The sequence below is a fragment of the Pseudomonas fluorescens HK44 genome (assembly GCF_000217955.3).
GTDB classification, from domain to species: Bacteria; Pseudomonadota; Gammaproteobacteria; order Pseudomonadales; family Pseudomonadaceae; genus Aquipseudomonas; species Aquipseudomonas fluorescens_AQ.
The window spans coordinates 1-115,343 of record NZ_AFOY02000008.1; the positions used below are offsets into that span (position 1 = coordinate 1).

At 59.3% G+C, this 115,343-nt stretch carries 99 protein-coding genes and 5 pseudogenes (1 of these 104 running past the window's edge); 55 read left to right on the plus strand and 49 right to left on the minus strand.

What is annotated here, in order from left to right; translation table 11 throughout:
• Window positions 1-1,127: pseudogene (locus HK44_RS30410) on the plus strand (ISL3 family transposase); the annotation flags it as partial.
• A gap of 71 nt (window positions 1,128-1,198) precedes the next feature.
• Here HK44_RS30410 and glnA read toward each other — a convergent pair.
• Window positions 1,199-2,605, minus strand: a complete 1,407-nt coding sequence (gene glnA / locus HK44_RS06625; protein ID WP_019691316.1) for a glutamate--ammonia ligase — start codon at window positions 2,603-2,605, stop codon at window positions 1,199-1,201.
• A gap of 330 nt (window positions 2,606-2,935) precedes the next feature.
• On the opposite strand from glnA, the gene thiI reads away from it, so the two are divergent.
• Complete coding sequence (gene thiI / locus HK44_RS06630) at window positions 2,936-4,390, plus strand: tRNA uracil 4-sulfurtransferase ThiI (RefSeq protein WP_019691317.1); 1,455 nt, start codon at window positions 2,936-2,938, stop codon at window positions 4,388-4,390.
• Between the two features lie 139 nt (window positions 4,391-4,529).
• Window positions 4,530-6,350 carry a translational GTPase TypA gene (typA, locus tag HK44_RS06635; protein WP_019691318.1) on the plus strand — a complete coding sequence of 607 codons (1,821 nt, stop codon included), beginning with the start codon at window positions 4,530-4,532 and terminating at the stop codon, window positions 6,348-6,350.
• A 139-nt stretch (window positions 6,351-6,489) separates the two neighbouring features.
• Here typA and HK44_RS06640 read toward each other — a convergent pair whose 3' ends face one another.
• Window positions 6,490-6,927, minus strand: a complete 438-nt coding sequence (locus tag HK44_RS06640) for a YkgJ family cysteine cluster protein (RefSeq protein ID WP_019691319.1) — start codon at window positions 6,925-6,927, stop codon at window positions 6,490-6,492.
• A gap of 252 nt (window positions 6,928-7,179) precedes the next feature.
• Here HK44_RS06640 and HK44_RS06645 point away from each other — a divergent pair, with 252 nt between their 5' ends.
• The 6 genes and pseudogenes from HK44_RS06645 to HK44_RS06670 all read left to right on the plus strand — a co-directional run bounded on the left by HK44_RS06645 (window position 7,180) and on the right by HK44_RS06670 (window position 17,967).
• Window positions 7,180-9,630 (plus strand): glycogen/starch/alpha-glucan phosphorylase, encoded by a 2,451-nt coding sequence (locus HK44_RS06645; RefSeq protein WP_019691320.1) that lies wholly within the window; start codon window positions 7,180-7,182, stop codon window positions 9,628-9,630.
• Between the two features lie 270 nt (window positions 9,631-9,900).
• The gene (locus tag HK44_RS06650) at window positions 9,901-13,494 is read left to right on the plus strand and encodes a DUF2339 domain-containing protein (RefSeq protein WP_019691321.1); all 3,594 of its coding nucleotides are present in this window, start codon (window positions 9,901-9,903) and stop codon (window positions 13,492-13,494) included.
• Window positions 13,491-14,855: a DUF3999 domain-containing protein gene (locus HK44_RS06655; protein ID WP_019691322.1), complete on the plus strand. Its 1,365-nt coding sequence runs from the start codon at window positions 13,491-13,493 to the stop codon at window positions 14,853-14,855. The genes HK44_RS06650 and HK44_RS06655 overlap by 4 nt, the downstream gene beginning before the upstream one ends.
• A 299-nt stretch (window positions 14,856-15,154) precedes the next feature.
• Window positions 15,155-16,165 (plus strand): class 1 fructose-bisphosphatase, encoded by a 1,011-nt coding sequence (locus tag HK44_RS06660; RefSeq protein ID WP_019691323.1) that lies wholly within the window; start codon window positions 15,155-15,157, stop codon window positions 16,163-16,165.
• Window positions 16,166-16,168: 3 nt separating this feature from the next.
• Window positions 16,169-16,771: a DUF924 family protein gene (locus tag HK44_RS06665; RefSeq protein ID WP_019691324.1), complete on the plus strand. Its 603-nt coding sequence runs from the start codon at window positions 16,169-16,171 to the stop codon at window positions 16,769-16,771.
• 170 nt (window positions 16,772-16,941) lie between these two features.
• Window positions 16,942-17,967 (plus strand): annotated as a pseudogene (locus HK44_RS06670) (IS110 family transposase).
• Between the two features lie 289 nt (window positions 17,968-18,256).
• Here the strand turns inward: HK44_RS06670 and HK44_RS30415 are convergent.
• Window positions 18,257-19,021 (minus strand): methyl-accepting chemotaxis protein, encoded by a 765-nt coding sequence (locus HK44_RS30415; protein ID WP_371917725.1) that lies wholly within the window; start codon window positions 19,019-19,021, stop codon window positions 18,257-18,259.
• Window positions 19,022-19,114: 93 nt separating this feature from the next.
• Window positions 19,115-20,149 (minus strand): annotated as a pseudogene (locus tag HK44_RS30420) (HAMP domain-containing protein); the annotation flags it as partial.
• 281 nt (window positions 20,150-20,430) lie between these two features.
• On the opposite strand from HK44_RS30420, the gene HK44_RS06680 reads away from it, so the two are divergent.
• Together HK44_RS06680 and HK44_RS06685 are read left to right on the plus strand one after the other, a co-directional pair.
• Window positions 20,431-20,685: a hypothetical protein gene (locus HK44_RS06680; protein ID WP_019691327.1), complete on the plus strand. Its 255-nt coding sequence runs from the start codon at window positions 20,431-20,433 to the stop codon at window positions 20,683-20,685.
• Window positions 20,686-20,716: 31 nt separating this feature from the next.
• On the plus strand, window positions 20,717-21,286 hold the full coding sequence (locus HK44_RS06685) for a lipocalin family protein (RefSeq protein ID WP_019691328.1): 570 nt from the start codon (window positions 20,717-20,719) through the stop codon (window positions 21,284-21,286).
• Between the two features lie 160 nt (window positions 21,287-21,446).
• On the opposite strand, the gene HK44_RS06690 is transcribed toward HK44_RS06685, so the two are convergent.
• Window positions 21,447-22,811 (minus strand): formimidoylglutamate deiminase, encoded by a 1,365-nt coding sequence (locus HK44_RS06690; protein ID WP_019691329.1) that lies wholly within the window; start codon window positions 22,809-22,811, stop codon window positions 21,447-21,449.
• A gap of 187 nt (window positions 22,812-22,998) precedes the next feature.
• Between HK44_RS06690 and hutC the strand changes: the two genes are divergently transcribed.
• The 19 genes from hutC (at window position 22,999) to HK44_RS06785 (ending at window position 46,617) form a co-directional block, all read left to right on the plus strand.
• Window positions 22,999-23,667 carry a histidine utilization repressor gene (hutC, locus tag HK44_RS06695; RefSeq protein ID WP_232252242.1) on the plus strand — a complete coding sequence of 223 codons (669 nt, stop codon included), beginning with the start codon at window positions 22,999-23,001 and terminating at the stop codon, window positions 23,665-23,667.
• 40 nt (window positions 23,668-23,707) lie between these two features.
• Window positions 23,708-24,283 carry a HutD/Ves family protein gene (locus HK44_RS06700; RefSeq protein WP_019691331.1) on the plus strand — a complete coding sequence of 192 codons (576 nt, stop codon included), beginning with the start codon at window positions 23,708-23,710 and terminating at the stop codon, window positions 24,281-24,283.
• Window positions 24,284-24,778: 495 nt separating this feature from the next.
• The gene (gene hutU, locus HK44_RS06705) at window positions 24,779-26,467 is read left to right on the plus strand and encodes a urocanate hydratase (protein ID WP_019691332.1); all 1,689 of its coding nucleotides are present in this window, start codon (window positions 24,779-24,781) and stop codon (window positions 26,465-26,467) included.
• 151 nt (window positions 26,468-26,618) lie between these two features.
• Complete coding sequence (locus HK44_RS06710; RefSeq protein WP_019691333.1) at window positions 26,619-28,085, plus strand: purine-cytosine permease family protein; 1,467 nt, start codon at window positions 26,619-26,621, stop codon at window positions 28,083-28,085.
• A gap of 170 nt (window positions 28,086-28,255) precedes the next feature.
• Window positions 28,256-29,107: an ABC transporter permease gene (locus HK44_RS06715; RefSeq protein ID WP_019691334.1), complete on the plus strand. Its 852-nt coding sequence runs from the start codon at window positions 28,256-28,258 to the stop codon at window positions 29,105-29,107.
• Complete coding sequence (locus HK44_RS06720) at window positions 29,104-29,928, plus strand: quaternary amine ABC transporter ATP-binding protein (RefSeq protein ID WP_019691335.1); 825 nt, start codon at window positions 29,104-29,106, stop codon at window positions 29,926-29,928. The genes HK44_RS06715 and HK44_RS06720 overlap by 4 nt, the downstream gene beginning before the upstream one ends.
• 218 nt (window positions 29,929-30,146) lie before the next feature.
• On the plus strand, window positions 30,147-31,679 hold the full coding sequence (gene hutH, locus HK44_RS06725; RefSeq protein ID WP_019691336.1) for a histidine ammonia-lyase: 1,533 nt from the start codon (window positions 30,147-30,149) through the stop codon (window positions 31,677-31,679).
• Between the two features lie 108 nt (window positions 31,680-31,787).
• Complete coding sequence (locus tag HK44_RS06730) at window positions 31,788-33,194, plus strand: amino acid permease (RefSeq protein ID WP_019691337.1); 1,407 nt, start codon at window positions 31,788-31,790, stop codon at window positions 33,192-33,194.
• Window positions 33,195-33,210: 16 nt separating this feature from the next.
• On the plus strand, window positions 33,211-34,416 hold the full coding sequence (gene hutI / locus HK44_RS06735) for an imidazolonepropionase (RefSeq protein WP_019691338.1): 1,206 nt from the start codon (window positions 33,211-33,213) through the stop codon (window positions 34,414-34,416).
• A 10-nt stretch (window positions 34,417-34,426) separates the two neighbouring features.
• Window positions 34,427-35,227, plus strand: coding sequence for an N-formylglutamate deformylase (gene hutG, locus HK44_RS06740; RefSeq protein ID WP_019691339.1), 801 nt, complete (start codon window positions 34,427-34,429; stop codon window positions 35,225-35,227).
• A gap of 279 nt (window positions 35,228-35,506) precedes the next feature.
• Window positions 35,507-36,451, plus strand: coding sequence for a choline ABC transporter substrate-binding protein (locus HK44_RS06745; protein WP_019691340.1), 945 nt, complete (start codon window positions 35,507-35,509; stop codon window positions 36,449-36,451).
• A 210-nt stretch (window positions 36,452-36,661) separates the two neighbouring features.
• Window positions 36,662-37,597 (plus strand): alpha/beta hydrolase, encoded by a 936-nt coding sequence (locus HK44_RS06750; protein WP_019691341.1) that lies wholly within the window; start codon window positions 36,662-36,664, stop codon window positions 37,595-37,597.
• Window positions 37,598-37,701: 104 nt separating this feature from the next.
• Window positions 37,702-38,673, plus strand: coding sequence for a prolyl aminopeptidase (gene pip / locus HK44_RS06755; RefSeq protein ID WP_019691342.1), 972 nt, complete (start codon window positions 37,702-37,704; stop codon window positions 38,671-38,673).
• Entirely contained in the window at window positions 38,670-39,107 is a 438-nt protein-coding gene (gene dtd / locus HK44_RS06760; RefSeq protein WP_019691343.1) for a D-aminoacyl-tRNA deacylase, read from the plus strand. Before pip ends, dtd begins: the two co-directional genes overlap by 4 nt.
• 277 nt (window positions 39,108-39,384) lie before the next feature.
• On the plus strand, window positions 39,385-41,160 hold the full coding sequence (locus HK44_RS06765; RefSeq protein WP_019691344.1) for a glucan biosynthesis protein G: 1,776 nt from the start codon (window positions 39,385-39,387) through the stop codon (window positions 41,158-41,160).
• A complete protein-coding gene (mdoH, locus tag HK44_RS06770) occupies window positions 41,153-43,723 on the plus strand; it encodes a glucans biosynthesis glucosyltransferase MdoH (RefSeq protein WP_019691345.1) in 2,571 nt (856 codons plus the stop codon). Before HK44_RS06765 ends, mdoH begins: the two co-directional genes overlap by 8 nt.
• 215 nt (window positions 43,724-43,938) lie before the next feature.
• A complete protein-coding gene (locus tag HK44_RS06775; RefSeq protein WP_019691347.1) occupies window positions 43,939-44,736 on the plus strand; it encodes a transporter substrate-binding domain-containing protein in 798 nt (265 codons plus the stop codon).
• A 194-nt stretch (window positions 44,737-44,930) separates the two neighbouring features.
• On the plus strand, window positions 44,931-45,890 hold the full coding sequence (locus tag HK44_RS06780; RefSeq protein WP_019691348.1) for an amino acid ABC transporter permease: 960 nt from the start codon (window positions 44,931-44,933) through the stop codon (window positions 45,888-45,890).
• Window positions 45,883-46,617: an amino acid ABC transporter ATP-binding protein gene (locus tag HK44_RS06785; protein ID WP_019691349.1), complete on the plus strand. Its 735-nt coding sequence runs from the start codon at window positions 45,883-45,885 to the stop codon at window positions 46,615-46,617. Before HK44_RS06780 ends, HK44_RS06785 begins: the two co-directional genes overlap by 8 nt.
• Window positions 46,618-46,771: 154 nt before the next feature.
• On the opposite strand, the gene HK44_RS30425 is transcribed toward HK44_RS06785, so the two are convergent.
• From HK44_RS30425 to ubiE, 11 genes and pseudogenes are all read right to left on the minus strand, one after another.
• Window positions 46,772-47,644 (minus strand): methyl-accepting chemotaxis protein, encoded by an 873-nt coding sequence (locus HK44_RS30425; protein WP_431357314.1) that lies wholly within the window; start codon window positions 47,642-47,644, stop codon window positions 46,772-46,774.
• Window positions 47,630-48,688: pseudogene (locus tag HK44_RS30430) on the minus strand (methyl-accepting chemotaxis protein); the annotation flags it as partial. The pseudogene HK44_RS30430 and the gene HK44_RS30425, both read right to left, overlap by 15 nt.
• 231 nt (window positions 48,689-48,919) lie before the next feature.
• Entirely contained in the window at window positions 48,920-49,627 is a 708-nt protein-coding gene (locus HK44_RS06795; protein ID WP_019691351.1) for a 16S rRNA (uracil(1498)-N(3))-methyltransferase, read from the minus strand.
• The gene (gene tatC, locus HK44_RS06800; RefSeq protein WP_019691352.1) at window positions 49,624-50,418 is read right to left on the minus strand and encodes a twin-arginine translocase subunit TatC; all 795 of its coding nucleotides are present in this window, start codon (window positions 50,416-50,418) and stop codon (window positions 49,624-49,626) included. The genes HK44_RS06795 and tatC overlap by 4 nt, the downstream gene beginning before the upstream one ends.
• Window positions 50,415-50,861 (minus strand): Sec-independent protein translocase protein TatB, encoded by a 447-nt coding sequence (gene tatB, locus HK44_RS06805; RefSeq protein ID WP_019691353.1) that lies wholly within the window; start codon window positions 50,859-50,861, stop codon window positions 50,415-50,417. Before tatB ends, tatC begins: the two co-directional genes overlap by 4 nt.
• 10 nt (window positions 50,862-50,871) lie before the next feature.
• A complete protein-coding gene (locus HK44_RS06810) occupies window positions 50,872-51,153 on the minus strand; it encodes a twin-arginine translocase TatA/TatE family subunit (protein WP_019691354.1) in 282 nt (93 codons plus the stop codon).
• Window positions 51,154-51,178: 25 nt separating this feature from the next.
• On the minus strand, window positions 51,179-51,511 hold the full coding sequence (locus HK44_RS06815; RefSeq protein ID WP_018929162.1) for a phosphoribosyl-ATP diphosphatase: 333 nt from the start codon (window positions 51,509-51,511) through the stop codon (window positions 51,179-51,181).
• Entirely contained in the window at window positions 51,504-51,902 is a 399-nt protein-coding gene (hisI, locus tag HK44_RS06820; protein ID WP_019691355.1) for a phosphoribosyl-AMP cyclohydrolase, read from the minus strand. The genes HK44_RS06815 and hisI overlap by 8 nt, the downstream gene beginning before the upstream one ends.
• Window positions 51,903-51,983: 81 nt before the next feature.
• A complete protein-coding gene (gene ubiB / locus HK44_RS06825) occupies window positions 51,984-53,588 on the minus strand; it encodes a ubiquinone biosynthesis regulatory protein kinase UbiB (protein WP_019691356.1) in 1,605 nt (534 codons plus the stop codon).
• Window positions 53,585-54,208, minus strand: a complete 624-nt coding sequence (locus HK44_RS06830; RefSeq protein WP_019691357.1) for a ubiquinone biosynthesis accessory factor UbiJ — start codon at window positions 54,206-54,208, stop codon at window positions 53,585-53,587. The genes ubiB and HK44_RS06830 overlap by 4 nt, the downstream gene beginning before the upstream one ends.
• The gene (ubiE, locus tag HK44_RS06835; RefSeq protein ID WP_019691358.1) at window positions 54,208-54,978 is read right to left on the minus strand and encodes a bifunctional demethylmenaquinone methyltransferase/2-methoxy-6-polyprenyl-1,4-benzoquinol methylase UbiE; all 771 of its coding nucleotides are present in this window, start codon (window positions 54,976-54,978) and stop codon (window positions 54,208-54,210) included. The genes HK44_RS06830 and ubiE overlap by 1 nt, the downstream gene beginning before the upstream one ends.
• A 155-nt stretch (window positions 54,979-55,133) precedes the next feature.
• Here ubiE and HK44_RS06840 point away from each other — a divergent pair, with 155 nt between their 5' ends.
• The 4 genes and pseudogenes from HK44_RS06840 to HK44_RS06855 all read left to right on the plus strand — a co-directional run bounded on the left by HK44_RS06840 (window position 55,134) and on the right by HK44_RS06855 (window position 58,026).
• Window positions 55,134-55,409, plus strand: coding sequence for a polyhydroxyalkanoic acid system family protein (locus tag HK44_RS06840; protein WP_019691359.1), 276 nt, complete (start codon window positions 55,134-55,136; stop codon window positions 55,407-55,409).
• Between the two features lie 218 nt (window positions 55,410-55,627).
• Entirely contained in the window at window positions 55,628-56,050 is a 423-nt protein-coding gene (locus tag HK44_RS06845; RefSeq protein ID WP_019691360.1) for a phasin family protein, read from the plus strand.
• Window positions 56,051-56,060: 10 nt separating this feature from the next.
• A complete protein-coding gene (locus HK44_RS06850) occupies window positions 56,061-56,834 on the plus strand; it encodes a phasin family protein (protein WP_019691361.1) in 774 nt (257 codons plus the stop codon).
• A gap of 166 nt (window positions 56,835-57,000) precedes the next feature.
• Window positions 57,001-58,026 (plus strand): annotated as a pseudogene (locus tag HK44_RS06855) (IS110 family transposase).
• Between the two features lie 364 nt (window positions 58,027-58,390).
• Here the strand turns inward: HK44_RS06855 and HK44_RS06860 are convergent.
• The 10 genes from HK44_RS06860 to HK44_RS06905 form a co-directional block, all read right to left on the minus strand.
• Window positions 58,391-59,011 (minus strand): TetR/AcrR family transcriptional regulator, encoded by a 621-nt coding sequence (locus tag HK44_RS06860; RefSeq protein WP_019691362.1) that lies wholly within the window; start codon window positions 59,009-59,011, stop codon window positions 58,391-58,393.
• A 62-nt stretch (window positions 59,012-59,073) separates the two neighbouring features.
• Window positions 59,074-60,756: a class II poly(R)-hydroxyalkanoic acid synthase gene (gene phaC, locus HK44_RS06865; protein WP_019691363.1), complete on the minus strand. Its 1,683-nt coding sequence runs from the start codon at window positions 60,754-60,756 to the stop codon at window positions 59,074-59,076.
• Between the two features lie 114 nt (window positions 60,757-60,870).
• Window positions 60,871-61,728: a poly(3-hydroxyalkanoate) depolymerase gene (gene phaZ, locus HK44_RS06870; RefSeq protein ID WP_019691364.1), complete on the minus strand. Its 858-nt coding sequence runs from the start codon at window positions 61,726-61,728 to the stop codon at window positions 60,871-60,873.
• 133 nt (window positions 61,729-61,861) lie between these two features.
• Entirely contained in the window at window positions 61,862-63,541 is a 1,680-nt protein-coding gene (phaC, locus tag HK44_RS06875; RefSeq protein ID WP_019691365.1) for a class II poly(R)-hydroxyalkanoic acid synthase, read from the minus strand.
• A 260-nt stretch (window positions 63,542-63,801) separates the two neighbouring features.
• Window positions 63,802-64,182 (minus strand): gamma-butyrobetaine hydroxylase-like domain-containing protein, encoded by a 381-nt coding sequence (locus HK44_RS06880; protein ID WP_019691366.1) that lies wholly within the window; start codon window positions 64,180-64,182, stop codon window positions 63,802-63,804.
• A gap of 206 nt (window positions 64,183-64,388) precedes the next feature.
• Window positions 64,389-65,729 (minus strand): ATP-dependent protease ATPase subunit HslU, encoded by a 1,341-nt coding sequence (gene hslU, locus HK44_RS06885; RefSeq protein ID WP_019691367.1) that lies wholly within the window; start codon window positions 65,727-65,729, stop codon window positions 64,389-64,391.
• A gap of 54 nt (window positions 65,730-65,783) precedes the next feature.
• Window positions 65,784-66,314 (minus strand): ATP-dependent protease subunit HslV, encoded by a 531-nt coding sequence (gene hslV, locus HK44_RS06890; RefSeq protein WP_007899242.1) that lies wholly within the window; start codon window positions 66,312-66,314, stop codon window positions 65,784-65,786.
• 277 nt (window positions 66,315-66,591) lie between these two features.
• Window positions 66,592-67,293 carry an SPOR domain-containing protein gene (locus tag HK44_RS06895; protein ID WP_019691368.1) on the minus strand — a complete coding sequence of 234 codons (702 nt, stop codon included), beginning with the start codon at window positions 67,291-67,293 and terminating at the stop codon, window positions 66,592-66,594.
• A gap of 1 nt (window position 67,294) precedes the next feature.
• The gene (gene argS, locus HK44_RS06900; RefSeq protein WP_019691369.1) at window positions 67,295-69,031 is read right to left on the minus strand and encodes an arginine--tRNA ligase; all 1,737 of its coding nucleotides are present in this window, start codon (window positions 69,029-69,031) and stop codon (window positions 67,295-67,297) included.
• A gap of 270 nt (window positions 69,032-69,301) precedes the next feature.
• The gene (locus tag HK44_RS06905; RefSeq protein ID WP_019691370.1) at window positions 69,302-71,521 is read right to left on the minus strand and encodes a primosomal protein N'; all 2,220 of its coding nucleotides are present in this window, start codon (window positions 71,519-71,521) and stop codon (window positions 69,302-69,304) included.
• A 233-nt stretch (window positions 71,522-71,754) separates the two neighbouring features.
• Here HK44_RS06905 and rpmE point away from each other — a divergent pair, with 233 nt between their 5' ends.
• The 4 genes from rpmE to HK44_RS06925 all read left to right on the plus strand — a co-directional run bounded on the left by rpmE (window position 71,755) and on the right by HK44_RS06925 (window position 75,503).
• Window positions 71,755-71,970 (plus strand): 50S ribosomal protein L31, encoded by a 216-nt coding sequence (gene rpmE / locus HK44_RS06910; RefSeq protein WP_019691371.1) that lies wholly within the window; start codon window positions 71,755-71,757, stop codon window positions 71,968-71,970.
• 8 nt (window positions 71,971-71,978) lie between these two features.
• Complete coding sequence (locus tag HK44_RS06915) at window positions 71,979-72,797, plus strand: thermonuclease family protein (RefSeq protein WP_019691372.1); 819 nt, start codon at window positions 71,979-71,981, stop codon at window positions 72,795-72,797.
• Window positions 72,798-72,978: 181 nt separating this feature from the next.
• Window positions 72,979-74,247, plus strand: a complete 1,269-nt coding sequence (locus tag HK44_RS06920) for a malic enzyme-like NAD(P)-binding protein (protein ID WP_019691373.1) — start codon at window positions 72,979-72,981, stop codon at window positions 74,245-74,247.
• A gap of 866 nt (window positions 74,248-75,113) precedes the next feature.
• Window positions 75,114-75,503 carry a DUF6124 family protein gene (locus HK44_RS06925; RefSeq protein ID WP_019691374.1) on the plus strand — a complete coding sequence of 130 codons (390 nt, stop codon included), beginning with the start codon at window positions 75,114-75,116 and terminating at the stop codon, window positions 75,501-75,503.
• Between the two features lie 71 nt (window positions 75,504-75,574).
• Here HK44_RS06925 and HK44_RS06930 read toward each other — a convergent pair whose 3' ends face one another.
• Window positions 75,575-78,013 (minus strand): penicillin-binding protein 1A, encoded by a 2,439-nt coding sequence (locus HK44_RS06930; RefSeq protein ID WP_431357315.1) that lies wholly within the window; start codon window positions 78,011-78,013, stop codon window positions 75,575-75,577.
• Between the two features lie 216 nt (window positions 78,014-78,229).
• Here HK44_RS06930 and HK44_RS06935 point away from each other — a divergent pair, with 216 nt between their 5' ends.
• From HK44_RS06935 to hemE, 11 genes are all read left to right on the plus strand, one after another.
• On the plus strand, window positions 78,230-79,294 hold the full coding sequence (locus HK44_RS06935; protein ID WP_019691376.1) for a pilus assembly protein PilM: 1,065 nt from the start codon (window positions 78,230-78,232) through the stop codon (window positions 79,292-79,294).
• Window positions 79,294-79,860, plus strand: coding sequence for a PilN domain-containing protein (locus HK44_RS06940; protein WP_019691377.1), 567 nt, complete (start codon window positions 79,294-79,296; stop codon window positions 79,858-79,860). The genes HK44_RS06935 and HK44_RS06940 overlap by 1 nt, the downstream gene beginning before the upstream one ends.
• The gene (gene pilO / locus HK44_RS06945; RefSeq protein ID WP_019691378.1) at window positions 79,857-80,480 is read left to right on the plus strand and encodes a type 4a pilus biogenesis protein PilO; all 624 of its coding nucleotides are present in this window, start codon (window positions 79,857-79,859) and stop codon (window positions 80,478-80,480) included. The genes HK44_RS06940 and pilO overlap by 4 nt, the downstream gene beginning before the upstream one ends.
• Complete coding sequence (locus HK44_RS06950; RefSeq protein WP_019691379.1) at window positions 80,477-81,004, plus strand: pilus assembly protein PilP; 528 nt, start codon at window positions 80,477-80,479, stop codon at window positions 81,002-81,004. Before pilO ends, HK44_RS06950 begins: the two co-directional genes overlap by 4 nt.
• A gap of 13 nt (window positions 81,005-81,017) precedes the next feature.
• A complete protein-coding gene (pilQ, locus tag HK44_RS06955) occupies window positions 81,018-83,096 on the plus strand; it encodes a type IV pilus secretin PilQ (protein WP_019691380.1) in 2,079 nt (692 codons plus the stop codon).
• Window positions 83,097-83,100: 4 nt separating this feature from the next.
• Window positions 83,101-83,619, plus strand: coding sequence for a shikimate kinase AroK (aroK, locus tag HK44_RS06960; protein ID WP_019691381.1), 519 nt, complete (start codon window positions 83,101-83,103; stop codon window positions 83,617-83,619).
• A gap of 147 nt (window positions 83,620-83,766) precedes the next feature.
• On the plus strand, window positions 83,767-84,867 hold the full coding sequence (aroB, locus tag HK44_RS06965) for a 3-dehydroquinate synthase (protein ID WP_019691382.1): 1,101 nt from the start codon (window positions 83,767-83,769) through the stop codon (window positions 84,865-84,867).
• A gap of 10 nt (window positions 84,868-84,877) precedes the next feature.
• Window positions 84,878-86,497 carry an AAA family ATPase gene (locus tag HK44_RS06970; RefSeq protein ID WP_019691383.1) on the plus strand — a complete coding sequence of 540 codons (1,620 nt, stop codon included), beginning with the start codon at window positions 84,878-84,880 and terminating at the stop codon, window positions 86,495-86,497.
• Window positions 86,498-86,846: 349 nt separating this feature from the next.
• Window positions 86,847-91,292: a glutamate synthase large subunit gene (gene gltB, locus HK44_RS06975; RefSeq protein ID WP_019691384.1), complete on the plus strand. Its 4,446-nt coding sequence runs from the start codon at window positions 86,847-86,849 to the stop codon at window positions 91,290-91,292.
• A gap of 33 nt (window positions 91,293-91,325) precedes the next feature.
• Window positions 91,326-92,744 carry an FAD-dependent oxidoreductase gene (locus tag HK44_RS06980; protein WP_019691385.1) on the plus strand — a complete coding sequence of 473 codons (1,419 nt, stop codon included), beginning with the start codon at window positions 91,326-91,328 and terminating at the stop codon, window positions 92,742-92,744.
• Between the two features lie 273 nt (window positions 92,745-93,017).
• Window positions 93,018-94,085: a uroporphyrinogen decarboxylase gene (gene hemE, locus HK44_RS06985; protein WP_019691386.1), complete on the plus strand. Its 1,068-nt coding sequence runs from the start codon at window positions 93,018-93,020 to the stop codon at window positions 94,083-94,085.
• A 69-nt stretch (window positions 94,086-94,154) separates the two neighbouring features.
• On the opposite strand, the gene HK44_RS06990 is transcribed toward hemE, so the two are convergent.
• Window positions 94,155-95,396, minus strand: a complete 1,242-nt coding sequence (locus HK44_RS06990; protein WP_431357317.1) for an MFS transporter — start codon at window positions 95,394-95,396, stop codon at window positions 94,155-94,157.
• Between the two features lie 152 nt (window positions 95,397-95,548).
• Between HK44_RS06990 and HK44_RS06995 the strand changes: the two genes are divergently transcribed.
• The 3 genes from HK44_RS06995 (at window position 95,549) to HK44_RS07005 (ending at window position 97,137) form a co-directional block, all read left to right on the plus strand.
• A complete protein-coding gene (locus HK44_RS06995) occupies window positions 95,549-96,445 on the plus strand; it encodes a LysR family transcriptional regulator (protein WP_019691388.1) in 897 nt (298 codons plus the stop codon).
• A gap of 102 nt (window positions 96,446-96,547) precedes the next feature.
• Window positions 96,548-96,853, plus strand: a complete 306-nt coding sequence (locus HK44_RS07000) for a type II toxin-antitoxin system RelE/ParE family toxin (RefSeq protein ID WP_019691389.1) — start codon at window positions 96,548-96,550, stop codon at window positions 96,851-96,853.
• Window positions 96,850-97,137, plus strand: coding sequence for an addiction module antidote protein (locus tag HK44_RS07005; protein ID WP_019691390.1), 288 nt, complete (start codon window positions 96,850-96,852; stop codon window positions 97,135-97,137). The genes HK44_RS07000 and HK44_RS07005 overlap by 4 nt, the downstream gene beginning before the upstream one ends.
• A gap of 218 nt (window positions 97,138-97,355) precedes the next feature.
• On the opposite strand, the gene HK44_RS07010 is transcribed toward HK44_RS07005, so the two are convergent.
• A complete protein-coding gene (locus tag HK44_RS07010) occupies window positions 97,356-97,610 on the minus strand; it encodes a hypothetical protein (protein ID WP_019691391.1) in 255 nt (84 codons plus the stop codon).
• Window positions 97,611-97,643: 33 nt separating this feature from the next.
• On the minus strand, window positions 97,644-98,027 hold the full coding sequence (locus tag HK44_RS07015) for a DUF6124 family protein (protein WP_019691392.1): 384 nt from the start codon (window positions 98,025-98,027) through the stop codon (window positions 97,644-97,646).
• Window positions 98,028-98,484: 457 nt separating this feature from the next.
• Between HK44_RS07015 and HK44_RS07020 the strand changes: the two genes are divergently transcribed.
• Window positions 98,485-99,084: a helix-turn-helix transcriptional regulator gene (locus tag HK44_RS07020; RefSeq protein ID WP_019691393.1), complete on the plus strand. Its 600-nt coding sequence runs from the start codon at window positions 98,485-98,487 to the stop codon at window positions 99,082-99,084.
• A complete protein-coding gene (locus HK44_RS07025; RefSeq protein ID WP_019691394.1) occupies window positions 99,074-99,952 on the plus strand; it encodes a queuosine precursor transporter in 879 nt (292 codons plus the stop codon). The genes HK44_RS07020 and HK44_RS07025 overlap by 11 nt, the downstream gene beginning before the upstream one ends.
• A gap of 48 nt (window positions 99,953-100,000) precedes the next feature.
• Here HK44_RS07025 and queC read toward each other — a convergent pair whose 3' ends face one another.
• The 10 genes from queC to HK44_RS07075 form a co-directional block, all read right to left on the minus strand.
• Window positions 100,001-100,699, minus strand: a complete 699-nt coding sequence (gene queC, locus HK44_RS07030) for a 7-cyano-7-deazaguanine synthase QueC (protein WP_019691395.1) — start codon at window positions 100,697-100,699, stop codon at window positions 100,001-100,003.
• 98 nt (window positions 100,700-100,797) lie between these two features.
• Window positions 100,798-101,052 carry a bacteriocin immunity protein gene (locus HK44_RS07035; RefSeq protein WP_019691396.1) on the minus strand — a complete coding sequence of 85 codons (255 nt, stop codon included), beginning with the start codon at window positions 101,050-101,052 and terminating at the stop codon, window positions 100,798-100,800.
• A gap of 30 nt (window positions 101,053-101,082) precedes the next feature.
• Window positions 101,083-101,439 carry a bacteriocin immunity protein gene (locus HK44_RS07040; RefSeq protein ID WP_019691397.1) on the minus strand — a complete coding sequence of 119 codons (357 nt, stop codon included), beginning with the start codon at window positions 101,437-101,439 and terminating at the stop codon, window positions 101,083-101,085.
• Window positions 101,440-101,458: 19 nt separating this feature from the next.
• Window positions 101,459-101,713 (minus strand): bacteriocin immunity protein, encoded by a 255-nt coding sequence (locus HK44_RS07045; RefSeq protein ID WP_019691398.1) that lies wholly within the window; start codon window positions 101,711-101,713, stop codon window positions 101,459-101,461.
• A 93-nt stretch (window positions 101,714-101,806) separates the two neighbouring features.
• Window positions 101,807-102,082 carry a bacteriocin immunity protein gene (locus HK44_RS07050; protein WP_019691399.1) on the minus strand — a complete coding sequence of 92 codons (276 nt, stop codon included), beginning with the start codon at window positions 102,080-102,082 and terminating at the stop codon, window positions 101,807-101,809.
• Window positions 102,083-102,089: 7 nt separating this feature from the next.
• Complete coding sequence (locus tag HK44_RS07055; RefSeq protein WP_019691400.1) at window positions 102,090-103,421, minus strand: S-type pyocin domain-containing protein; 1,332 nt, start codon at window positions 103,419-103,421, stop codon at window positions 102,090-102,092.
• 245 nt (window positions 103,422-103,666) lie between these two features.
• Entirely contained in the window at window positions 103,667-103,837 is a 171-nt protein-coding gene (locus HK44_RS07060) for a hypothetical protein (RefSeq protein ID WP_019691401.1), read from the minus strand.
• 28 nt (window positions 103,838-103,865) lie between these two features.
• Entirely contained in the window at window positions 103,866-104,177 is a 312-nt protein-coding gene (locus tag HK44_RS07065) for a (2Fe-2S) ferredoxin domain-containing protein (RefSeq protein ID WP_019691402.1), read from the minus strand.
• Between the two features lie 19 nt (window positions 104,178-104,196).
• Entirely contained in the window at window positions 104,197-105,093 is an 897-nt protein-coding gene (locus HK44_RS07070; RefSeq protein WP_019691403.1) for a DMT family transporter, read from the minus strand.
• Window positions 105,093-105,863 (minus strand): iron-containing redox enzyme family protein, encoded by a 771-nt coding sequence (locus HK44_RS07075; RefSeq protein WP_019691404.1) that lies wholly within the window; start codon window positions 105,861-105,863, stop codon window positions 105,093-105,095. Before HK44_RS07075 ends, HK44_RS07070 begins: the two co-directional genes overlap by 1 nt.
• Window positions 105,864-105,994: 131 nt before the next feature.
• Between HK44_RS07075 and HK44_RS07080 the strand changes: the two genes are divergently transcribed.
• Entirely contained in the window at window positions 105,995-106,918 is a 924-nt protein-coding gene (locus HK44_RS07080; protein ID WP_019691405.1) for a LysR family transcriptional regulator, read from the plus strand.
• Between the two features lie 109 nt (window positions 106,919-107,027).
• On the opposite strand, the gene HK44_RS07085 is transcribed toward HK44_RS07080, so the two are convergent.
• The 9 genes in view from HK44_RS07085 to HK44_RS07125 are tightly spaced (each overlapping or abutting the next) and all read right to left on the minus strand, a layout consistent with a single transcriptional unit that may run on beyond the window.
• Entirely contained in the window at window positions 107,028-108,254 is a 1,227-nt protein-coding gene (locus HK44_RS07085; RefSeq protein ID WP_019691406.1) for a beta-ketoacyl-ACP synthase, read from the minus strand.
• Window positions 108,254-108,982: a 3-oxoacyl-ACP reductase FabG gene (gene fabG, locus HK44_RS07090; RefSeq protein ID WP_019691407.1), complete on the minus strand. Its 729-nt coding sequence runs from the start codon at window positions 108,980-108,982 to the stop codon at window positions 108,254-108,256. Before fabG ends, HK44_RS07085 begins: the two co-directional genes overlap by 1 nt.
• A complete protein-coding gene (locus HK44_RS07095; RefSeq protein ID WP_019691408.1) occupies window positions 108,979-109,455 on the minus strand; it encodes a hotdog family protein in 477 nt (158 codons plus the stop codon). Before HK44_RS07095 ends, fabG begins: the two co-directional genes overlap by 4 nt.
• The gene (locus HK44_RS07100; protein ID WP_019691409.1) at window positions 109,452-110,648 is read right to left on the minus strand and encodes a beta-ketoacyl-[acyl-carrier-protein] synthase family protein; all 1,197 of its coding nucleotides are present in this window, start codon (window positions 110,646-110,648) and stop codon (window positions 109,452-109,454) included. Before HK44_RS07100 ends, HK44_RS07095 begins: the two co-directional genes overlap by 4 nt.
• Window positions 110,645-111,130, minus strand: a complete 486-nt coding sequence (locus HK44_RS07105; protein WP_019691410.1) for a DUF3261 domain-containing protein — start codon at window positions 111,128-111,130, stop codon at window positions 110,645-110,647. The genes HK44_RS07100 and HK44_RS07105 overlap by 4 nt, the downstream gene beginning before the upstream one ends.
• Window positions 111,130-111,870: a class I SAM-dependent methyltransferase gene (locus tag HK44_RS07110; protein WP_019691411.1), complete on the minus strand. Its 741-nt coding sequence runs from the start codon at window positions 111,868-111,870 to the stop codon at window positions 111,130-111,132. The genes HK44_RS07105 and HK44_RS07110 overlap by 1 nt, the downstream gene beginning before the upstream one ends.
• Window positions 111,867-113,114 (minus strand): NAD(P)/FAD-dependent oxidoreductase, encoded by a 1,248-nt coding sequence (locus HK44_RS07115; RefSeq protein WP_019691412.1) that lies wholly within the window; start codon window positions 113,112-113,114, stop codon window positions 111,867-111,869. The genes HK44_RS07110 and HK44_RS07115 overlap by 4 nt, the downstream gene beginning before the upstream one ends.
• On the minus strand, window positions 113,101-114,261 hold the full coding sequence (locus tag HK44_RS07120) for a hypothetical protein (RefSeq protein WP_019691413.1): 1,161 nt from the start codon (window positions 114,259-114,261) through the stop codon (window positions 113,101-113,103). Before HK44_RS07120 ends, HK44_RS07115 begins: the two co-directional genes overlap by 14 nt.
• A protein-coding gene (locus HK44_RS07125) for an MMPL family transporter (RefSeq protein ID WP_019691414.1) crosses the window boundary here: on the minus strand, window positions 114,258-115,343 show its end. 1,254 nt of this gene lie beyond the right edge of the window; 1,086 of the gene's 2,340 nt are visible here — the last part of the coding sequence; its start codon lies beyond the right edge, outside the window; the stop codon is at window positions 114,258-114,260. Before HK44_RS07125 ends, HK44_RS07120 begins: the two co-directional genes overlap by 4 nt.

The window sequence follows — 115,343 nt, forward strand, 5'->3', positions numbered from 1 at the left end:
GATTCGAACTGATTCCCCACGCCACCCGATTCCCTTCCTGTGGCGGCTGCCAAAAGCCTTGTTCAACCACTCATGAGTATTGCGAGCGAAGTGTTCGCGATCTTCCCATTCTAGGTCGTGCGGTACGCCTTAGCGTTTTGCTCAGGCGGGTTGGCTGCCGCGATTGTGGCAAACGCATGGAAGGCGGTCAGTTGGCTGGATCGCTATGCCCGCATGACGCGCCGCTTGGCCGATACGGTCATTCAGGCCTGCGAGCGCCTTCCCACTCTGCACGTAGCCCAGATGTTTGGGTTGCATTGGGACACCGTTCGGTTGCCTGGAGCGTCGTGCCTTGCAGGCGGTGTTGAGCGAGCTGCCAAAGGCGCAACCGCGACACCTGATTATGGACGAGTTCGCGTTGTTCAAAGGTCATCGTTACGCCAGCGTTGTGCTGGATGCCGATACACGACGAGTGCTGTGGATCGGTGAAGGCCGTAGCCGAGCGGCAGTCAGGCCGTTCTTCGAGGAGCTGGGGCCGGAGGGCTGCGCTCGAATCGAAGCGGTGGCGATGGACATGAATACTGCTTTTGATCTGGAGGTTCGCCAGCATTGCCCGAAAGCGCGAGTGGTCTACGACCTTTTCCATGTGGTGGCCAAATATGGCCGAGAGGTGATTGATCGGGTCCGCGTCGACGAGGCTAACCGGCTGCGTCATGACAAGCCGGCTCGCAAGGTCATCAAGCAGGCGCGATGGCTGTTACTGCGTAACCCGCAGAACCTGAAAACGCCGGAACAACAGGTCCATTTGCAGGATTTGCTGGCGGCCAACCAAGCGTTGATGACGGTCTATTTGATGAAGGCTGAACTCAAAACGCTCTGGACGCCGAGTGCTGCCTGGGCTTGGAGATCGGCCTGGAAGCAATGGCTGCGCCATGCACATGAAAGCGAAATACCGGCTCTGATCCAGTTTGCCAAACGGCTAAAAGCTTAACTGGCGGGGCATCGTCAGTCGGGTTCGCTGGCCGATGCACACCGGTCAGTTGGAAGGAATAAACAATCGAATAAAGGTCATCAAGCGGATGGCGTACGGTTACCGGGATAGCGAGTTCTTTTTCATGAAGATCAAGAGCGTCTTTCCCGGTAATCCGTATGAACCACAAAAAAGGCCTCCCGAAGGAGGCCTCTTTTTTGTCACGCCGCGTGCGCGAGCGTTACTGGATCAGCAGCTGTAGTACAGCTCGTATTCCAGTGGGTGTACGAAGGTGCGTACTTTGATTTCTTCTTCGCTTTTCAGGGCGATGTAAGCGTCGATGAAGTCGTCGCTGAATACGCCGCCTTTGGTCAGGAACGCACGACCTTTGTCCAGCTCTTCCAGGGCTTCTTTCAGGCTGCCGCAAACTTGTGGGATCTCTTTCGCCTCTTCAGGCGGCAGGTCGTACAGGTTTTTGTCGGCAGCATCGCCTGGGTGGATCTTGTTCTGGATGCCGTCCAGGCCAGCCATCAACAGTGCAGCGAAGCCCAGGTACGGGTTGGCTGCCGGATCCGGGAAGCGTGCTTCGATACGGCGAGCGCGAGGGCTCGACACGTAAGGAATACGGATCGAAGCGGAACGGTTGCGAGCCGAGTAGGCCAGCATTACTGGAGCTTCGAAACCTGGGACCAGACGCTTGTAGGAGTTGGTCGACGGGTTGGTGAAGCCGTTCAGGGCCTTACCGTGCTTGATGATGCCGCCGATGAAGTACAGGGCGGTGTCGGACAGGCCGGCATAACCTTCGCCAGCGAAGGTGTTCTTGCCATCTTTGGCGATGGACAGGTGAACGTGCATACCCGAACCGTTGTCGCCGTACAGTGGCTTAGGCATGAAGGTCGCGGTGCGGCCGTAGGCATCGGCAACGTTGTGTACGCAGTACTTCAGGGTCTGAACTTCGTCAGCCTTGGCGACCAGGGTGTTGAACTTCACACCGATTTCGTTCTGGCCGGCAGTCGCCACTTCGTGGTGGTGAACTTCGATGACCAGGCCCATTTCTTCCATGGCGTTGCACATGGAGGTACGGATTTCGTGGTCGTGGTCGAACGGCGGAACCGGGAAGTAGCCGCCTTTGACGCCTGGACGGTGGCCTTTGTTGCCGCCTTCCACGTCCTGGTCGGACATCCACGAACCTTGTTCGGAGTAGATCTTGAACATCGAGCCGGAGATGTCGGACTTGAACTTCACTTCGTCGAAGATGAAGAACTCAGGCTCTGGACCGACGAAAACGGTGTCGCCGATACCGGTGGACTTCAGGTATTCCTCGGCGCGCTTGGCGATGGCACGTGGGTCACGGTCATAGCCTTGCATGGTCGAAGGTTCGATCACGTCGCAAACCAGGATCAGGGTCGGCTCTTCGGTGAACGGGTCCAGAACGGCAGTGGTGTCGTCCGGCATCAGGATCATGTCGGAAGCTTCGATGCCTTTCCAGCCAGCAATGGAGGAACCGTCGAACATTTTGCCTTCTTCGAAGAAAGCTTCATCCAGCGCATCGCGAGCCGGCATGGTCACGTGGTGCTGAGTGCCTTTTGTGTCCGTGAAGCGCAGATCAATCCATTTGACGTCATGATCTTTGATGAGTTGAACCGACTTCGACATAGTGTCCTCCGGGTGGCTTCGGGCTTAGTAGTGGATGCCCTTAGAATGTGGGTGATGCCGGCGCGAATACTCTGCCTTGGCAACCTGCCTCACAAGGGAGCAAATTGCATGCCAGTGCCCCGACTTGGGTTTATTGCCCCAATATCACGCTTATAAGCGTGCAAAGCGCTTTAAAACGGAAAATCTTGCCCCTTAATGTAGCGCTCAATTCCACAAACGACCTGTTTTGGTGCGCTGAAAACCTTCTGCACATTAACTGGTTAAACCTTGAGCAATTTCCGCTATAATCCGCGCCCCCCTTTTTCGGCTGGCCCTGCGCGCGCTGTTTTCATGAAACTAATCGTAAAAGTCTTCCCCGAGATCACCATCAAGAGCCGCCCGGTACGGATGCGTTTCATCCGTCAATTGGCCAAAAACATCCGTGCCGTGCTCCGCGATCTGGACCCGGCCGTGGTGGTGAACGGCGTGTGGGACAACCTCGAGCTGGAAACGCGCGTCAGTGACCCCAAGGCCCTGAAGGACATGACCGAGCGCCTGAGCTGCATGCCGGGCATCGCGCATTTCCTGCAGGTCGACGAGTACCCGCTGGGCGACTTCGACGACATCGTCGCCAAGTGCAAGCAGCACTTCGGCGATTCGCTGGCGGGGAAGATTTTTTCGGTGCGTTGCAAGCGTGCGGGCAAGCACGAATTCAGCTCGATGGACGTCGAGAAATACGTCGGCAGCCAGCTGCGTCGTCAGTGCGGTGCCGCTGGAATTTCGCTGAAAGAACCAGAAGTCGAAGTTCGCATCGAAATTCGCGACCAACGGTTGTTTGTGATCCACAGCCAGCACAACAGCATCGGCGGCTACCCGCTTGGCGCGCTGGAACAGACCCTGGTGCTGATGTCCGGCGGTTTCGATTCCACCGTCGCGGCTTACCAGATCATGCGTCGCGGGCTGATGGCCCACTTCTGCTTCTTCAATCTTGGCGGGCGTGCCCACGAATTGGGCGTAATGGAAGTCGCGCATTTCATCTGGAAGAAGTACGGCAGCTCCCAGCGCGTGTTATTTGTCAGTGTGCCGTTCGAGGAAGTGCTGGGAGAAATTCTCGGCAAAGTCGATAACAGTCATATGGGCGTAGTATTGAAGCGTATGATGTTGCGCGCTGCGTCCCGGATCGCGGATCGGCTGGACATCGAGGCGCTGGTCACCGGCGAAGCGATTTCCCAGGTTTCCAGCCAGACGCTGCCGAACCTGTCCGTGATCGACTGCGTGACCGACAAGCTGGTGTTGCGCCCGCTGATCGCCAGTCACAAGCAGGACATCATCGACCTGGCAAACGAAATCGGCACCGCCGATTTCGCCAAGCACATGCCGGAGTATTGCGGGGTCATTTCGGTGAACCCCAAGACCCACGCCAAGCGTCCGCGCGTGGAGCATGAAGAGAAAGAATTCGATATGGCAGTGCTCGAGCGTGCGCTCGAGAACGCCAAGCTGGTGCCGATCGATCGGGTGATCGACGAATTGGGCCAGGATGTGCAGGTTGAAGAAGTCAGTGAGGCGCTGGCCGGTCAGATCATCATCGACATCCGTCACCCGGATGCCGCCGAAGACGACCCGCTGGAGCTTGCTGGCATCGAGGTACAAGCGATGCCGTTTTATGCTCTGAACGCTCGTTTCAAGGAACTGGACCCTACTCGCCAGTACCTGCTGTATTGCGACAAAGGCGTGATGAGTCGCCTGCATGCTCACCATTTGCTCAGTGAGGGGCATGCCAATGTGCGCGTTTATCGACCGAGCTAAGAGCCCGGGGCTGTTTGCCTGTGGCCTGCGTCACCGGCCCCCCGACGCCGCCGTCAAGCTGTAACGGCAAGGCCTGACTCTACTGTAAATCGCTGCCAAGACTTGTCAGCACACCGAATCCTCTGATCGAGATACACAAGTGATCGAAAATCTACGCAACATCGCCATCATTGCTCACGTTGACCATGGTAAGACCACCCTGGTAGACAAGCTCTTGCGTCAATCCGGCACCCTGGAGCGCAACGAGCTCAACGACGAGCGCGTGATGGACTCCAACGACCAGGAGAAAGAGCGCGGTATTACCATTCTGGCGAAAAACACCGCCATCAACTGGAACGGCTACCACATCAACATCGTGGACACCCCGGGCCACGCCGACTTCGGCGGCGAAGTTGAACGCGTAATGTCGATGGTTGACTCCGTTCTGCTGCTGGTTGACGCTCAAGACGGCCCTATGCCGCAAACCCGTTTCGTGACCAAGAAGGCCTTCGAAGCCGGCCTGCGTCCGATCGTGTGCATCAACAAGGTTGACCGTCCAGGCGCGCGTCCGGACTGGGTTCTGGACCAGATCTTCGACCTGTTCGACAACCTGGGCGCCACCGAAGAACAGCTGGACTTCAAAGTCGTCTACGCCTCGGCCCTGAACGGTATTGCCGGTCTGGACCACGCCGACATGGCTGAAGACATGACCCCGCTGTACCAGTCGATCGTCGACAACGTACCTGCGCCGAAAGTCGACCGTGACGGTCCGTTCCAGATGCAGATCTCCGCACTGGACTACAACAGCTTCCTGGGTGTTATCGGCGTTGGCCGTATCGCTCGTGGTCGCGTCAAGCCGAACACCCCGGTTGTCGCTATCAGCGCCGACGGCAAGAAGCGTAACGGTCGTATCCTGAAGCTGATGGGTCACCACGGTCTGCACCGTATCGACGTTGAAGAAGCCGCCGCAGGCGACATCGTGTGCATCAGCGGTATGGACGAGCTGTTCATCTCCGACACCCTGTGCCAGCTGGACACCCCGGAGGCGATGAAGCCTCTGACCGTCGACGAGCCAACCGTTTCCATGACCTTCCAGGTCAACGACTCGCCTTTCTGCGGTAAAGAAGGCAAGTTCGTGACTTCCCGTAACATCAAGGAACGTCTGGACAAAGAGCTGCTGTACAACGTTGCACTGCGCGTTGAAGAAGGCGACTCGGCTGACAAGTTCAAGGTTTCCGGCCGTGGTGAGCTGCACCTCTCGGTACTGATCGAAACCATGCGTCGCGAAGGCTTCGAAATGGGCGTTGGTCGTCCGGAAGTGATCATCCGTCAAGTTGACGGCGTGAAGCAGGAACCGTTCGAAAACGTAACCATCGACACCCCTGAAGAATCCCAGGGCAAGGTCATGGAAGAGATGGGCCTGCGTAAAGGCGACCTGACCAACATGGTGCCGGATGGCAAAGGCCGTGTTCGTCTGGAATACAACATCCCTGCTCGCGGTCTGATCGGTTTCCGTAACCAGTTCCTGACCCTGACCAACGGTGCTGGCATCCTGACCTCGATCTTCGATCGCTACGACACCATGAAGTCCGGCGACATGTCCGGCCGTCAGAACGGTGTTCTGGTATCGGTAGAAACCGGCAAGGCGCTGACCTACTCCCTGGAAACCCTGCAGGCGCGTGGCAAGCTGTTCGTTGAACACGGTCAAGAGATCTACAACGGTCAGATCGTTGGTCTGAACAGCCGTGACAACGACATGGGCGTCAACCCAACCAAAGGCAAGAAGCTCGACAACATGCGTGCTTCGGGTAAAGACGAAACCATCGCCCTGGTTCCACCTGTTCGCTTCACCCTGGAACAGGCCCTGGAATTCATCCAGGACGATGAATTGTGCGAAGTGACTCCGAAGTCCATTCGTCTTCGTAAAAAGATTCTTGACGAAGGCGAGCGTACCCGCGCTGCCAAGAAAGCCAAGAACTGAGTTAACTCAGGCTGAATGAAAACGCCCCCGGTCGAAAGGCCGGGGGCGTTTTTGTTTGTCTGGGGTTTGTGCGGTGTTTGTCCCGGCCTCATCGCGAGCAGGCTCGCGATGGCACCCTGTCAGGCAGCGAAGATGAGGATCAGAACTTGTCCAGCGTCCGCGGATTGCTCTCGCGCACGACTTCTTTTGGCTTGTACGCGCAATACCCGGGCCGCGGGCCGATTTTCGGGTGGTTGCGGCAAGTATCCGGGCGCTTTTCATAAATAGTGCACAAACGGCTCTTACGATCCAGATACAGGCAATCGTTGTTGCTCATGCGCTGGAGGGTGAAGATCTCGGACTTTTGATTGTAGCGCTCGACAATCCCCTCCTTCTGCAAGCGCTTGGCGATGTTCTTGGGTGGATCGCCCAGTTCGAATTCGTCGACGATGCCGATGCGGATCAGGTCTTTGATCTTGACCTCGACCGGCAGCGTGCAGCAGCTGGACACGCACGAGCCGCACATCGGGGCAGAGTATTTGGCCCAGGTATCGAGACGGTCGATCTCCGCGGCGGCGATCAGGTTCGGCTTCATCATGTGGAATTACCAGCGTGCATCAGGGCGCGCGATCATACCGGGACTGGTGATTTTTTGAACGACCATTTGCCGGTTTTTTTATGGCTACACTGAATTTTTCGAGCGGTCGGCATGGCATCTGCATCTTTTCAACGTGTATCGGCAAGGAGATAGGCTCGATTCAGGCGATTGCAAAAAACGCCGAACGAGTGCATTTATCTCATGTCAGACCGACTAGGCTCGTCTATTTCATGCTCGTCCGAGGTCCTATCGATGACTCAAGAACCACTAGTTCGTGAAGCTGAAGTGGCCGCATTTCGCGACGCCGTATTGACCAAACTTACCTATGCCGTGGGCAAGGACCCGGATCACGCTTTTGACCATGACTGGTTTGAAGCCATTGCCCTGGCGGCGCGTGATCACATGGTCGAGCACTGGATGGACCACACGCGGCAGATCTACCGCAAAGGTCAGAAGCGCGTTTACTACCTCTCGCTGGAATTCCTCATCGGCCGCCTGCTCTACGACAGCCTGAGCAACCTTGGCCTGCTCGATGTGGCTCGTGCAGCACTGACCGAGCTGGGTGTCGACCTCGAACGCATTCGCCTGCTGGAGCCGGACGCCGCACTGGGCAACGGTGGCCTCGGCCGTCTGGCGGCGTGCTTCATGGAAAGCATGTCGACGCTCGGCATCGCCGGCCATGGCTACGGTATTCGTTATGAACACGGGTTGTTCCGCCAGGCCGTTGTCGATGGCTGGCAGCAGGAGCAAACCGAAAACTGGCTGGATTTCGGCAACCCCTGGGAATTCGAGCGGCCGGAAGTGGCTTACCCGATCGGCTTTGGTGGCAGCGTTGAAACCGTGACCGATGAGACCGGCAGGTCCAAACAAGTCTGGACGCCGGCAGAAACCGTTCGCGCAATTGCTTACGACACGCCAGTCGTCGGCTGGCGTGGCGCTAGCGTCAACACCTTGCGCCTCTGGCGTGCACGCGCCATGGAAGACTTGCACCTGGAGCGCTTCAACGCCGGCGACCATTTGGGTGCGGTGGCCGAAGTGGCCCGTGCGGAAAGCATCTCCCGCGTGCTCTATCCCGCCGACAGCACCGAGGCCGGTCAGGAACTGCGGTTGCGTCAGGAGTACTTCTTCGTCGCCGCATCCTTGCAGGACCTGTTGCGCCGTCACCGCAACATGCACACCTCGGTGCTGACCCTGGGCGATCACGCGGCGATCCAGCTCAACGATACGCACCCCTCGATCGCCGTGGCCGAATTGATGCGTCAGTTGGTCGATGTGTACGACGTGGCGTGGGACGCGGCCTGGCAAATCACGGTCGATACGCTTTCCTACACCAACCACACACTCTTGCCTGAAGCGCTGGAAACCTGGCCAGTCGGTTTGATGGAACGGATGCTGCCGCGGCACATGCAGATCATCTATTTGATCAACGCCCATCACATTGACTCGCTGCGCGCCAAAGGCATTCATGACTTTGACGTATTGCGCGCGGTGTCGCTGATCGAGGAAGACAACGGTCGCCGGGTGCGCATGGGTAACCTGGCGTTTCTGGGTTCCCACAGTGTTAATGGTGTGTCCGGCCTGCACACCCAGTTGATGCGCAGCACGGTATTTTCCGAGTTGCACAAGCTGTACCCGGAGCGAATCAACAACAAGACCAACGGCATTACGTTCCGCCGCTGGCTCTATCAGGCCAACCCGGAACTGACCTCGATGATGGTCGATGCACTGGGCCCGGATCTGCTGGATAACCCGGAACAGAAACTGATCGGCCTGGAGCCGTTTGCCGAGAAAGCGGCGTTCCGCAACAAGTTCGCCGAACAGCGCCTGCACAGTAAAAAAGCCTTGGCCTATCTGATTCATGAGCGGTTGGGGATCGCGGTCAATCCGGCGGCGATGTTCGACGTGCAGGTCAAACGGATTCACGAGTACAAGCGCCAGTTGCTCAACCTGATGCACACCGTTGCGCTGTACCAGGCGATCCGCGCCGAGCCGGAAGTCGATTGGGTGCCGCGGGTGAAGATCTTTGCCGGTAAAGCTGCCGCGAGTTATCACCAGGCCAAGTTGATCATCAAACTGACCAACGACATCGCCCGGGTGGTCAACAACGACCCGACGGTGCGCGGTTTGCTGAAAGTGGTGTTCTTGCCCAACTACAACGTCAGCCTGGCGGAAAGCATCATTCCGGCGGCCGACCTGTCGGAGCAGATATCCACGGCCGGTTTTGAGGCTTCCGGTACCAGCAACATGAAGTTCGGGCTCAACGGCGCGCTGACCATCGGCACCCTGGACGGTGCCAACGTGGAAATGAGTGAGCGCATCGGCGTCGAGCACATGTTCATCTTCGGTCTGACGGCGCAGCAGGTTGAGGCGCGCAAGCAGAATCACGAGTTCTATGCCGCACCGGACATCGCCGCTTCTCATCGACTGGGGGATGTGCTGCAAGCGATTCGCGGCGGTGTGTTTTCACCGGATGAGCCGTCGCGTTACACCGGGTTGATCGATTCGTTGATCGAATATGACCGCTTCCTGGTGTGTGCCGACTTCGATTCCTACTGGAATGCCCAGGTGCGGGTTGAAGAGCACTGGCACGACTCGAAGGCGTGGTGGCGCTCGGCGGTGCTCAACAGTGCGCGCATGGGCTGGTTCTCGTCCGACCGGACCATTCGCGAGTACGCCACGGATATCTGGAAAGCGCTGGAGTAACTTTTAGCCATAATTGCGAGCAAGGCCCAATGGTTATGGGGCCGGATCGATATACTAAGCGCCGGCTTCACCGGGTAGCAGACACTGGTAATCCATTGTGGGAGCGAGCCTGCTCGCGATAGCGGTGTAACAGTCAGCATGAGTGTTGAATGTTATGGCCCCTTCGCGAGCAGGCTCGCTCCCACAGGTTTGTGTGGATTCACACTAAACTCAGCCAGACGCTGTATCGCCCGGACTCGCCCGGCAATGGGCCGCTTAGGGATATCGACCATGCAATGGATGTTCATGCTGATAGGGATGGTGCTGGGCTGGGTGCTCGATGAGTCATTCAGCGACGCGCTGATTGGCGCATTGATCGGCCTGGGTGTGGGGCAGGCGATTGTGCTCAAGCGCCTGAATTCACAAGCGGACGAACAGCGCCGTCAACTGGAGCAGGCGCAGGTCGCCCTCGGCGTGGTCGAGCAGCGGCTGGCGTTACTCGAAACCCGTGGTGTCCATTCAGCTCCGGTCCCTGAGTCAACAACGGCCAGCGAGCCGACGCTTTCGCCTGACGTTGCCTTTGACCAAGCGCCTGAGCCTGGCCCGGCGCCGTTGCCGGCCGCGCGGGAACTGGTCTGGGAGTTGCCGCCCGAATTCGAACCGGTACACGCGAGCATCACACCTGAGCCTGCCGATCTCTGGGCCCAGCAACCCAGCGAACCACCACAATCGGCTGAACCCCGTGGCCCGAATCTGTTCGAACGCGCCATCGCCTCTGCCCGTAACTGGCTGTTCGGTGGCAACACCGTACTGCGAGTCGGCGTGGTGCTGCTGTTCTTCGGCCTGGCGTTTTTGCTGCGTTACGCCACCGAAGGCATGGTGGTGCCGATTGAAATGCGTTACGCCGGGGTCGCTGCGGCCGCGTTGGCGTTGCTGGGTCTGGGTTGGTGGTTGCGACTGCGCAACACCAACTATGCGTTGATCCTGCAGGGCACCGGCATCGCCGTGCTGTACCTGACGGTGTTCGCCGCCATGCGCTTGCACCCGTTGCTCGACCCGACGGCAGCGTTGGGTTTGCTGGTGGCGGTGACGATCTTCTCGGCGATTCTGGCGATCACCCAGGACTCGCTCGCGCTGGCCTGCGCGGCGGCGCTCGGCGGGTTTGCCGCGCCGATCCTGACTTCCACCGGCGCCGGCAATCATGTCGCGCTGTTCAGCTACTTCAGCTTGCTCAATGCGGGCATCCTTGCCATCGCCTGGTTCAAGGCCTGGCGGCCGCTGAACCTGATCGGCTTCGCGGGCACCTTTGGCATCGGTTTCGCCTGGGGCTTGCGTTCCTATACGCCGGAACTGCTGTGGAGTACCGAGCCGTTCCTGATTCTGTTCTTCCTGATGTACCTGGCGATTGGCTTGTTGTTCGCCCGCCGCAAATTGCTCGAGATGACTGACGCGCCGGAGGATGACAGCCGTGAAGCGCTGCTGCGCTGGTCGGCCCGCAAGGGTGACTACGTCGACGGCACGATGCTGTTCGGTCCGCCACTGGTGGGCTTTGGCATGCAGTTCGCGCTGATTCATCATGTTGCGTTCGCTGCCGCGTTCAGTGCGCTGGCGTTGGGTGTTATTTACATGGGGCTGGCGCGTTTTCTCAGCGGCGGCCGGGCCTTGCTGCTGGCAGAAACTTGCCTGGCGCTGGGGGTGATCTTCGCCAGCCTGGCGATTCCGCTAGGCCTGGATGCGCGCTGGACGGCGGCCGCCTGGGCAGTGGAGGGCGCGGGGATCTTCTGGCTCGGCCTGCGTCAGCATCGGCCGTTGGCACGGGCCTTTGCCTTGCTGCTGCAACTGGGTTCGGCGCTGGCGTTCCTCAGCAAACTGAGCCTGGGCGACAGCAGCCTGCTGGCTGGCTCGCCGCTCGGTGCGCTGATGCTCGGCGTGGCGTTGCTGTTCAGTTTCTATCACTTGCGCAACGCGTCCCCTGAGCAAACCTCGGCCTGGGAACGCAAGGGCTTGCCGGTGTTGGCCTGTGCGGGGCTGACGTTCCTTTATCTGTTGGCGCCGTTGTTTTTCTTCACCCACGGTACCGCGATCAGTTGGGCGTTGGCCGGTTTGGCAACGTTGTTTGTCGGCTTGCGCCTGCAATCGCGGACCTTCCTGTTTACCGCGTTTGCGGTGCAACTGCTGGGCGGCGTGTTGTTCCTGCTGCGGCTGCAAGGTGCCAGCGGTGAGGCAACGGCGGTGTTCAGCGCTGGCTGGAGCGGTTTGCTCACCGCGTCGTTGATTGGCCTGGCGTTGATCGGCGGAATGCTGTTCGCCGCCCGCGATGACATGGTGCGCAGTGACGCACGGTTGCTGCGCGGGCTGTCGGTGGTGTTGCTGGCGGGGTTGGTGCTGATCAATCTGGCGGTGCTGTTTGTGTTGCCGTGGCAAACGGCGAGCGCGGTGTGGGCGGCCAGCGGTCTGTTGATCATCTGGCTGAGCCTGTACTTGCAGCAGCGGGTGAGTTTTGTCTTCGGCTTGTTGTTGCAGGTGATCGGCGGCGCGGCGTTCCTGATCGCTGGCCCCGAGTTGCTCGGGCCGCTCGCCAGCGAAGGTCTGCGGCCACTGGGCCACAGCGGTTTCTGGACGCCGATGGTACTCGGGCTGGCGGCGATGGTCGGCGCCTGGCGCTTGCAGCTTGGCAATCATGCCAGCGCGTTCGATGCCTTGAGCTTGCAGCGCTTGTCCGAGTTGTTGCTGGTGTGGGGTGCGGCCTGGTGGGCGTTGGCGCTGGTCAGCGAAGTGCTGCGGTTTGCACCACTGAACCTGCAAGCCACGCTGTTGCTGGGCCTCGCGGCGCTGAGCGTCGCGGTGTGGACGTTGTTGTCCCGACGACTGCAATGGCCGGCACTGAGCGTGCTCTGCACCTTGCTGATTCCAGCGGCGGCGCTGGTATTGGTCGCGGTCTGGCATGCGCGTTATCACCCGGCGGCGAATCTCGGCTGGCTGGCGTGGGCGGCGGTGTTCGGGGTGCATTTCATCTCGTTGCGCCGCTTGGCGCCGATGCTCCCCGCGCGAGTATTGAGCGCTGCTCACGTGGTGGGTTGCTGGCTGTTGATCGGCGTGTTGGCGCTGGAGCTGCGTTACGGCTTGCTGGTGTTGTCCGAGCAATACAACGCCTGGCGCTGGCTGGGTTGGGCCATTTTGCCGAGCCTGTATCTGGTGCTGATGGCCGCTCCGCGCGCCTGGCCGTGGCCGGTGTCGGCGTATGCCCGCGAGTACCGCGTGTACGCCGCACTGCCGCTGGCGCTGTTGATGCTCGGCTGGTTCTGGCTGGCGAACATTGCCAGTGACGGCAGCGCCGAACCGCTGCCTTATCTGCCGTTGCTCAACCCGCTCGAAATCGGTCTGTTGTTTGCCTTGTTCGGCGTGTACGTCTGGTCGCGCAGTGCAGTCGGTCAATTGGCAATTCGCGCCGATTACGCCGAGCGCGCCACGCAAGTCGTGGCCGGGGTTTCACTGTTCGCCTTCTTCACAGCGCTGGTGTTGCGCAGCGCTCACCATTGGGGCGGCGTGCCGTTTGAGCTGGAGGCCTTGCTGGAGTCGATGTTGGTGCAGGCAGGCTTGTCGATCGTCTGGACCCTGATTGCCCTGAGCCTGATGATCGGCGGTCATTTGCGCCATCGTCGGGAAGTTTGGCTGGTCGGTGCGGCGTTGATTGCGCTGGTGGTCGCCAAATTGGTCTTTGTCGAACTGAGTAACCGTGGCGGTCTGGCGCGGATCGTGTCGTTTATCGGTGTGGGCGTGTTGCTGCTGGTGGTGGGCTATTTCGCACCGCTGCCGCCCAAACGCGCCGAACCAACGTCTGGGCCTGAAAAACCGGCCGATGAATCTGAAGGAGTGTCGTCTTGAATCTGAAGTGGTCGCTGGGCGTTGTTGGACTCTGTGTGGCGTTGTCGGCCACGGCTCAGGAAGCACCGGCAGACTTCACCACGCAGGTGCCGTTGAGCCTGAGCGGCGAGGGGCCGTGGTATCGCCTCGATTTGCCGCTGGCGGTGCAATTGAATGCGCGCCAGACCGACCTCAGCGACGTGCGGGTATTCAACGCAGCCGGTGAGGTGCAGGCCTATTCGCTGGCGCGGGAGCAGGCGCAGAGTCGCGAAAGTCTGGTGGTGAATAACGTCAAGTGGTTCCCGATATACGACTCGGCCTCTGCCAGTGAGGTGGTGCCGAGCGTGCGCGTGCAGTCGAGCGCCAATGGCACGCTGGTGGACGTCCAGCCATCGAACCCGCTCAAGGCTGGCGAAGAAGTACTGCGCGGCTGGTTGCTGGACGCCAGTGCGATCAAGGCGCCGTTGCAGCAGTTGATCCTCGACTGGAGCAGTGAACGCGACGGCTTCCAGCGTTTCAGCATCGAAGCCAGTGACGATTTGCAGCATTGGCAGCCGTGGGGTGAAGGCCAGGTGGCGCGGCTGTCGTTTGCCGACGAACGGGTCGAGCAGCATGAAGTCAGTTTGCCGGGGCAGAGCGCGCGTTATCTGCGCTTGCTGTGGAAAACCCCGCAGGCGGCGCCCGCGCTGACCTCCGCGCAACTGCAAAGCGCCAGTTCCAGCTACCTGCCGCAGCCGTTGGTCTGGTCTGAGTCGTTGGTCGGCAGCAGCACCAAGGCCGGCGAATACACCTGGCAATTGCCGATGGGCTTGAGCGTCGAGCGCTTGCAGGTCGAGTTGAGCCAGGCCAACAGCCTGGCGCCGGTGACTCTGTCGGGACGTCGCGAAAGCAGCCTGCCGTGGCAAACCTTGAGCAGCGGTTTGCTCTATAGGCTGACGCAAAATGGTCAGGATGTGGTGCAGAACCAATTGCAGCTGCCTGGCCATGTGGTGCAGCAGTTGAAACTGACCGTCGATGAGCGCGGTGGCGGTTTGGGTGCACACGCTCCGACAGTGCGCTATGCCGTGCGCTCGACCCAGGTGGTGTTCCTCGCTCGCGGGGCGGGGCCGTACACACTGGCGCTGGGTAGCGCGACGGTTAAAACGGCGAGCTTGCCGCTGTCGACGCTGATTCCCGATTACAGTCCCAAGCGTCTGGCGACGTTGGGCCAGGCCAAGGTTGATGGCGGGGCGGTGGTGACTTCGCCGCTTACGCCGGTGACACCGATTTCGGTCGGCACGAACTGGAAGAAGATCGGTTTGTGGGCGGTGCTCTTGCTCGGTGTGGCGGGATTGGCGGGGATGGCGTTCAGTCTGCTGCGCAAACCACCCGTCAAAAACTGAAGCTGGCGCAGTTTTCTCTTTTGTGGCGAGGGAGCTTGCTCCCGCCGGCCGGTCCGCGTTCGGGCGTAGCAGTCGTAAACCTACGGATGCGATCTATTTGAAGCACCGCGCCGCATGGTTTTGGGGCCGCTTCGCGCCCCAGCGGGAGCAAGCTCCCTCGCCACAGTTATGTGCATTTGCAGCTACGCTCAACCCCGCGCATGAACTCTCTTCAGTGAATCTCGTCTGATAAGAGGAATTGCGCACCGACTCGCGTTAAACTGCGCGGGTTTTTAGCCCCCATTCCTCCGGAGCCTTCCATGTCCCGCGTTACCTTGAGTCGCTATTTGATTGAGCAGACCCGTAGCAACAACACTCCTGCCGATCTGCGCTTTCTGATCGAAGTAGTGGCGCGTGCTTGCAAGGAAATCAGCCACGCCGTTTCCAAAGGCGCCCTGGGCGGTGTTCTGGGCAGCATGGGCACTGAAAACGTGCAAGGCGAAGTCCAGAAGAAACTCGATGTGATCTCCAACGAGATCCTGCTCGAAGCCAACGAATGGGGCGGTCACCTGGCCGGCATGGCGTCCGAAGAAATGGACAATGCCTACCAGATCCCGGGCAAATACCCGAAAGGTGCGTACCTGCTGGTATTCGACCCACTGGACGGTTCGTCGAACATCGATATCAACGCGCCGGTCGGTACTATCTTCTCGGTGTTGCGTTGCCCGAACGAATACCTGAGCCAGAACGAACCCTTGAACGAAAAGGCGTTCCTGCAGCCAGGTACCCAACAGGTAGCCGCCGGTTATGCCATCTACGGCCCGCAAACCATGCTAGTGCTGACCCTGGGTGATGGCGTGAAAGGCTTTACCCTGGACCGTGAAATGGGCAGCTTCGTGCTGACCCATGAAGACATCAAGATCCCGTCCTCCACTCAGGAATTCGCGATCAACATGTCCAACCAGCGTCACTGGGAAGCGCCGGTACAACGCTACGTCGGCGAACTGCTGGCTGGCGAAGAAGGCCCGCTGAAAAAGAACTACAACATGCGCTGGGTCGCCGCGATGGTCGCCGACGTGCACCGCATCCTGACCCGTGGTGGCCTGTTCATGTACCCACGTGACAGCCGCGAGCCCTCCAAGCCGGGCAAACTGCGTTTGATGTACGAAGCCAACCCGATGTCGTTCCTGGTTGAACAGGCCGGTGGCGCCTCCACCGACGGTCATCAGCGTATTCTCGACATCAAGCCCGACGGCCTGCACCAGCGTGTAGCGGTGTTCCTGGGCTCGAAAGAAGAAGTCGAACGCGTCACGGCTTACCACAAGGAATAAACCATGAGCGCGCCCTGGCAGCCGTTGCTCGAATGGTGGTTCGGTTCAGCCGACGATCCGAACGAAGTGGCGGCACAGAAGCGTACGTTATGGTTCGGTAAGCGTGACAGCCAGGACCTCGAAGCGCGCACGCGTTTCGGGGATCTGGTGGAACAGGCACTGGCCGGCGGATTGACCGAGTGGACGCAATGTCCCGAAGGTTGGCTGGCCCTGGTGTTGTTACTCGATCAGTTACCGCGAATGATCTTTCGCGAATCCCCAAAATCCTTTGCAGGCGACTTGAGAGCCCAGGCTCTGGTGGCGCAAGGCATTGCTGCGGATTTCGATCGGCAACTGCTGCCTATCCTACGGGTGTTCATCTACCTGGTGTTCGAGCATTGCGAGCATCTGGCGGTGCAAAACGAAGCCGTCTCACGCTTTGCCGACTTGCTGGCTGAGCAACCCGAGGCGGATCGCGCGGTATTTGCCGATAACCTCGATTACGCCGAACGGCATCAGAAAATCATCGCAAGGTTTGGGCGCTTTCCCCATCGCAATGCGGTGTTGGGAAGGGCGTCTACGGCTGAGGAACTGGAGTTTCTCTCCAGGCCTGGGTCTCGGTTCTAGCTATTCATTGTTGCGAATGCCGCTATCGCGAGCAGGCTCGCTCCCACAGTGGATCTCGGCTGAACACAAAATTTGTGTCCGCTGAAGATCAAATAATGAAATGGCTACCCCCGCCGCCCCCTGTGATCGCCCACTAAGCTTTCGCAGGGGGCTCATCGGAGACCGTTGCCATGAACAAAGTAGCTATTGCCGCCATCGATCTGGGAAAACACTCTTTCCATCTACACGCGCAAGATGATCGTGGTCATGAGTTTACCGCAAAAAGTTTACTCGTGCGGCGCTCATGCAGCACCTGATGAATCTCGAACCCTGCACCGTTGTGATGGAAGCCTGCGGCGGAGCCCACTTCATGGCGCAGGAGGTCGCGAAGCTGGGACATACGCCCAAGCTCATTGCCCCGCATCTCGTACGCCCTTACGTGAAAAGCAACAAAAACGACTTCGCTGATGCCGAGGCGATCTGCGAGGCGGCGACTCGTCCAACAATGCGCTTTGTACACCCCAAAACCCAGGCTCAGCAGCTGCTGGCCATGCTCAACTCGACACGCGATTCGTTCATCAAAGAGCGCACCGCGACCGTCAATCGGATTCACGCAGCGCTTTTGGAGGTCGGCGTCAGTCTGGCCACAGGCTTCAAGCCCATCAAAGAACTGCCCGCTCGGCTTGAAGCGAGTTCAATTCCTGTGCCCATCAAAAAACTTCTGACGAGGTTGCAGGAGCACTTCACCTATCTGGATGGGCAGATCAAGACGCTGGACAAGGAAGTGGAATGCCAGGCCGCCGAAGATGATCTGGCGGCTCGTTTGATGACCATGCCCTGCGTAGGCCCGATCACCTCCAGCGTCCTGGCTGCCGAATTGGGCGATGGCAAGCAGTTCAAATGCGGCCGAGGCTATTCGGCCTCAATCGGGCTGATACCCAAACAGCATTCTACGGGCGGCAAGACCGTCCTGCTGGGCATCAGCAAGCGAGGTGATCGCAACCAGCGGCGCCTGCTTGTCCAATGTGCCCGTGTTTACCTGATGCAACTGGACCGACAGAAAGGCTGGCTGGCGGACTGGGTCCGGCAGCTATTGGCCCACCATCACTCCAACCATGTGGTCTGCGCGCTGGCCAACAAGCTGGCAAGGATCGCCTGGGCGATTGCTGGCCCACCACACTGAATTTGATGCAGGGCCAACCGCGATGAACGCCTGACCCTGCTGTCACCCGAGCACCACCCACCTGGTTTTGCGATGCTGGATAACAGATGACGTGAACGGCTAACCGGCCTGACGACAACCCTGAGCTCCCACACGGCTGAAAGGCCGTTCGAATAATTAGGATCGTTAGGCATCGATTCTCATCGAGGCGCGGGGTTGCCACCCCACACAGACGCCGGATAGATGAAAGCAAGCCAAACACGCATCAAAAACAGTATTGCAGAAAAGGGGGTAACCATAGATGTGGGAGCGAGCCTGCTCGCGATGGGGTCTTCAAGGGCGCGTCAGATCCTGAAACTCCCCACCAGCTGCTTCAACCGCGCCGCCTGCTGCTCAAGATCGGCACACGCGCGCAAGGTCGATTGCAGGTTCTCCACGCCTTCCTGGTTCAGCGTGTTGATCTCGGTGATGTCGACGTTGATCGATTCGACCACGGCGGTTTGCTCTTCGGTGGCAGTGGCCACCGACTGGTTCATGCCGTCAATCTCGCCGATGCGCTGGGTCACACTGCCCAGGCGCTCACCCGCCTGGTTGGCGATGCCGACGCTGCTTTCGCTCTGGCGCTGACTGTCGGTCATGATGGCGACTGCCTCACGGGCGCCGACTTGCAGCTCTTCAATCATCTTCTGTACTTGCTGCGCCGAGTCCTGGGTACGATGCGCGAGGTTGCGCACTTCGTCGGCAACCACGGCGAATCCACGTCCGGCCTCACCCGCGCGCGCCGCTTCGATCGCAGCGTTGAGGGCCAGCAGGTTGGTTTGCTGCGAGATGCTGGTGATCACTTCGAGAATCTGCCCGATGTTCACCGTGTTGCTGTTCAGCGTTTCGATGTTGCCGCACGAGTCACTGATTTTGGCCGACAACTGCTGCATCGCCGCGATGGTTTTATCCACCACTTGCTGACCGTCTTCGGCCAGGCTGCGGGCATCGCTCGAGTGTTGCGAGGCGAGGGCGGCGTTCTGGGCGATTTCCTGGGCGGCGGCGCCCAGTTGGTTGATCGCCGCGGCCACGCTGCTGGTGCGCGAGGCTTGCTGATCGGAATTGAACATCGACGAGTTGGAGGCGCTGACCACTCGCAGGGCGACTTCGTTGACCTGGCCGGTGGCCGACGACACTTCGCGGATCGAGGTGTGAATACGTTCGACAAAGCGGTTGAACGAGGTGCCCAGCGCCCCGAACTCGTCCTGGCCATGAATGGTCAGGCGTTTGGTCAGGTCGCCTTCGCCTTCGGCGATGTCATGCATGGCGCGGCCCATGGTCAGCAACGGCTGCATCAAGACGCGGATCAGCATGCCGAGCAGCGCGATGATAATCACCACGGCAATCACCATGGCGATGATCGCCGAGGTGCGGAATTCACTGAGCATCGAGAATGCGGTGTCCTGGTCGAGCACCAAGGCCACGTACCAGTCAGCCGATGGCACGCCGTTGACGTGGGTGAACGAGATGAACTGGGTCTTGCCCTCCACCTCGACTTCCTTCATGCCGGGACTGACCTTCGGCGCACCCGCGGGATAGGCATCGGTGAGGCTTTTGAGCACCAGTTTGCTGTCCGGGTGAATGAGGATCTTGCCCTCGCCGCTGACGATGAACGCGTGACCGTGGCCACCGAAGTTCAGCGAGTTGATGATGGCGCTGACGCTGCTCAGGTCGATGTCTGCACCGGCGACGCCGATCATCTGGTTTTGGTGCTGCACCGGCGTGGCGACGGTGATCACCAGCTTGCCCGAAGATGCGGCAATGTAGGGTTCGGTAACGATGGTCTGCTGCGCACTGTTGGCGGCTTTGTACCAGCCACGGGCGCGTGGGTCGTAGTCCGCCGCGCGATTGCCGGCCGGCACCGAGAACATCACGCCGTCGGCACCGCCGAAATAGCTCAACTGAAAGTTGCTGGTGTAGGCCGGCAGGCCGACCGCGCGTTTCAGGTTATCCAGCGCCGGGCCGTCGACAGCCACTTGCTGGGCCAGCGATTGCAGCAACTGGATGCGGCTCTCCAGCCAGGTCTGGATGTTGCTGGTGGTCAGGCTGCCGAGTTCCTGCATTGAGGACTCGGTGCTACTGCGCAGGGTTTGGCGCTGACGGTAGTCGTTGAACAGAATGAAACAGGCGAACGCTACCGCGACCACAAGGGCGGCAGCGATCAGGATCTTGTGGCTGAACTTCATGTTTCTGGTCATTAAAGGCACTACCGCGGATGGACTGATCAACAAGGAGCGTCAAATTGCCACAGAGCAAGCTTGGCGCTGCTTCTATGTCGACTGGGGAGCGCCAAAGATTAGGCGGGTTTGACGAAAACCGACGAAATACCGATCAGCGCATAAAAATGCCTGATTTTGGGGCGAAATGTTGATTTTACCGTTCAAGAAATACCCGGTACCGGTGGGAACCAGAAGGGGGTTTTCTCTTCTAAGCTTCTGGTTGGCAGCCATGCCTCCCCCTCTTTACCAGGAGTTACACCATGTCGCTGCGATCTATCGCCTTGTTGTCGTTTTGCGTGCTGTTGGCTGCGTGCAGCAAGATCAACCAGGAAAGCTATTCGAAACTGTCGACGGGCATGTCCAAGGCCGAGGTCGAAACCTTGCTGGGTAAACCTGCCGATTGTTCAGGCGCGTTGGGCATGTCCAGCTGTACCTGGGGCGACAAGAACAGCTTTATCAGCGTGCAGTACGCCGGTGACAAAGTGCTGATGTTTTCCGGGCAAGGCCTGAAGTAAACCGGGGCCAAACGCCCACGGGAGAAAAACAATGATGCGGTTAGTAATAGCTCTTTTTGTCGGTCTGTTGTTGGCCGGCTGCGCCACTTCTGGCGACGATGCACTGGCCCCGAAAACGGTCAGTAGCGTCAACCTCAAGCGTTACCAGGGTAAATGGTACGAGTTGGCGCGCATGCCGATGTACTTCCAGCGTAACTGCGCGCAATCCGAAGCCCATTACACCCTCAAGACCGACGGTGACATGGAGGTGTTGAACCGTTGCCTGACCCCTGAGTGGAAATGGGAAGAGGCCAAGGGCACGGCAATGCCGCAGATTCCCGGCAAGAACGACAAGCTATGGGTGAACTTCGATAACTGGTTTACCCGGTTGTTGCCAGGCATGAGTAAGGGTAATTACTGGGTGCTGTATGTCAGCGACGATTACCAGACCGCGATTGTCGGTAGCCCCAATCGGCGCAACCTGTGGTTGTTGTCACGCAAGCCGGAAGTCAACGCCGATACCCGCGAGGACCTGCTGAGCAGGGCGCGTCAGCAGGGTTACGACACCACACGCCTGATCTGGCGGGTGTCGGATACCAAAATGGCCCAGACCTCGAAGTAAGCGGCGTGCGGTTGTACTCCGTGGCGAGGGAGCTTGCTCCCGCTCGGCTGCGCAGCAGTCGTCACTCAGCTGATGAGATCTTTCTGAAAGAGCTCAATTGCTGATTTGGGGTCGCTTCGCAACCCAGCGGGAGCAAGCTCCCTCGCCACAGAAGCGGTGATCAGCCCAACAGCTCGCGCAGCACTTGGGTGAACGCCCGGTTACTGTCTTCTTCGCCAGCGTGATGCCCGTCGCGTACCACCCACTTGCCGTTTACCAGCACGTCACGCACCTGACGGTCGCCACCGGCAAACAACCAACGGTTCAGAATCCCGTCGCCACTGGCGGTTGCCAGGTAAGGGTCGTTGCCGTCGAGCACCAGCCAGTCGGCGCGTTTGCCGACTTCCAATGCGCCAATCGGCTGGCCCAGCGCCTGTGCGCCACCGTCAAGTGCGGCGTCGTACAGGGTGCGCCCGACCATCGGCTGATCGGCGCCATACAAGCGGTTACGTCGCTGATCGCGCAGACGCTGGCCGTATTCCAGCCAGCGCAGTTCTTCCACCACGCTCAGCGACACATGGCTGTCGGAGCCAATGCCCATGCGCCCGCCTTGGGCGAGGAAGTCCACGGCCGGAAAGATCCCGTCACCCAGGTTGGCCTCGGTGGTCAGGCACAAACCGGCGATGGCGCGACTCTTGGCCATCAGGCTGACTTCTTCCGGGTTGGCGTGGGTCGCGTGGACCAGGCACCAGCGCTGATCGACGTCGGTATTTTCATACAGCCATTGCAGTGGGCGGCGACCGCTCCAGGTCAGGCAGTCGTCGACTTCCTTTTGCTGCTCGGCAATGTGGATGTGCACCGGGCAGTGTTTGTCGCTGGCTGCCAGCACTTCGCTGATCTGCTGCGGGGTGACCGCACGCAACGAGTGGAAGCACAGGCCCAGTTGTTGCGCCGGTTGCTGCGCCAGCAGTGGTTGCAAGCGGGCTTGTAGCTTCAGGTAGTTTTCAGTGCTGTTGATAAAGCGTCGCTGGCCTTCATTGGGCGCCAGGCCACCGAAACCGGAGTGGCTGTAGAGCACGGGCAGCAAGGTCAGGCCGATGCCGGAGGCGCTGGCGGCCTGACTGATTTGCAACGACAGCTCGGCCGGGTCCGCGTACGGATGGCCGTTGTGGTCGTGGTGCACGTAATGGAATTCGGCGACCGAGGTGTAACCGGCCTTGAGCATTTCGATGTAGAGCTGGCGGGCGATGATCCCGAGTTGTTCCGGACTGATTTTTCCGACGAGGCGATACATCAAATCGCGCCAGGTCCAGAAACTGTCGTTCGGATTGCCCGCCACTTCGGCCAAACCAGCCATCGCCCGCTGGAAGGCGTGGGAGTGTAGATTCGGCATGCCCGGCAGCAGTGGACCGCTCAGCCGCTCGGCGCCTTCAGCGCTGGCATCGGCCTGGATGTGGGTCAGCAGGCCATCGGCACTGACCTCAAGACGTACATTGTTGGCCCATCCGTTAGGCAGAAGCGCGCGTTCGGCAAAGAAGGCGGACATGGTTCAGCACCCCATCGTGTGTTATTTGTATATACATATACAGACGTTTGCCTGCTCGGTAAACTCCGGCAAGCTAGTGACTTTCATCAACGAACAAGGATTTCCTGTGCCGACTCCGCCTGTAGTCTCACCGCTGAGTGCCAATCTGGGCGATAGTCCGGCGCCCTTGTACGCTCGCGTCAAACAGATGATCACCCAGCAAATCGACAGTGGAAACTGGCCGCCGCACTACCGCGTGCCGTCGGAAAGCGAGCTGGTCAGTCAGTTGGGTTTCAGTCGCATGACCATCAATCGCGCCCTGCGCGAGATGACGGCTGACGGCCTGTTGGTGCGCATGCAGGGCGTCGGCACCTTTGTCGCCGAACCCAAGAGCCAGTCCGCGTTGTTCGAAGTGCATAACATTGCCGACGAAATCGCCTCCCGCGGCCATCGCCATACCTGCAAGGTCATCACCCTGGAAGAAGAGGCCGCCGGCTCCGAGCGTGCTCTGGCGCTGGACATGCGCGAAGGCCAGAAGGTCTTCCACTCGCTGATCGTGCATTTCGAGAACGATATTCCCGTGCAAATCGAGGACCGTTTCGTCAACGCCCTGGTCGCGCCGGAATACCTCAAGCAAGACTTCACGCTGCAAACGCCTTACGCCTATCTGAATCAGGTCGCGCCATTGACCGAAGGCGAGCACGTGGTCGAAGCGATTCTTGCCGAGCCTTCCGAATGCAAACTGCTGCAGATCGAAAAAGGCGAGCCGTGCCTGCTGATTCGCCGTCGGACCTGGTCCGGGCGTCAGCCAGTGACGGCCGCTCGTCTGATCCACCCCGGTTCCCGCCATCGTCTGGAAGGGCGGTTCCACAAATAAAAAGCCACAAATAAAGAGCCATAAACAATAAGAGGCCTGAATGAGCCAGTTGAACGTTTTGCGCGCGGCGAATTATCCGCGCATGCCGTGGAAAAACGGCGGCGGCAGCACTGAAGAAATCACCCGCGATGCAGGTACCGGCCTGGATGGCTTTGGCTGGCGCCTGTCGATTGCCGATATTGGTGAGTCGGGCGGGTTCTCGACCTTTGCAGGCTACGAGCGGGTCATCACCGTGCTGCAGGGCGAAGGCATGACCTTGACGGTCGACGGCCAGAACACGCGGCCACTGTTACCGCTGGACCCGTTTGCGTTCAGTGGCGAAAGTCATGTTTCCTGCACGCTGCTTGGCGGTGCGATCCGCGACTTCAACCTGATTTATGCGCCGAATCGTTACCAGGCGCGGTTGCAGTGGCTTAAGGGCGAGCAACGGTTTTTCAGTTCGACCGGAACGCTGCTGGTTTTCAGCGCGGCCGATGCGCTTGAAGTTCGAATCGATGGCAATGCGGCCTATGCACTGGGTCGTCATGATTGCCTGCAGCTGAACGGTAACACCGGGCTGCTGGATGTTTCCGTCAATGGCCAGTGCTGCGTGATTGAACTGACAGCACACGGTTAACTGTGGCGAGGGAGCTTGCTCCCGTTCGGGTGCGCAGCAGTCGTAAAACCGGCCAACACGTTTTATCTGATACACCACTTGCTCTGGCTTCGGGTCTGCTTCGCAGACCAGCGGGAGCAAGCTCCCTCGCCACAAAAACCAAGCTCCACCGTTTCCCTGTGCGCACCAGTTTGTTACCGAACGCCCCAGCGTGGCGCAAAACCGCGCTCAGGTAACATCTGTCACTCCTCGAAAAAATCCTTCCCCAAAAAATATCGACAGCCGCAAAACCCTTGTTCCAAGGGCTTTTTAGCCAGATTCAGCACTTTGTTGAAGCGCCATCCAGAAAGTTGGCCGCTTGATTGCATATGCTTGTATGTACAAGTAAAGACGTATGCGTATGAGTCACGAAGACTCGACCATCGTCCACTGATTCGCCGGTGTGCACCGTTTGCACATCGGCTTGCTCGCCCACTGCCTGGGCTGGTTTGGATTGATTGCTGAGGAGTTTTTTTCGTGACTGACAATACCCAGAAACCAACGAAATATCGTGACGTTGAAATCCGTGCTGCCCGCGGCAACAAGCTGACCGCCAAGAGCTGGCTGACCGAAGCGCCGCTGCGTATGTTGATGAACAACCTCGACCCGGAAGTTGCCGAGAACCCTAAAGAACTGGTGGTTTACGGCGGTATCGGTCGCGCGGCGCGTAACTGGGAATGCTACGACAAGATCGTCGAGAGCCTGACCAACCTGAATGACGACGAAACCCTGCTGGTGCAATCCGGCAAGCCGGTCGGCGTATTCAAGACCCACAGCAACGCCCCGCGCGTGCTGATCGCCAACTCCAACCTGGTGCCACACTGGGCGAGCTGGGAGCACTTCAACGAACTCGACGCCAAAGGTCTGGCCATGTACGGCCAGATGACCGCCGGCAGCTGGATCTACATCGGCAGCCAGGGCATCGTTCAGGGCACCTACGAAACCTTCGTTGAAGCCGGTCGCCAGCACTACAACGACAACCTCACCGGTCGTTGGGTCCTGACCGCAGGTCTGGGTGGCATGGGCGGCGCTCAACCACTGGCCGCTACCCTGGCCGGCGCGTGCTCGCTGAACATCGAATGCCAACAAGTGAGCATCGATTTCCGTCTGAAAAGCCGTTATGTCGACGAGCAGGCCAAAGACCTCGACGACGCGCTGGCGCGCATCGCCAAATACACCAAAGAAGGCAAAGCGATTTCCATCGCCCTGCTGGGTAACGCGGCAGAAATCCTGCCGGAATTGGTCCGTCGCGGTGTGCGTCCGGACATGGTCACCGACCAGACCAGCGCCCACGATCCGCTCAACGGTTACCTGCCAGCCGGTTGGACCTGGGAAGAGTACCGCGCTCGCGCCAAGACCGAGCCGGCTGCTGTGATCAAAGCCGCCAAGCAATCGATGGCTGTGCACGTCAAAGCGATGCTCGACTTCCAGAAGCAAGGCATCCCGACTTTCGACTACGGCAACAACATCCGTCAGATGGCGCAAGAAGAAGGCGTCGAAAACGCATTCGACTTCCCAGGCTTCGTACCGGCCTACATCCGTCCGTTGTTCTGCCGCGGTATCGGTCCGTTCCGCTGGGCTGCACTGTCGGGCGATCCGCAAGACATCTACAAAACCGACGCCAAGGTCAAAGAACTGATCCCGGACGATGCCCACCTGCACAACTGGCTGGACATGGCGCGCGAGCGCATCAGCTTCCAGGGTCTGCCGGCACGTATCTGCTGGGTTGGCCTGGGTTTGCGCGCCAAGCTGGGCCTGGCGTTCAACGAAATGGTCCGCAGCGGCGAGCTGTCGGCACCGATCGTGATCGGTCGCGACCACCTGGACTCCGGTTCGGTGTCGAGCCCTAACCGCGAAACCGAATCCATGCAGGACGGTTCCGATGCCGTGTCCGACTGGCCACTGCTCAACGCCTTGCTCAACACCGCGAGCGGCGCGACCTGGGTTTCCCTGCACCACGGCGGCGGCGTCGGCATGGGCTTCTCCCAGCACTCGGGCATGGTGATTGTCTGCGACGGTACTGACGAAGCGGCCGAGCGTATCGCTCGCGTTCTGCACAACGACCCGGCGACCGGCGTTATGCGTCACGCCGATGCCGGTTACCAGATCGCTATCGACTGTGCCAAGGAGCAGGGCCTGAACCTGCCGATGATCACCGGTAAATAAAAAACGGGCCTCGGCCTGATGCGAACCTGTAGGAGCTGAGCTTGCTCGCGATGGCGGTGTACCTGACGCACCGCGTCATCGTTCATCGCGAGCAAGCTTTGCTCCTACAGGGACAGATTGAATTCCACGAACAATCCACAGAGGTTGACCCATGGCTAATGATGATCGTGCACGCAGTAAGCCGTTGATCGAGAAGCGTTCGATCGACTACATCCCGGAAGCGGAAAGACACGGTCGTCTATTGAGTCAGTTCACCCTGTGGTTGGGTGCCAACCTGCAAATCACCGCGATTGTGACGGGTGCTTTGGCGGTGGTACTGGGCGGGGATGTGTTCTGGTCGTTGATCGGTTTGCTGATCGGCCAATTGCTCGGCGGTGGCGTCATGGCGCTGCACGCAGCCCAGGGCCCGCAACTCGGCTTGCCGCAAATGATCTCCAGCCGCGTGCAGTTTGGCGTGTATGGGGCGGTGATTCCGCTGGTGCTGGTGTGCCTGATGTACATCGGCTTCTCGGCCAGCGGGTCCTTGCTGGCGGGGCAGGCGGTCGCGCAGTTGCTGCACGTCGAAGACTGGGTCGGCATCACGCTGTTCGCAGGCTCGATCATGGTCTTCACCATCTTCGGCTATCGGGTGATCCACGGCATTGGCCGGGTCGCCAGTGTGCTGGGCGTGGTGGCGTTCATCTACCTGTTCTACAAACTGCTGGCCGGTAACGACATCGGCGCGCTGTTGGGCAACAAGCACTTCTCGGTGGCGAGTTTCCTGTTGGCGGTGTCGTTGTCGGCGTCCTGGCAGATCGCGTTCGGCCCTTATGTGGCGGACTACTCGCGTTACCTGCCGCGCAGCACCTCTGCGTCGAAAACCTTCTGGGCCGTTGGCCTGGGTTCGGTGATCGGTGCGCAGGCGTCGATGGTCTTCGGTGTGTTCGCCGCAGCCCTGGCCGGTTCGCAGTTCGCTCACCACGAGGTGTCGTTCATCGTCAGCCTGGGCGGTACCGGGATTGTCGCGGCGCTGCTGTACTTCGCCGTGGCTTTCGGCAAAGTCACCGTGACCACGTTGAACGCCTACGGCAGCTTCATGTCGATCGCGACGATCATCAGTGGCTTCCGTGGCAGCCGCCACATTGGAAGCGGCGTACGACTGCTGTACATCTTCATCATGGTGTCGCTTGCCGCTGCTCTGGCATTGCTCGGCAAGGACTCGTTCCTCAAGGAATTCTCCGCGTTCATCCTGTTCCTGCTGGCGTTCTTCACGCCGTGGAGCGCGATCAACCTGGTGGACTTCTACTGCATCACCAAAGAGCGCTATGACATTCCGGCACTGTCCAACCCCGAAGGTCGCTACGGTCGCTGGAACATCATGGGCATCAGCATTTACGTGTTCGGCGTGTTGATTCAAATGCCGTTCATTTCCACCCACTTCTACACCGGCCCTCTGGTCGCGAGCCTCGGTGATACCGACATTTCGTGGATCATCGGCCTGGTGGTCCCGGCGGCGATGTACTACTTCGCTGCCAAGAAGTGGCATAGCGCAGTACCTGCTCAGCTGATACTGCCGGTAGAGCAGGGCGAGGCTGTAAAAGTGAAAAAAAGCGGGGCGGATAGCGTTGCAGCAATCTGACTGGACGAAACTGGCGAAGATCTTCGTGAAGGCACATCCTGAGATCTGGCCGTTTCGGGGCACCACCGACGCTGCCAGGAAAATCAACGCGGAACTGTAGGCAGATACCTCCCGGCTAACCGAGAGGCTGGCCGGGACGTTCGCTACATCCACTTGATTGAGAGTCTCTTATGTTTCCCGAAAGCTTCACCTTTTCCATCGCCGACCGGGTCAACGTCTGGGTTGATTCGCTGGTCGTCAACTACGGGGATGTGTTCCGCCACATCTCCGACACCTTGCTCTGGGCCATCGTTAACCTCGAGGGCCTGCTGCGCGCGGCGCCGTGGTGGTTGATGCTGGTGATCGTTGCCGGCATTGCCTGGCACGCAACCCGTAAGCTGGTGACGACGGCGGTGATCGTTGGTTTGCTGTTCCTGGTGGGCGCTGTCGGCCTCTGGGAAAAGCTCATGCAAACGCTGGCACTGATGCTGGTGGCGACGGTTATTTCGGTGCTGATCGGCATTCCATTGGGCATTCTGTCGGCGCGCAGCAATCGCCTGCGTTCAGTGCTGATGCCGCTGCTCGACATCATGCAAACCATGCCCAGTTTCGTGTACCTGATTCCGGTGCTGATGCTGTTCGGTCTGGGCAAGGTCCCGGCGATTTTCGCCACCGTGATCTACGCCGTACCGCCGCTGATTCGCCTGACCGATCTGGGCATTCGCCAGGTCGATCGCGAAGTCATGGAAGCGATCAACGCCTTCGGTGCCAACCGCTGGCAGCAACTGTTTGGCGTGCAACTGCCGCTGGCGCTGCCGAGCATCATGGCCGGGATCAACCAGACCACCATGATGGCCCTGTCGATGGTGGTGATCGCTTCGATGATCGGTGCTCGTGGTCTGGGCGAAGACGTGCTGGTGGGGATCCAGACCCTCAATGTCGGACGCGGTCTTGAAGCCGGTCTGGCGATCGTGATTCTGGCGGTGGTCATTGACCGCATTACCCAAGCCTACGGTCGGCCACGGCATGAGGTGAGCCAATGAACAGCGCCGCCAAGATCGAAGTCAAAAACGTTTTCAAAATTTTCGGTAACCGTTCGGCCGACGCAATGAACATGATCCGACAGAACAAGAGCAAGGATCAGGTACTGGCCGAGACCGGCTGCGTGATTGGCGTGAATGATCTGTCACTGAGCATCGCTACCGGCGAGATTTTCGTGATCATGGGCCTGTCCGGTTCCGGCAAGTCGACCCTGGTGCGCCACATCAACCGCCTGATCGACCCGACCAGCGGCGTGATCCTGGTGGACGGCGTGGACATCCTGCAATACGACATGGACGCGCTGCGCGAATTTCGTCGGCACAAGATCAGCATGGTGTTCCAGAGCTTCGGCCTGTTACCCCACAAGAACGTACTGGACAACGTCGCCTACGGTTTGAAAGTGCGAGGTGAAAGCAAGCAACTGTGCGCCGAGCGCGCGCAACACTGGATCAACACCGTGGGCCTGCAAGGCTACGAAAACAAATACCCGCATCAGTTGTCCGGCGGTATGCGTCAGCGTGTGGGCCTGGCCCGTGCTTTGGCTGCGGACACCGACATCATCCTGATGGATGAAGCCTTCAGTGCCCTCGACCCGCTGATTCGCGCCGAGATGCAGGACCAGTTGCTCGAACTGCAACAGACGCTGCACAAGACCATCGTGTTCATCACCCACGACCTCGATGAAGCCGTGCGCATCGGCAACCGGATTGCGATTCTCAAGGATGGGCAATTGATCCAGGTCGGTACGCCGAAAGAGATCCTTCACTCGCCGGCCGATGAATACGTCGACCGGTTTGTCCAGCGTCGAGCGGCGGTGGTTTAGGAGAGTTGCCATGTTCCAGACCGAATCGATTTTGAAAGACCCGACACTGATGTAAACCGCGTTACCCAAGCTGTACTGATTTCTACAAAAGCCAGCGTGCCAAGGCGCCACCCCCCTCAAAAAGCGGGCAGCGACGGACAACGGAGTCATCCGGAGCGTCTGGTTAGTTAACCGCTCTTAATATAAAGAGCATAAAAACTCTCAAAAGGAGAATAAAAGTGACTGCTCTGAATCTTATCCCTGGCCAACTGAGTCTTGCCCAACTGCGCGCTGTTTATCAGCAACCGGTCAACGTCCGTCTCGACGACAGTGCATCGGCCCAGATCGAAGCCAGTGTTGCCTGCGTGGAACAGATCCTTGTGGAAAACCGTACCGCGTACGGCATCAACACCGGTTTCGGCCTGCTGGCTTCGACCCGCATTGCCAGCGAAGACCTGGAAAACCTCCAGCGCTCGCTGGTGCTGTCCCACGCTGCCGGTGTTGGCGAGCCGATCAGCGACGCTTTGGTACGTCTGATCATGGTGCTCAAGGTCAACAGCCTGAGCCGTGGTTTCTCCGGCATTCGCCGGGTGGTGATCGACGCGCTGATCGCCCTGATCAACGCCGAGGTTTACCCGCACATTCCGTTGAAAGGTTCGGTCGGTGCCTCCGGTGACCTGGCGCCTCTGGCTCACATGTCGCTGGTGCTGCTGGGCGAAGGCAAGGCCCGCTACAAAGGCCAATGGCTGCAAGCGACCGAAGCACTGGAAGTGGCTGGTCTCAAGCCGCTGACTCTGGCGGCCAAAGAAGGTCTGGCGCTGCTCAACGGTACTCAAGTGTCCACCGCTTACGCACTGCGTGGCCTGTTCGAAGGCGAAGACCTGTTCGCGGGTGCCCTGGCCCTTGGCGGTCTGACCGTTGAAGCGGTGCTGGGCTCGCGCTCGCCATTCGACGCTCGCATCCATGCTGCCCGTGGTCAGAAAGGCCAGATCGACGCTGCTGCCGCTTACCGCGACCTGCTGGGTGAACGCAGCGAAGTTTCCGATTCGCACGAGAACTGCGAAAAAGTTCAGGACCCGTACTCGCTGCGTTGCCAGCCACAAGTCATGGGTGCCTGCCTGACTCAGTTCCGTCAGGCTGCTGAAGTGCTGGCGATCGAAGCCAACGCCGTGTCGGATAACCCGCTGGTCTTCGCGGCTGAAGGTGACGTGATCTCCGGCGGTAACTTCCACGCCGAACCGGTTGCCATGGCTGCCGACAACATGGCCCTGGCCATCGCTGAAATCGGCTCCCTGAGCGAGCGTCGCATCTCGCTGATGATGGACAAGCACATGTCGCAACTGCCACCGTTCCTGGTGGCCAACGGTGGCGTGAACTCCGGCTTCATGATCGCCCAGGTGACCGCAGCAGCTCTGGCCAGCGAAAACAAGGCACTGGCACACCCGCATTCGGTTGACAGCCTGCCGACTTCCGCCAACCAGGAAGACCACGTTTCCATGGCCCCGGCCGCTGGCAAGCGTCTGTGGGAAATGGCTGAAAACACTCGCGGCGTTCTGGCTGTCGAGTGGCTGGCAGCCTGCCAGGGCCTGGACCTGCGCGACGGTCTGAAGACTTCGTCGAAACTGGAAAAAGCCCGCAGCACCCTGCGCGCCAAAGTACCGTTCTACGAGAAGGACCGTTTCTTTGCACCGGACATCAACGCCGCGAGCGAACTGCTGGCTTCGCGCTGCCTGAATGAGTTGGTGATGGCGAAGTTGCTGCCTAGCCTGTAATGGCCCCATCGCGAGCAGGCTCGCTCCCACAAGAATTACGCTGAACCTGTGGGAGCGAGCCTGCTCGCGATTCGATTTTGCGTCGATAAGAACAACTAAGGACGAGAAATGCAAAAGCCAGCAAACGGCTTGAAACGCGGGCTATCTGCCCGACATATTCGCTTCATGGCACTGGGGTCGGCGATCGGCACCGGGCTGTTTTACGGTTCTGCCTCGGCCATCCAGATGGCCGGTCCTGCGGTGCTGCTTGCGTACCTGATCGGTGGCGCAGCGGTGTTCATGGTCATGCGCGCCCTTGGCGAAATGGCTGTGCACAACCCGGTGGCAGGTTCTTTCGGTCAATACGCCAGCACTTACCTGGGACCGATGGCAGGCTTCATTCTAGGGTGGACCTACGCCTTTGAAATGGTCATCGTCGGCATGGCCGACGTCACTGCGTTCGGTATTTACATGGGCTTCTGGTTCCCGGAAGTCTCTCGCTGGATTTGGGTATTGGGCGTCGTTTCCATCGTCGGCGGCTTGAACCTGTGCAACGTCAAAGTCTTCGGTGAAATGGAGTTCTGGCTGTCGCTGCTCAAGGTCGCCGCCATCGTTGCGATGATCCTCGGGGGCTTCGGCATCATGCTGTTCGGTATCAGCACGGCCCCTGGCCAAGTGACCGACATCAGCAACCTCTGGACCCAAGGCGGCTTCATGCCCAATGGCATGGGCGGTCTGATCGCTTCGTTCGCGGTGGTGATGTTTGCGTTTGGCGGTATTGAAATCATCGGCGTCACCGCGGGTGAGGCCAAAGACCCGCAGCACGTGCTGCCTCGTGCAATCAACGCCGTACCGTTGCGGATTCTGCTGTTCTACGTGCTGACGATGGTGGTGCTGATGTCGATCTTTCCTTGGCAGCAGATCGGTAACCAGGGCAGCCCGTTCGTGCAGATCTTCGATAAGCTGGGGATCAGTTCGGCGGCCACCATCCTTAATATTGTGGTGATTACGGCGGCGATTTCGGCAATCAACAGTGACATCTTCGGCGCTGGCCGCATGATGTTCGGTCTGGCCCAGCAAGGGCACGCACCGAAGGGCTTCGCCCGCCTGTCGCGCAATGGCGTGCCGTGGATGACCGTGGTGGTGATGAGCGTTGCGCTGCTGCTGGGCGTATTGCTGAACTACCTGATCCCGGAAAACGTGTTTCTGCTGATCGCGTCCATTGCGACCTTTGCTACCGTCTGGGTCTGGCTGATGATTTTGTTCACTCAAGTGGCGATGCGTCGTTCCATGACGCCTGAGCAAGTCGCGCAGCTGAAATTCCCGGTACCGTTCTGGCCGTATGCGCCGATGGCGGCAATTGCCTTCATGCTGTTTGTCTTCGGCGTGCTGGGTTATTTCCCGGATACCCAAGCGGCGCTGATCGTTGGCGTGGTCTGGATCGTGTTGCTGGTGCTGGCCTATCTGACGTGGGTCAAACCGGCGGCAGGGCAGGCGGCCCTGGTCGCGCGTGATCCATCTTTTTCTCATCGATAACTAACGGAGGCCTCGGATGAAAACTCTCTGGCAACACTGCCACGTTGCAAGCATGGCGCAGGGCACTTACTCGATCATCGAGGATGCCGCCATCGTGACGTCAGGAGCGCACATTGAGTGGATCGGCCCACGTAGCGAGCTGCCGTCCGGCGAATACCCCGAGGTTCATGACCTCGCGGGGGCCTGGGTTACCCCGGGCCTGATCGACTGCCACACCCACACGGTGTTCGGCGGCAACCGCAGCGGCGAGTTCGAGCAGCGCCTGCAAGGCGTGAGCTACGCAGAAATCGCCGCGGCCGGTGGCGGCATCGCCAGCACCGTACGCGCCACGCGCGCGGCGACCGAGGACGAGCTGTTCGCCAGTGCGAAGAAACGTCTGAAAAGCTTGCTGCGTGACGGCGTGACCAGCATCGAGATGAAATCCGGTTATGGCCTCGACCTCGCCAGTGAGCGGAAGATCCTGCGGGTGATCCGTCGCCTCGGCGCCGAACTGCCGGTCAGTGTGCGCAGCACCTGCCTGGCCGCTCACGCCTTGCCGCCAGAGTACGCCGACCGCGCCGACGACTACATCGAGCATATCTGCAGTGAAATGCTGCCGGCGCTGGCCGCCGAAGGCTTGGTGGATGCGGTGGATGCGTTCTGCGAATACCTGGCGTTTTCGCCAGCGCAGGTCGAGCGGGTGTTCGTCGTGGCGCAGCAACTCGGTTTGCCGGTGAAGCTGCATGCCGAGCAACTGTCGTCCTTGCACGGCTCCAGCCTGGCGGCGCGTTATCACGCGTTGTCGGCCGATCATCTGGAGTTCATGACCGAAGACGACGCCATCGCCATGGCCGCCTCCGGCACTGTTGCCGTGTTGCTGCCGGGGGCCTTCTACTTCCTGCGGGAAACCCAGTTACCGCCGATGGATGCCTTGCGCAAGCACGGGGTGAAAATCGCCATCGCCAGCGACCTCAACCCCGGCACCTCGCCGGCGCTGTCGGTTCGGTTGATGTTGAACATGGCCTGCACCTGTTTGCGCATGACCCCGGAAGAGGCGCTGGCCGGCGCGACCATTCACGCCGCCACGGCATTGGGCATGGAGCGCACCCACGGTTCGCTCGAAGTCGGCAAAGTCGCTGACTTCGTGGCCTGGCAGATCGATCGTCCAGCCGACCTGTCGTACTGGTTGGGCGGTGACCTGGAAAAACGCGTCGTGCGTCACGGCGTTGAAGTCGAGTTATAGGAGAACGGTTGTGGATAAGGTTCTGAACTTCAAACAAGGCCGGGTGCCGCTGCTGATCAGCATGCCTCACGCTGGCGTGCGTCTGACGCCTGCGGTTGAAGCCGGTTTGATCCCTGAGGCACAAAGCCTGCCGGACACTGACTGGCATATTCCCACGCTCTACGAATTTGCCGCCGAGCTGGGCGCCAGCACCCTGGCCGCCGAATATTCGCGGTTCGTCATCGACCTCAACCGGCCGTCTGACGACAAGCCGTTGTACGTCGGTGCGACGACGGGCCTGTACCCGGCGACATTGTTCGACGGCGTGCCGTTGTTCCGCGAAGGGCTGGAGCCGTCTGCACAGGAGCGTGCAACGTACCTGGAGAAAGTCTGGACGCCGTACCACAACACCTTGCAGCAAGAACTGGCGCGGCTGAAAGCCGAGTTCGGTTATGCACTGTTGTTCGATGCGCACTCGATTCGCTCGGTGATCCCGCACCTGTTCGACGGCAAACTGCCGGACTTCAACCTCGGCACTTTCAACGGCGCCAGTTGCGATCCACAGTTGGCCAGTCAGCTGGAAGCCATCTGCGCCCGGCACACGGATTACAGCCATGTGCTCAACGGGCGCTTCAAGGGCGGCCACATCACCCGTCATTACGGCAATCCGGCCGAAAACATCCATGCGGTGCAGTTGGAGTTGGGGCAGTGCACTTACATGGAAGAGGTCGAACCGTTCCGCTATCGGCCTGACCTGGCGGCACCGACGCAGGTGGTGCTCAAGGAGTTGCTGCAAGGGTTGTTGGCCTGGGGGCAGAAACACTACGCCTGACACTATCTTGTGGCGAGGGAGCTTGCTCCCGCTCAACTGCGCAGCAGTTGCAAAGCCTGCCAGTCGGATCTTGCAGATACTGAGAGGTGGCTGTTTTCAGGGCCGCTTCGCGGCCCAGCGGGAGCAAGCTCCCTCGCCACAACGATCGGTTGCTGTCGCCACCGTGCAAGACACGGTCGCCTCAGGGCGTTTTTGTCGCTTAGACGCTGCGTAACGTTGTGGACACGGTGCACGAAGACACCGGGCCCACAATAACCAGCTGCCGAGCGAGCCTTCCCGATGAAACGACTGTCCAACCGCTGTCTGTTAATCCTTACCGGCACCGCACTTCTAAGCGCCAACACCTTTGCCAGCGAACCGGCGTCCTGCCAATCCGTGCGCATGGGCGTGGTCAACTGGACCGACGTGATCGCCACCAGTGGCATGGCCGATGTCTTGCTCAACGGGCTTGGCTACGAAAGCAAGCAAACCAGCGCCGTGCAGCAAATCATCTTCGCCGGCATCCGCGACAAACGCCTGGATATCTTCCTCGGCTACTGGAAGCCCGCGATGGACAAGAACATCGCGCCGTTCATCGCCGCCAATCAGCTCAAAGTCATGGACAAGCCCAGCCTGTCTGATGCCCAGGCCACCCTCGCGGTGCCTGACTATGTCGCGGCAGCGGGCCTGAAAACCTTCGGCGATATCGCCAGATTCAAAGACCAGTTGGGTGGCAAGATCTATGGCATCGAGCCGGGCAGCGGCGCCAACACCACGATCAAAACCATGATCGAGACCAATCACTTCGGTCTCAAGGACTTCAAGCTGATCGAATCCGGCGAAGCCGGCATGCTTGCCGCCGTGCAGCGGGCGGTCAATCGCAAGGAGTTCGTGGTGTTCGTCGGCTGGACCCCGCATCCAATGAACATCAACATGAAGATCAACTACCTGACGGGCAGCGAGGATGTGTACGGCCCTGACGAAGGTGCGGCGACGGTTTCGACCGTGACCGCGCCGGATTATGCCCAGCGTTGCCCGAACGTGAACCGTCTGTTGGAAAACCTGACGTTCACCGCCGCTCAGGAAAGCCAGTTGATGGTGCCGATCATGGAGCGCAAGACCGCACAGGAAGTCGCCCGGCAATGGCTGCGTGACCATCCCGAGGATCTTCAGCGCTGGTTGGCGGGTGTCAGCAGTTTCGATGGCAAGGACGGTGTGAAGGCGGTACAGGCCAGCCTGAAATAGGCCTGAAGGCCAACACAAGAACCTGTGGCGAGGGAGCTTGCTCCCGCTCGGCCGCGAAGCGGTCGTAATCCGGCAATCGCGTGCTCTCTGGATACTCGCGGTGGTTGATTTTAGGGTCGCTTCGCAACCCAGCGGGAGCAAGCTCCCTCGCCACAGGGTTTGTCCAGGCCCTGAGTGGTCTGACTCCGTTGCTACCCAGGTCATTCCAGCATGTCCGACTACCCGCTTTCACCGCAGCTCTCGGCATTTGTCGAGAGAACCCTCAGCTTCAACAGTCCTGACGGCAGCCTGGACGGGCTGCGTCAGGCTTACAGTCAAATGTGCCGGGCATTTACCCCGGCTCGCCCGGACGGGCTGGAGGTCGCCGACTTTACGCTGGAAGGCGTTCGCGTCCGGTCCTACCGGCCAGCGGTTGCACCGCCGGATTCGGGTTGGCCGTGCATCCTTTATCTGCACGGCGGTGGCTGGGTGGTGGGGGATCTGGACTCGCACGACTTCATCTGCACCGAGTTGTCGGCGGTTTTGCGTGTGCTGGTGATTGCCGTCGATTACCGACTGGCGCCGGAGCATCCATTTCCGGCGGCGTTCGATGACTGCCTGAGCGTCTGGCGAGCGCTGTGCGCGGGCGCGAGCCCGTTTGCGCTGGACGCGATGCGGATGCTGGTGGCCGGTGACAGCGCCGGCGGCAATCTTGCCGCCGCGTTGTGCCTGGCATTGCGCGACCGGGGCGAGCGCTTGCCCTGCGCTCAGGTGCTGATCTACCCAGGACTGGGCGGTGACGCCAGGCTTCCATCGCGCAGCGAATGTGCTGATGCGCCGCTACTCAGCAGCAGCGACTTGGACGGCTATCACGCGTTGTATTTGCGCGGTACGCGGCACCCGTCTGCCTACGCCATGCCATTGCTCGCCGATGATTTCAGCGGTTTGCCAGCGACGATGATCGCCGTCGCGCAGTTCGACCCGCTACGCGACGACGGCGTCAGTTATGCCCGGCGACTTGAAGCCGCAGGGGGCGAGGTCAACCTGTATTCGGGCAAAGGGTTGATTCACGGGTGTTTGCGGGGCCGGGGCGAGGTCGCGGAAGTGGATCGGCTCTATGAAAACCTGTTGGCGTATTTGCATCGGTTTCTTGTAAGCGAAGTCTGATTTTTTGCGGGCATGCTCATTCACGTAATTCGGGTTTATGATGCCGGACGGCAGAATAATTGAAGTCCCCCCAGGGATGAACTCGACCCCTTACGGAGCGCGCAATGCAGACTTTGTACCCGCAGATCAAACCCCACGCCCGGCACGATCTGGCCGTCGATGAAATACACACGCTGTACGTCGACGAAAGCGGTTCACCGGAAGGTTTGCCGGTGGTGTTCATTCACGGTGGCCCGGGGGCCGGTTGTGATGCGCAGAGTCGGCGCTACTTCGATCCGAACCTGTACCGCATCGTTACCTTCGATCAGCGCGGCTGCGGTCGTTCCACCCCTCACGCCAACCTCGAAAACAACACCACCTGGGATCTGGTCGCCGACCTTGAGCGGATTCGCCAGCACTTGGGGATAGAGAAATGGGTGCTGTTCGGCGGCTCCTGGGGTTCGACCCTGGCCCTGGCCTACGCACAAACCCACCCGGAGCGTGTGCACGGTCTGATCTTGCGCGGGATCTTTCTCTGCCGCCCGCAGGAAATCGAATGGTTCTACCAGGCCGGCGCGAGCCGTCTGTTCCCGGATTACTGGCAGGACTACATCGCGCCGATCCCGCTGGACGAGCGCGACGACCTGCTCAGCGCATTCCACAAGCGCCTGATCGGCAACGACCAGATTGCCCAGATGCACGCGGCCAAGGCCTGGTCGACCTGGGAAGGCCGCACGGCTACCTTGCGTCCGAACCCGATGGTGGTCGACCGCTTCTCCGAGCCGCAGCGCGCGCTGTCGATTGCCCGGATCGAATGCCACTACTTCACCAACAACGCGTTCCTCGAGCCGAATCAACTGATTCGCGATATGGGCAAGATCGCCCATTTGCCCGGCGTCATCGTCCATGGCCGTTACGATGTGATCTGCCCGCTGGATAATGCCTGGGAACTGCATCAGGCCTGGCCGAACAGCGAACTGCAGGTGATCCGCGATGCCGGGCACGCAGCGTCCGAGCCGGGTATCACCGACGCACTGGTGCGTGCGGCCAGCCAGATGGCCCGGCGTTTGCTTGATCTGCCGCCTGAAGAAGCATGAAGGGCCTGTTACAACGCGTGCGAAATGCGCGCGTCGAAGTGGCGGGGGAGGTTGTTGGTGCTGTAGACCAGGGTTTGCTGGTGCTGGTGGCGGTCGAGCCGCAAGACACTCGGGCCAGCGCCGACAAACTTCTGCATAAGCTGCTTAACTATCGGGTATTCAGTGACGCCGAGGGCAAGATGAACCTGTCCCTGGCCGATGTCGGCGGTGGTTTGCTCTTGGTCTCGCAGTTCACCCTGGCCGCCGATACCAAAAATGGTTTGCGTCCGAGCTTTTCTACCGCGGCCCCACCGGCCCTGGGAGAGGAGCTTTTTGGCTATATATTGGCCAAAGCGCAGCAGTTACATGGCAAAGTGGCATCAGGTAGATTTGGCGCAGACATGCAGGTGCATCTGGTCAATGATGGCCCGGTAACCTTCCTGTTACAGACCTGAAGACGCTTGAAACATCTTTTCAGGCGTGTTTCGGTCGAAAACAGGGGTTTTTCGCGATAAATACTTTGTTACCCCTGATGCGTTGTAACGCGGCCTACTAGATAATCCCGCGCTACGGGGATCAGCGTTCGTTGGCCCATTTTTGACTTAGGTAGAGACTTGTCCGGAACCGTTTGGGGAATCATTTAGGCCCATCGGAGTCGGAACAATGCTCGCCAACCTGGCACATAGATAGCTAGCCGTTGGTTTTTTGATCTGTTTTCGGCGAGGGTTGCTCGTGATTGTTAGTCCCTGTAATGCACCAAAATTGTCTGCCAAACGGTTACGAAACGCACTGGTGGCGGGCTCTGCTCTGTTTTGCCTGCTCAGCGCCGGCCAGCTTTGGGCATTCAATCTGGATGATGTGTCGGCCAAGGCAAAAGAGCTGGCCGGGCAGAAATACGAAGCTCCGCGCAGCAATCTGCCGAACGAATTTCGTGAAATGAAATTCGCGGACTATCAGAAAATTCGCTTCCTGACCGAGAAAGCCGAATGGGCCGACCAGAAAACCCCGTTCAAGCTGTCGTTCTATCACCAGGGCATGCACTTCGACACGCCGGTGAAGATCAACGAAATCACCGCCAACACCGTTGAAGAGATCAAGTACGACCCGAGTCGTTTCGATTTCGGCGACGTGAAGTTCGATCCTAAATCCACCGAACAGCTGGGTTATGCGGGCTTTCGCGTGCTGTACCCGATCAACAAGGCCGACAAGCAAGACGAAATCATGACCATGCTCGGCGCGAGTTACTTCCGCGTCGTCGGCAAGGGCCATACCTATGGCCTGTCTGCCCGTGGCCTGGCGATCGACACTGCGCTGCCGTCCGGTGAAGAGTTCCCGCGTTTTACCGAGTTCTGGATCGCGCAACCCAAGCCGACCGACAAACACCTGGTGATCTACGCCCTGCTGGATTCGCCGCGTGCCACCGGTGCCTACCGCCTGACCCTGCGTCCGGGCAGCGACACCATTGTCGACGTCAAGGCGCAGATGTTCCTGCGTGACAAGGTCAGCAAACTGGGTATCGCGCCACTGACCAGCATGTTCCTGTTCGGCGCCAACCAGCCGTCGAAAGTCCTCAACTACCGTCGCGAACTGCACGACTCCAGCGGTCTGTCGATCCATGCCGGCAACGGCGAGTGGATCTGGCGCCCGTTGAACAACCCGAAACACCTGGCCGTCAGCAACTTTTCGGTTGAGAACCCGCGTGGTTTCGGCCTGCTGCAACGCGGTCGTGACTTCAGCCACTACGAAGACCTCGATGACCGCTACGACAAGCGCCCAAGCGCCTGGATCGAGCCAACAGGCGACTGGGGCAAAGGCACCGTCGACCTCGTAGAGATCCCGACTGCCGACGAAACCAACGACAACATCGTTGCCTTCTGGAGCCCGGAAAAGCTGCCTGAGCCTGGTCAGCCACTGGACTTCGCTTATCGTTTGCACTGGACCATCGACGAAGCTGCCCTGCACTCGGCAGGCAGCGCCTGGGTACAACAGACCCTGCGCTCCACGGGTGACGTGAAACAGTCCAACCTGATTCGTCAGCCAGATGGCAGCGTTGCCTACCTGGTGGACTTCACAGGCCCGTCCCTCAAGGCACTGCCGGAAGATGCACCGGTTCGCAGCCAGGTCAGCGTTGGCGACAACGCCGAAGTGGTCGAGAACAGCGTGCGCTATAACCCTGAAACCCAGGGCTGGCGCCTGACCCTGCGCATGAAGATCAAGGACCCGGGCAAATCCACCGAGATGCGTGCTGCGCTGGTCAAGGACATCGTCGCCCCTGAACCGGCCAAGGCCTCGCTGCCGAACGCCAATTCTTCCATTGCCAAGGCCGACAAGATCGCCGCCAAGCAACTCGAGAAGAAAGAAAAGGAATCCAAGGAAGCGAAAGACAAAGACGCCAAGCAGCCTGCCGCTGCCGAAGCAACCCCTGCCACACCTCCTGCCCCGGATGCAGCCAAGACTGAACAAGTGCTGACCGAGACCTGGAGCTACCAGTTGCCAGCCGATGAGTAATTCCCAAGTACAGCCAGAAACTCTGAACGAGTATCTGGCGCACCTGCCAATGACCGATGAGCAGCGCGCAGAACTTGCGGGCTGCACATCTTTCAGCGAACTGCATGAGCGCCTGTCGTCGAAGACCTTCGACGCACTGGGCGAAGCGAACCAGGCTTCGGTCGGTCGCCGGCTGACCCTCAACTCCGCCGAGGAGCTGGAAGAAGCCGAGATGTTGGCGCTCGACGCCAGCGGTCGGGTGTGCCTGAAGGCAACCCCGCCGATCCGTCGGACCAAGGTCGTGCCCGAGCCATGGCGTACCAATATTCTGGTGCGTGGCTGGCGTCGCCTGACCGGTCGCACCAACCCTCCGGCACCGCCGAAGGATGAACGCGTGCTGCCGGCCGCTCGCTGGCGTACCGTCGGCTCGATCCGCCGCTACATTCTGCTGGTGTTGATGCTGGGCCAGACCATTGTTGCGGGCTGGTACATGAAAGGCATCATGCCGTACCAGGGCTGGTCGTTCGTCGACCTCAACGAAGTCCTGCACCAACCGCTGATCCAGACGGCCACGCAAGTGCTGCCCTATGCCTTGCAAACCAGCATCCTGATTCTGTTCGGGATTCTGTTCTGCTGGGTATCGGCCGGTTTCTGGACGGCACTGATGGGTTTCCTCGAGTTGCTCACCGGGCACGACAAATACCGCATTTCCGGCGCCAGCGCTGGCAACGAGCCGATTCCCAAGGACGCTCGCACCGCGTTGGTGATGCCGATCTGCAACGAAGACGTGCCGCGGGTGTTTGCCGGCTTGCGTGCGACCTTCGAGTCGGTCGCCGCCACCGGTGATCTGGATCGCTTCGATTTCTTTGTGCTCAGCGACAGTAACGACACCGATATCTGCGTTGCCGAGCAGCAAGCCTGGCTGGACGTCTGCCGCGAAGCCAAGGGCTTTGGCAAGATCTTCTATCGCCGTCGTCGCCGTCGCGTGAAACGCAAGAGCGGCAACCTCGACGACTTCTGCCGTCGTTGGGGCGGTGATTACAAATACATGGTCGTACTCGACGCCGACAGCGTGATGAGCGGCGAATGCCTGACCAGTCTGGTGCGCTTGATGGAAGCCACGCCGGACGCCGGGATCATTCAGACCGCGCCACGTGCCTCGGGCATGGACACGCTGTATGCGCGCATGCAGCAGTTCGCCACGCGGGTATACGGGCCGCTGTTTACCGCCGGCCTGCACTTCTGGCAGTTGGGCGAATCCCACTACTGGGGCCACAACGCGATCATCCGCATGAAGCCATTCATCGAGCACTGTGCCCTGGCGCCATTGCCCGGTAAAGGCGCGTTTGCGGGGGCGATCCTTTCCCACGACTTCGTTGAAGCTGCGCTGATGCGCCGTGCCGGCTGGGGCGTGTGGATCGCTTACGACCTGCCCGGCAGCTACGAAGAACTGCCGCCGAACCTGCTCGACGAACTCAAGCGTGACCGTCGCTGGTGCCACGGCAACCTGATGAACTTCCGGCTGTTCCTGGTCAAGGGCATGCACCCGGTGCACCGTGCGGTGTTCCTGACCGGCGTGATGTCTTACCTGTCGGCACCGTTGTGGTTCTTCTTCCTGGTGCTGTCGACCGCGCTGCTGGCAGTCAACACGCTGATGGAGCCGCAGTACTTCATGGAGCCACGGCAGCTGTATCCGCTGTGGCCACAATGGCATCCGGACAAGGCCGTTGCGCTGTTCTCGACGACCATCGTGCTGCTGTTTCTGCCGAAGTTGCTGAGCATCATCCTGATCTGGGCCAAGGGTGCGAAAGAGTTCGGCGGCAAGTTCAAGGTGACCCTGTCGATGCTGCTGGAGATGCTGTTCTCCATGCTGCTGGCGCCGGTGCGGATGATCTTCCACACCCGTTTCGTACTCGCCGCGTTCCTCGGCTGGGCGGCGACCTGGAACTCGCCACAACGTGACGACGACTCCACACCGTGGAGCGAAGCGGTGCGCCGCCATGGTCCGCAAACCTTGCTGGGCTTTTTCTGGGCCTTGCTGGTGGTCTGGCTGAACCCGAGTTTCCTCTGGTGGCTGGTACCGATCGTCGGTTCGTTGATGCTGTCGATCCCGGTGTCGGTGATCTCCAGTCGCGTAAAACTGGGCCTCAAGTCCCGTGACGAGAGCCTGTTCCTGATCCCTGAGGAATACGCACCACCGCAGGCCTTGCTGGCAACCGATCAGTACACCCACGAAAACCGTTGGCACGCACTGAACGACGGCTTCATCCGCGCCGTGGTCGATCCGCAGCAGAATGCCCTGGCGTGCGCGCTGGCGACGTCGCGCCACGGTCAGGCCGAGCCAATCGAATGGCTGCGTATCGAACGGGTTCGTCATGCGCTGAAAGCCGGCCCTGCCGGGCTGAACAACCATGAGCGTCTGCAACTGCTGAGCGACCCGGTGGCACTGGGTCGTCTGCATGAGCAGGTCTGGAGCGATGGTCACGCGCAGTGGCTGGATGCCTGGCGAGCCTCGGTGAAGGCCGATCCTCACGCACCGTTGTTGCCGCTCAAACCGCTGAGCACGCAGGCACAACCGGCCTGATGAAAAGCCCCGCTACCGAGCGGGGCTTTTTTTTTGCGTGTGCCTTGATCAGCAAACAACAAATCCTCTTCCCCCCCTTGTGCAAACGGACGAGTGAGTTAGGATCGCTCCCCTATTTGGTGCGCCCGGACAACTTTTTGTCCGTAACTGTCGGTTTTAAAAAGAAAATCGGCTTTTTGCGCGCCTGACAACACAATGGGTTAGGGGAGTTGATGATGAAGAAGTATCTCTCGAGGCTGCTGCTCGGCGTCACGGCACTGGTTGCCGTCAATGCGGCGCATGCCGGCGCCATCGACGAGGCAGTCAAGCGTGGCACGCTGAAAGTCGGTATGGACCCGACCTACATGCCGTTTGAAATGACCAACAAGCGCGGCGAGATCATCGGCTTCGAAGTCGACATCCTCAAAGCCATGGCCAAGGCCATGGGCGTCAAGCTGGAAATGGTCTCCACCGGCTACGACGGGATCATCCCGGCGCTGATGACCGACAAGTTCGACATGATCGGCAGTGGCATGACCCTGACCCAGGAACGCAACCTGCGCCTGAATTTTAGCGAACCGTTCATCGTGGTCGGCCAGACATTGCTGATCCGCAAGGAGCTGGAAGGTAGCATCACCTCCTATAAAGACCTGAATACCGCTGACTACCGCATCACCTCCAAGCTTGGCACCACCGGCGAAATGGTCGCGAAGAAGCTGATCTCCAAGGCCAAGTACCACGGCTACGACAACGAGCAGGAAGCCGTACTCGATGTAGTCAACGGCAAGGCTGACGCCTTCATCTACGACGCGCCTTACAACGTCGTGGCAGTGAACAAGGTCGGCAACGGCAAACTGGTGTTCCTCGACAAGCCGTTCACCTACGAGCCGCTGGCCTTTGGTCTGAAGAAGGGTGACTACGACAGCATCAACTTCATCAACAACTTCCTGCACCAGATCCACGAAGACGGCACCTACGATCGTATCCATGACAAGTGGTTCAAAGACTCCGCCTGGCTCAAGGATATGGAATAACGCCTGACCTTTGTGGCGAGGGAGCTTGCTCCCGCCGGCCGGTCCGCGCTCGGGCGCAGCAGCCGTAAACCGGTTTACACGTTTTACCCGAAGATGCGTGGTGGCTGATTTCAGGGCTGCTTCGCACCCCAACGGGAGCAAGCTCCCTCGCCACAGGGGAGCGCGCGCCCTGATCGTTATGGATTTACTGACAGATGAAACAGAAAAAAGCCCAATGGCCCTGGCACGTGTTGACCGTGCTGGTGCTGATCGGCATGGCTGGCGCGTTGTATTACGCCACCTCGCTGATGTCTTACGAATGGCGCTGGAACCGCGTGCCGCAGTATTTCGCCTATCAGGCCGAAGAAACCCAGCGTGCCGCTGACATTTCCACCGTCAGCGAGTTGGTGCGCACTGGCAATAAGGCCGACGTGACCCTGCGCAATGACGCCGGGGTCGAACAGTTGCTGAGCGTTGATGACAACAGCCTGCAAGTGGCCCGTGGCGACGATGTGGCGGAAGGCGATGTGGTCGGCGTAACCCGGCAGTGGGCGGCAGGACCGCTGTTATGGGGCCTGTGGACAACGTTGTGGTTGTCGCTGGTGTCGGGCGTGCTCGGGCTGCTGATCGGCCTGGCGACCGGCCTCTGCCGGCTGTCGAACAACCCGACCCTGCGCGACCTGTCGACCGTCTACATCGAGCTGGTGCGCGGTACGCCGCTGCTGGTGCAAATATTCATTTTCTACTTCTTCATCGGCACGGTACTCAACTTGTCCCGCGAATTTGCCGGGATCGCCGCGCTGTCGCTGTTCACCGGTGCCTATGTGGCCGAGATCATTCGTTCTGGCGTGCAGTCGATTGCCCGTGGGCAGAACGAAGCCGCCCGTTCGCTGGGTTTGAGCGCTGGCCAGTCGATGCGCCACGTGATGTTGCCGCAAGCGTTCAAGCGCGTGCTGCCACCGTTGGCCGGGCAATTCATCAGTCTGGTCAAGGACACTTCGCTGGTGTCGGTCATCGCCATCACCGAGCTGCTCAAGAGTGGCCGTGAAGTCATCACCACCTCGTTCTCGCCGTTCGAAATCCTGTTCTGCGTGGCGGGTCTGTACCTGTTGATCAACCTGCCGCTGTCGAAAATCGCCAGCCGGCTTGAGCGGAGGCTCGCGCAAAGTGATTGAAGTCCGCGATCTGGTAAAAGTCTTCGACACGCGCGGCCAAGTGGTCCGTGCGGTGGATAACGTCACCACCCAAGTGGCCAAGGGCGAAGTGCTGGTTGTGATCGGCCCGTCCGGTTCCGGTAAATCGACCTTTCTGCGCTGCCTGAATGGCCTGGAAGCATTCGATTCGGGCTCGGTGAGCATCGACGGTTTGCAACTGGCGGATCCGAAAACTGACGTCAACGCTTACCGCCGTGAAGTCGGGATGGTGTTCCAGCACTTCAACCTGTTCCCGCACATGACCGTGCTGGAAAACCTCTGCCTGGCGCAGAGAGTTGTGCGCAAGCGTGGCAAGAAAGAACGTGAGTCCAAGGCGCTGGCCTTGCTGGAAAAGGTCGGCATCGCACAGAAGGCCCACGAGTTTCCGTCGCGCCTCTCTGGCGGTCAGCAACAGCGCGTAGCGATAGCTCGGGCGCTGGCCATGGAGCCGAAGGTGATGTTGTTCGATGAGCCGACGTCGGCGCTGGACCCGGAAATGGTCGGTGAAGTGCTGGACGTGATGAAGACCCTGGCTGTGGAAGGCATGACCATGGTCTGCGTGACCCACGAAATGGGCTTTGCACGGGAAGTTGCGGATCGGGTGCTGTTCTTCGATCACGGCAAATTGCTCGAAGACGCCTCGCCGGCCGAGTTCTTCGATGCGCCGAAGGACCCGCGAGCTCAGGCGTTTTTGCGGCAGGTTTTATAACTTCAGCGCCTGTCAGACCGCTATCGCGGGCAAGCCTTGCTCCTACAGATTTATGTTGTGCCCGAATCTCGCGGCAAACATGGGTTCGTAGGAGCAAGGCTCGCCTGCGAAAGCATCACCTCGGTCCCAAGCGAACCGAGGTTTCTGCATCACCTCAAACCCTGAACTTGCCCACCAGCATCTGCAAATGGGTGCCCAACCGCGCCAGCTCGACGCTGGAGGCCGCGGTTTCTTCGCTGGCGGCCGAGGTCTGGTCGGAAACGTCGCGCACGTTGAGTACGCTGCGGTTGATCTCTTCAGCCACGGCGCTTTGCTGTTCGACGGCCGCGGCGATCTGCTGGTTCATCGCCTGAATTGCCGAGACAGTGCGAGTGATAGTGGACAGCGAACCGCCGGCGCGGCGAGTCAGTTCGACGCTGCTGTCGGTCAGGCTGCGGCTGTTGTCCATGATGGTGGCGACCTGCTGAGTACCGCTTTGCAGGCCGGCAATCAGCTCTTCGATCTCTTCGGTGGACTTCTGCGTGCGTTGCGCCAGGCTGCGGACTTCGTCGGCAACCACGGCAAAACCGCGTCCGGCTTCACCGGCACGCGCAGCTTCGATGGCGGCGTTGAGGGCCAGCAGGTTGGTTTGTTGGGCCACGGATTTGATCACATCCAGCACGTTGCCGATCTTGTCGCTCTCACGCTTGAGGTGCCCCATGGCTTCGGTGGAGTTACCGACTTCGATGGCCAGGCGTTCGATCTGGGCGATGGCTTCGCCGACCACCTTGTCGCCTTCGCGGGCCTGCTGGTCGGCGGCGACGGCGGCTTCCGATGCTTCCTCGGCGTTGCGCGCGACCTCTTGCACGGTGGCGGCCATTTCGTTCATGGCGGTGGCCACCTGGTCGGTTTCAGCTTTCTGGCTGTTGACCCCGGCGCTGGTCTGCTCGGTCACGGCAGAGAGTTCTTCGGCAGCGCTGGCGATCTGTGTCACGCCTTCGCTGATGCCGCCGATCAGTTCGCGCAGGCCGACGGTCATGCTCTGCATGGCACGTTGCAGTTGGCCGAGTTCGTCGCGACGCTGGGAAATGAGATTGTGAGTCAGGTCTCCGGCGGCTACGCGCTCGGCGACCTTGAGGGTCTGGTTTAGCGGGATGACGATCTGCCGGGTGATGGCCCAGGCTGCAAGCAGGCCGAACGCCAGCGCCAGCGCGGTCACCAGCAGCAGGGTATTTTTGGCGTGGGCGGCTTCAGTGTCACGTGTGGCAATCTGCACGGCGGTGAGTTTCTTGCTCAGATCGAACAGCAGGTCGCCTTGCCGGGCCATGTCCTTGAGGGCGGTGGCGCTGGCCACCTGGGAATCGCGGTATTGGCTGACGGCCGCGCGGTAGGCGATCAGCGAGTCGGTGGCTTGTTGCAGGTTGGCGGTGTGTTGCTCCGGGAGTTTTTCCGGCAGGGTCCTGAGGTACTTCAGGGCGTTGTCGATGGCATCCAGTGCTGGTTGTTCAGCCTCGGCCTTGCCACTGTCGGTGTAACCGCGCACCTGGAAGCGTGCTTGCTGGATCAACTTACTCAGTTCGATGACGCTGTTGAACTGGGCAATGTTGTCGCCTTGTAGCAGGGACTTTTCAACTTCCGCCACGCGGGCTGCGGCGTTGTCGGCGGTGGCGCCGAGTTTGCCGCGGGCGGCTTCGCGGTTGGTGGTGGCCTGGGTCATGTCGGCAAAGGCGTGCTTGTACTCGCTGACGGCTTCAACCTGCTGATTGAGCATTGCCACATTTGCCGGTTGCACGATCACCTTGAGAGCGCCTTGCAGGCCCTCGTCGAGCTTGCCCAACAAGTCGCTGACCGCCGCCGGGCCTTGTTCACCGCGACGCATTTCATAGTCCAGGCGAGCAATGCGCAGGTCTTTGGTCAGCTCATTGAGGCTGGAAATATACCCGAGCTTGTCGCCGCGGCTGACGATGCTGCTCATGCCCGTCCAGCCATCCACGGTAATCAGCAGAGTCAGGAGCAACACCAGGCCAAAGCCGATACCCAGCTTGCGATTGACGCTCACATTCCCAAGATGTTCGGCTAACCATCGGTACATGCTGCGGACTCCCTATGACCACTTTAATTGGATTTATAGGGAGACTATCGGCCGACAGATGGAGATCTGTAGGCCGCGGCAATGTCTGGGCCGGTAGTCACTTGTGGCGAGGGAGCTTGCTCCCGCTCGGCTGCAAAGCAGTCGTAAAGTCGGTGGATGCGTTCTTGCTCGAAGAAAGCGATGGCCGCTTCGCGCCCAAGCGGGAGCAAGCTCCCTCGCCACAGGGTTGTGTTAGAACAGGCGCGAAAGCAGGGCGGTGACAGCGGTTTCGACCCGCAGGATGCGGTCGCCGAGCTGTACCGGTTGCAGGCCGGCCTTGGTCAACAGGTCGACTTCGTAGGGGATCCAGCCGCCTTCGGGGCCGATGGCCAGGGTCACCGGTTCGTTCAGCCCGCGGGGGCAGGGCGGGTACTGGCCGGGGTGGCCGATCAGCCCAAGGGTGCCGTCGGCGATGGCCGGCAGGCGGTCTTCGACGAAGGGCTTGAAGCGCTTTTCGATGACGATCTCGGGCAGCACGCTGTCGCGAGCCTGTTCAAGACCGAGGATCAGTTGCTCGCGGATGGCCTCGGGTTCGAGGAACGGCGTCTGCCAGAAGCTCTTCTCGACCCGATAGCTGTTCACCAGCACGATTCGCGGCACACCCATGGCGGCCACTGTCTGGAACACTCGGCGCAGCATCTTCGGCCGTGGCAGGGCCAGCAGCAGGGTCAGCGGCAGCTTGGCCGGTGGTGGTTGGTCGAGGGTGACACGCAGCTCGGCTTCGTCGGCGTCCAGGCGCAGCAACTCAGCCGAGCCCATCAAGCCGCCGATACGCCCGACCCGCAGGCTGTCACCGACTGCCGCACGATGCACTTCCTGCATGTGGGTCAGCCGGCGATCACGCAGGATTACCCGGTCGGCCGCTATAAAATCGGCCTCTTCGAGGAGCAGCAGGTTCACGGTTGAGTCGCTGGCGGCTGGTCGTTGTGATCGTCCGCCGGCTGGTCATCCGCCGGTTTTTCGCGTTTGCTGACCAGGCTGCCAAACAGGATGCCGATCTCGAACAACAGCCACATCGGCACGGCCAGCAAGGTCTGCGAGAAGATGTCCGGCGGGGTCAGAATCATGCCGACCACGAAGCAGCCGATGACCACGTACGGGCGGATCTTCTTCAGGTATTTGACGTCGACCACGCCGATCCACACCAGTAGCACCACGGCCACCGGGATCTCGAACGCCACGCCGAAGGCGAAGAACAGCGTCATGACGAAATCCAGGTAACTGGTGATGTCGGTCATCATTTCCACGCCCGCCGGAGTGGCCGAGGCGAAGAACTTGAAGATCAGCGGGAACACCAGGAAGTAGGCGAACGCCATGCCGGTGTAGAACAGCAGGATGCTGGAGACCAGTAGCGGCACCGCGATGCGCTTTTCATGCTTGTACAGGCCCGGCGCGATGAAACCCCAGATCTGATGCAGGATCACCGGGATCGCCAGGAACAGCGAGACCATCATGGTCAGCTTCAACGGTGTCAGGAACGGCGAGGACACGTCGGTGGCAATCATCGTCGCGCCGGCCGGCAAGTATTGGCGCAGCGGAATCGAGACGAAGGTGTAGATCTGCTGGGTGAAGGCAAACAGCCCGGCGAAGATCAGGAAGATCGCCGCGACGCAGCGCAGCAGGCGAGTACGCAACTCGGTGAGGTGCGAAACCAGCGGCATGTGCTGGTCGGATTCCGGAATATCGCTCATGGGGCTCGCGGCGGCAGTGTTGGGTCGTGGGGAGCCGGCGCAGTGGTTGCCGCCGCAGGAGTAACAGGCGCTGTCGGTGGTGCGGCAACGACCGCTGGAGGCGGCTCGACCGGTGTTGTGACAGCCGCAGTTTCGGCAACAGGCGCAGGCGCCTGGACCGTCTGCTCGGCTACCGTCTCGACTGGTGTCGGCTGCTGGGCTGGATTGAGGATTTTACGGGCCTCTTGTTCCAGCGACAGAATGTGCTCGTTGTGCAGTTGCCGGCGAATCTCGTCGGCTCCGATTTCACGTTCAACTTCCTGTTTGATCGCGTTAAAGCTGCGTTTCAGGCGTCCGATCCACAGGCCGGCGGTGCGCGCAGCGCCCGGCAGACGCTCGGGGCCCAGCACCAGCAGGGCAACGAGACCGACAAGCAGCAGTTCAGAGAAGCTGATACCGAACATTAGTCTGTGCTCACGAGTCTTTGCGGGTCGGCTCTTCGACTTTATGGGCCTGCACGTCGATGGTGTGCGGCTCCTTCAGGGTCGAGGCCTGTGGCTGCACCGGCGTTGTTGGCTGTGCAGTGGTCGGCGGTACACCGGGCTCGGCAGGCTTCTCTTCGTCGTTCATGGCTTTGCGAAAGCCCTTGATCGTTTCGCCGACATCGGTGCCGAGGTTTTTCAGTTTTTTGGTGCCGAATACCAGTACGACGACAATCAGGATGACGATCCAGTGTTTCCAGTCAAAAATGCCCATGTTGCTGCTCCTCTCTAATAGTTATTCAGGCGGACGGGCGCGAGGCTTTCTCGACGTGACCGGACAGGCCGAAGCGGCGGTCCAGCTCATCGAGGACAGCCTGTGGATGCTGCCCCAGTTGGGCGAGCATGACCATACTATGGAACCACAGGTCAGCGGTTTCGTAGATTACATCACTGCAATCTCCGCTGATGGCGGCGTCTTTGGCGGCAATGATCGTCTCGACCGATTCCTCGCCGACTTTTTCCAGAATCTTGTTCAAGCCCTTGTGATAGAGGCTGGCGACATAAGAGCTGTCGGCGGCAGCGCCTTTACGCTCTTCCAGCACTTGGGCCAGACGGGTCAGGGTGTCAGTCATGTTTGTGGTCCGAATAGATGGCGTGCGGGTCTTTCAAGACCGGGTCGACGGTTTTCCAGTCGCCGTTCTCATAGACGCGGTAGAAGCAGCTTTGGCGGCCGGTATGACAGGCGATGTCGCCGATTTGCTCGACCATCAGAATGATCACGTCGGCGTCACAGTCCAGGCGCATCTCATGCAGTTTTTGCACGTGACCGGACTCTTCGCCCTTGCGCCACAGTTTGCCACGCGAGCGTGACCAGTAGATGGCGCGGTTCTCGGCGGCGGTCAGTTCCAGCGCTTCGCGGTTCATCCAGGCCATCATCAGCACGCGCCCGGTTTTATGATCCTGGGCGATCGCCGGCACCAGGCCGTCGCTATCCCATTTGATCTCGTCCAGCCAATCTTTCATCTTCGACTCCGACAGCGGGCTCGACACTTCAGTAGTGGAACCCTGGCGTTGAAACAGTGTGCCAGTGCGCGGCCCAACTGGCTATCGTCGAACGATCAGATACAAGCCGACGGCCACCATGATTGCGCCGGGCCAATGGCCGAGTCCGTCCAGAGGGCCGCCGGCCAGCAGGATCGCACCGCCCGCCAGATGCGCGGTGCCCAGCAGGCGCAGGAACCAGTCGTCCGAGCGGCGATGCCAGGCCGGTGGCGGGTTTACGGCGTGCGGCTGCGACAGGCGATCGAGCAGGTCACGGGTCATGTTGGCCAAGTGCGGCAGTTGCTCGACCTGGTTGTGCAGGTTGCCGAGCAAGGTTTTCGGGCTGACGCGCTCGCGCATCCAGCGTTCGAGGAACGGTTGCGCGGTATTCCACAGGTCCAGTTCCGGGTACAGCTGGCGGCCGAGGCCTTCGATGTTGAGCAGGGTTTTCTGCAAAAGAACCAATTGCGGCTGCACTTCCATGTTGAAGCGCCGAGCCGTCTGGAACAGGCGCATCAACACTTGACCGAAGGAAATATCCTTTAGCGGTTTTTCGAAGATCGGCTCGCACACTGTACGGATTGCCGCTTCGAATTCGTTGAGTTTGGTTTCTGCCGGCACCCAACCCGAATCGATGTGCAATTGGGCGACGCGGCGATAGTCGCGCTTGAAAAAGGCGAACAGGTTGCGTGCCAGATAGTCCTGGTCTTCAGGCGTCAGGCTGCCGACGATCCCGCAGTCGATTGCAATGTACTGCGGGCTCCACGGCTGCACGGTGCTGACGAAGATGTTGCCGGGGTGCATGTCGGCGTGGAAGAAGCTGTCGCGGAACACCTGGGTGAAGAAGATCTCTACGCCACGTTCAGCGAGCATTTTCATGTCGGTGCGCTGGTCGGCGAGGGTCGCCAGGTCCGTGACCTGAATCCCGTAGATACGCTCCATCACCAACACTTTTGGTCGGCACCAGTCCCAGTAGACCTGCGGCACGTACAGCAGCGGCGAGCCGTCGAAGTTGCGCCTCAACTGGCTGGCATTAGCCGCTTCGCGCAGCAAGTCGAGTTCGTCGAAGATGGTCTTTTCGTAGTCGCTGACCACTTCCACCGGGTGCAGCAGGCGGGCGTCGGCGGAGAGTTTTTCTGCCGCGCGGGCGAGGATGAACAGCCAGGCCAGGTCTTGCGCGATGACGGGCTTAAGACCCGGGCGTATGACCTTGACCACCACTTCTTCGCCGCTTTTCAACTGCGCCGCATGGACTTGCGCCACCGAAGCCGAAGCCAGTGGCTCGATGTCGAATCGGCTGAACACATCGCCGATTTTCTTGCCCAGCTGTTCTTCGATCAGCTTGACCGCTACCTGCGAGTCAAACGGTGGCACACGGTCCTGCAGCAGCATCAGCTCATCGGCGATGTCTTCGGGCAGCAGGTCGCGGCGGGTCGAAAGAATTTGTCCGAACTTGATGAAAATCGGTCCCAGGTCCTGCAAGGCCAGCCGCAGGCGCGCACCCCGGCTCAGGTCCAGGGTTTTACGCGGAAACCAGCGCCACGGCAGCGCATAACGCAGCCCCAGCAGGAACCACGGCAGTGGCAGGGCGAACAGCAGGTCATCGAGGCGGTAGCGGATCACGACGCGCTGGATGCGCAACAAACGGCGGACGGCAAGCAGCTTCATGCGTTATCGCTTGAATCAAGGGATCGGGAAAGACGCTCGAAGCGCGCCTCAAGACGTTCCAGATCAAGTTTGATCTGGTCCAGTTCACTAAACCGCGCTTCGGCTTCGCGCTGGCCGACGAGGGCGCGCGATTCTTCGGCGAGGTATTCGGCAAGATTCTGGTTCAGGCTGGCAAAACCTTGCTGATACCAGCGTGCGCGGCTGCGCAAGTGACCGCCCAGCAGTTGCGTGGCGACCGGGCCGAGCCAGCGCGAGAGTTCGTATTCCCAGTCCAGCTCCAGGTCCTGAAGGACCGACGCCAGCGCCAGCAGCACGCCGCTGTCGCCGTCGAGTTCAACGTCAGGGCCATGCAGGACCGCCGTCTTGTCCTTGCTCAGGGCCAGCTTGAGCAGGCTGGCCGCCGGTGCGCGCAAGGTGCAGTCGGCATCCGCGGCCCAGTGCGCGGCCAGCATCAGGCCTTCGTCGCTGGGCACAATGAACATCTGCAACGCCGGGCTGCGGCAATCGACGGCAATCACCTTGCCGTTCAACGGCGCCAGGCGCGGCAGCGCCGTGCTGTCGAGCCGCAGCACCCGGTTGAGGCCGAGTTCGACGCTGGCGAGCAGGCCGGCGAGCAACATCAGGGTTTGATGCCGCGGTGCAGGGCGACGATGCCTGCGGTCATGTTGTGGTAGGTCACGCGGTCGAAACCGGCGTCGACCATCATCGACTTCAGGGTTTCCTGATTCGGATGCATGCGGATCGATTCGGCCAGGTAGCGATAGCTTTCCGAGTCATTGGTGATCAGCTTGCCCATCAACGGCATGAAGGCGAACGAGTAGGCGTCGTAGGCCTTGGACATCAGCGCGTTGGTCGGTTTGGAGAACTCCAGCACCAGCAAGCGCCCGCCCGGCTTGAGCACCCGCAGCATGGAGCGCAGGGCGTCTTCCTTGTGGGTGACGTTGCGCAGGCCGAACGCGATGGTCACGCAGTCGAAGTGGTTGTCCGGGAACGGCAGCTTTTCAGCATCGGCCTGAACGAACTCGACGTTGCCGGCTACGCCAAGATCCAGCAGGCGGTCACGACCGACCTTGAGCATGGACTCGTTGATGTCGGCGAGCACGACCTGGCCGGTCGGACCGACAAGGTGCGAGAATTTTCTGGTCAGGTCGCCGGTGCCGCCGGCGATGTCCAGCACGCGGTTGCCGGTGCGAACGCCCGACAGTTCGATCGCGAAACGCTTCCACAGACGGTGCATGCCGCCCGACAGGAGGTCGTTCATCAGGTCGTATTTGGCGGCTACCGAGTGGAAAACCTCAGCGACTTTTTCCGCTTTCTGGCTTTCCGGAACGTTTTTGAAGCCGAAGTGAGTGGTGGGTTCGGCATCGCTGCCTTTGCGCTGATCAGTCATATCGCTGTCACCAAAAGAGAATGCGCGACATTCTAATCCCGCAGGGATGCTTTGTCTTGGCAAGGCTGAAGGTAAGATAGGCAACCGCCCGGACGTTTTGACGCAGCAGGGGTCAGAATGCTTGAGGCAAGTCCCGATAAAACAGGAGTCATTCAGTGGCCCATATTAGTGTTGAGCGTACCCATGGCCTGGGTAAGGAAGCAGCCCGCGAGAAGGCTGACAAACTGGCGGAAAAACTGGCGGCGCAATATGGACTGGAACCTCAGTGGTCGGGCGACACCCTGAACCTCAAGCGTCCCGGGGTCAAAGGTGCGGTTTATGTAGGCGACACCTCGATCAGGGTCGATGTCGAACTCGGCCTGTTGATGTCAGCCATGAGCGGCACCATCAAGTCGGAAATCGAAAGAGCCCTCGATAAAGCGCTGGTCTGATCGCCCTTGTTTTTGTAGGAGCAAGGCTTGCCCGCGAGGCGGTATACCAGGCACACCACGTTATCGTTCATCGCGAGCAAGCTTTGCTCCTACAGGTTTGAGGCACCACCCAATTGTTGCGGTTGTTAGGGTGCCGTTTCTAATTTTTCTCACTACGTTGTGCCTGAGCCCGACGCTTGACGGGCAGTTCCTCAAACCTTCTGCGCGTGAGGTGCACCATGGCCAAAGTTACTTTGAAGAAAAAAACTGACGTTCAGCCGACTGCGTTGAACGAAGTGAAATCCTATGCCCGCAAGATCTGGCTGGCAGGCCTGGGTGCCTACACCAAGGTCGGTCAGGAAGGCAGCGAGTACTTTCAGGAGTTGATCAAGGCTGGTCAAACTGTTGAAAAGAAAGGCAAAAAGGTAGTTGCCGAGAAGCTTGAAGCGGCCAATGCCGAGATTGATGAAGCCAAGAGTGAAGTCAGTACCTTCAAAGGCAAAGTCGAAGTTCAGCTCGATAAAGTCGAGAAGGCGTTCGACACGCGTGTCGCAAGTGCCTTGAATCGTATCGGCATTGCGTCTAAACATGACGTTGAGACACTCTCTGCCAAGCTCGATGAGCTGACGGCATTGCTCGAACGCGTCGCGCGTAAACATTAAGGAGAACGGGATGGCTGGTAAAAAGAACACCGAGAAAGAAGGCAGCTCGTGGATTGGGAAAGTTGAAGACTACTCCCGCAAAATCTGGCTTGCTGGTTTAGGCGTGTACTCGAAGATCGACACTGACGGCAGCAAACTCTTCGAGTCACTGGTTAAAGATGGCGAGAAAGCCGAGAAGCTCACCAAGAGCGCTGTCGGCAAAACTGTCGACGCTGCCAAAGACTCTGCTCAATCGGCCAAGTCGCGTATCAGTGGTGTCAAGGATCGTGCGCTGGGCAAGTGGGACGAACTGGAAGGGGCTTTCGACAAGCGTCTGAACAGCGCCATTTCGCGTCTTGGCGTGCCAAGCCGCAATGAAGTCAAAGCGCTGCACAGCAAGGTCGATACCCTGACCAAGCAAATCGAAAAACTCACCGGTGCCAAGGTTGCGCCTGTTGCCGCTAAAACGGCAGCAGCCAAACCAGCCACTAAAACTGCCGCCAAACCCCTGGTCAAAGCTGCCGCAAAACCGGCTGCCAAACCAGCGGCTAAAGCGCCAGCCAAAACCGCGGCAGCCAAACCTGCAGCCAAACCGGCTGCTGCTAAAGCCGCCGCCAAGCCTGCTGCAGCGAAGAAGCCGGCAGCCAAAAAGCCTGCTGCCCCGAAAGCGGCCGCACCGAAACCGGCAGTGGCCGCCGCCAAGCCGGCAGCACCGGTCAGCCCGGCGAACTCCGCCGCGGCGCCAACCCCTGCTGTGACCCCGACTGTAGCGCCAACCCCATCGGCGCCAACCAGTCAGTCCTGATTAACCCAGGACACACAAAAACGCCCGGCCTGCGAAGGTCGGGCGTTTTTGTTTGTGCTGAATGCATTCTCGAAAACACCACAGTTCAATAATGAAATGGCTACCCCCGCCGCCCCCTGTGATCGCCCACTAAGCTTTCGCAGGGGGCTCATCGGAGACCGTTGCCATGAACAAAGTAGCTATTGCCGCCATCGATCTGGGAAAACACTCTTTCCATCTACACGCGCAAGATGATCGTGGTCATGAGCTTTACCGCAAAAAGTTTACTCGTGCGGCGCTCATGCAGCACCTGATGAATCTCGAACCCTGCACCGTTGTGATGGAAGCCTGCGGCGGAGCCCACTTCATGGCGCAGGAGGTCGCGAAGCTGGGACATACGCCCAAGCTCATTGCCCCGCATCTCGTACGCCCTTACGTGAAAAGCAACAAAAACGACTTCGCTGATGCCGAGCGATCTGCGAGGCGGCGACTCGTCCAACAATGCGCTTTGTACACCCCAAAACCCAGGCTCAGCAGCTGCTGGCCATGCTCAACTCGACACGCGATTCGTTCATCAAAGAGCGCACCGCGACCGTCAATCGGATTCACGCAGCGCTTTTGGAGGTCGGCGTCAGTCTGGCCACAGGCTTCAAGCCCATCAAAGAACTGCCCGCTCGGCTTGAAGCGAGTTCAATTCCTGTGCCCATCAAAAAACTTCTGACGAGGTTGCAGGAGCACTTCACCTATCTGGATGGGCAGATCAAGACGCTGGACAAGGAAGTGGAATGCCAGGCCGCCGAAGATGATCTGGCGGCTCGTTTGATGACCATGCCCTGCGTAGGCCCGATCACCTCCAGCGTCCTGGCTGCCGAATTGGGCGATGGCAAGCAGTTCAAATGCGGCCGAGGCTATTCGGCCTCAATCGGGCTGATACCCAAACAGCATTCTACGGGCGGCAAGACCGTCCTGCTGGGCATCAGCAAGCGAGGTGATCGCAACCAGCGGCGCCTGCTTGTCCAATGTGCCCGTGTTTACCTGATGCAACTGGACCGACAGAAAGGCTGGCTGGCGGACTGGGTCCGGCAGCTATTGGCCCACCATCACTCCAACCATGTGGTCTGCGCGCTGGCCAACAAGCTGGCAAGGATCGCCTGGGCGATTGCTGGCCCACCACACTGAATTTGATGCAGGGCCAACCGCGATGAACGCCTGACCCTGCTGTCACCCGAGCACCACCCACCTGGTTTTGCGATGCTGGATAACAGATGACGTGAACGGCTAACCGGCCTGACGACAACCCTGAGCTCCCACACGGCTGAAAGGCCGTTCGAATAATTAGGATCGTTAGGCATCGATTCTCATCGAGGCGCGGGGTTGCCACCCCACACAGACGCCGGATAGATGAAAGCAAGCCAAACACGCATCAAAAACAGTATTGCAGAAAAGGGGGTAACCATAGATGTGGGAGCGAGCCTGCTCGCGATAGCGATCTAACAGTCAACATCAGTGTTGAATGTGATGGCCCCATCGCGAGCAGGCTCGCTCCCACACTGGATTTTCGTCGCATAAATATCGGGTTATTCGTGTTCTTCCAGATACTGCAACGCCAGCTGCTCGGTTGCGAGTTTCGCCGACGGCGGCAGGTGCGGCGCCACCAGCATCATGATCTGGTAGACCACCACTCGCACTTCGCCTTCGCGATCGAGAATCCGCTGATAGTCCAGGGAAAACAGCAAGGTCATGGTGATCTGTTCCACCAGTTGCCCGAGTGCCTGGGTATCGCTGACCAGTTGCCCCTGAGCCTTCAACTGCGCCAGTAACGAGGCCAGTGTACGCTTGAGGGCATTGAGCAGATTACGGATGCCCTTGGCCAGTTTCGGCAAGCGTCCGGCCAGGTTCGACAGGTCCTGAAACAGAAAGCGGTAGTGCGCCAGGCGTTCGACGATCAGGTGCAGGAACAGCCAGTAATCCTCGGGTGCCAGTTGCACGTCCGACGGCGGATCGAGCAACGGCGTCAATTCGCCCTGAAAGCGCTCGAACAACCCTAGAATCAGCGGCTCCTTGCCATGAAAGTGGTAGTAGAGGTTGCCGGGGCTGATCCCCAGCTCATTGGCAACTTCCATGGTAGAGACATTTGGCTCGCCCTTTTGGTTGAACAACTGCAGGGCACATTCAAGAATCCGGTCGCGGGTTTTCATCCAGTCTTCTTAGTGATTCGTCAGGCCACGGCCGACACTTCAGGCCGTGGCGCGGGGAGAGTTCAGCGTACGCGCACGTAAGTGCCTGGCGCCGCCTCCATTGGTGGATAGTTCTGGTTACCAAGGGCCATCAGCGTTTCGCGCTGAGTGCCGGAACGTTCCTGAATCCAGCTCAGCCACTGGTTCCACCAACTGCCGTCGACGTGTTTGGCGTCGTAGTACCAGGCCCGTGGATCGCTGCTCAGTTTCGGGCTCTCGACGTAGTTGGCCTTGGGGTTGCCCGGTGGGTTGAGAATGCTCTGCACGTGGCCGCTGTTGGACAGCACGAAGCGCCGCTCACCGCCCAGCAGCAGTGTCGAGCGGTACACCGCATCCCAAGGCGTGATGTGGTCGTTGATCCCGGCGACGCTGAAGCTGTCGACGTTGACTTTCTGCAAGTCGATCGGCGTGCCGCAGACCTCCAGTCCGCCAGGATGGGTCAACGGGTTGTGCTTGAAGAAGTCCAGCAGGTCGCCGTGGAAGGCGGCCGGCAGGCGCGTGTTGTCGTTGTTCCAGTAGAGAATGTCGAAGGCTGGCGGCTCTTTACCCAGCAGGTAGTTGTTGACCCAGTAGTTCCAGATCAGGTCGTTGGGGCGCATCCAGGCAAAGACCTTGGCCATGTCGCGACCTTCGAGTACACCTTTCTGATAGGAGCGACGCTTGGCCGCTTCGAGGGTTTGTTCGTCGGCAAACAGGGTTGCCGGGCTTTCCAGTTCACTGTCGAGCAGGCTCACCAGATAGGTCGCGCTCGAGACCCGACGCAGTTGCCGCTTGGCTTGCAGATGTCCTTGCAGGGCGGCGATGGTCAGGCCGCCGGCGCAGGCGCCCATCAGGTTGACCTCGCGGCTGCCGCTGATCGCCCGGCAGACATTCAGCGCTTCTTCCAGGGCCTCGACGTAACTCGACAGGCCCCATTCGCGATGACGGACATCCGGGTTGCGCCAACTGACCATGAACACCTGCAGACCGTTTTTCAGCGCGAACTGGACGAAGCTGTTGTGCGGGCTCAAGTCGAAAATGTAGTACTTGTTGATCTGCGGGGGTACCACCAGCAGCGGCCTCGCGTACTGCTTTTCGCTCATCGGCTTGTACTGCATCAGCTCCAGCAGTTCGTTGCGAAACACCACGGCACCGGTGGTGGTGGCAACCGTTTTGCCGACTTCGAAGGCGTGCTTGGTCACCTGGCTGGGCAGGCCATTGTTGTGCATCAGATCGTCGAACAGATGGCTGAGACCGCGCACCAGACTTTGGCCGCCGGAGTTGAACAGCTCCTTGATCGCCAGTGGGTTGAGTAAGGTGTTGGATGGCGAGACCGCGTCGTTGAGCAGGGTAAAGGCAAAGTGCGCGCGTGCACGGTCATCGGCGGGCAGGCCGCTTTCATCGATCCATTTTTTGATCTGCTTCTGCCAGCTCAGGTAAGCCTGAAGGCTGCGTCGATAAAACGGATTGAGCGCCCAGCTCGGGTCGGCGAAGCGGCTGTCCGAGGGGTTGGGCTGGTGCAGGGTCTCGCCCAGTAGTACCCGGCCCAGTTGCCCACCCAAGGCCAGTGCGTGTTTGGCACTTTGTACCGGGTGGCGCAAGCCATGGGCGGCGACGCTGCGCAGAGTCGAAAACAGATCCCGGCCGCGCAGACCGGTGATCGCACTCTGGGCGTTGATGAGTGCGGCGGGTGGGGGAAAGGCGCCCGGCGCTTTTTTGTCTCGCATGAGTCAACACTCCTTCGTCAAGCCAACAACAAGTACGTCAATTGCGAATAGACACCATAGTCGCTTCCGGCCTCCCTTGCGGTTTTCGACACGCCTGCCCACATACGCAGTACGTTACGTGCCGCCGAATGACCCCGGGTGCGGATGCATCACCGCCCGTTGGCGTTCTTCCTGGAGAAATTTCATGATGATCGGAGCGACGGCTTCAGCCCGAGTGATCAGGAATAAATGGCCGTCGTCGATTATGTGTAGCTGGGCATTGGGAATACGCCAGGCGAGTATCCGCATATTGATCAGCGGAATGAGCGGGTCATCATCACCGGCCAGCACCAGGGTCGGCTGATTGATTTTGTGCAGCCAGTGAATACTGGTCCATCCCAGGCCCGCGAATAGCTGCCAGTAGTAGCCAAGTTTGCCGGCCGAACGCACTTTGCTCGCGTGCTCTGCCGCGAGGTTCGGATCACGGCGGAACGAACCACCGTAAATCAGCGGCGCAATGCGAATCACGTGGGATGGCTGGATGTAGCGTCTGGGGCTGGCCATCATCCACAGCACTTTCGGTTTGCCCGGCACCATCACCATGCCCGCCGCTGTGGCTGCCAACACCAGCTTCTTGCAGCGCTCGGGGTAGTCGAAGGCGAACTGTTGGGCGAGTGCCCCGCCCCACGAAACACCGACCACGTTGACTTGCCCGTAATCGAGGTAATCGAGCATCCGTGCGGTCAGCTTGGCCAGGCCGGGAAAGCGGTAAGGGTGGGTAGGCGTCGATGAGCCGCCGACACCGGGGACGTCGAAGGCGATCACTTCCAGGTCCGGGTCAAGCGCCTGGACGAACGGAAACACCAGCTCCAGGTTGGCGCCGATGCCATTGAAAATCAGCAAGGGCGTCAAGTGAGGCTTGCCAGGGCGTACTGCGGTACGGATGGTTTGCCCATCCAGGTCGACAGTACGAAATATGAACGGATGCGGCATGCTTCAGGCCCTGTGGGTCGATGTCTCATTTTCATTGTGGGAGCGAGCCTGCTCGCGATGACGGCGGCACATTCAACCCTTTTGTTGGTTGTGACACCGCTATCGTGAGCAGGCTCGCTCCCACATGTGTCAGTTAACGTTCATGCACATAGGTCCCCGGTGATGCCTCACCTGCTGCATAAGTCTTGTTGCCGAGTACGGTCGGGGCTTTTTTCAGCTTGCCCGAACGCTCGGCCTGCCAGGCCTGCCAGTGCAGCCACCAGGAGTCAGTGTGCTTGGTTGAGTTTTCCAGCCAGTCGTTGGCATGGACCGGCATGACGGTGCTGGTCATGTAACGGGATTTCGGGTTGCCCGGCGGGTTCAGAATGCTCTGGATATGGCCGCTGCTGGACAACACGAATTCGACCTTGCCACCAAACAACTGCGCCGATTTGTAGCAGGACTTCCACGGTGTGATGTGGTCGTTGGTGCCTGCCAGGGAATAGACGTCTGCCGTGACCTGCTTGAGGTCGATCGGCGTGCCGCACACTTCCAGTGCATCGGCGCGGATCAGCGGGTTGTTTTTGAACAGTTCGATCAGGTCGCCGTGGAACGCCGCAGGCAGGCGGGTGGTGTCGTTGTTCCAGAACAGAATGTCGAAGACTGGCGGTTCGTTGCCCAACAGGTAGTTGTTGACCCAGTAGTTCCAGATCAGGTCATTGGGGCGCATCCAGGCGAAGACCTTGGCCATGTCGCGACCTTCGAGCACGCCGGCCTGATAGGAGTGACGCTTGGCGGCTTCCAGGGTTTGCTCGTCGACGAACAGCGCGACCTGGGAATCAAGGGTGGTATCAAGCACGCTGACCAGCAGCGTCAGGGCGTTGACCTTCTTCTCGCCGATCGCCGCGTAGTGGCCCAGCAGTGCGGTGCAGGTGATGCCGCCGGAGCAGGCGCCGAGCATGTTCACGTCTTTGCTGCCGGTGATCGCGGTGACCACATCGACCGCTTCCTTGAGCGCTTCGATGTAGGTCGACAAACCCCATTCACGTTGGGCCTTGGTCGGGTTGCGCCAGCTGACGATAAAGGTCTGCACATTGTTGCGCAGGCAGAAGCGCGCGAGGCTTTTGTCCGGACTCAGGTCGAAAACGTAGAACTTGTTGATCTGTGGTGGAACGACCAGCAGTGGGCGTTCGTGCACTTGTTCAGTGATTGGCCGGTACTGGATCAGTTCCAGCACATCGTTGCGGAAAACCACCGCGCCTTCAGTGGTGCCCAGGCTTTTGCCGACTTCGAAGGCGCCCATGTTGACCTGGCTCGGCATGCCGCCGTTGTGCACCAGATCCTTGGCCAGATGCGAGAGGCCATCGAGCAGGCTTTTGCCGCCGGTTTCGAAGAAGCGTTTGACGGCAGCAGGGTTGGCCGCGCTGTTGGTCGGGGCCATGGCTTCGGTCATCAGGTTGATCACGAAGTGCGCGCGGCTGATGTCCTGATCGGACAGGTTGCTTTCGCCAATCCAGTCGTGGAGTTCCTTGCGCCACGCCAGGTAGGTTTGCAAATAACGTTTATAGAGCGGGTTCTGACTCCACGCCGGATCGTTGAAACGACGGTCATCGCTTTCCGGTTGCAGCTCGGATCTACCGAGCATCACGTTCTTGAGCACAATGCCAAAATGCGCGACATGCTTGACGCTGTGAATGGGTTGTTTGATGGCCTGGGTCAGCACCATGCGGGCAGAGGTAAGCAGATCCTTTCGACGCAAGCCGATGACCGGGTTAAGCCCAAGGGTGTTTTCCGAGGCTTGATATTTCAGGTCATCGTTATTCTTGTTACTCATCTACGACGCTCCATTGTCCTGAGGCGAGTACCTGAGTGCTGCTGTGTAGTTACACAGCAAATGCCGGGTACACGCTCGGGTGACCGTTAATTGTACATCGCTGACTTTTTAGTTCAGGGGGGTGCGTTGCACAGAACTTGCCAGATCCATTGGTTACCCGAGTTTAATTTTTTTCGCAAGCAGGCCGATGCTCGGCACCGCAGCCCAGCATTCAAACAGATGAAATTAGAAAATGCCCTCTAAAGAGCGCGAGCCTTGAGCTAGAGCATCAGCTTGACGATAGACTCGTTTGGATCGCGGGTCTTTCCGGCGGCTTTGAGCTCGGCAAGATAATCGTCCCAGAGTGCGTCATATCGTCGCGCCAACTGATAGAGATATTCCCAGGTGAACAGACCGCTGTCGTGGCCGTCATCAAAGGTCAATTTCAGTGCGTACTGACCGGCCGGTTCTACTTTATCCAGGCCTACGCCGATCTTGCCAAATTGAAGGATGGGTTTGCCGTGGCCCTGGACCTCGGCGGAAGGAGAGTGCACGCGCAAGAATTCCGCGCTCAGGTGATAGACCTCATCGGGCGCGTATTGCAGCTCCAGGGTTTTCGAGGCTTTGTGCAGTTTGATTGCGCTGGGGAGTTTGCTCGTCATGGGGCCGGTCGTCCGTCATTGTGAGGGCCCTGTGTCGGCGGGTGATCCTGTGGCGAGGGAGCTTGCTCCCGCTCGGCTGCGCAGCAGTCGTAAACCCGGCGAATGGGGTCTGCCTGATAGACCGCATTCACTGATTTTGGGGTCGCTTCGCGACCCAGCGGGAGCAAGCTCCCTCGCCACAGAGGCCCGCTCACACAGAAAGTGACCTACAGGATATAACGGGACAGGTCTTCGTTCTGCGCCAATTCGCCGAGGTGGCTGTTGACGTAGTTCGCATCGATGCGGATCGGCTCTTCGCTGTGGGTGCTGGCCAGATCGCTGGCGCTGAACGACACCTCTTCGAGCAGGCGCTCGAGCAGGGTGTGCAGGCGACGGGCACCGATGTTCTCGGTCTTCTCGTTGACCTGCCAGGCGATCTCCGCCACACGCTTGATGCCGTCCGGCAGGAACTCGATGGTCACGCCTTCGGTTTTCAGCAGGGCGCAATACTGCTCGGTGAGCGAGGCATGCGGCTCGCTGAGGATGCGCTCGAAGTCTTCCGGCGTGAGGGCCTTGAGTTCGACGCGGATCGGCAGGCGACCTTGCAGCTCGGGCACCAGATCGCTTGGCTTGCTCAGGTGGAACGCACCGGAAGCGATGAACAGGATGTGGTCGGTCTTGACCATGCCCAGTTTGGTGTTGACCGTGCAGCCTTCGATCAGCGGCAGCAAGTCGCGCTGTACGCCTTCGCGGGACACATCGATGCCGCCGGAATTGCCACGCTTGGCGACCTTGTCGATTTCGTCGATAAACACAATGCCATGCTGCTCGACCGCTTCCAGGGCCTTGGCCTTGAGCTCTTCGTCATTGACCAGGCGGCTGGCTTCTTCGTCGCGCACCAGTCTCAGCGCTTCCTTGACCTTGAGCTTGCGGCTCTTGCGCGTGCCCTTGCCCATGTTGGCAAACAGGCTCTGCAGCTGGTTGGTCATTTCTTCCATGCCCGGTGGCGCGGAGATATCGACGCCGGACACTTCGGCGACTTCGATTTCGATCTCCTTGTCATCCAGCTGACCTTCGCGCAGGCGCTTGCGGAACAGTTGGCGGGTGTTGGAATCCTGGGCGGGCGCGGAGTCTTCGTTGCTGAAGCCCATGCGTGCCGGTGGCAGCAATGCATCGAGGATGCGCTCTTCGGCGGCATCTTCGGCGCGATGGCGAACCTTGACCATTTCCTGTTCGCGCAGCAGCTTGATCGCGGCATCGGCGAGGTCGCGAATGATCGACTCGACGTCACGGCCGACATAGCCGACCTCGGTGAACTTGGTCGCTTCAACCTTGATGAACGGCGCGTTGGCGAGTTTGGCCAGGCGACGGGCGATTTCGGTTTTACCGACACCGGTCGGGCCGATCATCAGAATGTTCTTGGGCGTTACTTCAACGCGCAGCTCTTCAGGCAGTTGCATCCGGCGCCAGCGGTTACGCAGGGCGATGGCGACGGCGCGCTTGGCATCGTCCTGGCCGATGATATGGCGACTGAGTTCATGGACGATTTCGCGGGGAGTCATTGGCATAGTAATTGGCGGTCCTCAAGCAAGAATAAGCCGTGGCGCAAGGCCAGGACAGGCTTACTCAGCGAGATCCTGCTCCTCAATGGTGAAGGTGTGGTTGGTGAAGACACAGATGTCGCCGGCGATGCCGAGCGCGGTTTCGACGATTTCACGGGCCGACAGATCGGTTTTCTTCAGCAGGGCGCTGGCCGCGGCCTGAGCGTAACCGCCGCCGGAACCCATGGCGATCAGGCCTTCTTCGGGTTCGACCACATCGCCGTTACCGGTGATGATCAGGGAGGCGTCTTTGTTGGCGACTGCGAGCATTGCTTCGAGGCGGCTGAGGGAGCGGTCGGTACGCCATTCTTTGGCGAGTTCGACGGCGGCGCGAACCAGGTGGCCCTGGTGCTTTTCAAGCTGGCCCTCGAAACGTTCGAAGAGGGTAAAGGCGTCAGCGGTGGCGCCAGCAAACCCGGCGATGACCTGACCGTGGTACAGGCGGCGAACTTTCTTCGCGTTGCCTTTCATCACGGTATTGCCGAGAGAAACCTGGCCGTCGCCGCCCATGACGACTTTGCCGTGGCGGCGAACTGAAACGATGGTGGTCAAGGGAAGAGTCTCCACGCAGCGGGGCGAAAATGCCTTATCCCAACTCATATGGGGGTGGTGAGGCGTTTTTCAACTGCGGGAAGTGGCGGGGGACGAGCGGTGCTGGTTGCATATCCCTTGGGCGGGGCGAGAGCCTGTGGCGAGGGAGCTTGCTCCCGTTCGGCTGCGCAGCAGTCGTAAACCCGGTCAATGCGGTTTACCTGACGTGCTGCAATTGCCGATTTTGGGAGCGCTGCGCACTCCAGCGGGAGCAAGCTCCCTCGCCACAGGGTTGGCTTTAACGGCTTTGGCGTTGTTGTAACAACAGGTTGCTGAAACCGCTGCCAGCCAGTTGTTTCTGGGCGGTGGTCAGCTGTTCGCGGTTGCTGAACGGTCCGACCAGTACGCGGTACCAGGTCTCATCCTTCACCGTGCCGGACTCCACCGAAACTGCCTGGCCAAGCAGAATGATCTGTGCACGAACCTTGTCGGCGTCGGCTTCCTTGCGGAACGAGCCAGCCTGCAGGAAGAACTTGGTCACCGGCGCCGCTTTCGCCACTGGTGGCGCTGGCGGTGGGGTGATGCCGCTCAGGGCCGCTTGCGCACGCGCGGTGTCGATCTTCGCCGCTTCTGCCGGGGTTACCGGTGCAACGGGTGCGGTCTGCGGCGTCGGCAGGGTTTTCTCCGGCACGGCATCCGGCGGCACGATGACCTCCGATTCCGGCAGCAAGGTGTAGAAGTCATATTTCGGCTTCACCGGTTGCGTCGGGCTCGGCGGGGTCTTGTTGGCCTCGGCGATCTTGCTGGCCTTCTGTTGCTCGACCTTCTCGCGCTTGACGCTTTCGCTGCCTTTACCCGGCTCCAGCTTCATCAGGAACACGATGAAGGCGCCCACGGTCAGGCCGATGGCCATCCACAGCCATCCTGGAATCGGCTTTTTTGCAGGAGCTTGGTAACGGCTGGCGCCACGCTTTGGTGCTGGTTTTTTCTTGGCAGCCAACTTACATACGCTCCAGAGTTTCCAGACCCAAGAGTTCCAGGCCTTGCTTGAGGGTGCGACCGGTCAATGCGGCGAGGCGCAAGCGGCTTTGCATTTGTGCCGGGGTTTGTGCACTGAGAATCGGGCAGTTCTCGTAGAAGCTGGAGAACAGACCGGCAACATCGTACAGGTAGGTGCAGAGGATGTGCGGCGTGCCTTTTTCGGCGACGTTGTTCAGCACTTCACCAAACTGCGCCAGCTTGGCGGCCAGTTCGTGTTCGTGGGTGGCCTCGAGGACGATCTGCCCTTCGACTTCGCTGAAGTCCTTGCCGAGTTTGCGGAACACGCCGGCCACGCGGGTGTAGGCGTACAGCAGGTACGGCGCGGTGTTGCCTTCGAAGTTCAGCATCAGGTCGAAGTTGAAGCTGTAGTCGCTGGTGCGGTGCTTGGACAGGTCGGCGTATTTCACCGCGCCAATGCCCACGACTTTGGCGATGTTGCGCAGATCGGCTTCGGCAAGCTCAGGGTTCTTTTCCTTCACCAGCGTGTAGGCACGTTCCTTGGCTTCGTTCAGCAGGTCGATCAGCTTCACGGTGCCGCCATCACGGGTCTTGAACGGGCGGCCATCGGCGCCGTTCATGGTGCCAAAGCCCATGTGTTCCATTTCCATCGGGTGGGTCACGAAGCCGGCCAGGCGAGCCACTTCGAACACCTGCTGGAAGTGCAGCGCCTGACGCTGGTCAACGAAGTACAGCACCCGATCGGCTTTCAGCACGCCGTTACGGTAGCGCACGGCTGCCAGGTCAGTGGTGGCATAGAGGTAGCCACCGTCAGCCTTGACGATGATTACCGGCAGCGGGTCGCCGTCGGCATTCTTGAACTCGTCGAGGAACACGCACTGGGCGCCGTTGCTCTCGACCAGCATGCCTTTGGCCTTGAGGTCGTTGACCACGTTGATCAGGTCATCGTTGTAGGCACTTTCGCCCATCACGTCGGCCATGGTCAGTTTGACGTTGAGCTGTTCGTAGATTTTCTGGCAGTGGGACAATGAGATGTCTTTGAACTTGGTCCACAGCGCCAGGCAGTCCGGGTCGCCGGCTTGCAGTTTGACCACCAGGCCACGGGCTCGGTCGGCGAATTCTTCGGATTCGTCGAAGCGCTGCTTGGCGGCGCGGTAGAAGTTTTCGAGGTCCGACAGCTCGTCGCTGGTAATCGGGTTTTCTTGCAGGTACGCCATCAGCATGCCGAACTGGGTGCCCCAGTCGCCCACGTGGTTCTGGCGGATCACCGTATCGCCGAGGAACTCCAGTACGCGCGCCACACCGTCGCCGATGATGGTCGAACGCAAGTGACCGACGTGCATCTCTTTGGCCAGGTTCGGCGCGGACAGGTCGACCACGGTGCGTTGCACGGAACCTGCCTTGCGCACGCCGATTTGGGCGTCAGCCAGGGCTGCGTCCAGGCGCGAGGCCAGGGCCTGGGTGTTCTGGAAGAAGTTGAGGAAGCCGGGACCTGCGATTTCGGTTTTGCTGACGTTTTCGTCAACCGGCAGCGCGGCGATGATTTTTTCCGCCAGATCGCGCGGTTTCATGCCGGCCGGTTTAGCCAGCATCATGGCGATGTTGCTGGCGAAGTCGCCGTGAGTCTTGTCACGGGAGTTCTCCACCTGAATCGCCGGCGTCAGGCCTTCAGGCAACACACCGTCGGTAACGAGTTGGGTGAGGGCTTGCTGGATCAACTGGCGAATGGTGTCTTTCATGGTCTTCTCTTTCAACCGCAGAGCGGCGGCGCATCGATGCGCAGGTGGAAAAACTGGGCATTATCCGTTGCGAAGTCGGGCTTGCCAACCATTGTAGGTTCATTGCGGACTTACGGTGATTGATTACCTTGTGGCGAGGGAGCTTGCTCCCGCTGGGGCGCGGAGCGGCCCTTAAATCGGCTACTGCATTCTTTCTGCTGGGGCGGGGTTGACTTGTTTGCGGCTGTTGCACACCCGAGCGGGAGCAAGCTCCCTCGCCACATAGTTGATTCAATACAAATCGACCGGATCAACATCCACAGACCAGCGCACCGCCCGCCCGCTCGGCATCTGTTCCAGCGCCAGCAACCAGGCACTCAACAATCGATGCAGCGGCGCCCGTGCCGTGGCTTGCAACAACAATTGCGCCCGATAACGCCCGGCCCGCCGCTCCATCGGCGCCGGCACTGGCCCCAGCAATTCGATGCCGCTCAGGGTGTGTTCGGCCAATAATCGCTCGGCCTCGCTGCAGGCTTCATCGAGGAAACTTTCGGCCTGCCCGGGTTTGTGCGCCTCGGCCCGCAACAGCGCCAGGTGCGCGAAGGGCGGTAGCCCGGCGGAACGACGTTCGCTCAAGGCCTGCTCGGCAAAGGCGAAATAACCTTGCTCGGTCAGTTGCACCAACAACGGGTGGTCAGCCAGGTGAGTCTGAATGATCACTTTGCCCGGCTCTTCGGCGCGGCCGGCACGCCCCGCCACCTGCACGATCAATTGGGCCATGCGTTCGCTGGCGCGGAAGTCGCCGGAGAACAATCCGCCGTCGGCATCGAGAATCGACACCAGCGTCACCCGTGGAAAGTGATGCCCTTTGGCGAGCATCTGCGTACCGACCAGAATGCACGGCTGACCTTTCTGAATGGTCGCGAACAGCTGATTCATCGCGTCCTTGCGCGAGGTGCTGTCACGGTCGACCCGCAATACCGGGTAGTCCGGGAACAGAATCCCCAGGCGTTCTTCGGCGCGTTCGGTGCCGGCACCTACGGGGCGCAAATCGACCTTGCCGCATTTTGGGCAGTGCCGTGGGACGCGTTCAACGTAGCCGCAATGGTGGCAACGCAGCTCGCCGGAGCGCTGGTGCACGGTCATCCGCGCATCGCAGCGCTGACATTCGGACATCCAGCCGCAGTCGTGACAGAGCAGGGTGGGCGCAAAGCCGCGACGGTTGAGGAACACCAGGACTTGCTGGCCGGCGGCGAGGGTCTGGCCGATCGCCTGCTGCATCGGCCCGGAAATACCGCTGTCCAGGGGGCGGCTTTTAACGTCCAGCCGCAGGAAACGGGGTTGTTTCGCCCCGCCGGCGCGCTCGTTCAGGCGCAGGAGTCCGTAGCGACCGGTGTAGGCGTTGTGCAGGCTTTCCAGTGACGGTGTCGCCGAGCCAAGGACAATCGGGATGTTTTCCTGCCGCGCTCGGACCAATGCCAGGTCGCGGGCGTGATAGCGCAAACCTTCCTGCTGTTTATAGGAGCCGTCGTGCTCTTCATCGATGATGATCAGCCCGGGGTTTTTCATCGGCGTGAACAGCGCCGAGCGGGTGCCGATAATAATGTCGGCCTCGCCATCCCGGGCTGCCAGCCAGGATTCCAGCCGTTCGCGGTCGTTGACGGCTGAATGCACCAGAGCGATGCGCGCATTGAAGCGCTGTTCGAAGCGCGCCAGGGTCTGCGGCCCGAGGTTGATTTCGGGGATCAGCACCAGCGCCTGCTTGCCGGCCTCAAGGGTTTCACGGATCAGCTGCAAATAGACTTCGGTCTTGCCGCTGCCGGTGACCCCGGCCAGCAGGAACGCATGAAAACTGCCGAAGCCTGCGCGAATCGCTTCATATGCGGCGCGCTGCTCCGGGTTCAGCGGCAGCTCCGGTTGCGCCAGCCAGTGTTCGTGACGTTCGCCGGGTGCGTGTTTGCGGATCTCCACTTGCACCAGTTCTTTGGCCAGCAGCAGGTCGAGGCTGTCCTTGCTCAGCATCAATTTGCTCAGCAACTGATGGGCGACGCCATGCGGATGTTGGGCCAGCGTTGCCAAGGCCTCGCGCTGACGTGGGGCGCGGGCGATACGCGGATCATCCAGTTTCGCGCCCGGAGTTATTGACCAGAACCGCTCCTGGCGCGCTTCGGCCATTTCACCCTGGCGCAGCAATACCGGCAGCGCCCAGCTTAAGGTGTCGCCGAGGCTGTGCTGGTAATACTGGGAAGTCCACAGACACAACTTGAACAGTGCTGCCGGTAGCGGTGGCGTGGCGTCGAGCAGGGCCAGTGCCGGTTTGAGCTTGTCGGCCGGGACTTCGCTGTGGCTGGTGACTTCCACCAGGATCCCGATCATCTCGCGGCGACCGAACGGCACCCGCAACCGCATGCCCGGATGCAAATGCGCGCGCAGGACTCCCGCCGGGGCACGGTAGTCGAACAGGCGACGCAGGGGCGAAGGCAGGGCGAGGCGCAAAATGGCGTCGGGCACGCGGGGGGATCTCATTGAACAGGCGGTAAAGAAGGGCCGGAGCCTAGCAGACGACTGGATTAGTGTCCTCTATTAGGAAAGCGTTCACTCGCCAGAATCGAACAGTCTTTTCTGATGGAGGACACTGTGGACAGCTTGCGTGATTGTAAAGGTCTGGTAGAATCCGCGGCATAATTACGTGCGGTATTCAACAATAGTGTTGGGTGGCGGCACGCTAGCCTGAGGAAGACACCATGAAAGCCGATATCCATCCAGAATACCCAACAGTTGCCGTAACTTGCAGCTGCGGCAACAAGTTCGAAACCCGTTCGACCTATGCCAAGCCACTGGCGATCGACGTTTGCAACGAGTGCCACCCGTTCTACACCGGTAAGCAGAAGACTCTGGATACCGGCGGCCGCGTTCAGAAGTTCGCCGATCGTTTCGGTGCTTTCGGCAAAAAAGCCTAAGGCTGATCATGTTGGAAAGCCGTTTCGGCTTCTCCAGACTGATGAAAAAGGCGTCCCTCGCGGGCGCCTTTTTTATGCCTGCAATTTGGCTCTCCAGCGCCCAGGCCCTCTGTCCTGCCCCAGCCAGTCAGCTGGAAGCTGTCAGCGTGCAGCGCGTGGTGGATGGCGACACGGTGCGCCTGCGCGACGGCCGCAGTGTGCGCATGATCGGTTTGAATACCCCGGAACTGGGCAAGAAAGGCCGCTCCGACGAACCTTTCGCCGTCGCTGCACGCAAGCGTCTGGAAACGTTGGTGGCGGCAAACGACGGACGGTTGGGTTTGCTGGCGGGTCAAGAGGGCAAGGATCGCTACGGGCGCACCCTGGCCCATCTCTACAGTGCCAACGGTGACAATCTCGAAGCGCAGATGCTTGCCGAGGGCCTCGGTTATCTGGTGGCAGTGGCACCGAACGTCGATTTTGTCAGTTGCCAACAGGCCGCCGAACACGCTGCGCGACAGGCCAGGCTGGGGTTATGGCGGCAGTCGCCTGTATTGAAAGCGGAGCAGATCAACACTTCGGGTTTTGCTGTGCTCAGTGGGCGTGTGAGCAAGGTTCAGCGCAATCGCGGCGGAATTTGGATCGAGTTGCAGGATTCGGTTGTATTGCGCGTTGCACCCAATCTGCTCGGTCAATTCGATCTGGCGGCTCTGGAGCGGCTCAACGGCAAGAAAATCGAGGCGCGTGGCTGGGTGCTCGATCGCTCACGGCACGGTGGTCTGGATTCCGGTCAGGCGCGCTGGTTGTTGCCATTGACCCATCCGGCCATGCTGCAAGCAGTGCCGTAAAAAGAAATTGTCGACATTTTTTAAGTCAATTGTGAACAGTTGAGCCCTTGTGTTCCGTGGCTCTTGGCCCAAAGTCTTAGGGTAGGGCCCTTGACAGGGGTGACCGGTCAGTCTTGTGGGGACTTTGCGACGCGAGTATCCTCGGCGGTCCGTCGTTCAACAGTAAAAGCGGAATGCCCACATGTCTGATTTGAAAACTGCCGCTCTCGAATATCACGCCCATCCTCGTCCAGGTAAGCTGAGTGTCGAGCTCACCAAGGCCACCGCTACCGCCCGCGATCTGTCGCTGGCCTACAGCCCCGGCGTAGCCGAACCAGTACGCGAAATCGCCCGCGATCCTGAACTGGCCTACAAATACACCGGCAAGGGCAACCTGGTTGCAGTCATTTCCGATGGCACCGCGATTCTCGGCCTGGGTAACCTTGGCCCATTGGCTTCCAAGCCGGTGATGGAAGGTAAAGGCGTGCTGTTCAAGCGCTTCGCCGGTATCGACGTGTTCGACATCGAAGTCGACTCCGAAAGCCCGCAAGCCTTCATCGACACCGTCAAGCGTATCTCCATCACCTTCGGTGGCATCAACCTGGAAGACATCAAGGCACCTGAGTGCTTTGAGATCGAGCGTGCTCTGATCGAGCAGTGCGACATTCCAGTGTTCCACGATGACCAGCACGGCACCGCGATCGTGACCGCTGCCGGCATGATCAATGCCCTGGAAATCTCTGGTAAAACCCTGCCGGAAGCCAAGATCGTCTGCCTGGGTGCCGGTGCTGCCGCCATCTCCTGCATGAAGTTGCTGGTGAGCATGGGCGCCAACATCGAAAACATCTTCATGGTTGACCGTACCGGCGTGATCCACTCCGGCCGTGACGACCTGAACCAGTACAAGGCTGTTTTCGCTCACGCGACCGACAAGCGCACCCTAAGCGACGCGCTCAAAGGTGCAGACGTGTTCGTCGGCCTGTCCGGTCCGAACCTGCTGAGCGCTGAAAACCTGCTGCTGATGGCGGCCAATCCGATCGTGTTCGCGTGCTCGAACCCGGACCCGGAAATCGCCCCGGAACTGGCTCACGCCACCCGTAACGACGTGATCATGGCGACCGGCCGTTCGGACTACCCGAACCAGGTGAACAACGTACTGGGCTTCCCATTCATCTTCCGTGGTGCTCTGGACGTTCGCGCCAAGCGCATCAACGAAGAAATGAAAGTGGCTGCGGCCAACGCTCTGCGTGAATTGGCCAAGCTGCCAGTGCCTCAGGAAGTGTGTGACGCTTACGGTGGCATCAAGCTGGAGTTCGGTCGTGAGTACATCATTCCGAAGCCAATGGATGCGCGTTTGATCACTGTGATCTCGGATGCTGTGGCCAAGGCTGCGATCGAGACGGGTGTGGCGACTCTGCCGTATCCGAAGAACTACCCGCTGAAAAGCGTGGATGATGTGTTCAACGGCTAAGTCGTTGTAGCGCTTCAACAAAAGGCCCCGGCTCTTGTGAGTCGGGGCTTTTTTATTTCTGTCTTTTGTAGGTGTACATATCCGTTATTGGTGTAACGGCTACTTACGGTTTCGCTCTTACAGCGAGTCCCTTTTGTCAAACGCCACAAAAGGAACCAAAAAGTCTCGCCCCGAGCGTACGGCACCTCGCTTAGGCTCGGCGTTCCCTCGCTCCGGTGTCCATCAGGGGGCATCGCCTCCGGTCGGCTTCGCTTCGACCTCCTCTCGATGTATTCGGCTTCGCCGAACGGCGCTGCGCGCCAACCCCCTGATGAACACCTCCACTCGGCCTCCCGAAGGGGCGGGTAGATCAAAATCAAAAGCAACAGCACGGCGGCCTACCGGCCGGCCTGAGTGGTTGGGGCATGTACGGCTTTAGATCGTTCCCACGCTCTGCGTGGGAATGCCGCCAGGGACGCTCCGCGTTCCGCTTCATGAGCTGACGCAGAGCGTGGGAACGATCAGGTGATTGGGACTTGTGTAATGCCTGTAGGAGTCGAGTTGAACTTGGCGACAGCATCACGGGCAACGCAGAAATCTCCGACAAGTCTTTAGGGTTGCCCCTAGGAAGCACGGCCTCTAGCCTTTAATCGTCGCTGCCAATTCAGCGACCGGGACTGCAAGCCCGCTGATAGTTTGTTAGGCGCTTACATGCGCACCTATAATCGTGACGCTTTTTCAGTGTCCATTGATTTATGGTGGCTGTGTGCGGGAGACCTTCGGGTCTGCCGAGGGCCTAACAACTCGGTCTTGCAGACCTGCATACAGCTGCCACCCATCATCTGCAAGTGATGCTGGTAGCTCCATTTATTGTTAGGAGCTCCATCATGATCAAAGAAACCCCCAATCCCCCCGAACACGACGACGTCTCCCCCTACGAATCCCTCGATTCAAAAAAACTCCACGACGCCGCCCACCGTGCGCTCGATCATTACCTGAAACCCACCCTCGCCAAATTGCGCTTCAGCGATCTGCGCTCAGACCGGCTGTTCAGCGTTGCCCCCGACGTGGGCCTCGAAAGCCTGTTGGCCAATGCCTCGGAGGATCTAGCCTCAGTCAAGGTCATGGCCGCCGACCTGGCATTCGAGATCGAAGGCTCGCGACGCAGTGTGGCGTTGGCGATTTGCCGGATGGTCGATGGCGCTCTGTTGTTGGTGGACAAGGCGCTGGATGACTACAACCCGTCGGAGTCGGACCAGTTTTACGTCAAAGAGTAGAAGCGCGAAGTCCAGATGCTAAAAAGCCCCGCCTTCAAACGAAGAGCGGGGCTTTTGTTGGGGCTGCGCGATCAGAACAGATCGATCGGCGCCGCTTCGTCTGCTGGCAGCGGGCTGCCCGGTGCATTGCCGTTGCCCAGTTCGTTGACCGATGGCGGCGTGTCTTCGGACTTGAACAGCTCGAAATAGGCGCCTGGCGTGCTTGGAGTGGCCGCGCGACCGCTGATCGGGTCAACCCGCAGGCTGAGGATGCCTTCCGGCTCGGCCTGGGTATGCGGTGGTTTGCCTTTGAGCGCAGCGCTCATGTAGTTCATCCAGATCGGCAGTGCCACGGTGCCGCCGAACTCGCGCTTGCCAAGGCTTTCCGGTTGGTCGAAACCGGTCCAGACCGTGGTTACGTAATCGGCGTTGTAGCCCGAGAACCAGGCGTCCTTGGATTCGTTGGTGGTCCCGGTCTTGCCCGCGATGTCGCTGCGGCCCATGGACAGGGCACGACGCCCGGTACCGAGCTTGATCACGTCTTCGAGCATGCTGTTGAGGATGAAGGTGGTGCGCCCGTCGATGATCCGTTCTGCGACGGCCGGAGCTTGTACGGTGGTTTGCGCCACCGGGGCTTCGCCTGGTGTCGGGTTGACCGTAAAGGTGTTGCTCACCGGCGCTGCGATCCCGTTGCTGGCGATATCGCCCTTCGGCACGCTTGGCGGGTTGGCGACGAACAGCGTGTCACCGTTGCGGCTTTCGATCTTGTCGATGATGTACGGGGTGATCTTGTAGCCGCCGTTGGCAAAGGTGCTCCAGCCAGTGGCGATTTCCATTGGCGTCAGCGTTGCGGTGCCCAGGGCCAGCGACAGGTTGCGCGGCAGGTCCTGCTTGTTGAAGCCGAACTTGCTGATGTAGTCGATGGTGCGATCGACGCCCAGCGCCTGGAGCAGACGGATCGACACCAGGTTGCGCGACTTGTAGAGCGCTTCACGCATGCGGATCGGGCCGAGGAAGGTGTTGGTGTCGTTCTTCGGACGCCAGACCTTGTCCAGGTACTCGTCGACGAACACGATCGGTGCGTCGTTGACCAGGGTTGCCGCGGTGTAGCCGTTATCCAGCGCAGCGCTGTAGACGAATGGCTTGAAGCTCGAACCCGGTTGGCGCTTGGCCTGCATGGCGCGGTTGTAGTTGCTCTGCTCGAACGCGAAGCCGCCAACCAAGGCGCGGATGGCGCCGTTTTGCGGGTCCAGCGAAACCAGTGCGCTTTGGGCGGCCGGAATCTGGCTGAACTTCAGGGCATTGTCCGGTTGGCGCTGTACGCGAATCAGGTCACCGACCTGGGCGACGTCCGATGGCTGCTTCGGTGCCGGGCCCATGCTGTTGGTATTCAGGAACGGGCGCGCCCATTTCATGCTGTCCCAGCTGACATGTTCTTCGCCGTTGCGGGTCAGGACCTGCACGCCGTTTTTCTCGATCAGGGTGACGATGGCCGGTTCCAGGCCGCTGATGGTGCGCTGCTTGGTCAGTTCCGTGGCCCAGGCAGCGGGCGTCTTGCCCGGCAAACGGGACTCGGGGCCACGATAGCCATGGCGCTGGTCGTAGGTGATCAAGCCTTCATGAACGGCGGTGTTGGCCATTTCCTGGAGGTTGCTCGGCACGGTGGTGGTGACGCGGAAACCTTCGGTGTAGGCATCGCTGCCATAACGACCGACCATTTCGGCACGGGCCATTTCGGCGATGTACGGCGCGTTCACTTCCGGCGTCGGCACGTGATAGCTGGCGTTCAGCGGCTCGTTGATCGCGGCCTGATACGCCGCTTCGTCGATTTTCCCGAGCTTGTACATGCGCCCCAGGATCCAGTCGCGACGTTCTTTGCTGCGCGCCGGGTTGGCCAGCGGATTGAAGCGCGAAGGAGCCTTCGGCAGGCCGGCGATCATCGCCATCTGCGCCAGGCTGACATCGCGAATCGACTTGCCGTAATACACCTGTGCCGCCGCCTCGATGCCGTAGGCGCGGTTGCCCAGATAGATCTTGTTCACGTAGAGCTCAAGGATCTCGTCCTTGGTCAGCTGACGCTCGATTTGCAGGGCCAGGAGGATTTCCGTGGTCTTGCGCGAAAAGCTGCGCTCGCTGGTGAGGAAGAAGTTCTTCGCCACCTGCATGGTGATGGTGCTGCCGCCGGATTGAATGTGTCCGCTTTTGACCAGTTGGGACGCGGCACGCATCAGGCTGCTGGGGTCGACGCCATAGTGGTTGGCGAAGTTGTCGTCTTCAGCGCTGAGTAACGCATTGATGAAATTGGGCGGGATGTCGGCGAAGCGGATCGGTGTGCGGCGCATTTCGCCAAACTCGGCGATCAATTTGCCGTCGCTGCTGTAGACCCGCAAAGGAATCTGCAACTGAATGCTTCTCAGCGCCTCCACGGACGGCAATCCCGGACTAAGGTAAAGAAAGGCGCCACTCAGACCGAGGAGCAGTCCGCAGAAAACGGCGACGATGGACCACCCGAAAAATTTCAGCAGACGAATCAAGGCTTTTGGACATCCAGGGTAAAGAATGAATTAGGCGTCAGGGCATTCAAGGTAAGCAAGGGTCGACCCGCGCTTGAGAAAGCGGAAAAAACGCTGGCCATTATAAGCATTTTTCCGCCAAAAGCGCATTTGGCGCCTCTGTCAAGACGCAGCTATTGAACGCAATGAATCATAAAGAGTCCGTAACTCACGGATAGTCATAGGGAATTGCAAGTGCTGGGACTCTTCAATAAAAAAAGCCGCACGCTTTTGGGGATCGATATCAGCTCCACTTCGGTGAAGCTGCTCGAGCTAAGCCGTGCAGGTGCTCGATACCGGGTCGAAGCCTACGCGGTAGAGCCGCTGCCGACCAACGCCGTGGTCGAGAAAAATATCGCCGAACTCGAAGGTGTCGGGCAGGCATTGTCCCGGGTGTTGCTCAAGGCCAAAACCAGCGTCAAGAGTGTCGCGGTGGCGGTTGCCGGATCGGCGGTCATCACCAAGATCATCGAAATGGACGCCGGGCTTTCCCCTGATGAGATGGAAAATCAGCTGAAGATTGAAGCTGACCAATACATTCCCTATCCCCTCGAAGAAGTCGCCATCGATTTTGAAGTGCAGGGCGTCTCCCGGCGTAATCCCGAGCGGGTCGACGTATTGCTGGCGGCCTGTCGCAAGGAAAACGTCGAAGTTCGCGAAGCCGCGCTGGCCCTTGCCGGCCTGACCGCGCGGGTCGTCGATGTCGAGGCGTACGCGCTGGAGCGTTCATTCGGTTTGCTGACGGCACAGCTGGCCGGTGTGACCGAGCGTTCGACGGTGGCCGTGGTTGACATCGGCGCCACCATGACCACCTTGAGCGTGTTGTCCAACGGCCGAATCATCTACACCCGCGAGCAGTTATTCGGCGGCCGCCAGTTGACGGAGGAAATCCAGCGTCGCTATGGCATGACCGTCGAACAGGCCGGGCTTGCAAAAAAACAGGGTGGCTTGCCTGACGACTACGTCAGCGAGGTCCTGCAACCGTTTCGCGAGGCGCTGGTGCAGCAGGTCTCGCGATCGTTGCAGTTCTTTTTCGCCTCGGGCCAGTACAACGCAGTCGACAACATCCTGCTGGCCGGTGGTACGGCTTCGGTCACCGGGCTGGATCGGCTGATCGAGCAGCGCCTGGGCACGCCGACGCAGGTGGCCAATCCGTTTGCGGATATGACATTGAGCAGCAAGGTCAACGCCAGTGCCCTGGCCAGTGATGCGCCGGCGCTGATGATTGCCTGCGGCCTGGCGCTGAGGAGTTTCGACTGATGGCGCGGATCAATCTTCTCCCTTGGCGCGAAGAGCTGCGCGAGGAGCGTCGCAAGCGCTTCCTGTTGGGGTTGGCGGGCGCGCTGGCGGCGGCGGTCGGGGTGATTTTGCTGGGTGATCACGCCATCAGCAGTGCGATTGATCGACAGGTAGCCCGCAACGATTACGTCGGCAAACAGATCGCCGTGCTGGATGATCGGATCAAGCAGATCAGCGATCTGAAAACCCGTCGTCGGCAACTCGTGGAGCGGATGCGGATCATCCAGGACTTGCAAGGCAATCGGTCGGTCAGCGCACGGATTTTCGATCAACTGGCGCGCAGGCTGCCGGACGGGGTGTATTTCACCGACGTGAAACGGGTCGATAAAACGCTGTCCATCAGCGGGGCGGCAGAGTCGAACAATCGCGTCTCGGAGTTGTTGCGCAACCTCGATGCCTCCGACCGGTTCGAGTCGCCGAACCTGACCGAGGTCAAAGCGACCACGGCCGGCGCGCTGGATCAGGCCAACGTGTTTCAGCTGACCGTTCGTCAGTCTCAACCGGCCGCAGCGGAGGACGCGAAATGAGTCCGTCCCAATGGTTCGAGGGGTTGCGCAAGGTCGATATCAACGACCTGGACCTGAACAACATAGGCTCCTGGCCCACGGCGATCAAAGGCTTGGCGGGTGGGCTGCTGATCGTGCTGGTGCTGGCGCTGGGTTACAGCTTTTACCTCAAGGATCTTGAAGATCAGCTTGAGCAGGCTCGCGCCGGGGAAGCCACCCTCAAGGAGCAGTTCGCGAGCAAGGCGCACATGGCGGCCAATCTGGAGCGCTACATCGAGCAGATGAAAGCAATGGAAACCTCCTTCAGCGTGCTCTTGCGGCAGTTACCCGGCGATACCGAGGTGCCCGGTCTGCTGGAAGACATCACTCGCACCGGATTGGGCAGCGGGCTGGAGTTTGAAGAGATCAAGCTGCTGCCGGAAGTCACCCAGCAGTTCTACATCGAGCTACCGATCCAGATCACTGTTACCGGCGCCTACCATGACCTGGCGACCTTCGTCAGTGGCGTCGCCAACCTCCCGCGGATCGTCACCCTGCACGATTTCAACGTCGAGCCGGTCGTTCCGGGCAGCGGCGCGAAACTGCGCATGAACATCCTGGCCAAGACTTACCGCTACAACGACAAGGGGTTGCAGAAATGAATGCGGCCCGATGGTTTTCACTGGCTGTGCTGCTGGGGGGGCTTGCCGGTTGTGGCAACGGTAACGACTTCAGCGAACTGGACGCCTACATGAACGAGGTACGCCTGCACCCGCCTGGCAAGATCGAGCCGGTGCCGACGTTCAGGTCCTACGAAACATTCACTTACAGCGCTGCGTCGTTGCGCAGTCCGTTTTCACCGCAGGTCAGGGTCGACCTGGCAGGTCGAAAACAGGGGGCACGCAACGTCAGGCCCGATCCGAGCCGGGTCAAGCAATACCTTGAAGGTTTCAACATCGAGCAGTTTGAAATGGTCGGCACTATTTCCAATGCGTCCGGCGCCTTTGCGCTGTTGCGCGGTGCTGGTGGGGTACATCGGCTGAAGATCGGTGACTACCTGGGGCGCAACGATGGCCGGATCGTGGCCATCAGTGACTCGCAAGTCGATGTGGTCGAAATCGTTCCCGATGGTGAAGGTGCCTGGCTGGAGCGACCGCGGACTATTCCTTTGAAAGAGCATTCATAGTGGAACTCGTATCATGAACAGGATCTTCTCAACCCTCGGTTTTTCGCTATGGATGGCGCTGCTTTCTCCGATGGTGCAGGCAGCCAATCTCAAAGCGCTGGATGTCGCTGCGCTGCCGGGTGATCGCATCGAGTTGAAACTGGCTTTCGACGGGCCGCCGCCCGCGCCTCATGGCTATACCACCGATCAGCCGGCGCGCATCGCCCTCGATCTACCGGGTGTGAGCAGCCAACTGGCGAGCAAGACGCGGGATTTGGGAGGTGGCAACGCTCGCAGTGCGACGGTGGTCGAGGCCAAGGACCGCACCCGTTTGATCATCAACCTGACGCAGTTGACGCCTTACAGCACGCGAGTCGAGGGCAACACGCTGTTCGTGGTGGTTGGGCAGGCCGCCGCTCAGAAACCCCGGCCCGCGGCACCGCGAGTGGCGAGCGCCGTGCCGGTTGCAGCCAGGACTTATGCTCCCGTGAGCAAGGCCATTCGCGGCGTGGATTTTCAGCGCGGTGAGCAGGGTGAGGGCAACGTCGTCATTGATTTGTCAGACCCCGGTATCAGCCCGGACATCCAGGAGCGTGACGGCAAGATCATCCTCACCTTCGCCAAAACCCAGTTACCTGAACGATTGCGGGTTCGTCTGGACGTCAAGGATTTCGCCACCCCGGTGCAGTTCGTCAACGCCAGCGCGTCTTCCGATAAAGCGAGCATCAGCATCGAACCCGGCGGCACATATGACTATTCGACCTATCAGACCGACAACAAACTGACCGTCAGTGTCCGCCCGATGACCGTCGACGATCTGCAGAAACGCAACGCAGAGCGCTTTGCCTACAGCGGCGAAAAGCTGTCGTTGAATTTTCAGGACATCGATGTGCGCTCGGTGCTGCAACTGATTGCCGATTTCACCAATCTCAATCTGGTGGCCAGCGACACGGTGCAGGGCGGCATCACCTTGCGCCTGCAAAACGTACCGTGGGATCAGGCGCTGGACCTGGTGCTCAAGACCAAAGGGTTGGACAAGCGCAAGATCGGCAACGTCTTGCTGGTCGCGCCGGCAGACGAGATTGCCGCCCGTGAGCGCCAGGAGCTGGAGTCGCGCAAACAGATCGCCGAGCTGGCGCCACTGCGCCGTGAGCTGTTGCAGGTCAACTACGCCAAGGCGACGGATATCGCCAAGCTGTTCCAGTCGGTGACCAGCGCCGAGGCGAAAGTCGACGAGCGTGGTTCGATCACGGTCGACGAGCGAACCAACAATATCATTGCCTACCAGACCCAGGATCGTCTGGATGAGCTACGGCGAATCGTCGCTCAGCTGGATATTCCGGTGCGTCAGGTGATGATCGAAGCGCGGATCGTCGAAGCCAACGTCGACTACGACAAAAGCCTCGGCGTGCGATGGGGCGGCTCGGTCCGCAATAAGGGTAACTGGAATGCCTCCGGGGTCAGCAACGGGGCCAATGCTTCATCGACCATTGGTACGCCGGGCAGCACCAGCACCAACTCACCGTTCGTCGACATGGGCGCGGCGGGGAATACGTCGGGGATCGGCATCGCCTTCATCACCGATAACGTGTTGCTGGACCTTGAGCTGACGGCCATGGAGAAAACCGGTAACGGGGAAATCGTCTCTCAACCCAAAGTGGTCACCTCCGACAAGGAAACCGCAAAGATCCTCAAAGGCACGGAAATCCCCTATCAGGAAGCCAGCTCCAGCGGCGCGACATCGGTGGCGTTCAAGGAGGCTTCGCTGTCTCTGGAGGTAACGCCGCAGATCACCCCGGACAACCGCATCATCATGGAGGTCAAGGTCACCAAGGATGAGCCGGACTACCTGAACAAAGTGCAGGATGTGCCGCCAATCAAGAAGAACGAGGTCAATGCCAAGGTACTGGTCAACGATGGCGAAACCATCGTCATTGGCGGGGTTTTCTCAAATACTCAGAGCAAGGTTGTAGATAAGGTGCCATTTCTCGGTGATGTGCCGTATCTTGGCCGCCTTTTCCGGCGTGACGTGGTGTCGGAGAAAAAATCCGAGCTGCTGGTATTTCTCACTCCGCGTATCATGAATAACCAGGCGATTGCTGTGAGTCATTGATTCTGTGCGAAATTTGATTCTTGTTGGGCCGATGGGTGCTGGAAAAAGCACCATCGGTCGCTTGTTGGCCAAAGAGCTGCGCCTGTCGTTCAAGGATTCCGATAAGGAAATTGAATTGCGCACGGGCGCCAATATCCCGTGGATCTTCGACAAAGAAGGCGAACCCGGCTTTCGCGAGCGCGAGCAGGCGATGATCGCCGAGCTGTGCGCGCTCGATGGCGTGGTGCTGGCGACGGGCGGTGGCGCGGTGATGCGCGAAGCCAATCGTCGGGCGCTGCATGCTGGCGGGCGTGTGGTGTATCTGCACGCGTCCGTCGAGCAACAGGTCGGGCGCACCGCGCGTGATCGCAATCGTCCGCTGTTGCGCACCGCCGATCCGGCAAAAACCCTCCGGGATCTGCTGGCGCTGCGCGATCCGCTGTATCGGGAAATCGCCGACCTGGTGGTGGAAACCGATGAGCGGCCGCCGCGGATGGTGGTCCTGGACATCCTGGAACGCTTGCAGCAGCTACCTCCCCGTTAATGCGCAGGGCGAAATGCGCTATCCTCGGCTCCGGTCATGACTGCCCGAAGGTGTGGCGCATGACGAACGGGCAGCGTCACACACGCAGATGTTGCCAGTCGATAATGTAAGGCAGGACGCCTGATTCCAACTTCACTGTGGGGACACATGCAGACACTTAAGGTCGATTTAGGCGAGCGTAGCTACCCGATCCATATTGGCGAAGGGTTGCTGGATCAGCCCGAACTGCTGGCGCCGCATATCGCCGGGCGGCAAGTCGCGATCATCTCCAACGAGACCGTTGCGCCGCTGTATCTAGAGCGTCTGACCCGCAGCCTTGCACAGTTTTCGGTTATTTCCGTGGTTTTGCCCGACGGCGAAGCCTTCAAGAACTGGGAAACCCTGCAAACCATCTTCGACGGCCTGCTCACCGCTCGCCATGACCGCCGCACCACCGTGATTGCTTTGGGCGGCGGGGTGATTGGCGACATGGCCGGTTTTGCCGCCGCCTGTTACCAGCGTGGTGTCGATTTCATCCAGGTTCCGACCACCTTGCTGTCGCAAGTCGACTCTTCGGTGGGCGGCAAGACCGGCATCAACCACCCGCTGGGCAAAAACATGATTGGCGCCTTCTATCAGCCGAACGTCGTGTTGATCGATACCGCCACACTCAATACCTTGCCGGCTCGCGAGCTGTCTGCGGGGCTGGCGGAAGTCATCAAGTACGGGTTGATCTGCGACGAGCCGTTCCTGACCTGGCTCGAAGACAACGTCGATCGCTTGCGGGCACTGGATCAAACGGCCCTGACCTACGCTATCGAACGCTCCTGCGCGGCCAAGGCTGCCGTGGTCGGTGCCGACGAGCGTGAGTCTGGTGTGCGCGCCACGCTCAACCTGGGCCACACCTTCGGCCACGCCATCGAAACCCACATGGGCTATGGTGTCTGGTTGCATGGTGAAGCGGTGGCCACTGGCACTGTAATGGCCCTGGAAATGTCTTCGCGTCTGGGCTGGATCAGTGACCAGGAGCGTGATCGCGGCATTCGCCTGTTCCAGCGGGCCGGGTTGCCGGTCATCCCGCCTTCAGTGATGACACCCGCCGATTTTCTCGAACACATGGCAATTGACAAGAAAGTAATCGACGGTCGTTTGCGACTGGTGTTGTTGCGCCGCATGGGCGAAGCCGTAGTGACCGACGATTATCCGAAAGAGGTTTTACAGGCCACGCTGGGAGCGGATTACCGCGCCTTGGCTCAGCTTAAAGGTTAATAAGATCCCGATGACTAGTTTGCATGCCGACGAGGCGTTCCTCGGCCATTACCAGTTGAGTCACGACCCTTTCGCTCCACGGGTGCCTGGCTTCAAGTTCTTCCCTGCCCAGCGCAAGCCCGTGCTGGGGCAACTGCATCACCTGGCTCGTTACAGCCAGTTGTTGCTGGTGGTTACCGGCCCGCAAGGCAGTGGCAAGACCTTGTTGCGTCAGGCGCTGGTAGCCAGCACCAACAAGCAGTCGGTGCAGAGCGTGGTGGTTTCCGCCCGAGGTGCCGGCGATGCGGCGGGTGTGTTGCGTCAGGTGGCTCAGGCGCTGAACGTTGCCCAGGCCGAAGTCGGTGCGATTCTCAAGCAGGTAGTACAGCTTGCGTTGACCGGTCAGGAAGTCTACTTGCTGGTCGATGACGCCGAGCAACTCGACGAGTCTGCCCTTGAAGCGCTGCTGGCGTTGGCGGCGGGTGCACCGGAAGGTCGTCCGCACGTATTCCTGTTCGGTGAGTCGTCGCTGATTGCCGAACTTGAGCAACTGAGCACCGAGGAAGAGCGCTTCCACGTCATCGAATTGCAACCTTACGCCGAAGAAGAAACCCGCGAATACCTGGCTCAGCGACTTGAAGGCGCCGGTCAGGGAATCGAACTTTTCTCTGCAAATCAGATCTCTGAGATTCACGAAAGCTCCGATGGATGGCCTGGCAACATCAATCAGGTCGCCCGCGATGCGATGATCGAAGCCATGATTGCTAGCCGCTCAGCGGTCAAGCGTCCAAGTATGGGGTTCAACATGCCGAAGAAACACGTATTGGCGATATCCGCCGTAGTCGTGGTCGCGGTGGCCGCAGCCTGGTTGATGCCGGGTCGCAGCAAGGCGCCAACCACCGGCGCGCCCGCCAATGAGCAGGCGCAATTGCCACTGGGCACACCGAAACCGAACGGCGGTGCTCCGGCGGTCGAGTTCGCCGGTAATACCCAGCCGATGCCGTTGCCGCTGGTCGGACAATCGCAGCCGGTTATGCGCGGCCCATTGGCGGAAGCTGCGGGCGGTATCACTGAAGGCGACGACGGTGTGCCAGTCGAAGGCTCCAGCGCCAAACCGCCTACCGTAACCACCACTGCGCCGCCAGCCGGTATTCCGGCCGGTCCGACGCCAGCACCTGCACCGGCGCCTGCGGCCAAACCAACGCCAGCACCTGCGCCGACTCAGGTCGCAACCGCCAAGCCTGCCCCGGCACCTGCGGCCAAACCGGCTCCAGTGGCCAAGCTGACCCCAGTCGCCAAGCCTGTCGAGAAACCGGTCGAGAAACCAGTCGAGAAACCGGCGACCGTCGCCAAGGCCGCGACGGGTGGTACCTGGTACGCAGGTCAGGCGCCGGGCAACTATGTGGTGCAAATCCTCGGCACCAGCTCTGAAACCACGGCGCAAAACTTCGTCAAGGAACAGGGCGGCGAGTACCGCTATTTCAAGAAAGTTCTCAACGGCAAGCCGCTTTACGTCATCACTTACGGTAGCTTCGCCAACCGCGATGCAGCCGTTACCGCCATCAAGGCCTTGCCAGCGAAGGTTCAGGCTGGTAAACCTTGGCCTCGCTCTGTCGCCAGCGTCCAACAGGAACTGGCAACAGCTCGCTGAAGATTCGGCGGCCTTACCCAGGCCGCCTCTCCCGGCACCTCAAAATTTCTGCAAGCGCATGTGGCTGTCAAAGCCGCGTGCCTTGTGGCGTCTGCGTCACAGTAGTCTTTGAGTCGTTGCGGTCAACATTAAAAAAGTTTTGACTAGCACAGCATATCGCTTTAAACCTTTCACAAATGCGACATGGATTTGCGACATTTCGTCGTCAAATTTGTGAGCCTCTGTGTCGGTGTGTACAATGACCTCCCTTTTGCCCCCGCAAAGCTGGCGTACGTTCGGCGTGGAAGGTAACTGGCTGAATTGAAAAGAAATTTGTCTCGATAAGAGGCAGCCTGGTGAGAAAGTGTCTATGAAAGCAGGTCTGTACCAACCAGATGAGTTCAAGGATAACTGCGGTTTCGGCCTGATAGCCCATATGCAGGGCGAACCCAGTCATACCCTGTTGCAAACGGCCATTGAGGCCCTGACCTGCATGACCCACCGCGGTGGGATCAACGCTGACGGCAAAACCGGCGACGGTTGCGGTCTGCTGATGCAAAAGCCCGACGTGTTCCTGCGAGCGATCGCCCAGGAAGCGTTCGGTATCGAACTGCCCAAGCAATATGCCGTGGGCATGGTGTTCTTCAACCAGGATCCGGTAAAAGCCGAAGCGGCTCGCGAGAACATGAATCGCGAGATCCTGGCGGCCGGCCTGCAACTGGTGGGTTGGCGCAAAGTGCCGATCGACACCAGCGTTCTCGGCCGTCTGGCGCTCGAGCGCCTGCCGCAGATCGAACAAGTGTTCATCGGCGGTGCGGGCCTGAGCGATCAGGACATGGCCGTCAAGCTGTTCACATCCCGTCGTCGCTCGTCCGTGGCCAACGCCGCCGACGTCGACCACTACATCTGCAGCTTTTCCCACAAGACCATCATTTACAAGGGTCTGATGATGCCGGCGGACCTGACCGCCTTCTATCCAGACCTCAGCGACCAGCGCCTGCAAACCGCAATCTGCGTGTTCCACCAGCGCTTCTCCACCAACACCCTGCCGAAATGGCCGTTGGCTCAACCGTTCCGCTTCCTGGCGCACAACGGTGAAATCAACACCATCACCGGTAACCGTAACTGGGCCCAGGCCCGTCGCACCAAGTTCACCAACGATCTGATGGACCTGGACGAGCTCGGCCCGTTGGTCAACCGCGTGGGTTCCGACTCCTCGAGCATGGACAACATGCTGGAGCTGATGGTCACCGGCGGCATCGACCTGTTCCGTGGCGTGCGGATGATCATTCCGCCAGCGTGGCAGAACGTCGAGACCATGGACGCCGACCTGCGCGCGTTCTACGAATACAACTCGATGCACATGGAACCGTGGGACGGCCCGGCCGGCGTGGTAATGACCGACGGTCGTTACGCGGTGTGCCTGCTCGACCGTAACGGTCTGCGTCCGGCGCGTTGGGTCACCACCAACAACGGCTTCATCACCCTGGCCTCGGAAATCGGTGTCTGGAACTACCAGCCTGAAGACGTGATCGCCAAGGGCCGTGTCGGGCCTGGCCAGATTTTCGCCGTGGACACCGAAACCGGTCAGATCCTCGACACCGATGCCATCGACAACCGCTTGAAGTCCCGTCATCCATACAAGCAATGGCTGCGCAAAAATGCCCTGCGCATCCAGGCGACCATGGAAGACAACGACCACGGTTCGGCGTTCTACGACGTCGACCAGCTCAAGCAATACATGAAGATGTATCAGGTCACGTTCGAAGAGCGCGATCAGGTGCTGCGTCCGCTTGGCGAACAAGGCTACGAAGCCGTCGGCTCCATGAGCGACGACACGCCGATGGCGGTGCTGTCCCAGCGTGTGCGCACGCCGTACGACTACTTCCGCCAGCAGTTCGCGCAGGTCACCAACCCGCCGATCGACCCGCTGCGTGAAGCCATCGTCATGTCGCTGGAAGTCTGCCTCGGTGCCGAGCGCAACATCTTCCAGGAGTCGCCGGAACACGCTTCGCGCGTGATCCTCAGCTCGCCGGTCGTTTCCCCGGCCAAGTGGCGCTCGCTGATGAACCTCGATCGTCCAGGCTTCGAACGCCAGATCATCGACCTCAACTACGACGAGGCGCTGGGCCTTGAAGCCGCAGTGCGCAACATCGCTGACCAGGCCGAAGAAGCCGTGCGTTCCGGGCGTACCCAGATCGTGCTGAGCGACCGTCACATTGCCCCAGGCAAACTGCCGGTCCACGCTTCTCTGGCCACTGGCGCGGTGCACCACCGCCTGACCGAAAAAGGCCTGCGTTGCGACAGCAACATCCTGGTCGAGACTGCCACCGCACGCGATCCGCATCACTTCGCGGTGCTGATCGGTTTCGGCGCCTCTGCGGTTTATCCGTTCCTGGCTTACGAAGTGCTGGGCGACCTGATCCGCACCGGTGAAGTGCTGGGCGACCTCTACGAGGTGTTCAAGAACTACCGCAAAGGCATCACCAAGGGCCTGCTCAAGATCCTCTCGAAGATGGGCATCTCGACCATCACCTCCTATCGCGGAGCACAACTGTTCGAAGCGATCGGTCTGTCCGAGGAAGTCTGCGACCTGAGCTTCCGTGGCGTGCCGAGCCGCATCAAGGGCGCGCGTTTCATCGACATCGAAGCCGAGCAGAAGGCCTTGGCTGCCGAAGCCTGGAGCCCGCGCAAGCCAATCCAGCAGGGCGGTTTGCTGAAGTTCGTCCACGGTGGCGAATATCACGCGTACAACCCGGACGTGGTCAACACCCTGCAAGCCGCTGTGCAGCAGGGCGACTACAGCAAGTTCAAGGAATACACGGCGCTGGTGGACAACCGTCCGGTGTCGATGATCCGCGATCTGTTCAAGGTCAAAACCCTTGAGACGCCGCTGGATATCAGCGAGATCGAACCACTGGAATCGGTGCTCAAGCGCTTCGACTCCGCCGGTATCTCTCTCGGCGCACTGTCGCCGGAAGCTCACGAAGCCCTGGCCGAAGCCATGAACCGCCTCGGTGCGCGTTCCAACTCTGGCGAAGGCGGCGAAGACCCGGCGCGTTACGGCACCATCAAGAGCTCGAAAATCAAGCAGGTGGCCACCGGCCGTTTTGGTGTGACCCCGGAATACCTGGTCAACGCCGAAGTGCTGCAGATCAAGGTCGCACAGGGCGCCAAGCCCGGCGAAGGCGGTCAACTGCCAGGCGGCAAGGTCAACGGTCTGATCGCCAAGCTGCGCTACGCAGTGCCGGGCGTGACGCTGATTTCGCCACCGCCGCACCACGACATCTATTCGATCGAAGACTTGTCGCAGCTGATTTTCGACCTGAAACAAGTCAACCCGAAGGCCCTGGTCTCGGTGAAGCTGGTAGCAGAAGCGGGCGTTGGCACCATCGCCGCTGGCGTGGCCAAGGCTTATGCCGACCTGATCACCATTTCCGGTTACGACGGCGGCACCGGCGCATCGCCGCTGACCTCGATCAAGTACGCGGGCGCACCGTGGGAACTCGGCCTGGCTGAAACCCACCAGACCCTGCGCGGCAACGACTTGCGCGGCAAGGTTCGGGTGCAGACCGACGGCGGCCTGAAAACCGGCCTCGATGTGATCAAGGCAGCCATCCTCGGCGCTGAAAGCTTCGGCTTCGGCACCGCGCCAATGATCGCCCTGGGCTGCAAATACCTGCGCATTTGCCACCTGAACAACTGCGCCACCGGCGTGGCGACCCAGAACGAAAAACTGCGTAAAGACCACTACATCGGTACGGTCGACATGGTGGTGAATTTCTTCACCTACGTCGCTGAAGAAACCCGTGAGTGGCTGGCCAAGTTGGGCGTGCGTTCCCTCGAAGAGCTGATCGGTCGTACCGATTTGCTGGAAGTTCTCGAAGGCCAGACCGCCAAGCAGCAACACCTGGACCTGACTCCGCTGCTGGGCAGCGATCACATCCCGGCAGACAAGCCACAGTTCTGTCAGGTAGACCGCAACCCGCCGTTCGATAAAGGCCTGCTGGCCGAGAAGATGGTCGAGATGGCCACTTCGGCGATCAACGACCTGAGCGGCGCCGACTTCGCTCTGGATATCTGCAACTGCGACCGTTCGATCGGCGCGCGGATCTCCGGTGAAATTGCGCGTAAACATGGCAACCAGGGTATGGCCAACGCGCCGATCACCTTCCGCTTCAAAGGGACGGCCGGTCAGAGCTTTGGTGTATGGAACGCCGGCGGCCTGAACATGTACCTCGAAGGCGATGCCAACGACTATGTCGGCAAAGGCATGACCGGCGGCAAACTGGTCATCGTTCCGCCAAAAGGCAGCGTCTACAAGACTCAGGACAGCGCCATTATCGGCAACACCTGCCTGTACGGCGCCACCGGCGGCAAGCTGTTCGCCGCCGGTACCGCGGGCGAACGTTTCGCGGTGCGTAACTCCGGTGCTCACACCGTGGTGGAAGGCACTGGCGATCACTGCTGCGAGTACATGACCGGTGGCTTTGTTTGCGTACTGGGCAAGACCGGTTACAACTTCGGCTCAGGCATGACCGGTGGTTTCGCCTACGTGCTCGATCAGGACAACAGCTTCGTTGACCGGGTCAACCACGAACTGGTGGAAATCCAGCGGATCAGCGGTGAGGCGATGGAAGCCTATCGCAGCCACCTGCAACGCGTGCTGAACGAATACGTCGAGGAAACCGACAGCGAGTGGGGTCGTAACCTCGCTGAAAACCTCGATGACTACTTGCGTCGGTTCTGGTTGGTCAAGCCAAAGGCTGCCAGCTTGAAGTCGTTGCTTTCCAGCACCCGTGCCAACCCGCAGTGATATGCGCCTGAAGAGTTTGATGAGGTTTTAACAATGGCTGAACGTCTGAATAATGACTTCCAGTTCATCGAGGTCGGGCGCAAGGATCCGAAGAAGAAACTGTTGCGTCAACGCAAGAAAGAGTTCGTGGAGATCTACGAACCCTTCAAACCCCAGCAGTCGGCCGACCAGGCCCACCGCTGCCTGGGTTGCGGTAACCCGTATTGCGAATGGAAGTGCCCGGTGCACAACTTCATTCCCAACTGGCTGAAGCTGGTGGCCGAGGGCAACATCCTTGCCGCCGCCGAACTGTCGCACCAGACCAACACCCTGCCGGAAGTCTGCGGCCGCGTGTGCCCGCAAGACCGTCTGTGCGAAGGTGCGTGCACCCTTAACGACGGTTTCGGCGCGGTGACGATCGGTTCGGTCGAGAAGTACATCACCGACACCGCATTCGCCATGGGCTGGCGCCCGGACATGTCCAAGGTCAAGCCGACCGGCAAGCGTGTCGCGGTGATCGGTGCAGGCCCTGCTGGCCTGGGTTGTGCCGACGTGCTGGTGCGCGGCGGCGTGACTCCGGTGGTGTTCGACAAGAACCCGGAAATCGGCGGTCTGCTGACCTTCGGCATCCCCGAGTTCAAGCTGGAAAAGACCGTGCTGAGCAATCGCCGCGAAGTCTTCACCGGCATGGGCATCGAGTTCCGCCTGAACACCGAAATCGGCAAGGACGTGAGCATCGAGCAACTGCTCGAAGAATACGATGCCGTGTTCATGGGCATGGGCACCTACACCTACATGAAGGGCGGCTTTGCCGGTGAGGACCTGCCGGGCGTCTACGACGCGCTGGACTTCCTGATCGCCAACGTCAACCGCAACCTGGGCTTTGAAAAGTCGCCGGAAGATTTCGTCGACATGAAGGGCAAGAAGGTCGTGGTACTGGGCGGTGGCGATACGGCGATGGACTGCAACCGTACGTCGATCCGCCAGGGCGCCAAGTCGGTGACCTGTGCCTATCGTCGTGACGAAGCGAACATGCCGGGCTCGCGCAAAGAGGTGAAGAACGCCAAGGAAGAAGGCGTGAAATTCCTCTACAACCGTCAGCCAATTGCCATCGTCGGTGAGGACAAGGTCGAAGGTGTGAAGGTGGTCGAGACCCGTCTCGGCGAGCCGGACGCTCGTGGCCGCCGCAGCCCCGAGCCGATCCCGGGCTCCGAAGAGATCATCCCGGCCGACGCCGTGGTCATCGCCTTCGGTTTCCGTCCAAGCCCGGCGTCGTGGTTCGAGCAGTTCAGCATCCAGACCGACAGCCAGGGCCGCGTTGTGGCCCCAGAACAAGGCCTGTACAAGCACCAGACCAGCAACCCGAAAATCTTCGCTGGTGGTGACATGGTGCGTGGTTCTGACCTGGTGGTGACGGCGATCTTCGAAGGCCGTAATGCGGCTGAAGGGATCCTGGATTACCTGGGCGTCTAACCGCGATTTGAATCGAGGGCACATAGGCCCTTGATTTGAAATGGGATCGAATGTGGGAGCGAGCCTGCTCGCGATGGCGGCAGATCAGTCGACAGAGATGTTGAATGTGAGGCCCTCATCGCGAGCAGGCTCGCTCCCACATTGGTTTCAGGGTGTTGCGCAGAGTGTGTTCCAGCGCGACAAATTGACCCGATAGACAAAAGGTGCGGCGCTTGCCGTGCCTTTTGCGTCGCGCTCTGAGAAAATGCCCGCACTTTTTTTCCGGATGCCGACATGACTGCCCTGAAGAACGACCGTTTCCTTCGCGCCCTGCTCAAGCAACCCGTAGACGTCACACCCGTGTGGATGATGCGTCAGGCCGGTCGCTACCTGCCTGAATACCGCGCCAGCCGTGCCAAGGCCGGTGATTTCATGAGCCTGTGCATGAATCCTGCGTTCGCTTGCGAAGTCACGATGCAGCCGCTCGACCGTTATCCACAGCTGGATGCGGCGATCCTCTTCTCGGACATCCTGACCATCCCCGATGCCATGGGCCAGGGCCTGTACTTCGAAACCGGCGAAGGTCCGCGCTTCAAGAAAGTCGTCAGCACCCTGGCCGACGTCGAAGCCCTGCCAATTCCTGACCCGCACAAAGACCTTGGCTACGTCATGGACGCGGTCAGCACCATCCGCCGCGAGCTGAACGGCCGTGTGCCGCTGATCGGCTTCTCCGGCAGCCCATGGACCCTGGCCACCTACATGGTCGAAGGCGGCTCGTCGAAAGACTTCCGCAAGACCAAGGCCATGCTCTACGACAACCCGCAAGCCATGCACCTGCTGCTGGATAAACTCGCGCAGTCGGTCACCTCCTACCTCAACGGCCAGATCATGGCCGGCGCGCAAGCGGTGCAGATCTTCGACACCTGGGGCGGTAACCTCTCGGCAGCGGCGTACCAGGAGTTCTCCCTGGCCTACATGCGCAAAATCGTCAGCGGCCTGATCCGCGAACACGAAGGCCGCAAAGTGCCGGTTATCCTGTTCACCAAAAACGGCGGCCTGTGGCTGGAAAGCATCGCTGACGCCGGTGCAGATGCCCTGGGTCTGGACTGGACCTGCGACATCGGTGAAGCCCGCCAGCGCGTCGGCAACAAAGTTGCGCTGCAAGGCAACATGGACCCGACCGTGCTCTACGCCAAGCCTGAGGCCATTCGGGCTGAAGTCGGCCGGATCCTCGCCAGCTACGGCAAAGGTAGCGGCCACGTGTTCAACCTCGGCCACGGCATCACTCCGGAAGTCGACCCGGAACACGCCGGGGCCTTCCTACGTGCGGTGCATGAGCTGTCGGCGCAATACCACGAATAACGTTCGCGCTTAAACAAAAAAACGCCCGGCTTATGCCGGGCGCTTTTGTATCAGGAAGATCTTTTGCTTCTAAGCTTTCACATTTTCCAGCGGTGGCAACTTCGCCAGTTTCAATGCCACCAGCAGCGCAATCACCAGCAACCCGCCGATGAACAGGCCGATGCCGTTCCAGCCGCCCAAGTGCCAGAATAGTCCGCCCGCCGTACCGGCGATACTTGAACCGGCGTAGTAGCTGAACAGGTACAGCGACGAGGCCTGGCCCTTGGCCTTGGTCGCGCGGCGGCCGATCCAGCTGCTGGCCACCGAGTGCGCGGCGAAGAAGCCGAAGGTGAAGATCAACATGCCGATGATCACCAGCGGCAATGGCGTGAACAGGGTCAGTGCAAGGCCTGCGAGCATCAGCACGATGGTTGCCCACAGGACTTTGCGCCGGCCAAGCTTGTCGGCCAATGCGCCGATTTTCGCTGAACTGTAGATGCCCGACAGGTAGACCACCGAGAGCAAGCCAACGAAGGCCTGATCCATGTGATACGGCTCGGCCAGCAGGCGATAGCCGATGTAGTTGAACAGCGTGACGAACGCGCCCATCAGCACGAATGCTTCGAGGAACAACCACGGCAGGCCGGCATCGCGAAAGTGCATGGTGAAGCCGTCGAGCAAGCTGCGCGGATGCATCGAGCGGGAGCAGAAGTTGCGCGACTCGGGGAGGACTTTCCAGAACACTGTCGCGGCAATCAGCGCCAGTCCACCGATGATCAGCATCGCGGTGTGCCAGTTAACGAAGTCGATCAATACGCCGACGATCAGTCGACCGCACATCCCGCCAATCGCGTTGCCACCAATGTACAGCCCCATCGCCAGGCCGATGTGCTGTGGATGGATCTCTTCGCTGAGGTACGTCATGGCCACCGCCGCCAGCCCGCTGAGGGACAGCCCGACCAGCGCACGCATCACCAGCACGCCCTGCCAGCTCGGCATCATCGCACTGGCCATGGTGCACAACGCTGCCGCGAACAGCGCCGCAACCATCACCGGTTTCCGGCCGATACGGTCGGAGATCGGGCCGGTGATCAGCAAACCGATGGCGAGCATCCCGGTGGCCACCGACAGGATCAGGCTGCTCTGCGCCGCGTTGATCGAAAACTCACGGGAGAACAGCGGCATCATCGGCTGCACGCAGTAGAGCAGGGCGAAGGTCGCAAAGCCGCCGGAGAACAGCGCCAGCACCGTGCGCATGAACATCGGCGTGCCTTTTTCGATGTACACGTCATTGCGTTGGGCGACCACATCGTCCAGCGCGGTAGGTGGCAATTCATGGGCGAGCGGGGCGACGGCAGTTTTCACGGGGGACCTCGGGAGAGCACGGCCAGGCAGGCAATGGAAAAATCATATAGCTGGCTAATATTTCTATCCAATATATTGTTCGACCTGTTTGATAGGTTTAACGACCTAATGGAGTTTTCATGGAATTACGCCATCTGCGCTACTTCATCGCCGTTGCCGAAGAACTGCATTTCGGTCGCGCCGCTCAGGTGCTGGGCATCTCCCAGCCACCGTTGAGCCAGCAGATTCAGGTGCTGGAACAGGAAGTCGGGGCACGGTTATTCGAGCGCACCAATCGTCGGGTCGAACTCAGTGAAGCCGGTCGATTGTTCCTCGAGGAGGCTCGGCTGGTACTGGCCCAGGTCGACAAGGCCGCCGACGTCGCCCGTCGAGCCCAACTCGGCGAGCTGGGGGAACTGAAGATCGGCTTCACCTCATCGGCGCCGTTCAACTCGACGATCCCGCAGGCGATCTTCTCGTTTCGCCAGCGCTTCCCGGCCGTGCATCTGAACCTGCGGGAAATGAGCAGCACCCAGGTCGCCGAGGCGCTGGTGGACGAGTCGATTCAGGTCGGGATCATGCGGCCATTGCCGTTGCCGGATTCGCTGGAGGTGGTCGAGTTGACGCGTGAACCCTTGGTGGCCGTGCTCAGCTCCAAGGACCCGCTGGTGGTCGGCAGCGAGGACGGGCTGTTCCTGTCGGCATTGGCCCACGAGCCTTTCGTATTCTTCCCACGCAGCTACGGCAGTGGTCTATACGCACAACTGCTGAGCCTGGCACGCGACGCCGGGTTCAGCCCGCACTTCACCCAGGAAGCCGGCGAGGCCATGACCATCATCGGCCTGGTGGCGGCAGGGCTCGGGGTGTCGGTGTTGCCGGCGTCGTATCAGCGAATGCGCATCGACGGCGTGGTCTATCGGCCCTTGCTCGATCCGCTGGCGATGTCGGCCGTGTGGCTGGTACAGCGCAAGGACCAGAAATCACCGATGGCCAAGGCGTTTGTCGAGTTGTTGACGCGTAAGGTTGAGGTGACGTAGCGGGCCTGTAACTAGCGTCTAGACCCTTGTCGCAGGCTCGTTGTCGGTATGGGCAGTAAATTCAGATTGAGCGTGTGTAGCTTGAGGGCTACACTTCGTTGCATGACTGAAATCATTCGAAGCTCAACATTCTCAGGTTGGTTGACGAAGTTGGCCGATAGTCGTGCCCGGATGCGTATTCAGGTGCGAATCGATCGGATGGCTGACGGTAATCTGGGGGATGTGAAGGCGATTGGTGACGGATTGAGTGAGGCGCGTATCGATTACGGTCCCGGTTATCGGGTGTACTTCATGCAGCAAGGCCGGCAACTGGTCATTCTCCTTTGTGGAGGTGACAAAAGCAGTCAGGCTCGTGACATCAAACAAGCCAGGCTCATTGCAAGATCCTGGCAGGAGCAAAATCCATGACCGAACAATTTTCTCGCTGGGACTCTGCCGAGTACCTCAAGACCGAAGAGGACATGGCCAATTACCTGGATGCTTGCATGGAGGAGGCCGGAGATGACCCAGCCTTTATCGCCAAGGCGCTTGGCACCATTGCACGTGCCCGAGGCATGACCCAGGTTGCGCGTGATGCCGGGCTTTCACGTGAGAGCCTTTACCGAGCGCTGTCCGGCGAAGGAAATCCCGAGTTCGGTACGATCCTTAAAGTCGTCAAGGCGCTTGGGCTGAAGTTGCATGCCAGCACCTGATACATCGAAATAGAGCTATGGTTGTTTGCTCAACCTTGGGCAATACTGCCCACGTTCCCGAAAGGGGCTTGTGAGACTCTGAGGATCCTGGGCAACCAGCCATCGCAGAGCCAGGCAGGTACAGGGCGATGACAAGCCGACCTGTTTGTGAAAGGGCGCCGAAAGGCGCCCTTTGTCGTATAAAAAACAGGCGATCTCATTGGGATCGCCTGTTTTTTTTACGCCGAAATCTGCGCCTGTAATCGTCGCCCGACGACATCCAGCAAATCGCAGCCATCGCGCAATGACGTCACCAGCACCCGCGCCAGCTCACTATGAATGCCCTCGCTGAACGCGAAGCACTCCAGCAACTGGGTTGCGGTGCGGATGCGGTAGGCCGCGGTGTCGTGCAACACGTCCAGCGGTGCTTCGGTGTCGATCAGCAATGATGGGATGGTGCAGTCGATGCCGGTGATAGGCATATATCGATCCATGAAAACCTCCACTCGGTAAAAGGGCGCGACCACTCAGTGGGCGCTGTTGGATGGAACTTCAGGTAACCCCTCGGGCGTGTCCAGGTTGTCCAGCGCCCGGTTGACCAGCAACTCGGCCAGCAAGGCCAACTGTTGAATCGCCAACGCCATATTGCGGCGCGAGCCTTCAAGTTCGGCGGCGAAGTCGGTGGTCATGACGTTGAGCGAGGCCAGGGTTTCACAGGCGTGACAGAGCAGGGATTCGGTGTCGACATTCGGGATGATCGTGAAGACATGGCTGATAGGGTCGGGGCGGCCTGGATGGCGCAGGCGGGCGCTGACGGAGCGTTCGGCGACTTCGGTGAGTTTGGATAAATCGACGGTGTCGTCGGGTGAACGGTCGGGCGATTGCGGGGAGTTGGCAGTGGTCTTTTTCATGACGGAGCTCCTTGCAAAGATTAAAAGTGCAAGTTCCAAGTGGTTGAATGGAACTTGGTTTGCCACTGTACGCGGGTTGGAGGCGCGGTAAAGTTATTTATGAAGAAAACAATAAGCTTAATCAAATAAGTGAACATTTGAATAATTAAATGATTAATACATGACTGAACGTTAGGTTTTTTTGCGCAATGCACTCCACGCAAAAGCAGGTCGTGTAGTTGGCGAAGTGTTGTTTAAATAAGCTCGCGTGCGCCTACTCATTTCTGTAAGAAATTTCTCCGAATCGGAGGTGTTCTAGGCTGTGAAACATTATCTAACGGTTGCTTGGTGTATTTTTGACTCTATTTTTTGTGCGTGATCTATATATGTAGGATGCTGTTGGCACAAAAAAGCGCCACCATAGCCTCAGCTTCGGGCGTTCGGTTTCTTGTAGTGGCAGGCAAATGGTAAATATGCAATGCACAAGAAAGAAAAAATAGAAAATTTAAAAAATAACATTAAGTATTTGATAAAGAGTCGCGGAGAAACGCAGCTATCTTTGTGTAGTTCCATTGGTTTGACCAGGACTACGATATATAACATTCTGGAAGGGAAGGTAGTAAATGTACAGCACTCCACAATTCGTAAAATTTCTGATTTTTTTGGGGTTTCGTATAAGGAAATAGAAAGTGTGGATTTTGAGGAGAAAGAAATTATAGAAAGCAGTGTTTCCTTACAAGGAAATATGAACCCCTCGGCGGTTCCTATAATAAAAGAGAGTTTGTTGATTAAGAGTCTGGACAAAAGAATTGGCGAGTTAGCCACAATTTACCCGCTTACTTATTATTTCGGTACGGCCTCCAATTTGATAGGTGTGCTTTTGGAAAGCGAAATTAGTGGAGTGAATGGGGTAGGCGACTTATTGATAGTGAAAAAAGGCCGGGTGAATGGCGATAAAGAAAAGCTAGCTTATGATATGCGCACAAAGAAGCTGTTTATAACAAATGACTCTTTTTTTGATTCTGATGTTGTTTGTGTTGTAGGGGAAGTGGTAGAGGAAAGATTTAATGGTGGGTGATAAGGAGGTCGAGAATAGTAAGTACAAGCTGTTGGGGTTTGAAAATAGCAAAAGTCTTGCTGTTATTATGGTTGTTTCGACAGGGAAAGTTTTCAAGGTAAAGCTAAGTGAGTTGTTGAGTAGTGAAATAGTGGATGATTTAAATAAGGCTGAGATAAAAAATGTATATAAAAAGTTTTACTCTCGTGGAGCGACATTGACCGCGTACGAAATAACTGATCGGCATGAGAAGTCATGGATGATTTATGTTGTTCTCAATTTACTGTTATTTTTGCTCTATATTTTCACAAATGTTGTTGCGACTAAACTTGCTTATATAGAGCAGCTTGATATTGTGGTTACTCCAGGTGTTTTTCTTTATCCGTTGACATTTTTAATAGTCGATTTGTTGAACGAGTTTTATGGGTTTAGACTTGCGAGAAGAGCCATATTGTTTGTTTTGTCAAGTAATGCTCTGATTATTGTTTTGCTTGGGGCTTCGACCTATTTCCCAGGGCTGCCTGGTTGGAAGCTTGATGTACCTTACAATGAAGTTATTGGTCATGTATCGTCTGTTCTAGTGGCGTCCTCAGTTTCTTTTCTGTTTTCTGAGTATGTGAATTCGTACATGCTGTGTAAAATAAAAGAGCTTACAAGCTCTAGGTTTCTATTTTTGCGAGTGTTTTTAAGTACTTTTTTTGCGGTGATAATAGACAGCTTTTTCTTCTGCTTTATTGCGTTTTATGGAGCTATGCAAAACAACGAAATACTAGGTATAGTTTATGTTCAGATAGCTATAAAAATGTGTTTCGCTGTATTTAACGTTTTTCCAGCCTATGGAGCAAGAACCTTATTTAAAAGGTATATGGCTGGAGCTCAGGCTGCATGAAAGCAGGGGGTTGACTGTAAATAATTCATTCCCCCTGCCAAAGGATAGTTATTTCAATTCTAGTTTGTCTTTTAGGCTGTTCATGATCTCTGTTTTGTTCTTCAGAAACTCATTCAGTCCCTTTGCACGAAGACTACAGGCATCACAGTTGGCACACCCACTTCCCTGTAGTCCCTTGTAGCAAGACAGTGTGTGGTAGCGAATCAAGTCCAGTTGGTTGTGGTAATCGGCCAAGGCCCAGGTTTCCGCCTTGTTCAACCGCATTAGCGGCGTTTCAATGCGCAACTTATAGTTCATGCCCAATTCGATGGCGTAATTCAAAACTTTAGCAAACTCATCGCCACAATCAGGGTAGCCGGAGCACTCTGTTTCACAAATGCCCGTGATTACAGATTCGGCGCCCACTTGATACGCATAAATAGAAGCGAGGGTTAAAAACAGAATATTCCTGCCGGGTACGAACGTGTTTGGCAGACCGTCCCCGGAACTGTCAGTGGTTGGGACTGGAATATTGTCCCGGGTTAAGCTGCTGATGGCCAGTTCATTCAGCAATGAAACGTCCAGTACTTTGTGCACCGTCACGCCAAGCCTTTTTGAGAGCTGTTGCGCCACTTCAATTTCCGCATGATGGCGCTGACCATAATCAAACGTAATGCAGTGTATTTCATCGTAGTGCGGCAATGCATGGATCAAGCAGGTTGTTGAGTCTTGCCCACCACTAAAAACGATGACTGCTTTGTTGTTCATATTTTCGTTCCTTGATTAATATAATAAACGCAACGCTTGAAACATAAGGCTGAGATCCAGCCGTCTCCACCGCATTCCACACGTATTACCCTTTTGTATCACTGGCCTTTGAACCCCGGTAAACCCTGAGCAGCACGCCATTCCTTCACAGTCCGTGTAACTCCCTCGGCGGAATTATCCTCGCCGGGCTCCGGATAGAATATGAGGTCGGTGCCATCCGGATGGCCGGTAAGTATTCTGAATTGCGCCAGCAATTCGCCAAGCTCTTCGTCCGAGCCACTTTTGTTGGCGGTACGTATCTTTTCAACGAAGCTAATGAACTCTGCAACGGTGTAATCGCAAATGATTGCCATGATGTACCTACTCCTTTCTGTGCCATTTGATTAGGCTCTTAGGTGACACACACGTAAATCATCTACGTCGTAGATTCTTTCAGTTATTGCCTTTTTGGGTCGCTCGCCTTTGAATCCCGGCAATCCCTGAGCGGCACGCCATTTCTTCACCGTCTGTGCGATGCCTTCATTTGAGTTGCCCGCGCCGTCTTCAGGATAGTAAATGAGGTCGGTTCCATCAGGATGCTCTGTAATCTCGCAAAATTGCTGTAGCAAAGGATCGAGAATCTTGTCCGGTGCATTTTTGTTCGCAGCTCGGATTTTTTGCATGAGTTGAATAAACTCTGCTTCGGTGTAATCAGAGAAGCTTTCTTTCAGGCGTGTGTCTGTCATGGCTATCCGCGTCATAAACCGCTCGTTCTCTGGATCAATCCCTGAACCCCGGCAGACCCTGAACTGCACGCCACTCTTTCAGAGTCTGAATGATTTCTTTCGCTGTATTCTCAATCTTGTTTTCCGGGTAGAAGATCAAGTCTGATCCTGCCGGATGGCCAACAACTTTTTTGAAGTGAAAGATCAGCTTGTCCTCTTCCGCTTCGTCATTGGAGCCGAATTTTATTTCATTGATGAAGTCGATAAATTCAGACTCTGTGTAGTCGGATAGCTTGCTCTTCAATTCCATTCACTGATTCGTTCCGGTGACGGACAATATGGTTTGGCTCGGTGCAGTCATGTCACACCTTCTTTCGGGCATTGGCAGCATTGTCCCTTCGGATCACTCGTCTTTGAACCCCGGTAAGCCTTGAACAGCACGCCATTTTTTCACTGTCTGTGTAACGCCCTCGGGGGAGTTATCTACGCCATCTTCCGGGTAGTAGATCAGGTCTGACCCTGCTGGATGCTGACTGATTTTCTCGAAGTGCAGCAGAAGCAAGTCGGCACGATCATCTGATTTTGCCTCTTGATCTTCCTTGGCGAGTTCTTCTAACAACTCGATAAACTCGGCTTCGGTGTATTCGGAAAAGCTCATTTTCAGGAGTGTGTCTGTCATGGCAGATCTATTCGTTCCGGTGAAGGTCAATGTGGTTTTTTGGGGTATTTACTCGCAGGTTATCAACGTCATACACGTCACCACCCTCCGATACTTTGTCGAGGTGGTGCAGTTCATAGGACAGCCTACCTCCAACCCTGTCGGCTTTTCTTACCCGTGGAGCTTTGCCCGTGCGCATCCGGCTTACATTCTGCTCGATGAACTGGTCAGCAACCGCCGATTTTGAGACCGCTTCCCAAAGTGCGGACCTGAATTTATCGAAACTTTTGAAATTACGTCCTCTCAGTGCATCAGCCACTTCTGTAGGGATGGAAGCGCCCACTCCCGACCTTGCACCAATGAGCCAAACCCCCGACACATCCTCACCCACCCCCGTAACGCCACCAGGCTCATACCGGGCGTTGAGCACGATGTAAATCGGCGCAAGCCCCGTATCCGCAGGAAACCAGATAATCGCGTCCTGGTACTCAGGCGGATGCTGCGGGTTCACCAATACTTTGTCGGATTGCTCGGTGGGCGGATACACCCACACAGTCGGCAATGGCGGGGCGCCTTCCAGTGCGGGGATGCCGAGTACATCATCGGGATTCGCCGCTGGGGTCCAGGTCAGGCCGATCCCGTTGCCGATGTCGGCAACAAACTTCTCGCCTTCCTGGATGGCCTTGATGACCGGGACAAATTCCCAGTCTTTCTTTGCGCCCGTGTAGAAGCCGTAAGCGCTGACGGAGCCGTCCGGCAATGTCTTCACGTTGATGCGGACACGGGTTCGCCCGGCATCCAGCATTGCGTACAGCTCGTTTTTGTAGAAGGCGCTGTCGGGCGAGAGGCTGGTGTTCGGCATCAGTAGCGCAACGGTGCCAACCGCCGCGCCTGCCGTCACAACTGCCGAGTCTGTCAGTAGGGTGAGTGCGAGAGAGCCGCCGAGACGTTGGGCAATAGCGCCGCCCGTTGCCGAACCACCGACCAGTTTCAGGGGCATCCCTTCGGCGGTGATTACTGCGCCGGTGCCAAGCACCGCCCACACGCCGTAGTTAGCCAGTTTCTCGAGGGGGACAAACCCTGACGGGTTGTTGTGATTGATGACGCCGTCCGGGAGGTTGCAGCTTTTGGCGAATACACAGCCTTTGGTATCGGGTCGTTTCTGTTTTTCGGATTGTCTGGCGAGACTGTTTTCAGAGGCCTGTTGCCTGGCAAGCATGTCGTCGTAAGACTTTTGTCTGGCGTCACGCTCAGCGGTCTCGGACGGGGTCATGTCTCGCAGGTAGCGGACTCCGTTTCCACTACCGCCACCACCACCGCCATGTTTCCAGACTTGGGGTATGTCCTTGTTGCGAGCCATGGGGGTCCTTGTTCGTCCTTGGGGGAATCCCGGCATTTAGCTGCGGGACATTGACCCTACCGAGAACCTCAAGCTATGGCTGTGGGACGATTCCGAAATGCTGTGCTCCGTTTTCCGTTTGTGTCATTTCTTTGCTGGGGAGACATGAAAAGATCGCAGCCTGCGACAGCTCCTACCCCGATTTTTGTAGGAGCTGTCGCAGGTTCGGGCCGCGTTCGGACGATCTTTTGATCTTGATGTGGCGCTTACGACCAGCGCCGAAAGATCAGCGACGTGTTAACCCCACCAAAGGCAAAGTTGTTGTTCATCACGTACTGGCAGCTCATCTGGCGGAACTCGCCGCGCAGATAGTCTTGTTTACGGTATTCGGCCAGCATCCATTGGGCGATGCACATGTCTTTATCTGTCCAAGTCATGACGCGGATTCCTGATGAAGCCCCTGGGTCACAATTGCAGATCGGGGCGCAAGAGGTGTTGTTCGAGAATGCGTTCAACCTGTTGTGGCGTTTTGCACGAGAACCACAGGTTAGCGGGATAAATCACCATGACCGGGCCGTGGTCGCAGCGGCCAAGGCAGCCCGATGCGTTGGCGCGCGATGTTCCTGGCTCACCCATTTTGGCGAGCTTGCGTTTTGCTGCGCTGAGCAGTTCATGAGCGCCTGAGCCCGAGCAACTACGGCGGCCATCGGGGCGCAAGTTGGTGCAAATCAGCACATGGTGCTCGTAGGCCAACGTCGGATTTTCTGCGTCATTCATAGGTGGTCACGACCGCTGTTCAAACTTCGTCGGCAGGAACCGCGACTTTCGATGGTTCCAGATTGAGGGCGAGTACGCTCATCAGCACAATGACCGTTCCGACGATCACCATGGCCGAAGGGCGTTCGCTCAGAACCAGTGAGGCCATCAACATGGCTGTGGGCGGTATCAGGTAAAGCGAAATGGAGGCGCGACTCACGTTGCTCTGCGCCAGTACGTATGCCCAGGCGAGGTACGCAAGGGCGCTGGGGAAGATGCCCAGAATGAGCACCGCCAGGTTGACCGAAGTTGAGGCATTTTGCGCTTGGCTCCACAACCCTGGGACGTATACAAGCAACAGTACCGTGCCCGACCAGATGGTGTAACACACCATCGTCAGCCCGTCGTAACGATGTGAATGGTGTTTTTGCAAGGCGAAATACAGACTCCATGAAAACGCCGCCAGCAGGATCAGCAGCCCGTGTGCGTCCAGCTCACCAAAACCACGGTCCCCGGTGACTACCACAGCGGCGCCGAGCAGGCCGCACAGCACACAGATCCATTGCCAGCCGTTGACCCGATCCTTGAATGCAAAATGTGCCAATAACGTGCTGAACAACGGCGTGGATTGTGCCAGTACGCTGGCGGCCCCAGCGCTAACGCCTTGTTGGCCGTAGTTGAGGGCTATGTGATGCAGGCTGACAGCAAAAAATCCCAGCACCGCCAGCAGCGGCAGGTCTTTCAGGCGCGGCAGGGAAATACGCATCACCGATGCGACCCCGGCCATGAACGTTGAGGCGATGAGGAATCGCATCAGTGCTAGATGACCGGGCTCGTAAGCCTTTAGTCCGATGTGAATTCCAATGGGGGAATAAGCCCAGCAAAGAATGACAAATATCGCCGCCAACGTGATTTTTAAGCTGGGCCTTGTATTCATCAAATCGTCATCTTGGAAGCAACACGACTTTGCACACCGGGCATGGCACGAGCTATTCCGTTCCAGTATTGCTCAGTGATGTCCAAGAAGCGGTTGAACGAAGCGCGGACTTCCTCTATGTGCTGGTCGGTGGTGCATTCCTGGGTGGCGGCTTTCACGGCCTGGATTTTGTGTTCTTTTTCCGCATCCCCGATGTGGATGTAGAAATACTCGCAGTGTTCATGAAAGTCGTCGTTATTGGCATACAGGTGCTGATAGTTGCGCGCTCCTTCGTACAAACGGGTGAGCATCGAATAGGCCAGCCACTCCTGAGCCAACAATGTGCCGAGCACATGGCGCGAATTGTTGTAGCGGCCACCGTCGGCGTACAAGCTCAACTGTTCGTGGATGAACGTGCGGGTGCTTTTCAGCACAGGCAGAGCTGTGAGTTCATCCATGCTGTACGGCCGATGAGCGAGACGGCTGAGAAGGTCGATCAAGTAGCTTTCCAGCAGGGCGAGGTGGGCCTTTTCCGGGTTGCCGTAGCCCATCTCGGAGTACAGGTTTTTGACGATTTCGACCTGAGCATGCAGGTTGTCAGCGCCCAGAAATGACAGGGCGACCATGCGAGAGGTCAGTGCGGTGCGGGCCAGGTAGTTTCGAGCAAACACCTCAACGTCGCCGAGGGAGAGTGTGCCTCCCATCCATCGTTGGTAGAACGTGTTATTCAAGGCTTTATGGGTGAACACGCTTTCGGCGAGGCACTGGATTTTGCGCTGAGATAACTCCATAAGAACTCCTGTTCGTCGGGGAAATGAAGGCGCTATAGCATCCGTGCAACGTGCGCCGATTGAAGTATCAAAAACACGCAGTCTCACTACAAGTGACTTAAACTGACCCATGCATTCACTCTGGGTGAGCTATGGAATTGTCCCAACTGCGCATGTTCAAGACGGTTCACGACTTCGGCAGCATCGCGCGCGCTGCCGAGTTGCTGCACTGCGTGCCGTCCAATATCACCGCACGCCTCAAGTCCCTGGAGCGTGAGCTCGGCACACCGCTGTTTTTCCGCGATGGTCGAGGGTTGCGAATCACTCCTGCCGGGGAGGTATTTCTCGAGTACGCGACGAAAATCCTGTGTTTGGCTGATGAAGCCCGGCGCGCGGTAGCGCCCACCAATACGCCTGGCGGTCCCCTGCGCATTGGCGCCATCGAGTCTAGTGCTACGGGACGGTTGCCCCGGTTATTGGCCAAGTACCATGCGCTGTACCCGCAGGTGTCGCTGGAGTTGAGCACCGGCACCTGGGCTCAATTGCTGGACGATACTCAGCATCACCGGCTTGATGGGGTGATCGTGGCGGTGAACATTGAACGCCCCGGTCTCAAGCGTTCAGTGATCTACCGTGAAGATTTGGTTCTCATCGCATCCGCGTCCCATGGGCCTTTACGCAAGGCGGCGGATTTGCAGGGTAAGGAAGTTTTCATGTGGCCCCCCGGCTGTCCGTACCGATTGGCACTGGAGCAGTGGCTGTTGCGCCATGATCAGGTGTTGCCGATCGTCAGCATTGCAAGCTATGGCACCATAGTTGGCTGTGTCAGTGCTGGTGCCGGCGTTTCGCTGGTTCCTCGCGGGATCTATGAGCAATACCGTCACAGTGCGGGTTGGCAAGGATATGAATTCCCGGACCTGACGAGTATCGACAACCTGTTTTACTGGCATGAAAACGCAGGTCGACACCCGGCTCGGGAAGCGTTTTTGGCTCTACTGCAGACAGAGTTCGAGGGCCCAACGGCGTTGGAAGGGGACATCGATATGACGCAGTCTCCTACAAAATCCGCGTCTTGAATGACTGAGCCTTTGCCAAATCCCCCTCAACGCGATCCCGACCATGTTCGCCTCGGCGTGACATTTACAGGTCTTGGTATCGGGGTCTCCTTGACCTTGAAGTTTTAAGTTACGACCAGCGCCGAAAGATCAGCGACGTGTTAACCCCACCAAAGGCAAAGTTGTTGTTCATTACGTACTGGCAGCTCATCTGGCGGAACTCGCCGCGCAGGTAATCCAGTTCGCCGCAGCGTGGGTCGATGTCGTCGAGGTTGAAGGTGTGCGCGTACTCGTCGCTGTTCATCATTTCGATGCTGAACCAGGACTCCAGTGCACCGCAGGCACCCAGAGTGTGACCGAGAAAGCTCTTCTGCGAGCTGATTGGCATGTGGCTGCCGAACAGGCTGTTGGTGGCCAGGGTTTCCGCGATGTCGCCCTGCTCGGTGGCGGTGCCGTGACCGTTCACGTAGCCGATGGCCGAGGGTTCCAGGCCTGCGTCTTCCAGTGCCAGCTCCATGGCTCGACGCATGGTGGTCTGCTCGGGACGGGTGGCGTGCTGGCCGTCGGCGTTGCTGCCAAAACCAACGATTTCGGCGTAAATGTGCGCACCACGGGTCAGTGCGTGTTCGAGTTCTTCGAGCACCAGCATGCCGCCGCCTTCACCGATCACCAGGCCATCGCGCGCACTGTCGTAAGGCCGTGGGCTGGTTTTCGGGGCGTCGTTTTTCAGGCTGGTGGCGTAGAGGGCGTCGAACACCATGGCTTCGGTCGGGCACAGCTCTTCGGCACCGCCGGCGAGCATCAGCGGCAGGCGGCCGAACTTGATCGCCTCGTAGGCATAACCGATGCCCTGGCTACCACTGGTGCAGGCGCTGGAGGTCGGGATCAAGCGCCCGGTGAGGCCAAAGAAAATGCTGATATTGGCCGCCGTGGTGTGCGGCATCATGCGCACGTAGGAGTTGGCGTTCAGGCCTTCAGCCACCGAATTGAGCAGCATCTTGCCGAACGCCTTGATCTCCTCGGTGCTGCCGGTGGATGAGCCGCAGGACACGCCCATGCGGCCGTCCTTGATCGACTCGTCACCGAGCAGGCCAGCATCGGCCAGCGCCTGCTCTGCCGCGCCGACCGCCAGCCGGGAAACCCGGCCCATGCTGCGCAACTGCTTGCGGGTCCAGTGGCTCGGGACGATGAAGTCATCGATGGGACCTGCCAGGCGCGTGTTCAGTTCGATGAAACGATCCCACTCGTCCATGCGGCGGATGCCACTGCGATTGGCCTTGAAGTTAGCGCGGATGGTCTCCCAGTCGCTGCCCAACGAGGTGATGCCGGCCATGCCGGTGACGACGACGCGTTTCATCAGCACAGGCCTCCGTTGACGGCCAGAACCTGCCGGGTGATATAGCCCGCTTCGGCGGACATCAGGAAATTCACCGCACTGGCCACCTCTTCAGGGGTGCCCATGCGTTGTGCAGGGATCATTTTCAGCAGTTCTTCCACGGGGACGTTTTCGTCGAGCATCGCGGTGTCGATCAGACCCGGCGCGACGCAGTTGACGGTGATCTTGCGTTTGCCCAATTCGATGGCCAGGGCCTTGGCGGCACCGATCAATCCGGCCTTGGAGGCGCTGTAGTTGACCTGCCCACGGTTGCCGATCAACCCGGAAACCGAGGTGATGCACACGATCCGCCCGGCGGCGCGACGACGAATCATCGGCATCATCACCGGGTGCAGCACGTTATAAAAACCGTCGAGGTTGGTGCGCATCACCACGTCCCAGTCGTCCTCGCTCAGGGCCGGGAAGGCACCGTCGCGGGTCAGGCCGGCGTTGAGCACCACGCCGTAATAGGCACCGTGGGTTTCCACATCGGTTTCCAGATGTGCCTTGCAGCTGGCGCGATCCGAGACGTCGAATTGCAGGATGCGCGCGCGGCGTCCCAATGCTTCGATTTCGGCCTGAACGGCTTCGGCGTCGCTGCGACCGCTGCGGCAATGCAGTACCAGATCAAAGCCGGCATGGGCCAGGCGTAGTGCGATGGCGCGGCCGATTCCACGGCTGGAACCGGTGACCAGTACGGAATCAGTCAAGGCTGGGCTCCAGTAGTGCTAGAAGAGTGGGGTTCATGTAAATAGTGAGCCGCCTCAGGTGGGCAGAACACATTCAGACGGGCCATGGCATGAATGCCGGGCGCCGTCAGGTGGCATTCGAAAACGCCCATGCCGTTGTCGTCTTCGAGCGAACGCAGGGCGTGGATCGTCAGTTCGCTGCCGACCGGGAAGTATTCCACATTACATTCAAATTTACGCGTGCCGAGCAGGAATCCAAGCCCAACCGGATTGCCTCGCTCACGTGCGCGACAGCCGGCGTACGCTGCCACGCTTTGTGCCATCAGCTCGATGCCGACCCAGGCCGGCAAACTGCCGTCTGGCTGGTTGAACAGGCCGCCGGGCTTGACGGTGAGGCGGGTGTGAATCTGTTCTTCGTCGAACGACAGCACGTGATCGATAAGGATCATGTCACCCGCGTGGGGCAGCAGTTCGGCGAGAGGCCAATCAATCATTGGGCGTCTCCGATAATCAGGCTGACGTTGTTGCCACCAAAGGCAAAGGAGTTACTCATCAGGCAACGTGCAGTGCTTTGTTCCAGGCGATCAGCGGCGGTCACAAAACTCAGCGCTGGCAGCTGCGGGTCGGGCTGGGCGTCCCAGACCTGCGGTGGCAGCGCGTGTCGGGTGTTTTCGCGGCTCAGGCTCAACCAGCAGAACGCCGCTTCCAGCGCCCCGGCCGCGCCGAGGGTGTGGCCCGTCATGGGTTTGGTCGACGAGCAGGGCACGCCTGCCGGGAACAGGCTGTTGACCGCCAGGCTTTCCATGGCGTCGTTGTGTTGGGTGGCGGTGCCGTGCAGGTTCAGGTAGTTGATCCGCTCAGGCGCTAAACCGGCGCTGTGCAGGGCCTTGTTCATCGCTTGCAGGGCACCGCGCCCGCTGGGTTCCGGGGCGGAAATATGGTGCGCGTCGGAGCTGGCACCGCTGCCCAGCAGGGCAATCGGTTGGCTGCCGCCGAGGTGTTTACTCATCAAGAACAGTACCGCCGCTTCACCTATGTTGATGCCGTTGCGATTGACCGAGAACGGATTGCAGCGCTGCTCGGAGACTGCATCCAGCGCCGAAAAACCGTTAAGGGTCAGTTTGCACAGACTGTCGACGCCGCCGCACAGCACGGCATCACACACACCGAGGTCGAGCAAGCGCCGGGCACTCAACAAGGCGCGGGCGCTGGAGGTGCAGGCCGTGGAAATCACGTAGGCCGGACCGCTCAGTTGCAGCCAGTCGGCGAGGAAATTCGCCGGGGCGCCAAGTTCCTGTTGCTGGTAGTCGTAGCCAGGCGGGAACTGACCGTTGCGGATGTACTGGGCAATCCCGCGACTGGCTTCGTCGATGCCCGAGGTGCTGGTGCCCAGGACGATGCCGATGCGTCCACGGCCATAGGTTTGAATGGCCTGTTCGATGTCCTCGCGGATTTGCAGCGCGGCGTCCATCAGCAACTGATTGTTGCGGGTGTTGTGCTGGTTCAATGTAGCCGGGATCGCGGGTAACTCACCGTGTACCGCCGCCACCGGCAGCGAACGCTCAGGTACCCAACCGGCCTGGACGCGCATTCCCGAGCAGTCGCCGGCAAACAGCTTGCGGGCCACTTCGTGTTTGTTGCGGCCCAGGCTGCAGATCAGCCCGAGGGCGTTCAGGTAGGCCGTCATGGTGCGGTCTCGGCGGTCAGCGGGGTAACGTGATAGTTCAGCTGTTCGGGCAGCGTCAGCACAAAGTCCGACGGGGTTCGGTACAGCACCTGCCAATGCGGTGTCAGCGAGCGTAAAGCGGCATGACGCCGGGCAGCAGGATAATTATTGAGCAACTCGGCCTCCGGTGTCAGGGCGAACAACAACGCTGCAAACAACTGGCGCGCTTCCGGGTTGGGCGGCAGCAAGCCGTCGGCCTGCCACTGGTTGTCGACCAGGCGCTGGCGAGCCACAGGAATGCCCAGAGGGTCCATCAACGACCAGCGAATACCCGCACCTTCGCGCTGGATCACCAGCAACCAGTCCTGGCGCTGATCGGCCCGTTGCCGCTCGACATGCAATTGCAGCGGCAAGGCCAGTGTCGGGTTGCGCTCGGGCAGCGGCGGCTGGCTGGCGCAAGCGCTCAGCAGCAAGGCACAGCACACAAGCAGGAGGCGAATCATTAGCGCTTACCTTCGAGCGGTTTACGGGCAACCACGTTGACCAGGGTTTCTTCCCGTTGGCCAAACGGTTTTGGGCGGCGCAGTCCAAAGCGTTCGAGCAGACCGAAATCCTTCGCGCGACTCCACCACAGATAAGGGTAGGACACGTTTTGCGGGCCGAATTCAAAACCCTGCTGGCGAATCATCTGCAAATAACCGTCGGCGCTCTTTTGCACGTGCATCGGGTGGCGGAACAACCAGCGAATTACCCAGGTGTCGATGTAGGCTTCGGTGGACTCGGCAAACATCAAATAGCCGCCCGGCTTGAGCACCCGATAGAACTCGGCGAGGGCTCGTTCCTGCTCCACCAGGTGGTGGAAGGTCTGGTGGCAGAACAGCAAATCGACGCTGGCGTCCGGCACGGTGAGGGCCGCGCAATCGCTGCCGATCAGTTCGACGTCGATGTTCTGGCGCTGCGCCTCTTCGCCGCTGAGCATCAGGCTGTGCGGGTCGGCGTCGAGGCCAATCAGCCGTTGCGGGGCAAACACCTGATGCAGGTACTGGAACGACTTGCCCTGACCGCAACCGGCATCCAGCAGCACCGGATCGCTGGGCAGTGCTTCGCTGAACAAGCTGCGCAGGTCTTTGATTGCTACTCGCAGCACGTGGTGCTGCCAGGTGAAGCTGCGCAGAAACCAGAGCCCAAAGCGGGTTTCTTCGACATAACTGTCGCTGAGGTACTGTTGTTCGGTGTCACTCACGATGCATCACCCGCACAAATCTCCGAGAGCATGCGCAGCCGACGCTTGGGCTCGCTGACGAACGGGTTGCGTTCGTCCCAGGCGTAGCCGGCGAGGATTGCGCTGATCATGCGACGGATCTCCGGAGCGCTGCCAGGGTGGTAGATCACATCCTGGAAGGTCCCGGCGTACCAGCCTTCGACGTAGCAGCGGAAGGTGTCGACACCGCGCTTCAGTGGCACGGCAAACTCGCGTTGCCAGTCCACGGTTTCGCCTTGCAGTTGGCGATGCAGAACGCCGGCGGCCATGCTCGCCGAACGCATGGCGATGGTCACACCGGAGGAAAATACCGGATCGAGGAATTCTGCGGCGTTGCCGAGCAAGGCGAAGCCTGGGCCGTGCAAGGTTTTGACGTTGGCCGAGTAGCCGCCGATGGTCCGCGCGGGCGTGTCCCAATGGGCGCTTTTCAGCACCTTGGCCAAGCTCGGGGTTTCGGCGATGAAGCCGCGCAGGCAGGCGTCAAGATCGTCGCCGCGACCTTCGAAGTGCTCGGCTGCGGCAACCACGCCCACCGAGCAGCGACCCAGGCTGAACGGGATGGTCCAGAACCAGATGTCGCGCTGGGTCGGGTGGGTGGTGATGAGGATCTTTTCACGGTCGAAGTGCGGGCCGTCGATGTGGTCTTCGACGTGGGTGAACACCGCTTGGCGCAGCGGGAAGTTCGACGGTGCTTCAAGGTCGAGCAGGCGCGGCAAAACGCGGCCGTAGCCGCTGGCATCGAGCACGAAGTCGGCTTCCAGACGGTATTCGCTGCCGTCTTCACGGCGAGCGCTGAGCTGGGGTTTCGCCCGCTCGAAGTCGGCACTGATGATCGTCTCGCCGTAACGGATTTCCACCCCTTGCAGCGCTGCCTGATCGGCCAGCAGTTTGTCGAAGTCAGCGCGCTGGACCTGGAAGGTGGTCGGCTTGCCGTTGCTGAAGGTGTCGCCGAAATCGAAGGTGCTATAGCGCTCGCCCCAGGCGAATGCCGCGCCGTTTTTCAGCTGAAAACCGGCCGCTTGTACCGCTTCAAGCATGCCGGCTTCTTCGACGAAATCCAGGCAGTGCGAGAGCAGGCTTTCGCCGATGGAAAACCGCGGAAAGTGCTGACGTTCAATGATCAGCACGTCATGGCCGTTACGCTTGAGCAGCGCGGCGGCGATGGCGCCCGATGGGCCGGCACCGATAACGATGACCTGGCGACGTTCCGTATCAACTGTTGGCACTGGAGCTCCTTGCCGGGGCGGCGACCTGTAAGGGGAGGCGGTGCACACCGGCGAGTGCCGGCAGCAGTGTTGCGATCAAACCCATCAGCATCAGTGCGAAGTACAGCGCGGAGCTGATCAGCTGTTGTTGCAGCAGCAGGTTGAGAAAGACGATCTCGCTCAAGCCGCGAATGTTCAACAGCAGACTTTCGCGCCAGCGGCTGGCGCCGACAAACGATGCGCCGGCCCAACCGAGGCCGAGCCAGTTACCCAGCAGTTTGCTGGCGATGGGAAACACCAGCAGCGCGCCGAGCTGCGCCCAGCTTAGGCTGCCCATGGCGCTGTGCACATTGATCTGCACGATGCCGAAGGTCAGGATCAGCGGGATTGCGATGCCGTTCTGCAAGCGACTCATCCAGGCCGCCGGTAACGGTAGCACCAGCGGTAGTTTGAGGGCAGCCATGCACAACAGATAACCGATGCCGAAAATCAGCGCATTGAGTTTGAAGTGTTCCGCCACCACCAGCAGCGCGAAGAAGCCCAGGCTGTGCAGCAGCGGCTGACGCAACCCGAGCACACGCAGCAGCAACGGCAGGCAGGCACCGGCCAGCGGCAGCAACAGGCTGCTCAGGTGCAGGCTGCCTTGGGCGAAAGCGAACAGGCTCCAGCAGGTCAGGTCGATGAGGATTGCGGTTTGCACCAGTCGGCGGGTCGCGGTGGGTGGGTAGTTGATGTGCCGCAGGTACAGATACAGCACCGGGATCGCCGTGATCGCGAACAACAGGCCGACTGCCAGCGAGCTCAACCACGGTTGATCCGGCAGCAACCAAATGGCCGTCGTCAGTCCACAGGCGAATGGAATGCCGAAACTCGGCAAGGCGATTTTCAGGCTCTGGCGATCCAGCTTCAGGTCGATCACGTCGCTGAGGATATGCCCCAGCAACAGCGCGAAACTCAGGCTGTAGAGGTTTTTCAGCCAGCCTGGCGAGACCAGTTCGGCACCGCTCAATTGCCAGTACGGTTCAACCCAGAAATACATCAACAGCGGCAGGCCGAAGGTCGCCAGCAGCAACTGGCTGACAATCGGGATCAAGCCAAAATGACGCCCGACACGCGTCGCCACGGCGAACAGCGCCAAGGCCAGCAGCCAGAACAGCCCGGTCATCATGCTGCCGGCTCCGCAACGGGCGCGGTATGCGCCGAAGGTCTGGCCCACGGCGCGAGGATGAAACTGAAGGCCAGCCCGAGGCTCACCGAAAGGCCGAAGTTGCTCACCGCCGGGGTGCTGGAAATCGCCAGCAGACCAAACGACAGCCATGTGGTCGCCGCCGCCAGCAGCGTTCCCAACAGGCTCACGGCGGCACCACCGATCTGCTCGCGCATGAGGATCGCGTAATCGACACTGATGGCTGTCACCAGCAGCAGCCCGAACACGCTGAACAGCGTCAGCGGCTGCCCCAGCCAGCCGAGGCTGGCCAGGCTGCACAAGGCCGCCAATAACGGCAGCGCGACGAGCCGCAGGGCGCCGCCAAAACCGAAGGGCAGAATCAGCAGCAACACAATCAATGCGCAGGACATCAGTTTCAGTTCAGCCGCGCTGATCTGGGTGGCGGCGAAGACCTTGTTCAGGTCGTCCAGACGATCCACCAGCTGCACACCCGGCAAGTCCAGCGCTTGCACCCGCAGCAGCGCGGTATCGTTCAAGCCTTGCAGGCTGACCATCGCCGCCACGCCGTCATCCGAGGCGCCCAGCCATAGCGGGCGCCATGGCTCGGCCAAGGGCCCGACCAGCGCCGCGTCGATGTCTTCGACCGGCAAGGCCTGCAACTGCGTCAGTTCGGCTTGCAGTGCGGTGGCCGGGATACCGAGGTCGAGCAACGGTTGCCAGAATGCCGGGAGTTTATTCAGCGCTTCGCGAGCCTGTTGCTGTTCGGAAGGCAGGCTGACCAGCTGACTCAGTGCCAGGTAGCCTTTGAGCTTGTCCAGATTGACCAACTGATCCAGTCGGTCGCTGAGGGCTTTCTGGCGCTCGAGCAGTTGCTGCTGGTTGGCCGCGCGCACCAGGAAGAACTGGCTGGTGGGTTGATAGCCGGTGATCCGCGCAATGGTCTGCGCTTCGTTCATCAATTGCGGCGGCGCACTGACCCACTGACGGATGTCGTTTTTCGTGGTCAGGTGCCACAGGCCACCGGCACAAAAGGCCAGGACCAACACCAGCAGGACCGAACTGCGGACCCGTTTGAGCAGCGC

Coding starts and splice junctions, on each gene's coding strand:
- HK44_RS07100 (WP_019691409.1), bottom strand. CDS start 110,648: ATGACGGCCTACCTGAACGCCCTCGGGCTGATCTGCAGCCTGGGCCGC.
- HK44_RS06750 (WP_019691341.1), top strand. CDS start 36,662: ATGTCCGACTACCCGCTTTCACCGCAGCTCTCGGCATTTGTCGAGAGA.
- HK44_RS06645 (WP_019691320.1), top strand. CDS start 7,180: ATGACTCAAGAACCACTAGTTCGTGAAGCTGAAGTGGCCGCATTTCGC.
- hslU (WP_019691367.1), bottom strand. CDS start 65,729: ATGCCAATGACTCCCCGCGAAATCGTCCATGAACTCAGTCGCCATATC.
- HK44_RS06995 (WP_019691388.1), top strand. CDS start 95,549: ATGGAATTACGCCATCTGCGCTACTTCATCGCCGTTGCCGAAGAACTG.
- HK44_RS06830 (WP_019691357.1), bottom strand. CDS start 54,208: ATGTTGCTCGCCGGCCTGCTCGCCAGCGTCGAACTCGGCCTCAACCGG.
- HK44_RS06730 (WP_019691337.1), top strand. CDS start 31,788: ATGCAAAAGCCAGCAAACGGCTTGAAACGCGGGCTATCTGCCCGACAT.
- hemE (WP_019691386.1), top strand. CDS start 93,018: ATGACTGCCCTGAAGAACGACCGTTTCCTTCGCGCCCTGCTCAAGCAA.
- HK44_RS07055 (WP_019691400.1), bottom strand. CDS start 103,421: ATGGCTCGCAACAAGGACATACCCCAAGTCTGGAAACATGGCGGTGGT.
- dtd (WP_019691343.1), top strand. CDS start 38,670: ATGAAGGGCCTGTTACAACGCGTGCGAAATGCGCGCGTCGAAGTGGCG.
- HK44_RS07095 (WP_019691408.1), bottom strand. CDS start 109,455: ATGATTGATTGGCCTCTCGCCGAACTGCTGCCCCACGCGGGTGACATG.
- rpmE (WP_019691371.1), top strand. CDS start 71,755: ATGAAAGCCGATATCCATCCAGAATACCCAACAGTTGCCGTAACTTGC.
- HK44_RS06700 (WP_019691331.1), top strand. CDS start 23,708: ATGAGCCAGTTGAACGTTTTGCGCGCGGCGAATTATCCGCGCATGCCG.
- HK44_RS06685 (WP_019691328.1), top strand. CDS start 20,717: ATGATGCGGTTAGTAATAGCTCTTTTTGTCGGTCTGTTGTTGGCCGGC.
- HK44_RS06650 (WP_019691321.1), top strand. CDS start 9,901: ATGCAATGGATGTTCATGCTGATAGGGATGGTGCTGGGCTGGGTGCTC.
- HK44_RS07000 (WP_019691389.1), top strand. CDS start 96,548: ATGACTGAAATCATTCGAAGCTCAACATTCTCAGGTTGGTTGACGAAG.
- hutI (WP_019691338.1), top strand. CDS start 33,211: ATGAAAACTCTCTGGCAACACTGCCACGTTGCAAGCATGGCGCAGGGC.
- HK44_RS06980 (WP_019691385.1), top strand. CDS start 91,326: ATGGCTGAACGTCTGAATAATGACTTCCAGTTCATCGAGGTCGGGCGC.
- phaC (WP_019691365.1), bottom strand. CDS start 63,541: ATGAGTAACAAGAATAACGATGACCTGAAATATCAAGCCTCGGAAAAC.
- mdoH (WP_019691345.1), top strand. CDS start 41,153: ATGAGTAATTCCCAAGTACAGCCAGAAACTCTGAACGAGTATCTGGCG.
- HK44_RS06640 (WP_019691319.1), bottom strand. CDS start 6,927: ATGATGAAGCCGAACCTGATCGCCGCCGCGGAGATCGACCGTCTCGAT.
- HK44_RS06810 (WP_019691354.1), bottom strand. CDS start 51,153: ATGGGCATTTTTGACTGGAAACACTGGATCGTCATCCTGATTGTCGTC.
- glnA (WP_019691316.1), bottom strand. CDS start 2,605: ATGTCGAAGTCGGTTCAACTCATCAAAGATCATGACGTCAAATGGATT.
- HK44_RS07020 (WP_019691393.1), top strand. CDS start 98,485: ATGCACAAGAAAGAAAAAATAGAAAATTTAAAAAATAACATTAAGTAT.
- HK44_RS07025 (WP_019691394.1), top strand. CDS start 99,074: ATGGTGGGTGATAAGGAGGTCGAGAATAGTAAGTACAAGCTGTTGGGG.
- HK44_RS06715 (WP_019691334.1), top strand. CDS start 28,256: ATGTTTCCCGAAAGCTTCACCTTTTCCATCGCCGACCGGGTCAACGTC.
- HK44_RS07070 (WP_019691403.1), bottom strand. CDS start 105,093: ATGAATACAAGGCCCAGCTTAAAAATCACGTTGGCGGCGATATTTGTC.
- HK44_RS06815 (WP_018929162.1), bottom strand. CDS start 51,511: ATGACTGACACCCTGACCCGTCTGGCCCAAGTGCTGGAAGAGCGTAAA.
- HK44_RS07010 (WP_019691391.1), bottom strand. CDS start 97,610: ATGGATCGATATATGCCTATCACCGGCATCGACTGCACCATCCCATCA.
- HK44_RS06660 (WP_019691323.1), top strand. CDS start 15,155: ATGTCCCGCGTTACCTTGAGTCGCTATTTGATTGAGCAGACCCGTAGC.
- HK44_RS06680 (WP_019691327.1), top strand. CDS start 20,431: ATGTCGCTGCGATCTATCGCCTTGTTGTCGTTTTGCGTGCTGTTGGCT.
- HK44_RS07050 (WP_019691399.1), bottom strand. CDS start 102,082: ATGACAGACACACTCCTGAAAATGAGCTTTTCCGAATACACCGAAGCC.
- pilO (WP_019691378.1), top strand. CDS start 79,857: ATGAGTCCGTCCCAATGGTTCGAGGGGTTGCGCAAGGTCGATATCAAC.
- HK44_RS06665 (WP_019691324.1), top strand. CDS start 16,169: ATGAGCGCGCCCTGGCAGCCGTTGCTCGAATGGTGGTTCGGTTCAGCC.
- HK44_RS06920 (WP_019691373.1), top strand. CDS start 72,979: ATGTCTGATTTGAAAACTGCCGCTCTCGAATATCACGCCCATCCTCGT.
- HK44_RS06780 (WP_019691348.1), top strand. CDS start 44,931: ATGAAACAGAAAAAAGCCCAATGGCCCTGGCACGTGTTGACCGTGCTG.
- HK44_RS30415 (WP_371917725.1), bottom strand. CDS start 19,021: ATGTTCAATTCCGATCAGCAAGCCTCGCGCACCAGCAGCGTGGCCGCG.
- HK44_RS07005 (WP_019691390.1), top strand. CDS start 96,850: ATGACCGAACAATTTTCTCGCTGGGACTCTGCCGAGTACCTCAAGACC.
- HK44_RS07085 (WP_019691406.1), bottom strand. CDS start 108,254: ATGAAACGCGTCGTCGTCACCGGCATGGCCGGCATCACCTCGTTGGGC.
- HK44_RS07120 (WP_019691413.1), bottom strand. CDS start 114,261: ATGATGACCGGGCTGTTCTGGCTGCTGGCCTTGGCGCTGTTCGCCGTG.
- pip (WP_019691342.1), top strand. CDS start 37,702: ATGCAGACTTTGTACCCGCAGATCAAACCCCACGCCCGGCACGATCTG.
- HK44_RS06690 (WP_019691329.1), bottom strand. CDS start 22,811: ATGTCCGCCTTCTTTGCCGAACGCGCGCTTCTGCCTAACGGATGGGCC.
- HK44_RS07060 (WP_019691401.1), bottom strand. CDS start 103,837: ATGACTTGGACAGATAAAGACATGTGCATCGCCCAATGGATGCTGGCC.
- HK44_RS06970 (WP_019691383.1), top strand. CDS start 84,878: ATGACTAGTTTGCATGCCGACGAGGCGTTCCTCGGCCATTACCAGTTG.
- HK44_RS07045 (WP_019691398.1), bottom strand. CDS start 101,713: ATGGAATTGAAGAGCAAGCTATCCGACTACACAGAGTCTGAATTTATC.
- HK44_RS06860 (WP_019691362.1), bottom strand. CDS start 59,011: ATGAAAACCCGCGACCGGATTCTTGAATGTGCCCTGCAGTTGTTCAAC.
- HK44_RS06745 (WP_019691340.1), top strand. CDS start 35,507: ATGAAACGACTGTCCAACCGCTGTCTGTTAATCCTTACCGGCACCGCA.
- HK44_RS06720 (WP_019691335.1), top strand. CDS start 29,104: ATGAACAGCGCCGCCAAGATCGAAGTCAAAAACGTTTTCAAAATTTTC.
- HK44_RS06845 (WP_019691360.1), top strand. CDS start 55,628: ATGGCCAAAGTTACTTTGAAGAAAAAAACTGACGTTCAGCCGACTGCG.
- hutC (WP_232252242.1), top strand. CDS start 22,999: ATGATCACCCAGCAAATCGACAGTGGAAACTGGCCGCCGCACTACCGC.
- HK44_RS06925 (WP_019691374.1), top strand. CDS start 75,114: ATGATCAAAGAAACCCCCAATCCCCCCGAACACGACGACGTCTCCCCC.
- argS (WP_019691369.1), bottom strand. CDS start 69,031: ATGAAAGACACCATTCGCCAGTTGATCCAGCAAGCCCTCACCCAACTC.
- HK44_RS07015 (WP_019691392.1), bottom strand. CDS start 98,027: ATGAAAAAGACCACTGCCAACTCCCCGCAATCGCCCGACCGTTCACCC.
- phaC (WP_019691363.1), bottom strand. CDS start 60,756: ATGCGAGACAAAAAAGCGCCGGGCGCCTTTCCCCCACCCGCCGCACTC.
- gltB (WP_019691384.1), top strand. CDS start 86,847: ATGAAAGCAGGTCTGTACCAACCAGATGAGTTCAAGGATAACTGCGGT.
- HK44_RS06915 (WP_019691372.1), top strand. CDS start 71,979: ATGTTGGAAAGCCGTTTCGGCTTCTCCAGACTGATGAAAAAGGCGTCC.
- HK44_RS30425 (WP_431357314.1), bottom strand. CDS start 47,644: ATGCAGAGCATGACCGTCGGCCTGCGCGAACTGATCGGCGGCATCAGC.
- pilQ (WP_019691380.1), top strand. CDS start 81,018: ATGAACAGGATCTTCTCAACCCTCGGTTTTTCGCTATGGATGGCGCTG.
- ubiE (WP_019691358.1), bottom strand. CDS start 54,978: ATGACTGATCAGCGCAAAGGCAGCGATGCCGAACCCACCACTCACTTC.
- queC (WP_019691395.1), bottom strand. CDS start 100,699: ATGAACAACAAAGCAGTCATCGTTTTTAGTGGTGGGCAAGACTCAACA.
- phaZ (WP_019691364.1), bottom strand. CDS start 61,728: ATGCCGCATCCGTTCATATTTCGTACTGTCGACCTGGATGGGCAAACC.
- HK44_RS06775 (WP_019691347.1), top strand. CDS start 43,939: ATGAAGAAGTATCTCTCGAGGCTGCTGCTCGGCGTCACGGCACTGGTT.
- aroB (WP_019691382.1), top strand. CDS start 83,767: ATGCAGACACTTAAGGTCGATTTAGGCGAGCGTAGCTACCCGATCCAT.
- tatC (WP_019691352.1), bottom strand. CDS start 50,418: ATGAGCGATATTCCGGAATCCGACCAGCACATGCCGCTGGTTTCGCAC.
- HK44_RS06950 (WP_019691379.1), top strand. CDS start 80,477: ATGAATGCGGCCCGATGGTTTTCACTGGCTGTGCTGCTGGGGGGGCTT.
- HK44_RS07040 (WP_019691397.1), bottom strand. CDS start 101,439: ATGACGCGGATAGCCATGACAGACACACGCCTGAAAGAAAGCTTCTCT.
- HK44_RS06710 (WP_019691333.1), top strand. CDS start 26,619: ATGGCTAATGATGATCGTGCACGCAGTAAGCCGTTGATCGAGAAGCGT.
- HK44_RS07065 (WP_019691402.1), bottom strand. CDS start 104,177: ATGAATGACGCAGAAAATCCGACGTTGGCCTACGAGCACCATGTGCTG.
- HK44_RS07080 (WP_019691405.1), top strand. CDS start 105,995: ATGGAATTGTCCCAACTGCGCATGTTCAAGACGGTTCACGACTTCGGC.
- ubiB (WP_019691356.1), bottom strand. CDS start 53,588: ATGAAGCTGCTTGCCGTCCGCCGTTTGTTGCGCATCCAGCGCGTCGTG.
- HK44_RS07035 (WP_019691396.1), bottom strand. CDS start 101,052: ATGGCAATCATTTGCGATTACACCGTTGCAGAGTTCATTAGCTTCGTT.
- HK44_RS06880 (WP_019691366.1), bottom strand. CDS start 64,182: ATGACGAGCAAACTCCCCAGCGCAATCAAACTGCACAAAGCCTCGAAA.
- thiI (WP_019691317.1), top strand. CDS start 2,936: ATGAAACTAATCGTAAAAGTCTTCCCCGAGATCACCATCAAGAGCCGC.
- HK44_RS06850 (WP_019691361.1), top strand. CDS start 56,061: ATGGCTGGTAAAAAGAACACCGAGAAAGAAGGCAGCTCGTGGATTGGG.
- HK44_RS07105 (WP_019691410.1), bottom strand. CDS start 111,130: ATGATTCGCCTCCTGCTTGTGTGCTGTGCCTTGCTGCTGAGCGCTTGC.
- HK44_RS06940 (WP_019691377.1), top strand. CDS start 79,294: ATGGCGCGGATCAATCTTCTCCCTTGGCGCGAAGAGCTGCGCGAGGAG.
- tatB (WP_019691353.1), bottom strand. CDS start 50,861: ATGTTCGGTATCAGCTTCTCTGAACTGCTGCTTGTCGGTCTCGTTGCC.
- HK44_RS07075 (WP_019691404.1), bottom strand. CDS start 105,863: ATGGAGTTATCTCAGCGCAAAATCCAGTGCCTCGCCGAAAGCGTGTTC.
- hisI (WP_019691355.1), bottom strand. CDS start 51,902: ATGAAAGATTGGCTGGACGAGATCAAATGGGATAGCGACGGCCTGGTG.